Genomic DNA, 115343 nt, shown 5'->3' on the forward strand with positions numbered 1-115343 from the left:
TGTCTTCATCCGTAAGGGAATGCGTGTCTATTGAGGGAATTGCAGGGTATTCGAATCCCGACTATCGTAACGTCTCACGCAAAGTCCGACTTGCACAGGTTGCGCTTCGCAACTATATTGGTTGCGAAGCGCAACTTGTGTGAGGCAGTCATGGATCTCATCGATCTTCCAGCGAAGACCCGCGAAGCTACCATCATGGAGCTCCGTGACTTCTCCCGAAGGCTGGTTCGCGAACTCGGTTTCATGCGAACGACCCTGGCCGATAGCGATCTTGCGCCGTCGGCTGTTCACGCGATCATTGAAATCGGGGCGGCGCCGGGGATCAGTGCAAAGGACTTAGGCAACATCCTGCGACTGGATAAATCGAACACGAGCAGGCAGGTCGCCAGACTGGAGGCGAGTGGACTTGTAGAGCGCAGGGCCGCAAAAGAAGATGCGCGCTCGTCTGATCTGTATTTGACAGACGCCGGGCAGAAACTTCGAAAAAAAATCGATCGTTTCGCGACGGATCAGGTGTCCAACGCGCTTCGACGCATGGTTCCTGCGGACCAGCAAGCGCTGGTCCGGTCTCTCGCGCTGTACGCCGACGCGCTTGCGCAGGACAACTCCACTAAAGCACCCCCAGAAGGGGGTACGGCCACGCGAATTCTGGAGGGTTACCAGCCCGGATGCGTTGGCGATATCGCGAGCTTGCACGCCCGGTTCTACTCGGCGCATTGGGGCTTCGGCGCATTCTTTGAGAAGAAGGTGGCAACCGAGCTTGGCGGGTTCGCCGACGCGTTGCCGGCTCCCGGCAAGGCGCTATGGCTCTACACCGAAAATGGCCGGTCTCTCGCCTCGCTGGCCATCGACGGGGATGATGAAGCGGGCGTCGCCCATTTGCGATGGTTTATCGTGGACGATTCCCTGCGTGGTTCAGGTGTCGGACGGCAACTGATGTCGCAAGCGATGAAATTTGTCGACGAGCGTTTTAGCGAGACCTACCTCTGGACGTTCAAAGGTCTGGACGCAGCACGCCATCTGTACGAGTCATCTGGCTTTCGATTGACCGATGAACTAGAGGGAGCACAGTGGGGAACCAGGGTCATCGAGCAACGGTTCAGTCGTCGTTCTGCCGGAACCCGGCGGTGATCTGCATTCAGGCCAGCGCAAGCGGCTAGCCACCTTGCGCGAGCGGCTGGCCACCTTGCGCGAGCGGCTAGCCACCTTGCGCGAGCGGCTGGTCACCTTGCGCCCGGCCAGCGCCGCCGTTCAAATGTCGACGTCCACGCGAGCGCTGCTTCGATTACCCGCTCGTGGAGTCGACGGGGATTCCGGCGCCGCTGTCGGCCGCAGAGTCTCGCCTGGGTCGGCGGACGGTTCTCAACTTCCCGCTGCCTCCGCCTCCGCAGAAGAACTGATCGCCGCCATCGGACTCGAGCCCCGACACGCCCACTCCAGGCGGCATCTCGAGGCTCTCCAGGACCTCTCCTGTTTGAGCGTCGACTCGCCTCAACTCGCTCGCGTCATCTTCCCAGGTGCCGTGCCAGAGTTCTCCGTCGACCCACGTGACCCCGGTGACGAAGCGGTTGGACTCGATGGTGCGAAGAATCGCGCCTGTCTGGGGATCGATTTGATGGATCTTCCGGTCCCGATATTGCCCCACCCAGAGCGTCCCTTCAGCCCAGGTGAGCCCCGAATCACCGCCGCCGCCGGGAGCCGGGATCGTGGCGAGCACACGGCCGGTTTTCGGATCGATCTTCTGGATGCGGCCCGCGGCGATCTGAAACAGGTGCTGGCCGTCGAAGGCCGTTCCTGCGTCCGCGACGACATCGATCGAGCGCAGCGTCTTTCCGCTCGCCGGATCGAGGGCATTCAGCTTGTCTCCGGAAGCAAACCAGACTTGCTGACCGTCATACGTGACGCCATCCACGTGGTCGACACCCGGAAAGGGTCCATATTCACCGACGATTTCGGCTGCTGATCGATTCATGCTTCCATCCTGGTTATCCGATACTGGAATCCTGGTCCCCCAATAGTGGAACGGGGAGTAACAAGGTCGTCGCGAATCCCGGCACGGGTGGCGTCATCCAGCGACGAGCCCGCCCGCGACCAGACGGCTGCACCTTGCCTGTTGCCGCCAGCGAATCGAGTGCCCGCTGCACGGTGCGCTGGCTTGCTCCGAGCACAAGCGCGAGGCCCGAGCTCGACCACGACTCACCGTCGGCGAGGAAGGCGAGCACGGCGGCATGTTTCTCTTCGACGGGCCGCGCCAGCACGACGACCTCCCGTGCGCCGCGCGGCACCAGCGCAAACCCTCGCTTTGTCGCGCTCACGTCGGCCAGCGTTCCAAGCACCGCGCGAAGCCGCCCGATTTCGACCCGAAGGCGCGCGCGATGCGACTCATCGGCGAGCTTTGCCCGGAATGCCATCGCGACGAGCGTGTCCCTCGGCACGTCTGCCGGCCACGCTTCGCCCAGTGCGCGAGCGAGCGCGAACAACACAGGACGTGTTGCGAGCGGGACCACCGTGCGTGCGTCGCGCACGACATGACGGCACGCGTCCACGACGAGCGCCTTCGAAGCCAGTAACGTTTCAACCTCATCGAGCAGCAGGAACCGCTCTTCGCCGCGCGCAATCAGGCGCGCAGCGGGCGTGTTCAGCACGAGCAATGCGCTTTCGACCTCCGCCATCAGCGCCGGAATACCGGCATGGCGCGCGGCGCGCTCCGCCCGGGCGAGCGCAGCGCGCGCCGTCTTCGTCTGGATGCGTCGCATCGCGATCCCCGCGACGATCAACTCGTGGGCGGCCCTCGACGCAGGCGGGAAAGGCGCGGGGTCGAGCCCGGCGAGCGCACGCCCGGCCTCGTCGAGGCGCCCGATCAGGAAGAGGCGCCGGATCTGGAGATACCGCGCATGGGCGGCGTTCGACCGGTCGCCGTGCGCTTCGAGCGTCGCGCGCGCGGCGTCGAGCGCCTTCGCAGGCCAGCCCAGGTCGCGCGAGGCGAGCGCGATCTCGGCCTCGGCGACGACACACCTCGCGCGGGCCACGGCCTCTTTTGGACCGAAGGCGCGCGCCGCACTTCGCACGAGCGCCTTCGCTCGAACGAAATCGCCGAGCTGCGCCATCGCGATGCCTCGAAGCGCGAGCGCAGCCGCGTCGTCGCGCAAGGCGACCCGGTTCAGTGCGCCGAGTGGGTCCCCCGCCGCAAGCGCACGCGCTGCGGCCGTGACTAGCGAGTCCATGGTCTGGTCGAATCCCGCCACACTTGTCACTCCCACCGTCCGATGCCCGGTACTAATCTAGCACGACCACCAACCAGTACGTCCGACCGGCACGTCGTACCGGAAACTGACCGGACGACGAAGGACACCTAACGGAGGGAAGCATGATGACGACACACACCACCGGAACACGTGAAGAGTGGCTGGCCGCGCGGCTCGAGCTGCTCAAGGCGGAGAAGGACCTGACCCGTCGCAGCGACGCGCTGGCGCAGCAGCGGCAGGCGCTGCCCTGGGTTCGGATCGACAAGGCATACCGATTCGAGACCGATGAAGGAAGCGCCTCGCTGGCAGACCTCTTCCAGGGGCGCTCGCAGCTCCTCGTCTACCACTTCATGTTCGGGCCCGACTACACGGCGGGGTGCCCGTCCTGCTCGTCGATCGCGGACGGGTTCGACGGCTTCGTCGTCCACCCGGCGAACCACGACGTCACGCTCTCAGCGGTATCGCGGGCGCCGCTTGCGAAGCTGCAGACGTACAGGCAGCGGATGGGATGGACGTTTCCCTGGGCGTCCTCGCACGGCACCGACTTCAACTTCGACTTCAACATCTCGTTCACCGAGGAGCAACAGCGCGAGGGGAGCGTCGAATACAACTATCAGCGCGGCCGCCACGCCATGGACGCGACACCGGCCCCGGAGCCCGTGGCCCAGTTCGCGGCCACCTGCGGAACCGACGCGTCCACGTACACGCGCGACCGGCCGGGCATGAGCGCGTTCGTCCTCGAGGACGGCGTCGTCTACCACACCTATTCCACCTATGCGCGCGGAGTGGACGGCATCTGGGGCATGTACCAGTGGCTCGATCGCGCTCCCAGGGGGCGCAACGAGACGGGCATCTGGTGGCGCCGTCACGACGAGTACAACCCGCGCTGAGCCGGGTCGTGGGTGTGGTGGGCGCAACCGGCAGACGGGCGATCTCGCGAAGCATGGTCTCTGAGCGAGCCCTTTTCAGCGTCTCGGCGCTGCTCTTCGTCGCCAGCGCAGCGGTGACAATCGTCTGGTGCACGTCCATATCGGCGATGGGCGAGATGCCGATGCCCGGCGGCTGGACGATGTCGATGGCGTGGATGCGGATGTGCGGACAGACGTGGCCCGGCGTCGCGGCATCGTTCCTCGGCATGTGGGTCGTGATGATGGTAGCGATGATGCTGCCATCTCTCGTGCCCATGTTGAGGCGCTACCGCCAGGCCGTCGGCAGGACAGGCGAGACGCGCCTCGCCCGGCTGACCGCGCTGGTGGGCGTGGGGTACTTCTTCGTGTGGACCGCGTTCGGAATGGCCGCCTTTCCGCTGGGTGTCGGGCTGACGACGGTCGAGATGCAACTGCCGGCGCTGGCGCGTGCCGTTCCGTTCGCGGTCGGTGTGGTCGTCCTGGTCGCAGGCGCACTCCAGTTCACCGCGTGGAAGGCACATCACCTTGCCTGCTGCCGGGTGGCGCCGGGGCGCGGCCGGACATTGCCGGCGGACGCCGGCACGGCCTGGCGACACGGCCTGCGCCTCGGCCTCCACTGCAGCTACTGCTGTGCCGGACTGACCGCGATCCTCCTCGTCACCGGGATCATGGACCTGCGCGCGATGGCTGTCGTGACGACAGCCATCACCGTCGAACGTCTCGCACCGGCCGGTGAGCGCGTCGCGCGAGCCACCGGAGCCGTGATCGTCGCGGCAGGGTTGTTGCTGATCGCGCGTGCAGCCGGGCTCGGTTGAGGCGTGCCGGGCTGAGACCTGTGGTTCTCGACATCACCTTGTCCGCGGCGGTTGCGCGGGTGGCTGGGAAAGCATCGCGGCCCCGAAATGATACGAATGAGCATTTTATCGAGCATTTAAAGACTTATAAGAATCACTCCTTCGGCTTAAAGTGAAGACTCCTACCCACCTGATGAAGGAGCAACACCATGAGCCGCATCACTGTACCTGCAGTTGAGTCCGCCACTGGCGCGACCGCCGAAGTCTATGCCCAGGTCAAGAAGGCCGCAGGCAGCATCCCGAACCTGTTCGTTGCGCTGGGGGCGTTGACACCCGAAGCGCTCAAGGCGGTGCTGAATGCCGAAGGCGTGCTGGCTGCCGGCACGCTGAGCAAGCAGGAAGTGGAAACGATCAAAGTGCTTGTCAGTGAACTTACCGGATGCGACTACTGCGTGGCAGCACATACGATGCTGGGCAAGATGACGGGCCTGTCGCTGGAGACGCTCAAGCTGATCCGTGCGGGCCAGCCTACCGGGGACGCGAGGCGCGACGCGCTGGTGCGCTTTGTGCAGAACCTGCAGCAAACCAGCGGCACGATCCGCGCAGACGAGTTCGCGGCGATCAAGGCGGCCGGCTTCACCGACGCACAACTCGTGGAGATCACGTTGGCTATCGCGTTGACCGTATTCACAAACACCTTCAACCGCATCAACGACACCGACGTGGACTTCCCGCCGGTCAAGTAAGGCGCAATGGAGCAGGCGTTCCTTTGTTGCGCCTGCTCCTCTCTAACCGAAGAGCGGGATGTGTCACGCGCCGCCTCGACGAATACATCGCAATTTCTACAGACACAGGCTGAAAGATCATGAACATTCGTTTCCGGGTGGCTGAAAAGAGCAGCGGGCCCTATCTGCATCTGGCATTTTTGAGGTGGTCCATGGTGGCCATCTTCATCTGGTTCGGGATACAGAAATTCACGCCCTATGCGGCCGACGCCATCGCGCCGCTGATCTCGCACAGCCCGTTTATGAGCTGGTTGGGCGTGTTCGGCGTGAGAGGTGAAGCCCGGGTTGTGGGGACGATCGAACTGACGACAGCGGCGGCTCTAATCGTCGGATCGGTGATTCCGGCGGTGTCCGCTTTAGGCGCTGCGATGGCGAGCGCCACCTTCCTCCTGACGACGTCCTTTGTTCTCAGCACGCCGGGTATTACTCAAATAAGCCCGACCGGTTTCCCGATCATCTCGACGCTGCTGGAGCAGTTCCTGTTGAAGGACATCGCCCTGCTGGCCGCATGCCTGACGCTGCTTCTTGCCTCGTTGTCGCCGCGTACCACGGCTTCGTGAGGGGCTCGCAACCCGCTGCCTCAGAGCGAGGGGACCGGCCTCGTCCCGCGCATCGGACAATGCCGAAGGTTCTGCTCATTCCGGTACACGCGCCGAGCGGCGCCAATCCCCCGGTGTCATGCCCATGCGTTGCGTGAAGGCACGCCTGAAGGCTGCCAGGGATTGATAGCCCACGACTTCGGCCACGGTTTCGGTGGAAGTCGATGGCTTCTTCAATTCGTTGGCCGCCAGGGTCATGCGGATATCGGTCAGCAAATCATTGGCAGAACGCCCCACCTTGTCCTGAAACTGACGAACCAGGGTTGCACGCGACATATTGCAAAGCTGCGCCAGGTCGGGGAGGGTCCACGGATGCGCAGGCTCATTGAACATGGCCGTCAGCGCGGGCGCAAGGCGTGGATTGGCGGCGAGGGCCAACAGGCCGAAAGGCACTGCATTCGACTCGCTGGCCGTGCGCAATGTCAGCGCGAAAAGCGCCGCTGAAAGGGCGTTGAGCATCGCATGGCCGCCCAGGTTAAACGTAGTCGATTCTGCGCGAATCAAACCGACCAGGGTAGCCAACTGGACAGCAGTCGCGTTCTGCTTTGCTGTATCGTCTTGCGCAGATGTTCGCACCACGAGCGTGGCGGGAAAATAGTCGCGCATCAAGCGATCGTGCGGGGGCGTGAGGACGAAGCGTCCGCAGAGCATATCGAGGTGTTCGCCGGTTCCAGCGTTTTCACTGACTTCCACGTTCAGGCTTTCGCGCGTGCTGGCCGGCGAAGGCGCTGCGCCGCTACCGTCGTGAAGCACGTGCTCCGAGCCGTGAGACAGCAGCACGATGTCTCCCGCCACCAGGCGTAGTGGCGCACTGCCACCTGGAATCTCCAGTACGGCTGACCCGCCAAGCACGACGTGATAGGGCATCTCGCCGGGATTGGCGCGCTCGTAAGCAATACGCCACGGCGCGCCGTAGGAGCAGCGGATTTCAAGCTGGCCTCTGACGGGCATCATGACAAGCAGGCGGCTAAGCCAATCCAGACGAGGCATGGCGTTCCTTGAGATGAGACGAATGAGCATTTTATTGAGTCGGGAAGGACTAATCAAGCTCACACGAGCGGCTTAAAGTGAAAGCTCCCGACCCAGCCGAAGGATTCCACTGCATGAACATCGGACCTGCTTCTTTCCCAATTGGCCTAGTTATTTTCTTTTTAAGTATTGCGGCCGCCGTTTTTGCAGGCTGGCTTGTCGACAGGCGTTGCAAGGATATCGAGCCGGCTATTTTTACCAGCACGATCATCGGATTGATCGCTGCACGCATATCGTTTGTTCTGCACTATCTGCCCAGCTACAACGGTAGTTTCCTGAAGATGGTCGATTTTCGCGACGCCGGTTTCGATACATTCTCCGGGGTCGCGGCAGGCATCGCGGTCATCGCGTTCATCTTCATGCGGCGCAGGAGTATTCGACGGCCGTTGCTTGTCGCCACTGTCGTGGGACTGGCGACGTGGGGGGCGACGAGCACGGCGACCACTCGTTTAAGCCATTCCGCCGCGGTGCCCACTGCGTCACTTGTCAACGAAGCGGGAACCACGCAGGCGCTTGCTCCGCGTGACGGAAAACCGCTCGTCATCAATCTCTGGGCAACGTGGTGCGCTCCTTGCCAGGCCGAGATGCCGGTCCTTGCGAGCGCCCAGGCAAGATACCCGGGATTGAATCTTGTCTTTGTCAATCAGGGGGAGCGGCGCGATACCGTGGATGCATTCATGGAAGCGCTGAATCTGCACATCGCCAATTCGCTGTTCGACCCCGAACTCAGCGTTGCCAAGGCTACGGATACGACCGCATACCCCACCACGCTCTTTTACGATGCGTCGGGGCGACTGTTAGAGCGTCATCTCGGCCGGTTTTCGCAAGCGACGTTTGAGGCGACCATCAGCCATTTGTATCCCGCCTCCGTTTTGCGTCCCGGTCAATGAGATTTCCCGGATGCCGGAAGTCGCGTACGCGGATTCCGCCCCGGATCACGTGCCACAAATCAATGAGTCTCACTGATCGAAGAACGATGAAGAACGATCCGTTTTCCCCGCCAGAGGCAATGCGCGCAATCGCACTTTGCGTCACGCCGTGCGTCTTGCTGTCGATGGTCATCGCAGTTGCACTTGCAACCGTACCGGTTGGCTCCAGTGCAGAGCCAGTCGCCGACAGGAATCCTGACGTTGCCGCGATGCACGCTAGATTGGCGGAGGCTCAGAAAGTGTCCGGCACGGCGAACACAGTCAAGGACACAATTGCGATCCGCACATACGGAGCCGCAACCTCAGTGGCTACCGCGAGCGAGCCCGGCGTAAGACTCGGGGACGTGCGCGCGTCGAAGAACGGTCGACGTGCGCATTCGGAATCGATCGACAATGTCGCCTTTGAACCGCGCACATCGCTGAGCAGCCGTCCGTTCACCGTGCGGGAGGGGCAGCAGGCGCCTGCGCTGCGCTCGACCATCGCCTACGTGGTTGACCAGACTACCGGGGAGCCGTTAGTCGACAAGAACTCCCAGGCCGTCGTACCGATCGCGTCGATCACGAAGCTGATGACGGCGATGGTTGTGCTCGATTCGAAGGCGCCGCTGTCCGAGCCGCTCGAGGTTTCCGACGAGGATCGCGACTTCGAGAAGCACTCCGGCTCGCGTCTGTCGATTGGCTCGATGCAGTCGCGTGAAGACATGTTGCACATCGCGTTAATGGCGTCGGAGAACCGCGCCGCAGCGGCGCTGTCCCGCTACTATCCGGGGGGGCGACCGGCCTTTATCGCAGCGATGAACCAGAAAGCCAGGTCGCTCGGCATGATGGACACGCATTTCGAAAACCCGGCCGGCCTGTCGAAGCTCAACGTATCGAGCGCACGCGATCTGGTGAAGATGGTCGAGGCTGCTTATCAATACCGGTTGATCCGCGAATTTTCGACGGATCCTGGTTATCAGGTGAATACCGGCAAAGGCGTTCTCAGTTACCACAACACCAATATGCTGATCCACGACCGCGGTTGGGACATCGGCTTGCAGAAGACGGGATTCATCAACGAATCGGGAATCTGTCTGGTGATGCAGACGACGATCCGGGGACGTCCCGTCGTCATGGTGCTGCTGGATTCCGTCGGCCGGCATTCCGATTTCGCGGATGCGGGCCGGCTACGCGCCATGCTGACGGACGGCGAATCGCACCTCAGTGAGGCCGGCACGGCGCGTAGCAGAAGCTGACGTTGTCCGTAAGTCAACTGGCCGGCGGCCCGCTACCGCTCCATGGCGTGACAGCCCGGGCTGCTGCTACAGCCAGCGCCAGATGCCCGCGGCCCAACCGGTGAGTGGGAGATGGGCCCAGGTTGCGGCGAGCCAGACGATAAGGCCGCCCAAAAGCGCGTGCAAGCCGAACCCGCCCAGCCGCGCACGGCCAGTTGTGATCGCCGCGAACGGCAGGTAGCTCGTCTTCGACTCCCATACGGGCCAGAGATCGGGCTGGAGCCGCTCCTTCTTCCGGTCCTGCAATGCGGCGCCGACGAGCGCGAGGACGACGATAGCCGCTGCGACGATGATGTTCCTGGCCACCGGGAACACGGCGACGTGGCACAGCCCCCAAAGTGCGAACGACCACATCATCGGGTGGCGCGTCACCGCGTACACGCCGCGCGCCGCCTCAGGGAACGAGCTGGGCCGACCGCCGGTGGGAAGCGCCGGGTTGCGGATCAAGGAACCCATCAGGAGGATCGACGCGATCAGCATGACCGCAGTCACAACCGCCCAGACGCCGTTTCCTACCGGCCATAGTGGTGCCGAAAGGGGCGCCTTTCGGTAAGCCAGGATCAGCCAGCCGAGCGTCAAGACCGCAACCAGCGAATAGACACCCTGGAACGCCGCTTCGCCAATTGCACGGACCAAGCGCCCGCGCAGCGGATGGGACAAGAGAAAGTGGCTGCCCACGAAGGCGACTGCCGCCGCCGCAACTGCGTTGGTGCTTCCCATTGGCCCGGCTCCTCAAGTCATACCGTCGGCTGACCGTATCGCCCTCATTGTCGACGGCGCGGTACAGGAATGTCCACTGGCCCTTGACCTTGATACAGGTCTCGCCCATCCGCCACGCTTGCACGCCGGGCGTTTGTTCTTGCCAAGCGCCTTTTCAAACAGCGGCACGAGCTTGATCACCAGCGATGCACGCTCGAATGATCGGTTCAGAGCCGATCTTATCCCAACGCCTTACCGCAACAAAACCTGGGCGGGTTCAAAGGTGAAGCGCAACACTGAGCTTGGTGGAACGGAAGTATCAGGTAGAGAAGCAAGTGCCAGCATGCTGGCTGCGATGCGTTACCTCTTTGGCAACACAGATTTTCCGCCTCGTCCGCGTGGTTTCGGTTCAACACCCACACGCCGATCGCGCGCGAGCACGAGCGCCGTCATCCTTTCTGCGATGGCCTCAAACGCCGGATCGTCTTGCGGCACATAAAGCCATTTTCCAAGCACTGGATGCGGCCGCAAGGCGGGCATTTCATCAATGAGAGCGGCGTGGCGTTCTTGCGATGTGCACACCAGCAAGCCGTTCCACGGCTTGTCTCGATCGGCGGCAACCAGGCACAACAGACCATCGATATAGGCGGCATCGCAGCCGAACATCCGCTTGTGAATGTAGGTGGAATCGCGCTCGAACGCTTCGAAGATCCAGGCGAGCGAGTTGCGGATGGATGCGGGCATTGGTGTGAAATCCTGCGGTTTTTCAGAACGGCGAAGCGGCCATACAGTGTTGTCTCAGTGACAGTACACGGAGCTTCTCACGAAAAAAAGCTGAGGCCTGCACCAAGGACGCCGGCTGCACACACCACCGCTGCAATACCACAGACAAGCCACAAGTAAGCTCCACGAGGCCGATGCTGATGAGGTAGTGCGGTGACGCTAAGCGCGATGAGTAACCCAACCACAAGTGGCAGCATCAACGCGTTGACCACCTGCGCAGCGACGTTCAACGAAACGAGGTTCGGCACCAGCCAGACGACATAAGCGCTGCCGGCGACGGAGGCTACATACACCCCGTAGAACCACGGCGCACTCGCAGGCCGGTCTTCAAGCGATCGCCTGTATCCCGCCACTTCACCCAGCCCCCACGCCAGAGACAGTGAGCAGACAATGGCTGCGACCATCGACGCGCCAAGAACGCCAGCACTGAAGAGGACGCGTCCAGCGTGGGGGCCCACTACTGTCGCAAGGGCGAGACTAATCTCGCCCACACTTTGTAAGGCGCGTTGTTGACCATGTCCCGATAGCGTTGCTGCCGCGGCGACAAGAACCGCTGCCGTCAGTAGCTGCGTGAGGACCGCACCAACGGCCGTTTCGACCCGAGCCGCGGTGTAGTCTCGCGGAGTGAGTTTTTTATCCGCTACCGCCGCCTGCTGATAGAAAACCATCCATGGATTGAACGTCGCGCCAATCAGCGCGGCCGCAAGGTATCCAAACTGACGATTGTCGAGCGGGAGGTGGGTCATTTGCCGGAACAGGTCGTGGATGTCCGGGTGCGCCTTCCACGCCACAACGAAAAACGTCAATTCGAAGGCCCCAATGACAATTGCGGCCTTGTCTACGCGGTTATGCGAGCCGGTGAGCACGACGGCTATCAGGGCAACGACGGCAAGCGGCAATGTGACGGACCGCGAGACACCATACATCTCGCCTACGCCAGCGACCCCCGTGAACTCCGTCACAAGCGAGCCAAGCACGGCAATGACCAGTCCGATCGCCGATACCCAGGCCCACACTGGGCCGAAGTTCGAGCGGATGAGTTCACCGTGGCCTCGCCCGGTGAAAATGCCAAGCCGGACAGTGAGCTCCTGGACCATGTAAAGCAGAGGAATGAGTAGAGGCAGCACCACCAGAAGTTGAAGACCCCATTGCGCGCCGGCCTGCGCCGCCGTTACGACGTTCCCGGCATCGCAGTCGGCTAGCATGACGATCAGTCCAGGTCCCCATAAAGCAACCCAGCGCAGACTGGGCGAGACCTTCGGTTTCAGCAGCGAGGAACCAGCCATGCGTTCTGAAAGGAAGTGAAGGTAGTATCCGGTGACGGATTGTAGCGCGCAAGGTGCTGTCGACAGGCATGCAACATCGAAGCAGTAACGCTACACGTTCGCGCAGTGGCGGTATGTAGCCGACACCGCTGATGCACTGGCCAGCGCAGCAACGATATATCGAGGATCTGAAATGGATACATACACCCTGTTGGGCATCGGCTTCGGACTGGGTCTGCTCATTGCGATGTGGGGGATATGGAATCTCAGAGACTCCCCAAAACCGCGAGTCGAACAACGTGTCACAAAGGGCGCAGCCGGTCATCATGAGGTCGAGCGCTCATGATCCGCGCTATTGGTGCCGCAAACCATTCTCACGAGGTGAATCATGGTCCCGAGTTCTGACATTCATCTGGTCCCGGCGAAACTCACCGCATTGCGCCCCACTCAGATGACAGTGGGTTACCGCGAGGTCACCGAGAAGCGCGACCACTGGAAGACACTCGGCAAGAAGGCGCGCGGCGAGGCCATTGCAGCGCACTGGTTTCCCGCTGTGCTGGGCCCGGAGCAGCGCTATTACATCGTCGACCATCATCACCTTGGGATTGCGCTACTCGAGGAAGGTGTCAAGGAAGTGAAGGTGATGTTGCTAAGGGACCTGTCGTGGCTGGATAACACGATCTTCTGGCGCATGATGGAGCACAACCAGTGGGTCCATCCGTTCGGTGCCGATGGCTCGCGATACGACTACGAGCACCTGCCCAAGATGGTGACCGGGCTCACGGATGACCCCTACAGAAGTCTCGCCGGCGAACTGCGCCGGGTGGGCGGCTATGCGAAGGATGCGACGCCATTTAGCGAATTCCTGTGGGCCGATTTTCTGCGCTCACGGGTACCGGTTAGCAAGATCAGCAAAAGCTTTGCGAAGGCGCTCGATCAGGCGAAGGCCCTTGCGCACACGCCTGAGGCCCGGTATCTGCCCGGCTGGTCCGGGATGACGGTCGGCCGTTGACGCGTCTGCGCGTCTTCGCCGCCGCAGGCCGGCGGCGGCCGCACTCCCGCTGGGGCGCTGTTTTAGATTTGCCAGACCGGACCCTCAGGAAAGCGATACTGATCGAGCGATGCCGCATGCATTTCGATGCTATAGCCGGGACGTTGCGGCGGCATGTAACGGCCATTGCGGATCACAACAGGATCGACGAAATGCTCATGCAGATGATCCACATATTCGAGCACCCGGTTTTCTAGCGAAGCCGACACGCAGATGTAGTCGAACAGCGAAATGTGCTGGACATACTCGCACAAGCCGACGCCGCCCGCGTGCGGACACACCGGCACGCCGTATTTCGCCGCCATCAGCAGGACAACTATCACCTCGTTCAAACCGCCCAGGCGGCAGCTATCCACCTGACAAAAGTCGATTGCGTGTGCCTGCAGCAACTGTTTGAACATCACGCGGTTATGGCAATGCTCGCCCGTCGCGACGCCAATGGGCCGAAGCCGCTGCCGGATGGCCGCGTGGCCGAGAATGTCGTCGGGGCTGGTGGGTTCCTCGATCCACCACGGATCGAATTCCGCCAGGCGCCGCATGTTCGCAACCGCTTCATCGACATCCCACACCTGGTTCGCATCCATCATCAGCTTCAGGTTGCCGCCGAGTTCTTCACGCAGGATGCGGGCCCGGCGCGCATCGTCTTCGAGATTGCCACCTACCTTCTGTTTGAAGTGCGTCCAGCCCTGCGCGACGCCTTCACGTGCGAGCCGGCGAATCTTGTCGTCATCGTAGCCGAGCCAGCCGGCCGAGGTCGTATAGGCCGGATAGCCGTGAGCGAGCATGTCCTCTTCGCGCTCGCGTCGCGTCTGCGCGTGGCGGTGCAACATCGCGAGGGCTTCATGGGGTGTGATTGCATCGGTCACATAGCGGAAGTCGAGACAACGCACGAGTTCTTCCGGACTCATGTCGACGAGCAGCTTCCACACCGGCTTGCCTTCCGCTTTTGCCCACAGGTCCCAGGTGGCATTCACGACGGCCGCCGTCGCCAGATGAATGGCGCCCTTGTCCGGGCCGATCCAGCGCAACTGGCTGTCTGACGTCAACGCGCGCCAGAAAGCGCCCATGTTCGCTGCGATATCCTCGAGCGTTCTGCCAACGATCAACGGGGCGAGCGCCTGTACTGCAGTCACGCAGATCTCGTTGCCACGCCCGATCGTGAAGGTAAGGCCATGGCCTGTGAGCGCCTCCGGCGAATCGGTTTCGAGCGTCACGTAGGTGGCGGAGTAATCCGGCGCGGCATTCATCGCATCAGAGCCGTCGAGTAAACGCGAGGTGGGAAACCGGATGTCCTGAACGAACAGCTTTGTGATCGTGGTCATCTTTGCACCCTCCGGGGGCGATGATTATCGATTTCCGCCTGGCGAACGAAGACGGCGCGGCATCGTGCATGCGATCGCGACATGCGCTCACATACCGGCCGCTCTCCAGGCATTTGCCCGCGTTGACAACGCCGAATCCACCTCCTAGCATGCTAGCATCTTCAATGCAAATCAAGCGCGCCGTGAGCTCTTCATCCGTGGTAGCGAGTGCCGCCAGCAACCCGTATGACGCATTGCACAAGATCAAGGGCGGCGAACGAGGCAGTCTGACCGACGCGGTCGAACAGGCGCTGAGAGAAGCGATCGTGACGTTGGTGCTGGAACCCGGAATGATGATCGACAAGCTGGCGGTCTGTGAACGGATGGGTGTATCGCGCTTTCCGGTTTCCGCCGCGTTGGCAAGGCTTGCGCACGCGGGCCTTGTCGAAGTGTTGCCGCAGCGCGGCACGCGCGTCAAACCGATCTCCCTTGAGGACATCCGTCAGCATCTATTCATACGCAGGGCACTCGAGGTCGAAACGGTGCGCACGGTCGCGCTCATGCGTGATAGTGCGACGCTAGAGGCATTGGCTCTCAATCTCGATCAGCAGCGCGAAGCGGTCACGAGTGGCCAACGCCTGAGATTTCATGTACTGGATCTGGCCTTTCACGGAATCCTCTTTGACTCAGTCAACCTGCCGCGGGTGAAGGAAATCGTTGCGGTGTCGCGCAATGCGCTGGATCGCGCGAGGCAATTGCTGGCGAGTCCTGAGCGGCTCGTGCACACGCTCGAGGAGCACGAGTGTATTTTCAAGGCCATTCGCAGCTGCAAGGCCGACACGGCTGCGAAAGCGATGCACGACCATCTCGATCAGGTCGTCGCCGAGTTGCGCCGGTCTGCGAGCGAAAGGTCGGATCTTTTCGAACCATAGTGACCCACGCCGGCTGCGATCGGTGGCGGGTAACACTTAACCGTGTGTAATGCAGAGGAATGCGTGAACAGAACCACTGTTGTGCAGCATCACAGGATCGCTGCACATGGGATTAAAGGGGCTTTGGCAATGTGTCTGGCTTCTCGTTGCGTCTTCAGTTCTGAATGGCGGCGTACGCGCTGCGCCTTTCCGGCTCGCTTCTTCGATGCGGCCAGCGCGCATCGCGCAATCGTCGTATCCGCACCATGATCCCGCTCGTCTCCGTCAATAAGCTCAGCAAGAGCTTTCCCGGTGTGAGGGCACTTCACGAGGTCCAGTTCGAGCTCATGGCTGGCGAAGTCCACGCGTTGATGGGCGAGAACGGCGCCGGCAAATCGACGCTGATGAAAATCCTCGCAGGCGTATACACCCGGGATTCAGGCGAAATTCTCTACGACGGCCAGCCAGTTGAGTTCCTGAGCCCGCGTGAGGCGCAGGCCATGGGTGTCGGCATCATTCATCAGGAACTGCAGCTGATGAATCATTTGAGCGTCGCGCAGAATATTTTCATCGGCCGCGAGCCGCGCGGACGCCTCGGCCTCTTCCTCGACGAAGACAGGCTCAACGCACAGGCGCGCGACATTCTCGCCCGCATGCATGTGCGTCTCGACCCACGCGCCATGGTCGGCGCGCTCACCGTCGCCAGCCAGCAGATGGTCGAGATCGCCAAGGCCCTATCTTTCGATTCGCGCGTCCTGATCATGGATGAGCCGACCTCCGCGCTGAACGACGCCGAAATCGCCGAGCTCTTTCGCATCATCCGCCAGCTGAAGGAGCGGGGCGTCGGAATCATCTACATTTCACACAAGATGGATGAGCTGGAGCAGATTTCCGACCGGGTCACCGTGCTTCGTGACGGCGAATATGTGGCCACCGTCGCGGCCAGGGACACGAGCGTCGAAGCGATCATCGGCATGATGGTCGGAAGAACGTTGACCGACGTCGCACCATTTCAGAGCACCACAGACAAGGGCGAGGTCGCGCTCGAGGTGAAACATCTCACCGCTGGACCGCTGGTCAGGGACGTGAGCTTCACGCTGCGCAAAGGGGAGATATTGGGCTTTGCCGGCTTGATGGGCGCGGGCCGCACCGAGGTCGCCCGCGCGGTGTTCGGCGCCGACCCGATCGAATCCGGCGAGATTCTGGTGAAAGGCGTGAAAGCAGCGATCAGGAAGCCGAGCGACGCCGTAGCGCGTGGCATCGGCTATCTCTCCGAAGATCGCAAGCGATTCGGCCTCGCGACGGGCATGGACGTCGAATCGAATATTGTGATGTCCAACTTGCGCAAATTCCTGTCGCTGAACTTTTTCCTGCGCCGCGCGCAGATACGCAAGACGGCTTCTCATTTCATTGAGCTGCTCGACATTCGTACGCCCTCTACGACGCAGCAGGTACGGCTTCTCTCAGGCGGCAATCAGCAGAAACTCGTCATTGCAAAATGGCTTGAGCGCGACTGTGATGTGCTCTTCTTCGACGAGCCTACGCGCGGCATCGACGTCGGCGCCAAGAGCGAAATCTATAAGCTCTTGCGCTCGCTCGCCGGGCAAGGCAAGGCGATCATAATGATCTCGTCGGAACTGCCGGAAATCCTGCGCATGAGCGACCGCATCGTTGTGATGTGCGAGGGCCGTATCACCGGCGAACTCTCCGCTCGCGAGGCGACGCAGGAACGCATCATGCAACTGGCGACGCAGCGCGAAACCCTGAAAGCGGCGTAAGCCTCAAGAGGTCAAGTACATGACACTGCCATCTGATACTGCGGCGCTGGCCGATGAGCGACGGGCCTCCGGCTTGAGGGCCCGCATCTTTGCGCCGACCGCCCTGCAAAAGCTGCTCGCCTTCGCGAGCCTGATCCTGCTGCTGGGCTTTTTCAGTTTCGCCTCGCCCGCCTTCATGCAGATGGACAATATCCTCGGCATTCTGCAGGCGACGGCGGTCAACGGCGTTCTGGCGATCGCCTGCACGTTCATCATCATTACCGGAGGCATCGATCTGTCCGTCGGCACGTTGATGACCTTCACGGCGGTCATTTGCGGTGTGTTTCTGACCAACTGGCACCTGCCGATGTGGACCGGTGTCGTTGCTGCGATTGGGACGGGCGCGTTCTGCGGAACCGTTTCGGGAACCCTCACGGCGAAAATGAAAATACCGCCGTTCATTGCCACCTTAGGCATGATGCTGCTACTGAAAGGGCTTTCGCTCGTCGTCTCGGCCGACAAGCCGATCTATTTCAATGACACTGAGAACTTTTACATGATCTCGCAGGATTCGCTGATCGGCCATGTACTGCCGAGCCTGCCCATTCCGAACGCCGTCCTGATCCTGTTTTTCCTTGCGGTCGTGAGTTCGATCACGCTTAATCGCACGGCGCTCGGCCGCTACACATTTGCGCTCGGCAGCAACGAAGAAGCCGTACGCCTTTCCGGCGTGAATGTCGATCGGTGGAAGATCGCCATTTACGGCCTGGGCGGGGCCATTTGCGGCGTTGCCGGGCTGCTGATCGCCTCGCGCCTGAATTCGGCCCAGCCGGCGCTAGGCCAGGGCTATGAGCTTGAGGCGATCGCCGCCGTCGTCATCGGCGGCACCTCACTTAGCGGTGGTTCGGGCACGATTCTGGGCACGATCATCGGCGCTTTTATCATGAGCGTGTTGACCAACGGCCTGCGCATCATGTCCGTCGCTCAGGAATGGCAGATCGTGGTGACGGGCCTCATCATCATTCTTGCGGTCTATGCCGATATCCTGCGACGCAAGAAGAGCTGACCCTGCACAGGACAAGATCAAAAACGGAGCGCCCAAAGGCTCCCGCAACGGCTGAAGGTGATAGCCCAACTTAGGAGGAGAACACCATGTTGAAAAGAAGACTTATCGGTGTCGCGATCGGCGTCGGCGCGCTCGTCGGCGGAACGGGTGTTACGTACGCGGATGAAGCCTATATTCCGCTGATCTCGAAAGGTTTTCAGCACCAGTTCTGGCAAGCCGTCAAAGCCGGCGCTGAACAATCGGCGAAGGAGCACAACGTCAGGATCACCTTCGAGGGCCCGGAAACCGAGGCTATGGTCGATAAGCAGATCGACATGCTCTCGGCCGCGCTTGCCAAGAAGCCTCAGGCGCTCGGCATCGCCGCGCTCGACAGCAAGGCGGCCATTCCGCTCCTGAAGAAGGCGCAGGCCGGCAAGATACCCGTTATCGCTTTCGACTCGGGTGTCGACAGCGACATTCCGCTGACAACCTGTGCAACGGACAATCTCGCCGCCGCCGCACTGGCCGCCGACAAGATGGCCGAGGCGATCGGCAATTCCGGTGAAGTCGGCGTGATCGTGCACGACCAGACCAGCCGCACCGGCATCGATCGCCGCGACGGCTTTCTGAATGAGATGAAGTCGAAGCATCCGAACGTCAAGATCGTCTCGGTCCAGTACGGCGGCGGAGACCATCTGAAGTCGGCTGAGATCGCCAAGACGATGATCCAGGCCAATCCCAACATCAAGGGCATTTTCGGCGCTAACGAAGGCTCGGCTGAAGGCGCGGCGATCGGCGTCAAGGAATCGGGCAAGAAACTCGTCCTGATCGGCTACGACTCCGGCAAGGAGCAAAAAGAGGACATCAACTCGGGCCTGATGGCCGGCGCCATTACGCAGAACCCCGTCGGCATCGGCAAATGCGTTGTCGACTCGGCGGTGAAGGCGATGAAGGGCCAGAAACTCCCCACGAAAGTTGACACGGGCTTCTACTGGTACGACAAGAGCAATATGAAAGATCCCAAGATCGCCGCTGTGCTCTATGATTGATGGACGTCGTTTAAGGCGCCATGAGAGAGGAGGAGCTGCGGCTCCTCCTTTTTTATGTCCTGTCTTATCATGTCGGCTCCTCCACGATGACGCCCACAAGGCAGATCGACATGACCGTACACAGCAATCCGCTGTTGCAGGACTGGCAAACGCCGTGGCAGTTGCCGCCCTTCGCGCAGATCAAACCCGAACACTTCGCGCCTGCCTTCGCAACGCTGTTTGCGGAGCATCTGGCGGAAATCGATGCGCTGGTCGCAAATCCAGCCGCGCCGACATTCGATAACACCGTAGCCGCGTTCGATGCCGCCGGCGTCCGGCTGGATCGTGTACGCCTGACCTTCGAAAACCTGTGTGCATCCGCGTCGCCGCCCGAATTGCAGGCAGTCGAGCGCGAGATGGCGCCGCTTCTGGCCGCACACGACAGCAAGGTGTCGATGCACGCAGGCTTTTTTGTCAGGCTGGATGCGGTTCACCGGCAGGCGGCCGCGCTGGAGTTGACCGAGGAACAGCGCCGCTTGCTGCAACGCTTGCACACCGATTTCGTGCGCACAGGCGCAATGCTGGAAGGGGACGCCCGCGCGCGCTTTGCCGCGATCGCCGAACGGCTGGCGAATCTGCACACACAGTTCGCGCAAAACATCCTGGCTGATGAATCCAGCTATCAGCTGCCGCTCACGAGCGAAGCCGATCTGGCCGGATTGCCCGATTTTCTGCGTCACGCGGCGCGCAGCGCGGCACAGGAACGCGGCGTCGACGGTTACGTCATTACCCTGTCGCGTTCGCTGGTCGAGCCATTCCTTACGTGGTCCGCGCGTCGCGATCTTCGCGAAACTGCATGGCGGGCCTGGACCAGTCGTGGCGAGACGCCGGGTCGCGACAACCGTCCGATAGCACGCGAAATACTGACGCTGCGTCAGGAGCAGGCGCGTCTGCTCGGCTACAACAGCTTTGCCGATTACGCGCTGGCTGACCGCATGGCCGGCAAACCCTCCGCAGTCTACGACCTGCTCAACCAGGTATGGGAGCCGGCGAAGGCGAGCGCCGAACTGGAGCGGCAGGCGCTAATGGCGCAAGCCATCGCGCTGGGCGAATCCACTGACATCGAACCGTGGGACTGGTATTACCTGGCCGAAAAAGTGCGCGCTGCGCGCTTTGCGCTGGACGATGCCGAGGTGAAACCGTACTTCAGCCTGGACGCCATGCTGGGTGCCATGTTCGATTGCGCAGGCCGCCTGTTCGGGGTTCAGTTCGTCGAGCAGACGGGCGTGTCGTTGTACCACCCGGATGTCCGTCTGTGGGAAGTGCGCCGCGGCGACACCCTGGCCGGTGTGTTCCTCGGCGACAACTATGCGCGTCCCAACAAGCAGGGCGGCGCGTGGATGCACGTGTATCGCAAGCAGACGCGCAACGGTGGCGATGTGATCCCCGTGGTGATCAATAACAACAATTTCGCCCGTGGCGGCGAGGGTCCCACGCTGCTCAGTTTCGATGACGTTCGCACGTTATTCCACGAATTCGGCCATGGGCTGCACGGCCTGTTGTCCAACGTAAATTATGGGCGCCTTTCGGGTACCAACGTCCCGCAAGACTACGTGGAACTGCCGTCACAGTTGATGGAAAACTGGGCCACGGTACCTGAAGTGCTGGCAAAGCATGCGCGTCACGTCACGACAGGTGAGCCGATCCCGGCAGCGCTGATCGAGCGCATCCGTGCTTCGCAAACCTTCAATCAGGGATTCACGACGGTGGCGTATACGTCGTCCACACTGATCGATCTGGCGTTGCACCTGCATGAAGATCCGGGCGGACTCGACATCGCCCGCTTTGAGACGCAGGAGCGCGAGCGTCTCGGCGTGCCGCGCGAAGTGGGTATGCGCCACCGCTTGCCGCACTTCGGCCATATCTTCGGCGGCGCGTATTACGCGGCCGGCTATTACGTCTACATGTGGGCGGAAGTGCTGGAAGCCGAGGCGTTCGATGCGTTCGAGGAATCCGGCAACGCATTCGATCCGGCGCTAGCTGAAAAACTGCAACGCTATGTCTACAGCGCGGGCGACAGCCGCGAACAGCGCGCCGCATTCCGCGCTTTTCGTGGGCGCGATCCGCAAGCCACGCCGATGTTGCGCAAGCGCGGTTTGCTGCCGGCCTGATCCGGGCCAAACGAAAACGGGCACTGCGGTGCCCGTTTTTTTGCGGAAGGCGCTAAAGCGCCGCGTCCACGCCGATCACCTCAACGGCCTTGCGCTCATAACCGCCCGTAGCGAGCAGCAGGCTGCGCGTGTAATCGTCCTTAACCTGCTGCGCGCGGATTGCATCGATGCCAGCTTCTTCGACGATCTCGCCGTTGCGCATCACCGCCACACGCGAACAGAGAAAGCCGATCACCGCGATGTTGTGACTCACCAGGATCATCGTCAGAGTGTGCTCGCGATGCAGCCGTCGCAGCAGATTGAGGATTTCGGCCTGAACGGACACGTCGAGCGCCGACGTCGGCTCGTCGAGCAGCAGCACGCGTGGCTCGACGATCAGCGCCCGCGCAATCGCAACACGCTGCCGCTGACCGCCCGACAACTGATGCGGATAGCGGAACCGGAATGCCGGACCCAGCCCGACTTCGTGCAACGCATCGACGATCCGTTCATCCTGCCGGTCGATCCCGTTGATCGTCAGGGGTTCACGCAACGTCTGGTCGACGGTGAAGCGCGGATGCAGCGAGCCGTACGGGTCCTGAAACACCATCTGCACGTCGCGGCGAAACAGGCGGTCGATCTTTTCTCCCGGCACGTGCGAACCAATCTTCATCTCGCCAGCCGCAGCGGGCGCGAGGCCGGTCAGCGCCCGCAGGATCGTCGATTTGCCTGAACCCGATTCGCCGACAAGCCCGAACACTTCGCCTTCGTCCACGTGAAAGCTCGCATCGCGCACCGCATCGAAGTAACCGCTCTTCGTTTTGAAGCGGACCGTCAGGCCTTTAACATCGATCATGCGACGACTCCCGTCGATTGTGTGAGCCACGCCGGGTCGCGCTTCAACACAGGCAGTTCATCAGGCGGGTTCACAAGCGGGGGATTCGCCGCAAGCAGCCCGCGCGTATAGGGATGCTGCGCATGCACGAGATCGCGCGCTGCGCAGGTTTCCACCACGCGCCCCGCGTACATGACCACAACGCGGTCGCAGAACGACATCACCAGCGGCAGGTCATGGCTGATGAAGATCAGTCCTGTGTCGTGCTTTTCGATCATCTCGTCGAGAATGCCGAGCACCTGCATCGAAACAAGCACGTCGAGCGCGCTTGTGGGTTCATCGGCGACCAGAAGACGCGGGCCGGACGACACCATCATCGCGATCATCACGCGCTGGCCCATCCCACCGGACAACTCGTGCGGATACGCATCGGCGACACGCTCCGGATTGCGGATATGCACGGCGGCCAGCGCAGCGACGATCTTCTCCCGCATCTCGCGGCGATTGAGTTTCTGACCGTGCAACGCGAACGCTTCGCGCATCTGCTGCGCGACGGTCATCACCGGATTCAGCGAGTATTTCGGGTCCTGCAGGATCATGCCCATTTGCCGGCCACACAGCTTCCGGCGTCTGGAGGCGGGCATCGTCAGCAGATCCTGGCCGTCGAACTTCATGGTCTTCGCGGAGTATTGCGCCGCGGGCGGCAGCAGGCCGAGCAGCGCGCGCCCGGTCAGCGATTTGCCGGAACCCGATTCGCCGACGATGCCGAGCCGTTCACCGCGCCTGAGCGTCAGCGACAGGCCGCGCACGGCGTCGATCAGTTTGCCGTCGTGCCCGCGAAAGCCGATGCGCAGATCGTCAATTTCGCACAGCGTTGGCGTGGTATCGCCGGTATCCGGTTGCATGTCAGCCTCCATGACGCGGATCGAAGACGTCGCGCAGACCATCGCCGAGCAGATTGAACGCGAGGCTCACCAGCAGGATCGCGAAACCGGGAATGGTGGCAACCCACCATGAATCGAGCAGCACGTTACGGCCGGATGCGACCATGAAACCCCACTCCGGACTGGGCGGCTGCGCGCCGAGCCCAAGGAACCCAAGACCCGCGACGGTGAGAATGATGCCGGCCATATCGAGCGTCGCGCGCACGATGACCGACGACGAGCACAGCGGCACGATATAGCGCAGCAGGATGCGCAGCCGCGATGCGCCCTGCAGACGCGCGACATGGACGAAATCGGCCTGCACGAGCCGCAATGTCTCGGCGCGCGAAAGACGTGCATACGCCGGCCACGCGGTAATCGAAATCGCGACTACCGCGTTGATGACGCCCGGTCCAAGCGCGGCGGCGAAAGCCAGCGCGAGCACGATCTTCGGGAAGGCGAGCGCGACGTCGGTGAGTCGCATCAGTACGTTGCTGACCCATCCCCCGAAGAAGCCGGCCGTGGTGCCGATCAGGAGGCCCACGGGAACGACGATCACCACCACGAGAATCGCGATCGAAAGCGTCAGCCGCGAGCCGTATATCAGGCGCGAGAGGATGTCGCGTCCAAGCTGGTCGGTGCCCAGCCAGTGAGACGCCGACCCCGGCGGCAGAAGCCGGTCGCCCAGTACCTGTTGCAACGGATCGTGCGGCGCGATCAGCGGTCCGATCGCGGCGACGATGAGCAGCAACGCAAGAATCACAAAGCCGAAGACCGACAGCGGATTGCCCGTGAAGCGCCGCCAGCGGCGATAAGCCAGCCCGAGCGCCGCCTGTTTGCGGGATGCGGGCGTGTCGCTCAGCAGCCAGTCTTTCCAGTGTCGGGGCGCGGCATTCATCGGCCAGTCCTGCGTTTGTGCAGCGTGATCAAGAGGGGGGCGCAAAAAAACCTCCGGGACATCAGCGGGCGCGTGGATCGAATACGCGATATAGCGCGTCAGTGAGCAGATTGAGCGCGATGAACGTGACGCCAATCACAAGCGTGCTGCCGAGCACGGCATTCATGTCGGCGTTCAGCAGTGCGCCCGTCAGATACGAACCGATGCCCGGCCATGCGAAGACAATCTCCGTTAGCACCGAGCCTTCCAGCAGATAGCTGTAGGTGAGCGCGATCACAGTCAGTAACGGCACGGCGATGTTGCCGAACGCGTGGCGCCAGATCACACGCCGCTCGGGCAAACCTTTCGCACGCGCAGTCGTGATGTATTCCTGGCCTAGTTGCTCGAGCATGAACGAGCGCGTCATCCGGCTCAGGTAGGCGACCGAGTAGTAGCCGAGAATCGCGGCGGGTAGCGCGATATGCGAGAACGCATTGAAGAACACGTCCCATTCGCCGGCGATCATCGAATCCACAAGCAGGCTGCCGGTGTGCGTATCGACCAGACCGTCGAACACGGGATCGACGCGCCCCGGACCCGAAACCCAGTGCAGTTTTGCGTAGAACAGCAGCAGGCCCATCAGGCCGAGCCAGAAAACAGGCACCGAACTGCCGATCAGCCCGATGAAGCGCGCGACGTGATCGATCCAGCGGTTATGACGCACGGCGGCCATCACGCCGAGCGGCACGCCGATCAGCACGCCGAGGATCGTCGACAGTGTCGCCAGTTCGAGCGTCGCGGGGAATACGCGCTGGATGTCTTCGATGACGGGATGCGCCGTCAGCAGCGACATGCCGAAATTGCCGCGCAGCACATCGTGCGCGTAGATCAGAAACTGCACCGCGAGCGGCTTGTCCAGACCGAGCTGGATGCGCGCGGCCGCATACGCAGTCGCCGACGCCCGATCGCCGAGAATCGCCAGCACCGGGTCGATCGGTACCTTGCGGCCGATCACGAACGTGACCGCCAGCAGACCCGTAAACGTGACAATGAGCGTGACGATCCAGCGAATCAGGCGCAATGTCCAGCGCACGCTGGCGCTTTGACCTGAAAGCGCGCGCATGCGGTCGAGAGTGGTGAGGGGCGTCGACATATGGGTTCCCCGGGCGAAGGCAAAACGATGGCATCTTCGCCTTCTTTCGCCTTCGCCTGATGTGTTACTGCTTGTTCAGATGTCGATACGACACGAGGTCGTTGATCGGACCCACTTCAAGACCCGTGACACCTGGGCGCGCGGCCACCTGCGAGACCTGCTGGAACATGATCACGAACGGCGAGCGCGCCAGCATCTGCTTTTGCATCGTCTGATACATCTCTGCGCGCCTGGCCGTCGAAGACTCCGCAAGCGCCGCGTTCGTCTCTTTGGTCAGATCTGGAATGTCCCACGAATTGCGCCACGCAAGCATCTTGTAGCTCGATTTGTCGGAGTTATCCGGATTCCACGCGAAGCCCTGCGCGTTGCTGTGAGGGTCGATGTAATCTGCGGCCCATTCGCCGATATAGATATCGTGCGAGCGCGAGCGGTATTTCGCAAGCGTCTGCTTGTTGTCGCCGGGGATGATCTGAACCTTGATGCCACCCTGCGCGAGATTGGCCTGCACGGCTTCCGCGATTTCACTGTACGGGTAGCCGTTACGCACATCCATCGTCACGGAGAAGCCGTCTGGAAGACCGGCTTTCGCGAGCAGTGCCTTCGCCTTTGCGACGTTCTGCTGATAGGGATTCGTGTTCAGCGTGCCGAGAAACCCTTCAGGAAGAAACGTTTCGTGCACCTTGTAGGTGGTCTTTGCGACGTTGTTCTGAATGCCGTTATAGTCGATCAGCCACTTCATGGCTTCCTGCACTTCTGGCTTCGCGAGATTCGGATTCTTCATGTTCAGGCCGAGATACAGCAGCGTGGCCTGCGGCACCGCGCTTGTATGCGCCTTGCCGGACTTCGTCAGTGCCGCCAGATCGTCCGGACTCAGGTTGCGCGCAACATCGACATCGCCGTTTTCCAGCAGCAGGCGCTGGCTCGACGCTTCCGGCACATGACGCAGCACGACGCGTTTCATCGCGAGCGGCATACGATAGCCGTCGAAGCGCTGCAACACCATGCTGTCGTTGGCCGTCCACTTCACGAGCTTATAGGCGCCGGAACCGGCCTCGTTCGTGCGCAGCCAGTCGTTACCGAGGTCGTTACCCTTCTGGTGCGACATCAGCACCTGTTTGTCGAGCACGGAAGCGGGCCACGCGCCGAGCACGTTCAGCACGAACGTCGGCGCGTATTTCTGGTCGGTCGTCACGCTGATGGTTGCGTCGTCAACTTTCTTCACGTTGGAGAGCGCGTTGTCTTTGGTGAGACCAATGCCTTGCAGCACCGCCGCCGCGCCCTTGTCGAGCAGGACAGTGCGCTGGATCGACCATGCAACGTCGTCCGCGGTCAACGCGTTGCCTGAGTGGAATTTCAGACCTGGGCGAATCTTGAACGTGAACGTCAAACCGTCGGAGCTCACGGTCCACGATTGCGCGACATCGCCGTTGAATTTCGACGGATCTTTCAGGTCGACGCGCACCAGCCGGTCGTAGGTGTTCGCCACATATTCTTCCGGCACCAGTTCGTAGACTTCGCCGGGATCGAGCGTTGTGAATTCGTCGAGGAACGTCGCCATGACGAACATGTCTTTCGGTGTGGCCGCCTGGGCGCTGCCAGCTGCCGCGAACGACAGGGTCAGGACAGAGGCGACCGCTGCCGCTGCCAGCGCATTGCGCAATACCAGTTTCATATTCGCTCCGTAAGGAATGGTGTAGAGCCTTCAAGTGAACAACAAGTGTTAAAGGATCGACAGCCGCTACATGAGACGGAGCGGACCGCTCTCGCTGTTGTCGATCATCGGCAGGACGCGTGAGCCGGGCAGCTCGTAGTGCCACCATTCGCTCTTGATGTGCGTGAAACCAGCGGCATGCATCACGCCCAGCAGCAGCAAGCGGTTGCGCTGCACGTGTTCGGGCAGGCCAGGATGGAAGTGCTCGGATTCGATCGTCATGGCGTCGAAGCCGGTGCCCATGTCGAGTTCGTTGCCGCTCGCGTCGAGTAGCGTCAGATCGATCGCGGTGCCCCGGCTGTGGTTCGAACCGAGGCCGAGATCAGCGACATAAGTCGGATCGGGCAGGAAATCCCACAGCACCTGTTGCGCTTCTGGCGGACGGTATGCGTCGAAAATCCGCAGCGTCGTGCCGATGGTCCGCGCGATCTCGACGGCCTTGCGCAAGCCCGCTTCGGCAGGGGTGAGCAGCAGGCAATGCGCGGCCTTGTAAATCGGCTTGCCGGTCAGGTTGCGATCGGTTGCATAGACGAGGTCGATGTCGACACCGTGGCTTTCGGGCGTAACGAGGATCAGGCGGTGTGGTTCTGTCATCGGAGGGGCGCGGTTGCATCCTGCATGAAGAGGGCTGGAGATCGAACTGATCGAGTTCACGCTGCCAATAAAGCCAGCGCCAGCTTAAAAAATCAATGGGAGATGTCTATTGAATAGATTCTCGCAGGTGCCGTAATGAAAGTCGATGCCATGGCCCGCAACTGGGCGGTGGCATATCTGTTCCGCGTCATCGCTAATGCCACACTCATCCGGAGCCTGACGCGAGTAGCAATAGAACAGGTGTCACGCACAATCCGCTCACACACTCGGATTCGCCTCGAACGGGAGACTCGCATGACCCGCACTGGATACCGGATCGCTGTGATCCCCGGAGATGGGATCGGCAAGGAAGTGATGCCCGAAGCCCTGCGCGCGCTCGATGCTGTGAGCCAGCGCTTCAACATCGCGCTGGCGTATCAGCATATCGAATGGGCGAGCCGCGGCTACTACGCGGAGCGCGGAAAGCGATTGCGGCACGTCTTGCGCGAATCGCTTCGCGCCTCGCGCGATTCCACTTAAGCCGGAACGTCCAGTTCCTCGATCGCGTCCACGCGGTCCGGATAGAACGCGACGTGGCCCTTGATCGATGCGACTGCGTCGTAGGGCGTCTCATACGTCCACACCGCATTGACCGACCGTTCGCCGCCCAGCGGAATCGAGTAGTACGCGCATTCGCCCTTGTATGGGCAGTAGGTGGCGTGGTCGGTGCGTTCGAGCAGCGTCATGTCCACGTCTTCTCGAGGGATATATAGCACCGCCGGATAGCGGGCTTCGCGAAGCGTTAACGCATTGCGTGTGTCGGCCAGCGTGCGGCCGGCGAGCGAGACCACCACACGCGCCGGATTGCGCTCGATGGTGATGGGATGATCGGGGCCCGGAATCTTCACGGATCGGGTCGGCTGCGAGACAGTGTTGGACATGACAACCTCGTAAGGTGGGTCAATCAGGAACTGCGATTGGAGACTACTGAGCTTCAGAAGCCGGGAGGCCGATATGGCTGCGTATGTCGGTTGCGCGCTTTCCGTGAGCATAACCCTGCCTTCGGATTTGCGCTGACGGTCGCAGTAGACCGTCAGCGGGTTCACGCTGTGAAGGATGATCGGCGGAGAATTTCCGGCAGTCCCCGGTTATGAAACGCGTTCGCGTCAAACCGCTGCCTCGATGCGTAATCTAGTTGGGTATTGCCGCAAGGAAAAGGACTTTGCAGGCTGGATGGCATGCCTGAAAAGCATGGCTAACCTGTAAGGCGTGGATGGCGCGGGCCTGTAAGCCGATGCCTGACCATGCTACGCACACCCGTGTGCTGTCAGCCGGTCAGCGCGCGCACACGCGGAATGACCTCTTCGGCGAATATCCGCATGTCGGTTTCGAACGGCTGGAATTGCAGCATGAGCAGTTCGATGCCCGCGCGATGAAACGCGGCGATGCGCCGCGCTACAGTTTCGTAACTGCCGACAAGGCCCGCTGCCGTGCCGCCATTCGAACCGACGCGCGGCGTCTGCGCGAAGGTCTGGAACATGACTGCTTTGGGATCGATGTTCGCTTTCTGTTGCTGACGCAACGGTGTGTCCTGGGCCGCTAATGAGAAAAGGTGCGCAAGATGCTGCTCCGCTTCGGCGTCAGACTCGCGCGCGATGACAAACGCAGACAAACCGAAGCGCAAAGGCGAATGCCCCACTGGACGCGGCCGCGCGGCCACATCGGCTATCAGCTTTTCGACGTCTTCGAGCGGCTGGCCGTTGATGAACCACACGTCGCCCTTGTCGGCGACCAGATCGCGCGCAGGCTCCGATTCGCCGCCAACGTAAATGCGCGGCCGGTTGCGAAACGGATCGGCGGGACGCAGCAGATAGTCATCGATATGAAAGTGCTCGCCGTCAAAGCGCGTACTTTCCCCGCGCAGCAAGGAATCGACCACGGTAATCCACTCGCGGCCATACGCGTAGCGCGTGTCGTGTTCGGCAAAGCCGATGCCGGCTCGCTCCAGTTCCGGGCGATTCCATGCGTTGACGAGATTGATCGCAAAGCGGCCGCTGCTGATGTGCTCGATCTGCTGCGCCATCTTCGCGAGCACAACGGGGTGATACAGGTAAGGCTTGATCGCAGCGATGATCTCGATGCGCGCTGTCAACGCTGCGAGTGCTGCTGAAGCCGTCCATGCCTCAAGCTGATCGAGGTCCGGATTGTGCGGATTGACCGTGTGCTGCGCGACGAGCACCGAGTCGTAGCCGAGGCGCTCGGCTTCGAGCACGAGCGCCTTGTTACGCGCCCACGACGCATCATACGGTTCGTCAGGATCCTGAAGCGCGGCACGGCTGCCGTGAACGAGCGCCCAGACGCCGAAGCGGGCAGGGGATGTCGACATGAAGCAGAAACCTCCGCGAAATAGCCTTTCTATAGACGTTCAATGATGCCTGAGCGATCGCGGCAAAGTATCGCAACGCGATCTAATTTCTCTCCATATCGATCGATGAAATGCGTATTTGGACGGCGCGAAATTGTTTCTATAGTCGGGGACCCTTTGTTCGTCATGGATCCCTTCCTATGCGCTTCTCTTTTGCTGATCTCTCTCGTTTGCGACGGCTAACCGTAACGCTTCTTGTCATCGGCGGCGTGCTTTCAGCGAGCGTCGCGCAGGCGAATGAAACGGTGTCGATCAGCTATCAGCGTTCTTCGACCCTGTTCATTCTGCTTAAGCGCACGGGCGCGCTTGAAAAGAAACTCAATGCACTGGGTTATGACGTCAGCTGGCATGAATTCTCGGCGGGGCTGCTGCAATCGCTGAACGCGGGTAGCGTTGATCTTCACGCGGACGTAGCAGACGCGTTTGCACTTTTCACGCAGGCGGCTAACGCGCCTCTTACGTATTACGCTGAAGAAACCTCTGCGCCAACGGCGCAGGCGATCATCGTGCCGTCCGATTCGCCCATTCACACGGTCGCGGATCTGAAGGGAAAGCGCGTTGCCGTAGCGAAAGGATCAGGCTGCAATTTTTTGCTGCTGGCGGCACTCGCTAAAGCCGGATTGACGATTAACGATATACAGGTGCGCTACCTTGAAGCGCCCGATGCGCTGGCCGCATATCGCGGCGGAAACATCGACGCATGGGTGATCTGGGACCCGTTTCTCGCCGCGCAACAGCGCGAAACGCATGCGCGTGTAGTGGCGGACGGCACAGGCGGTGTCGCGCAATACAACCGCTTCTACACCGCCACGACGTCGTTTGCCGAAAAGCATCCGGACGTGTTGCGCGCCGTGTTCGACGAATTGAACGAGACGGGCAAGTGGGTCAAGGCGCATCCGCAGGAAGCTGCGCAGATTCTCGGCCCGCTGTGGGGCAACATTCCGGCGCCGACGGTCGAACTGGCGAACAGCCGGCGCAGCTATGACATCGTGCCCGTCAAACGCGACCAGCTTGGCGAGCAGCAGCGCATCGCCGACACGTATCGCTCGGCGGGCCTGATTCCCAACGCGTTGAAGGCCACGGATATCCGCATCTGGACACCGACGGCAAAATGATTGCGGCAAGATGGCGGAATGCCATCTGTCTTCACCTGTTTGTAGACGTAAACGCTTTGGCCCGCGAAACGCGGGCCAAAGATCGCTTTAGCCTTGACTCGACTCAGGCATTTCTCGCTACGCCAAAGCGCTCGTTGTTCGGCGTGCCATTCAGATAGAAATTGCCAATGGTGGCTTCGCGGATGATCGCCGGATTGTGCGATGCGAGCACGCGCGCATTGCGCCAATGCCGGTCGAAGCGGCGGGTTTCGCTGGTCGCCGACGCTCCGCCCACTTCAAACAGGTGCGTCGTCGCCTGCAACGTTTGCTCGATGACGATCTGCTGCGCCTGAAATACCTGGATTTCCAGCTGTATGTACGTGTCTTCGTTTGCGCGACCTTCCGCGCGAGCGGTTGTCACGTCGTCGAAAGTGCGGGCGAGCGCGGACGTGATGCTCTGCGTCGAATACGCGAGACTCGCAAGCCGGCCGACTACGCGATGCACGAGCGGATTGTCGCGCGGGCTGGACTCGCCTGGAATACCGAAAGTGCGTGTCCGTCCCTGCGCAAACCCGACTGCGTCGCGCAACGCTGCGCGTGTAATGCCCGCGAGGTTCGCGATGTGCAAGGTCTGGTAGTACGCAGTAAGCAGCGTGTTGCGACGCGGCTCCGATGCGTTGAAGCGGCGATAGAGGTTCTCGTCCGCAACACGCACGTGGTTGAAGCGCGTCGTGCCGCTGCCCGTGAGGCGCTGTCCGAAACCATCCCAGTCGTCGATGCGTTCGAGCCCTGGCGTATCTGCCTTCACCAGGACGCGCACGTCGCTTTGTCCGTCGTGCGCGGCAACGTCGACCCAGTCAGCGTAGAGCGTGCCCGTCGTGTAGTACTTCTCGCCGTCGAGATACCAGCCAGCATCGGTGCGGCTGACACGCACACTGTTATTTGTCACACCCGTACGTTCGGAGACAGCGCCGCCGATAATCTGTCCCCGCACGATCTGTTTGAACCAGTGGTCGCGAAACGCTTCGTCGCCACTTTCAATCTGGAATTCGATAAAGCCGCCGTGCACGCGCAGGATCTGCGGCAGATTCGAATCCGCTTCACCAAGGCGCGTGATCAGGCCAAAGAACGACGTGAGGCTGATCCCGTCCCCGCCGTATTGCCCTGGCACGCGCAGCTTTGTGAAGCCGGCCTCGCGCAGCCATTCGACAGGCGCCCAGGCCAGATCGCGGCGTTGTTCGCGCTCGACTGCGCCTTCAGCAATGCGCGCGAAAACGGGCGCAAAGCGTCGGTTCAGATCGTCGTCGCCGAAGCGTAGCGCAGCATCGGCGACTGCGGGTGGTGCGGGTTGATCGGTGAGGGCGTGGGGCGCGGCCCTTGAAGCGGAGGGACGTGCGACAGATTCAATCGTGGACATGGGTTTCTCCAGAACGGAATGCGCGTGAAGGCAGCGCGCACAAAAATGTCCACGGTAAGCGAGGCGGGTGCTGTGGGGCAACGAAGCATTGCTTCGATTCTTATCGCACTTCGGATTAAAGTCGCAGACCTGCGCATCCAACCCGTCGATACACATAAGAAAAGCAGCGAATATTCGAACGCGCTGGAAATTCCCGGCGAAGCGTGCTGAAGTATCTAATGCGGGCAGCGCCTCAGGTGGCTGAGACCCCGGCCCGAATACACGCGACACGCGTCATCCCCGCACCTCGCACGACGGCTTCCGGGGGCGTTTCACCGCACGCGTCAATCGCATCCGGGCAACGCGTGCGAAACGCGCAACCTGACGGAGGCGAAAGCGGTGAAGGGATCTCCCCCCGCAGCAACAGGTGCCGTCGCTCACGCTCAACCGCGGGATCGGGCACCGGCACTGCCGACAACAAAGCCCGCGTATACGGATGCGCCGGCGTCGCATAGACCTCACGTTTCTCGCCAAACTCCATCACGCGGCCCAGATACATCACCAGCACGCGATGACTGATCGCCTTCACTACCGCGAGATCGTGTGCGACAAACAGCAATGACAACGACAACTCCCGCTGCAAATCCCGCAGCAGATTGACAATCTGCGCCTGAATCGACACATCGAGCGCCGATACCGGCTCATCGCAGATCACCAGTTGTGGCTCGCCGATCAACGCGCGCGCAATCCCGACACGCTGACATTGCCCGCCAGAAAATTCATGCGGATAACGCCGCAGATGCTGCGCATTGAGTCCGACCCGTTCGAGCATCGTCAGCACGCGCGAGCGCACGTCGGCGCGCGACACGTCAGGTTGATGCGTCAGCAACGGTTCCGCGACGATCTGTTCGATGGTCATGCGCGGATCGAGCGACGCCAGCGGGTCCTGAAAAATCATCTGCACGTCGCGTCGCAACGGGACGATATCGCGACGCGCGCCCTGCACGGTTTCCGCGCCGCGCCAGCGCACGCTGCCGCCGCTCACCGGTGCAAGTCCGACGATCGCGCGCGCGAGCGTCGACTTGCCGCAACCCGATTCGCCGACAAGGCCGACGGTCTCGCCGCGCCGTACGTCGAACGAAACGCCATTCACCGCGCGCAACGTCGCTTTGCCGGACCACGGCAGCTTGCCGCGCGGCACGTTGAAATGCACCTTCAGGTCGTTCACTGAGAGTAGCGGTTCAGTGCTTTCATCGTAAGACACGTTTTGGGTCATGACACTGCTTCCATGATTGCTTCTACCGCGCGGTGGCATGCCCGCCGCGCGCCGGGTACGTCCGCCCGCGCTTCGAGTGGAGGTGGCGATACGCGGCATGCGTCCACGGCGTACGTGCAGCGTTGCGCGAATGCACAGCCCGCACCGAGCTGACCCGGCAACGGCGGATTGCCCGGAATGGTCCGCAGCGGACGATCGTCGTCGTCAGTGAGACGGGGCAGGGCGTTCAGAAGACCGATCGTGTACGGATGCGTCGGGGCGGCGAACAGCGTTTGCGCGTCGGCCTGTTCGACGGTGCGCCCCGCGTACATCACCATCACGTCGTCGCACAGGCCGGCCACCACGCCCATGTCGTGCGTGATCAGGATGATCGCCGTGCCACGCTCACGGTTCAGTTCGCGCAGCAGTTCAATGATCTGCGCCTGGACGGTGACGTCGAGCGCGGTGGTGGGTTCGTCGGCGATCAGAATTTCCGGTTCCGATAGCAACGCCATCGCGATCATCACGCGCTGTCGCATGCCGCCTGAAAACTCGTGCGGATACATGCCGATGCGGCGCGCTGCGTCGGGAATACGCACGGTATCGAGTGCTTCGATGGCACGGCGGCGCGCTTCGCGGCGTGTGATTCCGCGATGCAGTTGCAGCGATTCCGTCATCTGACGTTCGATCGTCAGGAACGGATTGAGCGCGGTCATCGGGTCCTGAAACACCATGCCGATCCGGTCGCCGCGAATCCTGTTCAATGCTGCGCCGTTCATCGCGAGCAGGTCGTCTCCGCGATAACGCGCCTCACCCGACACCTTGCCGTTGGACGCGAGAAGGCCGAGCAGCGCCATCACCGTCTGGCTCTTTCCCGAGCCGGATTCGCCGACGATGCCGAGCGTCCTGCCCGCCTCAAGCGAGAACGAAACCTGTTGTACCGCGTCGACCGGTGGGCCTTCGCGGCGGCTGAAGCGCACGCTCAGGTTCTTTACATCGAGTAGTGCCATTTCAACGGTCCTTTGGATCGAGTGCGTCGCGCAAACCGTCGCCGACAAAATTCACGCAGTAGAGCGTCACGCACAACATCACGGCGGGGCAGAGCAGCAGCCATGGCATCGAGTCGAGCTTCTGTGCGCCGTCTTCGATCAGCACGCCCCAGCTCGTCATCGGCTCCTGTACGCCGAGCCCGAGGAACGACAGCACCGATTCAGTCAGCACAATGGTGGGCACCGTGACGGTTGCATACACAACCACCACGCCGATCAGGTTCGGCACGATATGACGCGCGATGATCGCGCGCGAGCTGACGCCTGTCGCCTTCGCTGCATCGATGAATTCGCGCGAACGCAGCGACAGCGTCTGGCCGCGCACGACGCGCGCCATGTCGAGCCACGAAAACGCGCTGATCGTCAGCACCACCAGATAGAACGCACGTCCGAACAGCGTCATCATCAGGATTGCGATCAGCATGTAGGGAATCGCGTACATCATGTCGACGATGCGCATCATGACCGCGTCGACGCGTCCGCCCAGATAACCGGCAGTCGCGCCCCACGCGATGCCGATGAACCCCGACACCAGCGTGCCGAGCAGACCGACTTCGAGCGACACACGGCCGCCCACCAGCGTGCGCGCGAGCAGATCGCGGCCGAGTTCGTCGGTGCCGAACCAGTGGAGGCCCTGCCATGTCGGCGGGAGACTGATCGATCCCCAGTCGCTGTCGACCGGATTGTTGGGCAGCAGCAACGGCCCCACAAAACACGCGATCACGATCAGAAACAGGATCACAAAACCCGCGAGTGCCGCGCGATTGCGCAGAAAGCGGAGCCACGCGACGGCAAACGGACCGCGCGAATGCGGGGCGGCATTGGCCGCACTGGCAGCAGCGCTAGCCAGAGGCGCCGCAAATGTCCGCGCGGCGCCATTGAACAGGCGGTTCATCATGTCAGTACCGGATACGCGGATCGAGCCATGCGTAGGCAAGGTCGACCAGCAGATTGAACAGGACGGCGACGGCCGTGATCAGTGCGACGAGGCCAAGCACGAGCGTGTAGTCGCGGTTGATCGCGCCGTTCACGACGAGTTGCCCCAGGCCCGGCAGCGCGAAGACGGATTCCGTGACCACCGCTGAGGTGATCGACGAAATGCACAGCGAACCGAGCAGCGACACAACCGGCATCAGCGCCGGCTTAAGCGCGTGCCGCAAGACGATCGTGCGTCCCGGCAGACCCTTCGCACGCGCGGTGCGAATGAAGTTGCCGGACAGCACTTCGATCATGCTGCCGCGCATCACACGCGCAATCGTCGATACGTTGATGATGACGAGCAGCACGATCGGCAGCACGCGATAGTGCCAGTCGCCGTCGCCCCAGCCGCCGGCCGGCAGCCAGCCGTGGCCGCTGCTTGTGAGCAGGATGGCGAATATCCACACCAGCACGGGGCCGAGCACGAACGGCGGCACCACGTTGCCAAGATTGCCGAGCAGCATCACGCCGTGATCGATCACGCTGTCGCGGCGCACGGCGGCCACGGTCCCGAGCGCAACGCCCAGCACCAGCGCGATCGGAATCGATATGCCGCCGACGCCAAGGCTCACCGGAAACGCCTTCCACACCAGGTCGCCGACGGACCAGTCCGCGTAGCGAAACGATGCGCCGAGGTCGCCGTGCAGCAGCGCGCCGATATACAGCAGATACTGCTTCCACAGCGGTTCGTCGAGGTGGTACTTCGCGTTCAGGTTGGCGAGCGTCGCCGCCGACAGATGCTTCTCCGAATCAAACGGGCCGCCAGGTGTGAGATGCAACAGCAGATAGCACGCGGTGATCACCGCGAGAATCGTCGGAATCGCCCATAACGTGCGGCGCAACGTGTAAGCCAGCATGGCAGATGCTCCTCGCGGTTAGTGCCTGATGAGGTACATGTCCTGCGACTGGCGCTGGTCGACGTAGTTGGTCGACGTATAGCCGCCCACGTAAGACTTCACCAGCCGCACCGCCGAATACTGGAACATCGGAATCAACGGATAGTCGTTCATCGCCATTTCGTGCGCCTGCGTGAGCATGGCTGTGCGATGCGCGTCATCCATCTGCTGGTTTGCCTGATCGACCAGCGTGTCGACCCTCGGATTGCAATAACGCTGGTCGTTCTGCACGCTGTTGCAGCGGATCAGGTCGAAGTACGACATTGCGTCGTTGTAGTCGACGAACCAGCCGTCGCGCGAGGCCTGAATCTTGCCGTCGTGGCGCATCTTCAGCAGCACACGGTTCTCGACGTTTTCGAGCCTCACGTTGACGCCGAGCTTGGTACGCCATTCCGACGTGGTAAAGAGCGCGACCTTCTTGTGCAGGTCGTTGGTGTTGTACGTCAGCGTGAACGTCAGCGGCTTTGCATCGGAATAGCCCGCCTGCTTCAGCAGATCGCGTGCGTACTCGACACGCTTTGCCATCGGCCACCCCGCCCAGTCCGGCTGATAGACGGCTGCGCCCTGCGTGCCCTTCGAAATCAGCCCGTACAGCGGCAACTCGCCGCTCGCGGTGAGCTTCGACGTGAGCAGGTTGCGGTCGATCACCATCGACAGTGCCTGACGCACGCGTTTGTCCCTGAATGCGGGGTCGTCGTTGTTAAGCGAGTAGTAGTAGGTGGCGATGAAGAGTCCGGTTTTCAGTTCGCCGGTGAACTGCCGGCTCAGCATGCCGTAAACGCCTGACGGAATCGTATAGGTGTAGTCGAACTGGCCGGCCTCATACATGCGCAGCGCCGTTTCGTCGCTTTCGATCGGCAGGTACGTGACTTTCGTGATCACGACCTTGCTGGCATCCCAGTACTTGTCGCTCTTCGTCATCACGAGGCGGTTGCCCGGCTGCCAGTCGACGAGACTGTAGGCGCCGTCGCTGACGATGTTGCCTGGCCGCGTCCATTCATTGCCGAACTTCGTGACGGCTGCGCGGTTCACCGGGGCCATCGTCGACATCGCAGTCAGCTGCGGAAAGAAGGAAGTGGGTGCTTCGGTCTTGACTTCGAGCGTGTACGGATCGACTGCGCGCACGCCGAGGCTGGTTAGCGGCGCCTTGCCTGCGAGCACCGCGTTTGCATTCTTCACGAACTCGACGAGCACGGTGTATTTCGAACCCGTCTTCGGATCGACGACGCGCTGCCATGAGTACACGAAGTCGGCGGCCGTCAGCGGCTGACCGTTGCTCCAGCGCGCGTCGTGGCGCAGCTTGAAGAGCCATGTGTCGGGCGCGGTACGCGTCCACGATTCAGCAACGCCGGGCGCGACTGCACCTGCTGCATCGATGCGCGTCAAACCTTCGAAGAGATCGAGACCGATCGTATTGCCGGCCCACGATTCGATATGAGCGGGGTCGAGCGATTCGGTTTCGACGGGCATCTGCCGCGTGATTTCCTGGCTCGCGGCGAGTGTCACACCGGGCGGGACGGTCACTGCAAGGGCAAGCTGGGAAGTGGAGAAGGCGAGTGCAGTCAATGCTGCCGACAGGGCGTACTTCGATTTCATTGCGTAGTTCAAGTGGCATCCGGACAAAAAAAGGCCGGCGGTGCACGAGGCACCGCCGCCCATCCCCTTCACAGACACGAAGAGGCAAGAGGAGACCTGCATCACATCGATAAAACCGGCTGCTGCGTATCAGAAGCGATACGTTGCGCCCACCTGGAAGAAGCGGCCCATGTCCGTATACAGCGACTGGTCGTAACCGGTGATGTCCGGCGTGGCCTGCCACTCGACGTCGAACGGCGGCTTGCGGTCGAACAGGTTGTTAATGCCACCGTAGATCGTCCAGTTCTTGAAGCCGCGATACGTGGCCATCAGGTTGAACTGGCTATACGACGCCACCGACAGCGTGCCACCATCGCCAAACTCCGCTGCTACCGCGTTCGTGTACGGACCCGTGTACTGCCAGGTCAGCGACGTCGTGAACTTGCGGTAATCCCAGGTCAGGGTCGTGTTGCCCTTCCAGCGCGGATTCGATGCGCCGAACGGCTGCAGCAGCGCGAGGTTGTTGCCCGCGAAGTCCTGCGTCGGCGATCCCGGGCTGTCCAGCTTGAAGTGCCACACGTACGCCCAGTCGCCTGCCAGCGTGAACGTGCCGTACTTCGTGCCAACCGACTTGCGGAAGTTCATGTCGAAGCCATCGGTGTCCAGCGAGCCGAGGTTGACGAACTGTTGCTGGATGTAGCGAATCGTGCCGTCCGGATTGCGGACCACGATGCCCGGATTGTTCGCTGCCAGCAATGCAACCGGATCGGCAGTGCCGATCACGCCGTCGATGTGGATCTTGTAGAACGCTGCGCCGATATCGGTCGACGTATCCGGCGACAGTTCGAAGCCGATGTTGTAGTTCTTCGTGTGCTCAGGCTGCAGGTTCGGATTGCCGACCGTCTGTTCCGTCGTGAAGTGCTTGGTCGGCGTGCCGCTCGGGTCGTTCGGATCGGTCAGGTTCTGGTGGCCGAGATACACGGACTGTGCGTTTTCCACCAGCGTCGGTGCACGGAAACCACGGCTGTACGACGCGTACGTCGTCAGCATCTGCACCGGCTGGAAGCGCAGCGCAAAGCTCGGCGAGAAGGCACCGCCGAAATCGCTGTAGTGGTCGTAACGACCTGCCTGCGTGAACGTCAGGTTGTGGATGATCGGAATGTCGACCTGGTAGAACGCCGCCGCGACGTTACGCTCGCCATCCACGGTCTGAACGTTTGCAGGCGCGGTGATGCCCTGCGAGGCCAGCGTGCGCGGATTGATCAGTGAGCTTTCGTGACGGAATTCCGTACCGAAACCGAGTCCGACCGGGCCGCCCGGCAGGTTGAACAGGTTGCCCGTCGACGTCTTCGCCGTAACGGCGTCGAGCTTCGAGATGGCCTGCTGGTCGTCGTTCGAGAACGCGCCATTCAGGCCGTTCGGCGTTGCCGCGGGATTGGCGAAGTTATAGACGCCGTTTGCGAGGATGTTTTCAATGCCGTTGACGTTCAGCGCATTCTTGAACGTCGTGTCGACCGTGCTTTGCGAATGGCCATAGTCGACGCCCCAGTCCCAGTCGCCGAATTTCGAGGTCGAGTAAGAACCCTTCACGCCCGTCGACGCTCTCCAGTACGTTGAAACCGTATCGGCTTCAGCAACATTGTTCGGGAACGTCAGGTTGATCGGCGTATCCACGCCGAACGGGTTGAACGGATTCGAACCCGAGACGATGCGCGGCAACGGCGATACCGAACCGGTCGCGGGATTGAAGACGTTGGTCGTCGACGAGATCGAAGCCGGGCCCTGGTACTGCACGGTTTCGTTGCGGCTCAACATCAAGTCCGCGTAGGCCTGGGTGTCGTCGTTGATCTTGAACGTGCCATGCAGCTTCGCGTTCAGTCGCGTCGTTTCCGGCATCAGCGAAGTCACGCCGGCGGGGTTGTACGTACACGATGCGCCGCCCGTGTTTGCGGCGCTGCTTCCCGGCGGGCAGGGGCTCAGTGCAGTGGTCGTGCCGTCGGGCAGCTTCCAGAACGACTGCTGGTTCGGGCCGAGCGGGCCGGCGAGACCGCCGGGGTAGCCGGAGAAGTTCTGCTGGCTCGTCATCGGACGGTCGGCGAGCGACGAACCGCTGTCGCGATACCAGCTCGCGGCGGCCGTCACGTTGAAGCGGTCAGCGTTCAGGTCGCCGAAGCCGCCGAGCACGCTGAACTGACCTTGAGCGTCGCCCGGATGCTGGGCCTTGCCGGCCTGGCCGTCGATCTGCAGACCCTGGAAATTCTTCTTCGTGATGATGTTGATGACGCCCGCGATTGCGTCGGAGCCGTACTCGGACACCGCACCCGTCTTCACCACTTCGATGTGGTCGACAACGTTGAGCGGGATGAAGTTGACGTCGAAGAACGTATCGGTGAAGTTCACCGCCATCGCGTAGTTGGCGACGCGTTGTCCGTCGACCAGCACCAGCGTGTACTTCTCGGAGAGACCGCGTAACGCGAGGCCTGCGCCGCCCGGCGCCGAGCTGTTCATGGTCGATTGCGACCAGCTGCTCGCGGAGTTTGCGGACATGCCGCGCAGGAAGTCGGCGACGGTGGTGTAGCCGCTTTGCTGAATTTCCTTTGCGGTGACGGTTTGAACTTCGATGTTGCCGGTCTTGTCTGACGTGCGGATCAGCGATCCTGTCACTTCGACTTTTTCCAGCTTCGTGGCGGGTGGTGTTGCTGCTGTTGCGCTTGCCGCTGTGGGGGCGGCTGCGCTGTCAGGTTGGCTCTGTGCGTGTGCCAGCGGGATGAACGCTGCTGTCAACACGAGCTCGGCTCCTATGATTCTCCTGATGGCCGAGACCAATCGCTTCTGTTTCACTTGCGCTCCTTCTTGTCGTTGAGGCGACTTCTGTTGAACGATCCGAACGCACCGCGCGAGTCGCGCGTGCGTAGTCGTGCGTGGTGATCAGCGAGTTCTTCGCTGCCGATGTCTTCCGACGTCGTCTCGCACTTCCCGTCCAGGGCGCTTCGCCGATTGTGTCGGACGCGCCTTGGTTATTTAAAGCGAGCGCAGCAAAAGCATGAGATGTGCCATGCGAACCCGCGCGACCTCGCGCCGGGCCGGTAGCGAGCAATTGATTCGCGTGCAAACGATTGATTGCATTAGGAAATTCTGGATACCTGACTGCTTCGCGACAGGCGACGCGACATGGGGTCGCCGTTTCCGCGCGTTTAACACAGTGGATAAAAAGGATTAATAAAATTGAATTAAATTAGAGTGGTTTATCTAACGCCGAATGGTGCGGGAATCGCACCGTAAGAATGCGGAAATTCCGCTTTGGTGCATTGGAAAGGTTTAATCCGATATATGGAAATTCACTAAAAAAGTGCGATTGAAAAGCGGTCTATTCGGAGTGTAATGTATGTAAGAAAACGACCGAAGATCCTGGCTAACCGGCTCCATGTGAGGCCACACGGCACTTTTCACGGACAAAATATTCTGGCATATCGCGTAATGAATAAGTAAACTATAAGTAATGACGGGGTAATGTGGTTGTCTATATTGAGAATAAAAATTGCACCAGTTAATTACAAATTCTCTATCCCGCACCAAAGCGGATATCGTTGCCGCGTTTTAAATCCAGGTAAAACACTCTAATCGGGTTAACTGATAATTACCTTTTGCAAATTGATTTGTTAAATGCGTGCGCGAGCACCGCTCCGGCGAAACGGCCAGCGGCGGCTGTGCGCCGCAACTAAGCGCTTGAAATTGCACAGCAAAGCGTACGGCAGCACGCAGACAACGCGTCCGGACCGCAAGCGGCACGGTTGAACCTGGTACGGCCTTTGCATAGGTGGGGCGCCTTTTTTGCCGGCGACCCACAAGGTGGCCGGTACCCAGAAATCCACCGTTACTCGACGGCCGTTCGAGCCTTGTTCTAATCGGAGTCCGCAGTGCTGAATACCCTCATCAACTACTCGATCCAGTCCATGGGTCTGATCCCTCTCCTCGCGTTTATCTTCCTGATCGGCATCGCCATCATCATCGAGCGCTTCATGTTCTTCTCGCGCGCGGTGCGCGCCGGCAGCACGCTCGAACATGATCTGAAGCTCGTGGATGGCAGCAATCCAGACGCAGCCGCCAAGGTTGCCGCGCACTATAGCCAGACCGTGCAGGGCGAACTCGTGAAGTCGGCGATGAAGGTGAAGGGTAAGAGCGAAGCAGTGGTCGAACGCGAGATCGAAGAAACGATCATGTTCCAGATGCCGCGCCTCGACCGTAACCTGTGGGTGCTCGATACGGCGGTGACGCTCGGGCCGCTGCTCGGCCTGCTCGGCACGATCATCGGCATGGTCGAATCGTTCAACGTGCTCGGCAATAGCGGTACGGCTAACCCGAACGGCGTGACAGGCGGTATTGGTCACGCGCTCACCGCTACGGCGTGCGGCCTGACGATCGCGATCATCTGCGTGATCTTCCTGAATTACTTCAACAAGCGCATCCGGATGACGGTCAACCAGTTCGACCTCATCAAGTCGCTGCTCGTTTCGCGTTTTGCTGCCTGACCCGGCACGAGGAGAGAGATCATGCGAAACCATCGCAGCCATTACCTCGGCGGTGAAGAGAAAGCGCGCATCGAGATCATCCCGATGATCGACATCATGATGTTCCTGCTGGTGTTCTTCATGCTCGCTACGCTGAAGATGATCCAGGGCGCTGGCATCAAGCTGGACCTGCCGCAGTCGAGTACCGCCGAACAGTTGCAGCAGACCGTGAAGGTGTCGATCGGCGTCACAAAAACCGATCAGCTTTATCTCGACGCGAAAGAGGTTTCGCCGGAAGAGCTGACCACGCATCTGCAGGGCCTGGTTCACGACGCGAAGAAAGTTGACGTCGCCATCGCAGGCGATGAAGGTACGAGCTACAAGAATATCGTCAAGGTGATGGACCTGGTGCGCGCGGCGGGCATCAGTTCGGTTGCACTGGCAACGAACCCGACGACATGAGCTCACCGGCCATCGACATGAAAGATCCGCAACGCCGCCTGCAAGGCGCGCTATGGGCATCGAACGCGCCGACGCATCACGGTCGCATGCCCATGAAGGTCGCCATCGGCGCGGCGCTGCTGGTCGAACTGCTGGTGATTTTCGGGTTGTCGCACGTGAGTTTCCATCAGGAACCGCCACCGCCGCCGAAGGAAATGCGCGTGCAGATGGCGCCGCCTCCGCCTCCGCCGCCGCCTGAAGTGAAGAAGCTCGAGCCGCCGCCCGCGCCGGAGCCGCAGAAGGTGGTGCCGAAACACGTCGAGCCGAAGCCGTTGCCCACGCCGAAGCCGCCGCCTGCGACGCCATCGCCGGCGCCGAAGGAAGCGAACATCGCGGCCGCGGTCAATCCGTCGGCGAACGCACCCGCGCTTGCGACCGCCAACGCGACACCCGGACCAGCTACTGCCGCGACGGGCGCAGCACCCGTCGCGCCACCCGCGCTTCATGGCGTGGTGGACGGCCGCGGACATTGCAGCTCGGTGCAGCCGCAGATTCCGCGGCGCGCGCTGGAGCAGGGCATCTCGGCGAACGTGATCGCGCATCTGGCGATCAACGCGGACGGTAGCGTCGGCGAAGTGAAAATCGTGCGTGTGACGCCACCCACCTCGGTGTTCAACGAGGCGGTGATCACGGCAGGGCGCGCCTATAAATGCGAGAAGAACGCGGAGCCGTACGTCGGCGAAGTGGAGTTCTCGTTCAAGACCGCGCCTTCCGAAGACGACCAGTAATCCGGCAATCCAGGGAAGGCCCTGTCAAGGCGCGAGCGGCGGCTATCCGCTGCCCTCGCGCGCAACCGAAGGTCCGCGCGCCGGTTACGAACCGGCGCGCATCCTCACGCAAGCAGAATGAAAATACTCGACATGATTCGAGGCCCGCGCGCGCTGCTCGACCCGCATCGACGCGTTGAGGCCGCGCTGATGCTTGCCTGCGCGGTCGTGGCCGCGATGTTGCCCGCCGCGCCCGCCGTAGCGAAGAGCGCGATTGCGCAGTACGACGAGCCGAAATATCCGGCTGGCTTTACGCATTTCGACTACGCCGATCCGTCGGCGTCGTCGGATGGCGTGCTCAATTTCCAGAACTTCGACGAAGCGCAGAGCTACGATTCGCTGAATCCGTTTCTCGTGCGCGGCTCGCCGGCGCCCGACATCCTGCATCTGATGTTCGACACGCTGATGCAGCGCAGCTGGGACGAACTCGCCTCCGAGTACCCGTTGATCGCCGACGACGTCGAGATCGCGTCGGACGGTTTGTCGGCGGTCTTTCACATCAACCCGAATGCGCGCTTTTCGAACGGCGACCCGATCACGGCCACGGACGTCAAATTCTCGTTCGACACGCTGACGAGTCCGCAGGCTTCGCCGCTCTATAACTCGCAATTCGCCGCGATCCGCCGGGCGACCGTGCTCGATGCGTCGCGCGTGCGGTTCGATTTCAAACGCGCGGAACGCAACGCGCCGCTGATTGCAGGCGACCTGCCGGTGTTTTCAGCGAAGTGGGGTATGCAGCCCGACGGCAAGCACACGCCGTTCGACCAGCTGACGAACCTACCGCCGGTTTCGAGCGGCGCGTATCTGATCGAGCAGCGCAGGAACGACAAGCAGATCGTCTATCGTCGCAATCCGCATTACTGGGCGGCTGATCTGCCGTCGCGGCGCGGCATGTTCCACTTCGCGCGCATCACGTTCAAGCTGTATCTCGACCACTACACGCAGCTCGAATCGTTCAAGGCGGGCGACACCGATGTGGAGATCGAGTACAGCTCGATGCAGTGGGCCCGCAAATACATCGGCAAGAACTTCGACAACGGCATGCTGAAACGCGGCATGTTTCCGAATCACGGCCCGCAGATGCAGGGCCTGATGTTCAATACGCGCAAGCCGATGTTTCAGGACGCGCGCGTGCGCCACGCGCTGGCGTTTGCGTTCGACTACGACTGGCTGAACCGGATGACGTTCTACGGACAGTACAAACGTCTGAACAGCTATTTCGACGACAGTCCCTTTGCGGCACAGGGCGAGCCGAGCGAAGCGGAGCTTGCGCTGCTCGCGCCGTACCGCGCGAGCCTGCCGGCAAGCGTATTCGGACCGATGGTCAAACAGCCGGACACGATCGCGCCGCACACATTGCGCGACAACCTGCGCGAGGCGCGCGATCTGCTCGCCTCCGCTGGCTGGCACGTCCAGGACGGCCAGTTGCGTGACGCGCACGGCACGCCGATGTCGATCGAGATCATCGACGATCAGCCCGGCATGGACCGCGTGCTGCTTGCGTATATCCGCAATCTCCAGTTGCTCGGCATCGACGCGCATATGCGTGAAGTCGATAGCGCGCTGTATCAGAAGCGCATCGATAACTTCGAATACGACATGACGACGTATATCTACCCGACGGTGACGATTCCCGGCGTCGAGCTGGAACGGCGCTTCGGTAGCGCGGCGGCAACGCAGATCGGCGCGGAGAACTTCCCGGGCGTCCGTTCGCCGGCAGTCGATGCGCTGGTTCACGCGGTATTGCGCGCGAATACGCTCGACGAACTGCAAACCGCGACGCATGCGCTCGACCGCGTTCTCATCAACGGCTACTACATGATTCCCGAGTATTACGCGCCGAATGCACGCATCGCCTTCAAAAACTCGCTCGGCGTGCCAGCGGTATGGCCGAGCACGTATCAGGCCGAAGACTGGGTGATCGACTACTGGTACAGGAAAGCGCCTTCGGGCGCGGGCCCTGTCGCATCGGTGCAGTAAGGAGACCCGTTCATGTTTGTCTACATCCTTAAACGGCTGATGCTGATGGTGCCGACGCTCATCGGCGTCGTGACGCTGACGTTCGTCGTCACGCAGTTTGTGCCTGGCGGCCCTGTCGAGCAGATCATGACGCAGCTTCGTCACGGTTCGCGGCAGGGCGGCGAAGCGGGATCCGGCGGCGGCTATCACGGCAGTCAGGGCGTCGATCCGCAACAGGTCGAGCAGATCAAGAAGCAGTTCGGCTTCGACAAGCCGCCGGTCGAACGCTACGCGATGATGCTGAAGCACTACGCGAGCTTCGATCTCGGGCAGTCGTATTACCACCATCAAAGCGTGTGGGGCGTGATCCGCTCGAAGTTGCCCGTTTCGATCACACTCGGTTTATGGACGGTGATGCTCACCTATCTGGTGTCCGTGCCGCTTGGCATTGCGAAGGCGGTGCGCAACGGCTCGCGCTTCGATACGGTCACGAGCGTGATGGTGCTCGCGGGCTACGCGATCCCGGGCTTCGTATTCGGCGTGCTGCTGCTGATGCTGTTCGGCGGTGGCACGATGTGGCAGGTATTCCCGATGCGCGGCCTCACATCCGACAACTTCGACGATCTGAGCGCGATCGGCAAGCTGCTCGATTATCTGTGGCATATCGTGTTGCCGGTGACGGCTTCGGTGGTCGGCAACTTTGCGATCGTCACCATCCTGACGAAAAACACCTTCCTCGAAGAGATTGGCCGGCAGTACGTGCTGACCGCGCGTGCAAAGGGCGCGCCGCGCCGCGACGTGTTGTGGAAACACGTTCTGCGCAATGCGGCGATTCCGCTTTTGACGGGCTTGCCAGCCGCGTTCGTCGGTGCGTTCCTGAATGGCAACCTGCTGATTGAAACGCTGTTCTCGCTCGATGGCATGGGCCAGCTTTCCTACGATTCGGTGATCCGCCGCGACTATCCCGTCGTGCTCGGTTCGCTATTCCTGTTCACGCTGATCGCTCTCGTGACGAAACTTATTGCTGACGTCTGCTATGTCCTCGTCGACCCCCGCATCCAGTTCAACAGCCTGGACCGATAAGCTGAAGAGCGGCACGCTGCCGGTCTCCGTGTCGCCAGGGCGGCGCGTATGGCAACGCTTCAGGCGCCAGAAGCTCGGCTACTGGAGTCTGATCGTGTTCGTGACGCTGTTCGTCCTGAGCCTTCTCGGCGAAGTGCTGGCGAATGACCGGCCGCTCATCGTCCGTTATGAGGGCCACTACTACTTTCCGATCGTGAAGGACTATCCGGAGACGCTTTTCGGTGGCGACTTCGCCGCGCGCGCGAATTACCTCGATCCGTTCATCCGGTCGCGGCTTGCCGCAGGCAACAATTTCGCCGTCTATCCGCCGAACCACTACCACTACGACACGATCGACTATTTCGCTTCGCGTCCTTATCCGGCTTCGCCGTCGGGCACGAACTGGCTCGGCACCGACCAGTTCGGCCGTGATGTGCTGGCGCGTCTGTTGTATGGCTTCAGGTTGTCGGTGCTGATGGCGATGGCGCTGACTGCGTCGGGCGTGTTCTTCGGCGTGCTTGCCGGCGCGATTCAGGGGTTCTATGGCGGACGCACCGACCTTGTCGGGCAACGGTTGATCGAGATATGGAGTTCGATGCCGGACCTGTATCTGCTGATCATCTTCGCGTCGATCTTCGAGCCGAGCCTGTTGCTGCTGTTCATTCTGCTGTCGATGTTCGGCTGGCTCGTGCTGTCCGACTACGTGCGCGCTGAATTCCTGCGTAACCGTTCTCTCGACTATGTGCGTGCAGCGCGCACGATGGGTTTGAGTAACTGGCAGATCATCTGGCGTCACTTGCTGCCGAACAGTCTCACGCCGGTCATTACCTTTCTGCCGTTCCGTATGAGCGCGGCTATTCTCTCGCTGACGAGCCTGGATTTTCTCGGCCTCGGCGTTGCGCCGCCCACGCCGAGTCTTGGCGAACTGCTTCAGGAAGGGAAGAACAATCTGGATGCATGGTGGATTTCGATGTCGGCATTTGCTGCGCTGGTGATCACGCTGTTGCTCCTGACGTTCATGGGCGATGCGTTGCGTAACGCGCTCGACACGCGCTCGCGCAATTCGGCATTCGGTGGAGGCAAGTGATGAGCACACCGCCGAACAGACCCCTGCTGGAAATCGACAGCCTGTCGATCCGTTTCGACGAAAAGTCGGTCGTACGCAATCTCGATCTGACGATCGCGCGTGGTGAACGCGTCGCGCTGGTCGGCGAATCGGGGTCGGGCAAGAGCGTCACTGCGCTTTCGATCCTGCGTCTCGTCGAACAGGCTCAGGTGAGTGGCCGTATCCTGCTCGACGGCGATGATCTGCTGAAAAAGTCAGAGCAGCAGATGCGTGGCGTGCGCGGGGCGGATGTCGCGATGGTCTTTCAGGAGCCGATGACCGCGCTCAATCCGCTGTTCACGATTGGTCAGCAGATCGCTGAAAGCCTGCGGCTTCATGAAGGGTTGCGGCCCAACGCGGCACGTACGCGCGGCATCGAACTGCTGCATCGCACGGGCATTCCCGAGCCGGAGCGTCGCATCGACAGCTATCCGCACCAGCTTTCCGGCGGCCAGCGCCAGCGCGCGATGATCGCGATGGCGCTCGCGTGCCGGCCGCGGCTGCTCCTCGCTGACGAGCCGACCACCGCGCTCGACGTCACCGTGCGCCAGCAGATCATCGATCTGCTGATCGAACTGCAGGAACAGGAAGCCGCCGAGCGGGGCATGGCGGTGCTGCTGATCACGCACGACCTGAACCTCGTGCGGCGTTTCGCGCAGCGTGTCGCGGTGATGGAGAAGGGCGTACTCGTCGAAACCGCGCCTACCGCGCGACTCTTCAGCGCGCCGCAGCATCCCTATACGAAACGACTGCTCGACAGCGAACCGCGTCGCGTGGTGGCGCCGGTGCCCGACCATGCGCGTCGCGTGCTCGAAGTGCAGGGCCTCGCCGTCGATTACCGGATTCCAGGCAAAGGGTGGCGTTCGCTCGTCGGCAACACGTTCTTCCGCGCGCTGGAGGATGTCGATCTGACGCTGCGTCGCGGGGAAACGCTTGGCATCGTCGGCGAATCGGGTTCGGGCAAGTCGACGCTTGCATCGACGCTACTCGGTCTGCAACGCCCGACTGCCGGCCATGTGCATATCGATGGTCAGCCGCTCTCCACACTGCGCACCAGCAGTTCGCGCCGCAGGCTGTATTCGACGATGCAGGTGGTGTTTCAGGACCCCTTTGGCTCGCTGTCGCCGCGTATGACGGTCGAGCAGGTCGTCGGTGAATGGCTCGCCGTGCATCGCCCGGACGTGACGCCAGCGGCGCGTCGTGCACGCGTGGCGTCGCTGCTGGAGGAAGTCGGCATGCCGCCGGAGTCGATGCTGCGCTATCCGCACGAGTTTTCCGGCGGCCAGCGGCAGCGGATAGCGATTGCGCGCGCGCTAGCTGTCGAGCCGCAGTTGATGGTGCTCGACGAGCCGACCAGCGCGCTCGACGTGTCGATCCAGCAGCAGGTCCTGAATCTCCTGACCAGCCTGCAGAAAAAGTACCAGTTAAGTTATCTCTTCATTACGCACGATCTGGCAGTGATGCGCGCAATGGCGCATCGTGTGATTGTGATGAAGTCCGGTAGGATTGTGGAAGCGGGCGACACGCTCGACGTGCTGAACGCGCCGTCACATCCTTATACCCAGTCGCTGCTGGCCGCTTCGATGCTGGCGCCGCAGGAGGCTGTCCCGGAGGTACTGCAATGAGTGATACACGCTGGGCGCAGGCCGCCCGCGCGTTGAGAACAGACGCGGATTTCTGGTCATTGCGCATCGTCGACGAAGAGATCGTCGATCACGCGGTGCGCAACGACGTCGTGCAGCCGTTGCGCACGCAACGGGAACGCGGCGCGATGCTGGTCGCGTGGGTCGGCGCAGGCGCCGGTTATGCGGCGAGCGCGGACATGTCGCTTGCCGGCCTTCAGGCGGCGCTGGACATCGCGGTTCAGCGGGCGCGGGCGAGTGCGGATGTGTCGTTGATCGACCATCGCGCGGTGGCGAGGCATCCGTTGAGCGGACAGTACGCGTCGCCGAATGCGGAACACGCGCTGCCGACCCGGCGGGAGTGGCTCGATCGTCTGTCGCACGAATGCGCGGCCGCGCGGGTCGACGACCGGATCGTCGAACGCACGGCATCCGTTCAGATCGTGCATGGCGAGCAGACGTATCTGACCAGCGACGGCGCGCAGATCGACCAGCGCTTTCGCATGCTGATGCCACAGATGAGCGTCGCAGCGCACGAGAAGGGCGACACACAGGTGCGCACGCTCGGCGGCGACTACGGCACGCTTGCGCAGGGCGGCATCGAGATTCTTGATCGCTATGGTTTCAACGGCGGCGGTGCACGGCTCGCGCATGAAGCATTACACCTGCTTGCTGCGCCGAATTGCCCGTCGGGGCCGCGTGACCTGCTGTTGATGCCGGATCAGATGATGCTGCAGATTCATGAGTCGATTGGTCATCCGCTCGAACTCGACCGCATTCTCGGCGACGAACGCAACTTCGCGGGCTCCAGCTTTGTGAAGCCGGATATGTTCGGTTCGTATCGCTATGGCTCCAACCTGCTAAACGTCACGTTCGACCCGGAATTGCGGGAAGAGGCGGCTTCCTACGCGTTCGACGACGACGGCACCGAAGCGCGCAAACAGTTTCTGATTCGCGATGGCATGCTTGAACGGCCGCTTGGGGGCGCGCTGTCGCAACAGCGCGCGCAGTTGCCGGGCGTCGCGAATTCGCGGGCGTCGAGCTGGAACCGCGCGCCGATCGACCGGATGGCGAACCTGAACATCGAGCCGGGCACAAGCTCGCTCGAAGAGATGATCGGCGGCATCGAGCACGGCATTTTGATGCGCACCAATACGTCGTGGTCGATCGACGATCATCGCAACAAGTTTCAGTTCGGTTGCGAGTTCGGTCAGCTGATTGAAAACGGTGTGCTCACGCAGGTCGTTAAACAGCCGAACTATCGCGGTGTCTCCGCGAGTTTCTGGCGCAGCCTGAGCGCGGTCGGCAATGCCGCGACGCGCGAGGTGTTCGGCACGTCAATGTGCGGTAAGGGCGAGCCGATGCAGATCGTGCGCGTCGGCCACGCATCGCCGCCCTGCGTATTTCGCAACGTCGATGTGTTTGGAGGCGCGCAATGACAGGCTTCCCATTTGTGAACGAAACGCAATCGCCGGACTGGCATGCTCACTTCGACCTGCTTTCGGCATCGATCGAACGCCTGCTGACGGGCAGCGAAACCGCGCTGACGTGGCTGTCCTCCGAGCGGTCCGACTTTATCCGCTTCAATGGTGGAAAAGTGCGGCAGATCGGCAACGTGTCGCAAGGCAGGCTGACGCTGCGCCTGATCGACGGCGCAAGACAGGCTTACTCGACGTTCACCGTATGCGGTGATCCTGCGGCGGACCTGCGCGATATCGCCGATGTGCTCAGCACGCTGCGCGACGGTCTGTGCGATGCGCCGGATGATCCGCATCTGATGTTTGACCAGTCGCAATGGACGCAGTCGACGCGCCGCAACGGCAAACTGCCCGCGCCCGATGCGTTGCTGCGCATCGTCACTGAATGCGCACGCGGTCATGATTTCGTTGGCTTTTACGCGGGCGGAACGATGGTGCGCGGATTCGCTTCGTCCGCTGGCAGCCGCGGCTGGTACGAGGTGAGCAACTTCAGCTTTAGCTGGTCGTTGTATGACTCAAGCGGTCGCGCGATCAAGAGCAGTTACGCCGGCGATCACTGGGACGATGCGGTGTTCGCCGCGAAAGTCGAAGAAGCGGCAGAGCGGATGCCGGTGCTCGGGCGCTCGCCGCGTGTGTTGTCGCCCGGACGCTATCGCACGTACTTTGCGCCGACGGCGCTTCAGGAACTGCTCGGCACCGCGTCGTATACGTCGTTTTCGGCACGCACGCAGGCCACCGCGCGCAGCGGCTTCTACCGTCTGCATACGGGCGAAGTCGCGCTCGATCCGCGCGTCACGCTGACTGAAGACCTTGACCTGAACATCACGCCGCGCTTTAACGACGACGGTTATCAGCGCGACAGCGTCCCGCTGGTCGTCGCAGGCCGCAGCGCCGGACAACTGACGAACGCCCGCAGCGCGCGCGAATATGGCCTGGAACCGAACGGCGCGCTTGCGGAGGAAACGCCGGCCGCGCTCGCAATGGAAGCCGGCGATCTCGACACGGCCGACATCCTCGCTGCACTCGACACGGGCCTGTACGTCGGCAATCTCTGGTACGTGAATTTCTCGGACCGCATGAATTGCCGGCTCACCGGCATGACCCGCTTCGCCACGTTCTGGGTCGAAGGCGGACAGATCGTCGCGCCGGTCGACGCAATGCGCTTCGACGACAGTCTGTACCGGCTCTTTGGCAGCGAACTGGAGCGCCTCGGCGCGCAACCTGAGTTGCTGCTGAGCGACTGGACGTGGGGCGAACGGGCGACCGGCGGGATGAAACTGCCGGGCCTGCTCGCGCGCTCATTCGAACTCACTCTCTGAATCTATGACTGAAAAAGACGTTGGGCGCGGCGTCGGTACAGCGCTCCTGAAAGCAGCCGTCGAATGCGCGGATGGCTCGCTTGCGCTGCGTCGCCTGGAACTGACCGTGTTCGTCGATAACGCGCCGGCTATCGCGCTGTATCGCAAGTTTGGTTTTGTCGAGGAAGGCCGCTCGCGCGCGTTTGCAATGCGCGATGGCATGCTGGTGGACGCGTTTCACATGGCCCGGTTCATGGATGCGCCGCGGTTTGCGTCATCGTTTGCGTCACCGTTTGTGACCTCGCCCGCGACGTCGCAAACTGAGCCGCGCTAAAGGACGCCCTGCATGCCCGCGTTCTTTATCGACCGGCCGGTCTTCGCGTGGATCCTCGCGCTCGCCATCATCGTGGCGGGCGCACTTGCGCTTCCACAACTTCCGGTAGCGCAGTATCCGCGTCTCGCGCCGCCTCGTATCGTCATCGATGCGGTCTATCCGGGCGCGTCGACCGAAGTGGTGGATGGCAATGTCGGCAGCGTGATCGAGGAAAGTCTCGATGGCGCGGACGGCATGATGTATTACGAAACGTCCAGCGACGGCCTCGGCAACCTTGAAATCGTGGCGACGTTCGCGCCCGGCACCAATCCCGACATCGCGATGGTGGACGTGCAGAACCGGCTGAAGCAAGTTGAGCCGCGTCTGCCGCAGCAGGTCGTGCAGCAGGGCATCAGCGTGTTCAAGTCTGCAAACACGTTCCTGATGCTGGTCGCGCTCACGTCGACCGATGGCACGCGCGATTCCGCGCAACTGGGCGACTATCTGAGCCGCTACGTGATGCGCGAACTGAAGCGCGCACCGGGCGTCGGCTCGGCGCAACTGTGGGACGCCGACGAAGCGTTGCGCATCTGGCTCGACCCGGTGAAGCTGCGCGAATTCGGACTGGGCGCGACCGAAGTCAACGCGGCGATCGCCACACAGAACGCAAGCGTGACCGCGGGCACACTGGGCGATGCACCGCTCGTCGACGGTCAGCAGCTGACTGCGCCGGTCAGCGTGAAAGGGCAGTTGCTGTCGCCGCAGGAATTCGGCCAGATCGTGTTGAAGGCGAAGCCGGATGGTTCGGCCGTGAGACTCGCAGATGTCGCGCGTATCGAGATCGGCCGCGATACGTATTCGTTCTGGTCGCGGCTCAATGGCAAGCCATCCGCGACCGTCGGGATTCAGCTCGGCCCGCGCGGTAATGCACTCGAAACGTCGAACGCAATCCGTGCGCGTCTCGCGGAACTGTCGAAGCGTTTGCCGCCGGGCGTCGCGATTGAAATCCCGTTCGACGGTTCCCATTTCGTGCATATCGCGATCCGCGAGGTGCTGATCACGCTCGTCGAAGCCATCGTGCTGGTGTTCTTCGTGATGTGGCTGTTCCTGCGCGATCTGCGTTATACGCTGGTGCCGACCGTCGTGATTCCGGTCACGCTGATGGGTGCGTTCGTCACGATGTGGGCTTTTGGTCTGTCGATCAATGTGTTCACGCTGTTCGGGCTCGTGCTGGCGATCGGTATTCTCGTGGACGATGCCATTGTTGTCGTCGAAAGCGTGCACCGGCTGATGGACGAGGAAGGACTGTCGCCGCGCGATGCCACGGTGAAAGCGATGCAGCAGATCGGCGGCGCGATCGTCGGCGTGACGGCTGTGCTCACCGCTGTGTTTGTGCCGATGGCGTTTTTTCCGGGCAGCGTAGGCGGAATTTACCGGCAGTTCTCGATTCCGATGATTGCTTCGATGGTGGTGTCCTCGATCATGGCGCTTTCGTTGACGCCTGCGTTATGCGCGAATCTGCTGCGCGCGCCGGCGCAATCGGTGCGCCAACGCGATGCGCGTCGCGGTATAGCCGGTTTCGCGTCGCGTTGCGCGACACGTTTCGAACATGGCTTCGACCGTGCATCGCTGGCTTATCGTTCGCTGACTACGCGCGCGATGCGTCGCATCGGCCCGCTGCTTGCTGTGTATGCCGTGCTGCTGCTGGTGTGCGGCCTGATGTACTGGCGCATGCCAGGCGGCTTCCTGCCGACCGAGGATCAGGGTCAGCTGCAAGTGATGATCCAGTTGCCGGCCGGCGCGACGCAGGCGCGCACACTCGCCGTTGTCGAGCAGGCCGAGCGGATTCTGCACGCGCAAAAGGCGGTTGCGAACGTGACCAGCGTGATCGGATGGAGCTTTACGGGAAGCGGCCAGAACGTCGCGATGGCGTTCGTCGAGCTAAAGGACTGGGACGAGCGCGGGGTCGACGCGCTGACGCTGCGCGACACGCTGAACCAGTCCTTCAGCCGGATTCTCGATGGCGATGTCGATGCGCGACTGCCGCCATCCGTGCCCGGCGTCGGCCATTCCGACGGTTTCACGTTCCGGCTGGAAGATCGCGGAGGCGTCGGCCTCGACGCGCTAAAGGTAGCGCGTGAACAACTGGCCGCGCGCGCGAAAGCAGAACCGGCGCTGGCGTCCGTGCATTTCGAAGAGTTGCCGGACGCGCCGCGTGTCGAACTCGATATCGACCGCGAGAAGGCCTATGCGTTCGGCGTGCCGTTCGCGCGGATTTCGGATGTGCTCGGCAGCACGTTCGGCTCGTACTATGTGGACGATTTCCCGGCGGGCGGACGCATGCATCGCGTGCTGGTCGCCGCCGACGCATCGACCCGGATGACCGACGCCGATCTGCTCCAGCTATCCGTGCCGAACGACTCGGGTGCGATGGTGCCGTTATCGTCGTTTGCGACGCGTCGCTGGACGGTCGGGCCGGTTGCGCTGAACCGCTACAACGGCTATCCGTCGCTCGATATCGACGGCCGTGCGGCGCCCGGCTACAGCTCGGGCGCGGCGATGGCGGCAATGGAGCGGCTCGCGGCGACGCTGCCGGTCGGCGTCGCATATGACTGGGTCGACGCGGCGCGCGAGGAAACCGACGCCGCGCGTCAGACGCCACTGCTGATCGGGTTGTCGCTGCTCGCGGTGTTCATGGCGCTCGCCGCGCTGTACGAAAGCTGGACGATTCCGCTCGCGGTGCTGATGGTGGTGCCGCTCGGCGTGATCGGCGCGATCGCAGCCGTGCTGATGCGCGGCATGCCGAACGACGTCTACTTCAAGGTGGGCATGATCACGGTGATCGGCCTGGCGGCGAAGAATGCGATCCTGATCGTGCAGTTCGCACGCGATCTCAACACGCGTGGCGTGCCGCTCACGCGAGCAGTCATCGACGCTGCCGGCGCGCGTTTTCGCCCGATCGTGATGACGTCCGCAGCATTTCTGCTGGGCGTGGTGCCGCTCGTCGTTTCGAGCGGCGGTGGCGCGGAAAGCCGGCGCTCGATCGGGACGGGCGTATTCGGTGGCGTGGTGACGGCCACCCTGCTCGGTCTGGTGTTCGGGCCCGTTGCGTTTCACGCGGTTGCTTCGCTGACGCAGACACGGCCCGGTGCGATTCGACGCGCGCGCCGGATGTCGCGCGGACGCAGGCGGCAACAGGCGACGACTGTTCGCGATCCGGAATCGACATAGCCCACTGGACGTCCCGGTTACGTATTCATTTATAGTCTGCCATTGCAGCGCCTTTTCCAGTGAGATCCGTTGAACGCTCACCATGACCACGCTGGATATCGGGGCGCATCGATGAAACGACAGTCGCGCCGATCGCGCGTCAAAAATGAAAACAACCACCGAAGAACTGCTGGCGTTTGTCACGGTGATCGATGCCGGCTCGATCACCGCAGCTGCGGAGACATTGCAGCAGACCGTCTCGGGCGTCAGCCGTGCGCTGACGCGTCTGGAAAAGAAACTCGACGCGACGCTGATTCATCGCACCACGCGCCGCCTTCAGCTCACCGACGAAGGCGAACTGTTCCTCCTGCGGGCGCGCGCGATTCTTGCCGCGATGGAAGACGCGGAAGAGCTGATCGCGCGCCAGCGTCAGCGGCCTGCCGGCCGGCTGCGTGTCGACGCCGCGTCGCCGTTCATGCTCCATTGCATCGTGCCGCACATGATGGAGTTCGCCACGCAGTACCCGGAGATATCCCTTGAGCTAAGCAGCAACGAGCGGATCGTCGATCTGCTGGAGCAGCGCGTCGATATCGCGATCCGCATCGGCGCGTTGCAGGATTCGACGCTGCATGCGCGTTCGCTGGGCAGCAGCCGTCTGCGTGTGATGGCAAGTCCCGCCTATCTCGCGCAATTCGGCGAACCTCGCACGGTTCAGGAACTGACGGGTCACAGGCTGATCGGTTTTACCGCGCCCGAAAGCCTGAATGACTGGCCGCTCAGGGAAGAAGGACGCAGCTTCATCAAGATCGTGCCGACCATCAAAGCGTCGAGCGGTGAAACGATCCGGCAACTGGCCGTGGGGGGCGGCGGCATTACGTGCCTGGCCGAATTCATGACGGGCGCGGATGTTCGCGAAGGCAGGCTGCAGACGATACTCGACGATGCGCTCGTCGATGTACGTCAACCCGTCAGTGCGGTGTTCTATCAGAGCGCCGCGATGTCTGGACGAACGCGGGCGTTTCTCGACTTTCTCGCGACACGACTGGTGTTGTGAGGTCAACGTCGGCCTGATACAGGCTTGTCCTGCGCATAGCGTGCACGTAATACGGTCATCAACAGCGAAAGCGCAGGATTCGTCGCATCGGGCAGGCTCGCAAGCGCCACGTCGATCCGAAGATCTGCCTGCTCTTTCAGTTCGCAATACACGACGCCCTCACGCGCCATCGACTTCAGCGATGCCGGAATCAGTGCGACGCCCTGACCGGCCGCGATCAGGCTGAGCATCACGTGATGATCGGCCGGCTCAGGCGCGCGTGGCGGATTGAATTTCCACGCCTTGAACAGTTTCTCGTAGTGATCGAACCATGCGGGATTCACGCGACGTTGCGGCCAGAACAGCGTGTCGCCGGCGAGTTCGAGCAGCGAGATGCGTTTCCTCCTGCCAAGCGCATGATCGCGCGGTAGCGCAGCCACGAGTGGGTCGACGAAAAGACGTTGCACGTTCAGATCCGCCACTTCGGAGGGCAGGCCGATCAGCGCCGCGTCCAGCGCGCCGCGCCGCAGATCCGCGACTGACTGCTGGGAATACTGACGCTTCTGCGTGAGTTGAAGCGCGGGCTCGCGGGTCTTTAGCGCGCCTTCGAGCCAGGTGAACAGCGCGGGGTCGAGCACCGTAGTGATGCCCAGCCTGAGTTCGAGCCGTTGCGCTGCGCGTTGCCGCACGCGCGTGAGCATCGCTTCTGCATCGTTCAGCAGCTTGCGTGCTTCTTTCAGTAGATGCGCGCCGGTAGCCGTTAACACCACGCCGCTGCGGTCGCGCTCGAAGAGCCGCGCGCCGACCGTTTCCTCCAGCGCCTGAATCTGCCGTGTCAGCGGCGGCTGCGTAATCGAAAGACGCTCCGCTGCACGGCGAAAGCTCAATTCTTCCGCGACGGCGACAAAGTACTGCAACTGCCAGAGTTCAACGCGTGTCTGCATTCGTGGAATCCGGTTGTCGTTCTGATACGCAAAAGGTATCACGCCGAATGCATTGGCGCGGAAAAAACCGGATCGATATCTTTGTCTTCAACGGGCCCGTAATGACACGCGGTCCAGCTCCCAGAGGACACCATGAATCACGCACCCACCACGATGACCGTCGGCCGCGAATATCTCGCGATGATTGAAAACACGCCGCAGCCGTCGATCGTCGAGACGCTCAAGGACATCGCGCCCGATCTGGCAAACCTGACGATCAGCTTCGCGTACGGCGAGATCTATTCGCGCCCCGGTCTCGATCTGCGTCAACGCCAGTTCGTCACGATTGCGGCGCTCGCTTCGATGGGTGGCGCGGAGCCGCAATTGAAATTCCACATTGCAGGCGCGCTGAACGCAGGCGGTTCGCCAGAAGAGGTCGTCGAGTTGATGACGCATCTTGTCGTCTATGCCGGCTTTCCTGCGGCGCTCAACGGTGTGTTTGCGGCGAAGGCTGTCTTCGACGAAAAGGGCGTTTCCGTCAACGCTGAACGGGTCGACGCGCGCGGTTCGCGTTATGACGAAGGCCTCGCGAGCCTGCGCGCAATCGACGGCGCTGCGGGTGAGCGTGTCGTCGATTCGCTTCGGGATATCGCGCCGGATCTCGCGCGCTTCATCATCGAGTTCGGATTCGGCGATATCTATACGCGGCCAGGTCTCGATCTTCTGTCGCGCGAACTCGCGACAGTTGCTGCGCTGGCGGCCATCGGCTCCGCCACGCCACAACTGAAGGTTCACATGCACGGTCTGCTCAACGTCGGCGGGACGCGCGAGCAGCTCGTCGAAGTGATCACGCAGATCGCTGTGTACGCCGGATTCCCGCGCGCGATCAATGCCGCGCTGGCAGCGAAAGAGGTGCTCGCCGATCGCGCCCATGCGCATCAAGCGAGTGAAAGCCTGGTAAAAAGTTAAGAGAGACGCCGCGCAGACCCATTCCCGGCCTGCGCGAGCCACTGGAACAATCTCACCAGGCGAAACACAGAAAGCCAATCTGGCGGCCGATAGAGGGATTCAATTTGCATCATTCGCGGTTGCGTCCTGTAATGACTCCTCTACCTGTCGTTTCCATCTTCCGTCCCTGTTCTGGAGAGCGCACTATCATGGCCCAACCCAACGTCGACGAAGTTGTACACGCAATCGCCGAAGAGACCAGCACGCCGGCCGAAACCGTCTCGAAGATGTACGCCGATACATGGGCGCAATACAACGACGGCGCACGAATTCACGATTTCCTGCCGGTGCTCGTCGCGAGGCGTGTACGCGAAAATCTGCGCCACCCGTCTGGCGGAAAGCACTAGACAGTCGGGATAATCCGCACCAGATCGCCACGAAACGCCACGTTTTATCGGGTGTTGTCACGCAGTTGGCGCGGCGGAATCCGGTTGTTTTCTCCACATACTGAACAGATCGCCCGTCCGCAGCTGGACCTGGGCGCGTGCAGCCACGGCGGTCGACGCACCTGATGCGGCCGCCGTAGCGACGCAACAGTCACTGCACGCCGGGCACGGCGCTGGCGTTACTGGCCATATTGCTGGCCGCGCCCTGTTTCGCGAGACGCTCGGCTTTCATATGCTCGACTGTGGACGCAAAAGCCGGGCTGACATCGGGATACGAGGCGTCGGTCACGAACGCCAGACCATTCTGTTGCGCTTCGATCAACTCCTGATAAACCTCCGCGCGAGTCTTACCTTCGGCAAATGCGCTCGATGATGCGAGCAGTGCGAGCGAGAGGGACATCATGGCAAGCTTTTTCATGTTCAACTCCTGAGTGTGTTGTGCGGGATGCAACCGGATTAACACGCGCCGATCGTCGGAAATTCCCGAAAAAACGCTGAAAATCCGGTCGAAATGAAAAAAATAAAAATCTGCAGAGGAGGTCGAGCTGATCTGAAATAAACACGGCGGACTTCGTGTTAACACACCTGGCCACAGCATTTTTGAAGTGCGGCGCTGCGAAAAGAATCGGCTTTCGATGGAATAAAACGAGACCAGGGTGTGTTGGCGTGTTGATGGCTCCCGCCTCCTGTAGAAGCTCGTATGCACTCCGTTCCACACTCTCCCGATGTTGTTTCCGAAGCCGAAATTCAGGCGTTCGTCGACGGCCTGCTCGCGCCCGATCGCGCCGCGCGCATCCAGCGCTATTTGCACGAACGGCCCGACGAAGCGCGCCGCGTCGCGTTTTACGGCACACTCAACTGGCGGATGCATTCGAGCTTTCAGGAGGCTGACGATTCCGGCCGTTCGCCGCTTTCGTTGCGTGCGCTACACGTGGCGTCGCTGGCTGGCTGGTGGCGGCAGCGGGTGCGCAGAATGGCGGTGATCGCGCTGCTTCTGGTTGCGGCAGCAGCAGGGGCACTCTGTGCGTTGCGCGTGCCGCGCGCGGCGCTCGAAGCGACGGCAGTGATGGCGCTCGAACAGGCGATCGCGTCGCATACGCCGGCAGATGCGCCGCGCGACGCGTTGTTACTTGCCGCTGCGCCGGATCTTTCCCGCGTCGGGTTCCGCGCCATCGCCGTCGCGACGCTGCCCGTCGGGCCGTTCGCGCAGGCGCGCGGTTTCGTCTATTGCAACGCAGCGGGCGAGCGGGCCGTGCTGCTGTCGGTGCGGGATCTGACAGCGTCCGCGCAGCCGCAATGGCAGGCGCGGCGGGTCGGCGAGAGCCGCGTGCTGGAGTGGAGCACGGGTCACATGCGGTACGTGCTCGCGGGCCGCGCCAACGCGCGTGGCCTGATGCGGGCGGCTGACCTGCTGGCCGCGCGATGACGCACGCACCCCGCTCGAAAGAAAAAAGTGCGGCATGAGGGAATAAAGCGCTGCACACGCTGTTCACCCTATGACTGGGCATGTTGCGTTTGCGCGTGCAGCGCCGGCGCCGAAAGGAAAAGGAAGGGCGATGAGCGTCCGTGATGGTTTGATAGATCAGGTGCCGCGGCTGCGTCGTTACGCACGTGCGCTGATCAACAATCGCGAGCTGGCCGACGATCTGGTGCAGGACACGCTGGAGCGTGCGCTGCGTAATGCCGGCCAGTTCCGCCCCGACTCGGATCTGCGTGCGTGGCTCTTTACGATCATGCACAACGTATTCGTCAACCAGATTCGCAAGGCAGGCTCGCGCGCGGTCCACGTCCCGGTCGACGACAACGCCGTGCCGGAAAGCGAATTCGCTGTCGCCGGCAATCAGTCCCAGTCGCTGGAGGTGCGCGATCTCGACTTTGCGTTGCAGCGTCTACCCGACGAGCAGCGCGAAGTCGTGCTGCTCGTCGGGCTCGAAGAAATGAGCTATGCCGATGTCGCGTTGGCCCTCGGCGTGCCGATCGGCACCGTGATGTCACGACTGTCTCGGGGACGCGAGCGGCTGCGTGCGCTGATGTCGGGCAAGCAGCCGGGCGCGAAATTGAAGGTGGTGCGATGAACGAACAACCGCAGATCAGCGAGGAAGAACTGCACAGCTACGTCGACGGATCGCTGGCCGCGCATCGACGCGAGGAAATCGACCGGCTGCTGGAAACGAACGACGAACTGGCGGCGCGCGTCAGCGACTATTTTTCGCTGAATAACATGTTCCATGAACGCTACGACCGCGTGCTTAACGAGCCGGTGCCGGCGAGATTGCGTCCTTCAGTGAAGCGCAGCTGGCACGACGCACTGAACTGGCCGCAGTTCGCCGCCATGGCCGCAACGCTGGTACTGGGTGTGGGCATTGGCGTGGGCACCAATATGGGCCGGCAGGCCGCCACAGTGGCGTCCGGCGGCGCGGGCGATGCGCTTGAACACCGGGTCAGCGCGGACGGTGCGGAATTGTTCGCGCGGCAGTCCGCAATCGCGCACGTGATGTACGCACCGGAAGTGATGCGGCCGGTGGAAGTGGGCGTCGATCGTGAACAGGAACTGGTGACATGGGTATCGAACCGGATGGGCACGAACGTGCGTCCGCCGATTCTCACGCGCACCGGTTTTGAGTTGATGGGCGGACGGCTGCTTCCGGGCAGCGACGGGCCGGTCGCGCAGTTCATGTATCACGACGCAAAGGGCGAGCGCATCACGTTGTGTATTTCGCACCGCAAGGTGAGTGCGGATACAACGGCGTTCAAGCTCTACCAGGACGGACCCGTGAACGTGTTTTACTGGGTCGACGGCGACTTCGGCTATGCAGTGTCGGGCGGGATCGATCGCAAGGCGCTGCTCGAACTGTCGCACGATGTGTATGCGCAATTGACTGCGAATGGGACGGCGCCTTCCAGTGCTTCGGCGCTGAAGAGCACGGACTGATCCGCGCGACGCCTTATGTGAACCGCGTGCGCTTTAAGAAGACGTCGAAACTTCGGACGCGGTAGCTGTTAGCGAAGCGATGAAGTCGAAAAACGCCCGCACTTTTGCGGGCGCATACTGACGCGACGGATAGATCGCATACAACGGGTACACCTCGTCGGCCCAGTCGGGAAACAGGTCGACGAGCTTGCCGCTTGCGATCAGCTGCTCCGCGCCGAGCGCAAAAATCTGCGCGATGCCGTATCCCGCAAGGCACACACTATGCAACGTGCCGCCATCGTTCATCGTGAGACGTCCTCGCGCTTCGATGACGACCTTCTTCTTGCCGCGATGAAATTCCCACGGAAAAGGCCGCCCGGTTTCGGGCTCTCGAAACTTGATGCAGACGTGCGGCTCGCGTTCAAGATCCGTGGGCGCGAGCGGACGGCCGTGCCGCTTGATATACGTCGGCGATGCGACTGTGACCACACGCGTGTCCAGCAGCTTGCGGGCAATCAGCGTCGACGCACGGGGTTCGCCGAAACGCACCGCGAGATCGAAGCCATCCGCAACCATGTCGCCCAGCTGATCGCGCGTCACGAGGTCGATGTGCAGATCCGGATAACGCTCCATGAAAGTCCCGAGACGTGGCCCAAGAAAGAGCCGCGAAAAAAACGGATCGACGTTGATGCGCAAACGTCCACGTACGGCCGTTGCACCGAGTGCAGCCGAAGCCGCTGCTTCTTCAAGACCCGACAGCAACGGCTGGATCTGCTCGTAGAAACGCCGTCCTTCGTCGGTGAGCGTGACCGAGCGCGTCGTACGATCGAAGAGACGGATACCCAGCCGCGCTTCGAGCCGGGCAACCGAGCGGCTCACGCCAGATTGCGACATATCGAGCGCCTCGGCCGCCGCCGCAAAACTGCCGCTGTCGACGATCGCTGTCAACACGCCCATTCCGTTCAACACCCGCTCGTCGAAAGCCATTCGCCGTTTCCCGTTGTCGCTGCGCTGGTCGCCATGCTATCGCGAAACGCGATGGCCGGCGCATGGACAGATAAAGTGCGTCGAGCGAGGAATAGCGGCGTCAGTGTGGTGTTTGCGTCAGTAACACACCCCAAAGTTCCGGGCAGAGGAGATACCGTTCATGCATTCCCCATTACATCGTCGCGCGCATTCGATATCGGGCACCGCGCTCGCGTCCGCGTTCGCGCTGGCGTTATCCAGCGTGCTGATATCGCCGGCGTTCGCTGCCGGACCCAAGGCTGGCGTCACTGAGGAATCATCGTTCATGTCGGAGAACGATGAAGCGATGACGAAGATGATGAACGACATGTCGATCAAACCGACCGGCAATGTCGACGAGGATTTTGTCGCGATGATGATTCCCCACCATCAGGGCGCGATCGATATGGCGCAGGCGGAATTGCGTCACGGGCACAACGAGCAGTTGCGCCGCATTGCGCAGGAGATCGTCGTCGAGCAGCAGCAGGAGATTGTCGCGATGCGTGTCGCGCTCAACCAGCCGTTGCCGCCTTCGGCGCCTGTACCCGATCAGCAGCAGGCGCCGCATGCCGCATCCACACCCGCGCATTCGATGTCCGGCCACAGCATGGGCGCGATGAGTCACATGCACGGCGATACGCGGATGAGCCCATCCATGAACATGTCTACGGAACCCTGATGAAACACACCTCCTTATTCGCGACGATGCTCACGGCCGCGGCGATGGCTGCCGCGCAGTTTGCATGGGCCGGCCAGGCGCCTGGCGCACTCGCCGATGCCGATGTGCCGGTGAGCCACCACGATCGCGTCTACGCGGCCGAGCAGTTCTCCAATACGGTTTCCATCACCGATCCTGTCGACAACACACTGGTCGGCGTGATTCGTCTGGGTGATCCGTCGCCGGGTAACTTCAGCCCGTTGTATCACGGGCAGGTGCTTGTGCACGGCATGGGTTTTTCGCCGGACCATCGCACGCTTGCAGTCGTGTCGATCGGTTCGAATTCGGTGACGTTCATCGACACGCAGACGAATGCCGTGAAGCACACAACGTATGTCGGTCGCTCACCGCACGAAGCGTTCTTCACGCCTGATGGCCGTGAAGTGTGGGTGACCGTGCGCGGTGAAAATTACGTCTCGGTACTTGACGCCAGAACGTATGAAGAGAAGACGCGCATCACGGTGCCCGCCGGTCCTGGCATGCAGATCTTCTCGCCGGATGGCAAATACGGCTATGTGTGTTCGTCGTTCAATCCTGAGCTCGATGTGATCTCGGTGGCGGACCATCAGATCGTCGGCAAGGTGCAGCAGGCGAGTCCGTTCTGTCCGAACATCGCCGCGACGCCGGACGGCAAGCAGGTGTGGTTCACACTCAAGGACGTCGGCAAGACGCAGGTATTCGACGCGCGTCCGCCGTTCGCGTTGCTGAAGACCATCGATACCGGTCCGATCACGAATCACGTGAACTTCGCGCACAACGCTAAAGGGACGTTCGCCTATATCACTGTAGGTGGCCAGAACGTGGTGAAGGTGTTCCGCACTGACGATTACACGCAGGTAGCGACGATCCCGGTCGGCAATCTGCCGCACGGTATCTGGCCTTCGGGCGATGGCACCCGGATCTACGTCGGCCTCGAAAACGCCGATGCGTTGACCGCGATCGATACGCGGACCAACAAGGTCGTCGCGACGGTGCCGATCGGACAGGCGCCGCAGGCGATCGCTTATGTGCCGAATGCGGTGCCCGAGGGTGACGGTACGCAAAATACGCAGCCACTCGGCGTAGCGGGGCAGGCCGCACATTTGACGCTCGTACCGGCAGGCGCGAACAAGTCCGGCAATGACACGATGGCGCCCACAAGCGTGGCGCTCTTCGATCAGGGTCTGCTGCAGGTATTGCAGGCGTCGGTTACGGGTCTGCAGCCGAAGCAGCCGTATGTGCTCGGCCTTGCCGACGCACCGGACGGCAGCGGCAATATCGATGCGCTAGCATCGTTCATGACGAACCCTGCGGGCTCGGCGATCGTCAACGCGATTGGACAGATCCGTCAGGTGGTCACGACGAATGGCTCAACGACGACTGACAGGCGTCGCTATCTGGTGATCGCGCCTTCGATGGCCGGCAAACCTGGCGCGCCGGTTCAGGTGCAGGGGTTGTAACAGTCGCCGTCTGAGAACGCGCGACACCGCGCCGAACGCGATGCCAAGACCGATGCTCATCTGGGCAGCAGCGCTCCACAGCGTGCTGGCTGCGTTCATCTGCGGTGGCGGCACATCGGCATAGGCCAGCGTCGCGAGCAGCGAAAACGGCATCGAGCGCCCGACGCCATAGATAAAGATGACGATCAGCACCAGCGCAAGAGGTGACGCGGGTGTGAGCAATCCAATGCCGATGATTCCGAGCGAGCGTTATCTGTCTTTTTCGACCGCAGCGTATTGCTTGTCGAGCTGGTCATAGAGCGGTTTGTTGACGAGTCGCTGACGTTCGTTGAACGGGACCACGAGCGAAGGATCTTCATCGAGGCGTCCGTTCTGTTTCAGTGAACCGAGCGCACGCTGCATGCCGAGCACCGCGCCCTGGAGCGCCGCGTTTGCGTACAGGACGATACCGTAGCCGAGCTTGCCGAGCACATCGCGTGACTGCACGGGCGTCTTGCCGCCGATCACGATGTTGACGAGCTGCGGCGTCGTTGCAAAGAGACCCGGCAGACGTTCGATATCGGCGAGCGACTCGGTGGCTTCGATAAAGAGGATGTCCGCGCCGGCTTCGACAAAACGATGGCCGCGCTCGATCGCCGCTTCGATGCCTTCCACGGCGGCTGCATCGGTGCGCGCGATGATCTGCAGGTTGCCGTCTTCGCGCGCGTCGACTGCTGCGTGGATCTTGCCGACCATCTCGCCCGTGGAGACGACTTCCTTGCCTGCGAAGTGACCGCATTTCTTCGGCATCACCTGGTCTTCGAACTGGATCGCGTCCGCGCCGCTGCGCTCCAGCACGCGCACTGTGTGGCGGACGTTCAGCGCATTGCCGAAACCGGTATCGGCATCGACGATCAGCGGCAGCTCGACCGCGTCGCGCACCCGCGCGGTGTGTTCGGCGATTTCGTTCAGGCCGATGAAGCCCAGGTCGGGCAACCCGAGCGACATGTTCGTGACGCCCGCGCCGGTGAGGTAAAGCGCCTCGAAGCCGGCGTCCTCGATGATGCGCGCGCTCATCGCATTGAACGCGCCCGGCACGAGCAGGCCCCGGCGTTCATTCACACTGCGTCGGAATGCAGCGCGGCGGCTGACAGATGATGTTGGCATGATGGTGAGTCCGGTTGAAGTTCGGTGATTCAGCCCGCGCCGCAGAATCTGTGCCAGTCGGCCGCAATCCGGGGTGGCTGCAACGATCCACCGGATTATGAACCACCCGCCCGTTGCCTGCGTGCTACAGCGCAGCGCTATCGATACGAAGGTCCGACATTCGCCCATAGAGGGAACACGCATGTTGGGAACCCGGTCTACGGGTTTACCGATGGGACCGGTACACCCGATAATGCTCCGTCATCCAGCACGACCGGTTGCTCCACGGATGATGCCGGCCTGCCTTCCCTGATGGTCGTACCTCGCGCTGTGCCCTGTGTTGCGCCCTTTGTTGTGCATTCAACTACCTCTGCGCCGTGCTGAAGACCTCGCGTTTTTTCGATCTGTTGCGCATACCCGGCTTCAAGCCGCTTGCGGGCGCAACCCTGATGCTCGGCGTAGCGATGTCGTTTACTGCCCCGTATCTGTCGCTGTTCGGTGTCGAACGTGCAGGCATGACGCCGTTCCGCCTCGGGCTTTTCATGACGCTGATCGCGGCAAGCGGCGTACTGGCAAGCACGCTCGCCGGACGCTGGAGCGACGCAAGCGGGCGCCACCGGCCGCTCCTGCTGGCCTCGCTTGCGGCGGCGACGCTCGGCTACCTGTGTCTGTGCGTGGTCCGCGATTACCGGCTGCTGCTGGTTGTGGGTATCGTGTTCATCGGCGCGGGCAGTTCGGCGATTTCGCTGGTGTTCTCGTTCAGCCGCGCCGCGTTGCCCGTGCCCAACGAAGCAGAACGTGCGTTCGCCAGCGCCTCACTGCGCACGATTCTGTCGGGCGCATGGGTTTTCGGGCCGGCCGTGGGCGCGCTCGTGCTGGCGGGCACCGGTTTTTACGGGCTTTTTCTGTTCGCCGCCGCCAGCTTCGCGGCGTGCGCGGCGATCGTCTCACGCACGCAGGAGCCCACCGGTCATCTGGGCGACCACACGGTGGAGGACACCGCGTCTGAGCCGTCATCGTCGATCACGGTGCCGCCGCTGAAATCGCCTTCCGAAGACGCCCACGAGGAGGGCATCGCGGCGGCCTCGCCAAACGACATCTGGCGCGCAGTCGTGGCGCTGACGCTGATCGGTCTCGCCGCGAATGCAACCATGATCGTGCTGCCGCTGTACATCGTGCACGGATTGAACGGCTCGCGCATCGACGTATCGATCATGCTCGGGCTCGGCGCATTGAGCGAAATTCCGATGATGCTCGCGCTTGGCGCACGGTCGTCCACATTGCACAAACCGAACTGGCTGGCCGCATGTGCGGCGGTGCATGCGGTGTATTTCGTCGGGATGTCGCTTGCCGGCAACGTGAGCGTGCTGATTCCGATGTAGCTGCTCAACGCGTTCGTCGTCGCGGTTACGTCGTGCCTTGGCATGACTTATGTGCAGGATCTGATGCCGGCGTCGCCGGGCAGGGCGACCGCGCTGTTCTTTAATGCGGCGAGGCTCGGGTCGATTCTGTCGGGCGTGCTGTCCGGGTTGCTCGTCGAAGCGTTCGGTTATCGCGGCACGTTCGTGTTTTGCGGCCTGCTGGCGCTAGGCGCGCTGGTGCTGTTTGCTGTTCCGGGGTGGCGATATCCGTTGATGGCGCGCGCGATCCGGCGATATATCGAGCAAAAACTCGCCGGACGGCGCGCGCCGGGGCGATAGTGGCGCATCTTCTGAACGCCGCGCCGCGCCTTGATTTACAATTGCGACACCGGGGTCATCCGGATCGCCATTGCCGACCGGATTTTTCTGACATGTTGACTGGCCCGACATCGTTTCGGAACCGGTTTTTGCCGGGAGTGACGCGTGAAGCGAATTCACCGGGGCCGCGTCAACACCAATAAAAGGCTTCGCTGGCAATTGCGAGGCCTTTGTCTTTTCAGCGCACGCATTTTCCGCAAGGAGGGCGGTGCATCATGATGGAGCGGGAGGAACAGCGGATGTTCGACGCCGACGGAGAAGCGCGCGATCGATTGATCGTGTGGATACGCCGCCGCATGGATGAGTACGGCATCACAATGGCGGATCTGGCGGCAGCCATTGAAGCCGACGCAGCCGCAATAAAGGCGCCGATGTATCGCGATGCGTATGGGAATACCTGGGACGGTGAGGGCGACAGGCCGGAGTGGCTGACGCGCGCCATTCACGCCGGGCAGAATATCGATCATTTCAGGTGCTGAATTAAAGCGCTGCGGGCACTCGTTTTACGGAGAGACATGATGGCCACGGTCGCGCCTTCGCCCACTTTCAGTGCAGAAGAATGGGCTACACGCTGTGATCTTGCAGCACTCTATCGTTTGATTGCCCATTTCCGCATGACGGACCTCATCGATACGCATATCACTGCGCGCGTGCCCGGTCCTGAACATCATTTTCTGATTAATCGCTACGGCGTGCTGTTCGATGAAATGCGCGCTTCCGATCTGGTGAAGATCGATGGCGACGGGCGGGTGGTGGACGCGGTTAGCGCCGCGCGTGATCCGGCTTTGTATCGTGTGAATGCGGCGGGGTTTACGATTCATTCGGCGGTGCATGCTGCGCGGCCCGATCTGCATTTTGTTATTCATACGCATACTGCGGCTGGGTCGGCTGTGGCTGCGCAGAAGCAGGGGTTGCTGCCCATCAGTCAGCATGCGCTCAAGTTTTATGGGTGCCTCGCGTATCACGATTATGAAGGGATCGCGCTGGATCTCGCTGAGCGCGAGCGGCTTGTTGCTGATCTGGGTTCTTTTAATGCCATGGTTTTGAGGAACCATGGGTTGCTTGTGGGTGGTCGGTCTGCTGCTCTGGCTTTTCAGGAGATTCACTTTCTTGAGCGGGCTTGTCAGATTCAGGTTCAGGCGCTCGCTGGGGGCGCTGAGTTGCTGGTTCCTTCTGAATCTGTTTGCAGGCTGACTGCTGGGCAGTTTCAGCGAGATGATTCTGATGGGATCGCGGAGCTTGCCTGGCAGGCGGCTTTGAGGCTTGTTGCTGGGGGTTTGGTTGATTATCGGAGTTAGGTCGGGTTTTTTTGGACTTTCCTTGTTGTGTTTTTGGTTTATTAGCGTCGCCCCTGTGCGGGGCGGCACCTACTTTTCTTTGTCTTCCAAAGAAAAGTAGGCAAAAGAAAGGCGCTTCGATACGCCCGATTTTCAAACGCGTCTGAGTTGCGGGGAATGGCCACCTGTAGGTGTCGCCCTCACGGCATCCCCTCCTTTGGTCCCCGCGCGATTCCGTCCCTCGCACTCTCCACGCCCGTGACAAGGCAGTCATTCACCCGACTTCGCACTGCGTGCGTCGCCGTGCGTCCGTTCTTGCAAAAAAAAAGCCCGCTCGCGGCGGGCTAAAGGTTACGTTGGAGTTATGCGAAATCTTTCGCAGGGGCATCTTGATGCGGTCATGTGAAACTTTCGTGAAAACCCCTCGTGAAGCGCTCGCTGTTGCGCGTCGCGCCCCACGCCTCATTCCTCACAGATCGAAGAACACTGTCTCGTTCTCGCCCTGCATATGAATGTCAAAGCGATATACCGGGTTGCCCACCGCCGTTTCCCGGCGTGCAATCAACGTGTGGCGGCGGTCCGCCGGGACCGATGACAGCACCGGATCCTTTTTGTTTGCTTCCGCTTCGTCCTCGAAATAGAGACGCGTGAATGTGTGTAGCAGCATCCCGCGCATCAGCACAATCACGTTCACGTGCGGTGCGTCGCTCCCGTCGGGCGTTCCTGGCTTGACCGTCTGCACGATGAACCGCTTTTCCGGGTCCGTTCCCGTGCCGACCCGCGCAAAGCCGCGGAAGCCCGAGCTTTTGATGTCCGCGTGCGATTTCGGGTAGTTTCCGTCAGCGTCCACCTGCGACATCTCGATCATCGCGTCGCCAATCACCTTGCCGTCGCCGTCAAAGACCTGGCCCACGATCGTGATGTGCTCGCCCGGTGTCTCGTGGTCCACAAGGGTCGTCGTGAAGAGGCTCTTCAGATCGAAGTTGTATTGCTCAGGACACAGTCCGTAGGCGAAGTACGGGCCGACCGTCTGCGAAGGCGTTTGTTTGAGGGTCATGATCAACGCTCCATCGGGGTTTCGTCGCGGCCGCGCAGCACGATGTCGAACTCGTAGCCAAGCGCAAAGCCCTCTTCAGTCGTGTCCAGCGAGAAGCGCGAAATCAGCCGCTCGCGAGCCTGCTCGGGTGTGCCCTGGAAGATTGGATCGAAAGCAAGCAACGGGTCGCCAGGAAAATACATCTGCGTCACAAGGCGCGAGCCGAAGTGGTCGCCGAAGAGAGAAAAGTGAATGTGATTGGGGCGCCACGCGTTCGGATGGTTGCCCCACGGATAAGCACCAGGCTTGATCGTCATGAAACGGTAGCGGCCATCGTCGTCCGTCAGGCAACGGCCCGCGCCCAGGAAGTTCGGGTCGAGCGGCGCGTCATGCTGGTCCGTCTTGTGGACGTAGCGCCCCGCGGCGTTCGCCTGCCACACTTCGACCAGCGTATTGCGCACCGGCCGGCCACCTTCATCGAGCACGCGGCCCGTCACGATGATGCGCTCGCCAAGCGGCGCGCCATTTCGTGCGGCGTTGCGCGTGAGGTCGTTGTCGAGCGCGCCAAGGTCTTCGGCGCCATACACCGGTACGTACTGGTCGCGCAGCCGCTCCTTCAGCGGAATCAGCGGGCGGGTCGGCCCGCGTTTCACGGAAGAACCATATCCGGGGTAGACATACGCCGGATGAGACGCGAAGTCGCGCGGCGCGAGAAGAAGAGAATCGTCCATCGGCTGTCTCCTGATGTTGATTTGATTGCTGGGTGTGTTGCGACTTTATCTAACCTGAGAGGTTATGCAAAATGACGTTTTCTTGTCTTTCGTATAACCTGTCGTTATGCAACGCAGTCTCGCGGATAGCCGCGTCAAATTCCGTCATCTCCAGTGCTTCCTTGCCGTCGCGCAGTTCGGCGGCGTGCAGAAGGCCGCGGAAAGCCTGTCGATCACGCAGCCGGCCGTCTCGAAGACGGTCGCCGAGCTCGAGTCGATTCTCGGCGTGCGGCTGTTCGAGCGCGGCCGGCATGGCGCGGTGCCCACGCGTGAAGGGCAACTGTTCATGCCGCACGCGAGCGCCTGCGTCAGCGCGCTGCGGCAGGGCGTCGATCTGCTGGCGCGCGAAGAGGGCGCCGCGGCCGCCACGCTCGACGTCGGCATTCTGCCGACGGTCGCGAACGCGCTCGTCCCGCCCGTGCTGAAACGTTTCGCGACGCAGTGGCCACAGGTCGTCGTGCGGCTCATGACGGCGTCGAATACGGAGCTGCTCGCGCGGCTCAAGGCGGGCGCGATCGAATGCGCGATCGGGCGTCTCGCCGATCCGGAGCGGATGGTTGGCCTCAGCTTCGAGCAGTTGTATCGCGAGCCGCTGATCGCCGTCGTGCGCGCCGGGCATCCGCTCGCTACGCGCACCGCACCGCCGGCTGCGCTGCTCGAAGGTTTCCCGGTCGTGCTGCCGCAGTACGGCACGCTGATCCGGCAGTCGGCCGAAAGCCTGCTCGCAGCGTGGGGCGCGCCACCGTTAAAATCGTTTGTGGAGATGCTGTCAGTATCGGTCGGACGCGCGTTGGCTCTCGAGAACGACGCCGTCTGGTTCGTGCCCGTGAGTGCCGTCGAATACGATCTGTCGCGCGGTGAACTGGTACGCCTCGCGTTGCCGTCCGCGGGCACGGAAGAACCCGTCGGGCTGATTCTGCGCACGGATACGCAGCCTTCGCCGGTTGCGCGCGCGCTGATCGACGCCGTGCGCGCCGTGACCCGGCAGCGCATCGCGCCAGCCGCCGCGAAACCGCGCACACAGAAACGCCGCAGTCCGGCCCGTTGATTGCGAGGCGGCACGCGAGCAGCGAAACCCTGCGCGCGTGAACCGTCTCTGGTACAGAATGCGGCTTGCGGGAGGTCATGCGGACGGTGTACAAACACGGTTCGAATGGCGGCGAGGCGGTTGCCGGTCGTCGCCGCGTACGGTCAGTCACGCGTTACCGCATCAGTCAAAGGAGAAAGTCATGCCCAGCGATCTGCCCAGTCCGACCGCTGCCGCCAGCGCCATTGCCGATGTCGAGCACAATCCGCTCGGCACGGCCGGTCTCGAGTTCGTGGAGTTCGCCGCGCGCGATCCGCAGGCACTCGGCCGCACGTTCACGCAGCTCGGCTTCAAGGCGATCGCCCGTCACGTCAGCAAGGACGTCACGCTGTTCCGTCAGGGCGAAATGAATTTCCTGCTGAATGCCGAGCCGGATTCGTTCGCGTCGCGCTATGCGGAGGAATACGGCACGGGCGTGTGCGCGATCGGTATTCGTGTGGCCAATGCGCAGCAGGCGTTCGATCGCGCGATTGAATTCGGTGCCTGGGAATTCGAGGGCGAGAATGTCGGCAGAAACGAACTGTGGATTCCCGCGATTCAGGGCATCGGTGATTCACATATCTACTTCGTCGACCGCTGGCGCGGACGCGGTGGGCAACAGGGCGGCCTCGGCGATATCTCGATCTTCGACATCGACTTCCGTCCGATCGACATCGACACGGCGCACGCCGATCTGAGTCACGCGGGCACGGGTCTCGTCGCGGTCGATCATCTGACGCAAACCGTCGGCGCGGGCCGCATGCAGGAGTGGCTCGACTTCTATCGCGGCCTGCTCAATTTTCGCGAGATTCACGAGTTGCACGCGAACTGGCACGTTTCGGCGGATTCGCGCGTGATGGTGTCGCCGTGCGGCGCGATCCGTATTCCGCTCTACGAGGAAGGCACGCCGCGTACGAACCTGATGCACGACTATCTGCCCGATCATCCGGGCGAAGGTGTCCAGCACATCGCGCTCGCGACCAACGATATTTTCGCGTGTGTCGAAGCGATGATCGCGAATGGTCTGGCCTTCGTCGAGCCACCGCCGCGCTACTACGAGCAGATCGATGCGCGGCTGCCCGGACACGGGCTCAATATCGAGCGGCTGCGGCGCGGCCGCATTCTTGTCGACGGCGAAATCGGGCCTGACGGCGTACCGTTGCTTTTCTTCCAGACGTTTATCAAACGCAACGCGGGCGAGATTTTCTTCGAGATCGTGCAGCGCCGCGGACATCACGGTTTCGGCGAAGGCAATCTCAAGGCGCTGGCAGAGGCGCGTTAAGCGCGCCGCGCGTCTTCGTCACGCGTTTCGAGGGCTATTTCTTCGGCGCCGCTTCCAATGGCGGTTGCGGTACATCCGAACCCGTTGCCATCCACAGCACTTCTGCGTCTTCATCGCTGGTGGACACCGCTGCGTGACCCGTGCGGCTGTCGAAATAGAGGCTGTCGCCGGCGTTCAGGTGAGTCGGTGCGTACAGCTCGGAATAAAGGCAGACGCTGCCGCTGATCACATACAGGAATTCTTCTCCTTCGTGACGACCCCAGTCGTCGAAGGCATCCAGCGTGTGCGCCGAAATGCGGATGCGAAACGGCAGCATCGCCTTGTGCGCGAGATCGGTGGCGAGCAGTTCCATCTGATAGCCGCGATATGCGTGACGTTGACCGGCGTCCTTGCGCGTGAGCGCACGCCGGCCGCTTGCGCTGACTTTCGGCGTCGAGCCGAACAGTTCGCCCAGATCGATCTTCAGGCCATTCACGATTTTCTGCAGCACGTCGAAAGTCGGCGACATCAGGCCGTTTTCCACTTTCGACAGCGTCGAGCGCGACACGCCGCACAGGCGGCTCGCGTTTTCGAGCGTCAGATCGTGCGCGACCCGTGCGGCACGGACGCGTCGTCCGAGATCCGGAAGGGGCGATTCGGCCGGCTTGATGGTGTGGGTATCCATGGAATGCGTGACAGGGAAGCGCGCTCTCCAGCGCAATGTGTTTCCGATCATAACATTGGTGCGGCCGGGCGCCGTTTGCTGGCGTGGGGCATCCAAAATCCATCCAGAAATCTAGCCCTTTCGGAGCGTTACTTCTGACCATTCCCGTCCCCTCGAGTCCCGATAGAGGGCAGTCATGCTGGCTGAACGATGTCCCATCAGCGCCTGCGCGAAGTCCGGTCCATATTGATCTGTGTACAGGCGAACCGGCAAAGATCTGATCTCGTGAAAAGATGACGGGGTTTTCCCATCGGAAACTTGAATTTTTACGAGATCTCGAAATTCTGCGAATGCGGCGCTGAGCGTATTTAGAGAGGGGGGGAATCCCCGGGCTTTCTTCCGCTATTGGCACGCACGAAATGGATCACACGCTTGCTAATTACACTGTCCCGGCATTGCTTTAACACGTCAGCAACGCTCATGCCAATCGCGTCCAGGCGCAAAGTCATCGGAATGAGCAGCTTGGCTCCGGTCTTCTTCTGTTCGATCCAAAGAAAGCCGTCCTTTGCCTGATCGAAGGTCATAGCCGAGACGTCTTCACGTCTCTGACCGGTGACGAGCGCAAGCAGGATAGCGTTTGCCATCCAGCAATAGCGAGGTTCCTTCCTTATCGGCTCAGCGGGCATTTCCGAAGCGTTCACGACAGAACAGGTACGCGCGCTCTTCGACGTGAACGTATTCGGCGTCCAACGAACCCTGAGGGCCCTATTGCCGACCTTCAGGAAACAGGGTGACGGCCTGGTTGTGAATATCGGCTCGATCCCTGGCCGGGTACCAGCCAGAGAACCGATGCAGTGCGCATACGGCCCAGTGAATCACGGCAACCACCTCAACTTTTCCACTTGTGTCCCTGTAAGAATTTCGGCGCTGGCCCGACTAGGCACGACGTAACCGAACCTAAAGGGACAAACAGCGTGGACGATATCAATTTCGCCTGTACGACATGTGGCCAGTGCTGCCACGATTTGCGCCTGCCGTTGACAATCGCCGAGGCGATCGATTGGCTGAAACGTGGCGGGCAGTTGGAGTTCCTCTGCGAAGCTATTCCGTGGCCGGTCGAGCCTGAACCCAACAATGCGCAGGCAGCGTACAAACGGGCGCGTTCGTCGGCCGCCATGAGTGGAACGTTACCGGTGCGCGTCTCGATCATTCTCACCGCGGCGTTCGCTGGTGCGTGTCCCAATCTGCGCGCCGACATGCTCTGCGGTATTTACGATGAACGCCCGTTGGTCTGCAGAATCTATCCGGCGGAAATCAACCCTTTCGTACCATTGGTGCCGAAAAACAAGGCCTGTCCGCCGGAAGCGTGGCAAACGAAGCCATTACAACAGCAGGGCGTCCTTGTCGATGCGACGACCTGTCAACTCGTCCGGCAGTCGCGTCTCGCCAACCAGTCGGAAGCGCCGTTGCGGATGCGGATTTGCCGTGAGCTCGGACTCGATCATGCCGCGCTGGCGAACGAGGGATTCGTCATTCATACACCGGACCGCGAACCCCTGCTAGCTGCACTGGAGCAGTGCTGCGCGTCACCGCTGCCGGATGACGAATCGGCGCAATGGACGTTCGTTTCCAATCGTCCCACGACTATGGAGACACTCGCGTCTGTCGGTGCGATCGGTTGTCCCGACCAGTCCACAGCAGATAAAACGTTCAGATATCGTGGTTTTTTCCCGTCGTCATTGGGCAACGGTCAAATGTCCGTGGACAAACGTTAGGCCACGAGCTCGAACGCGCGCCGTCAGCAGACCCGAACCGATGTCGTACAACGCGTCGAGTAACGCTCAATGAAGCCCGGGGGCCATGGACATCAGCTATCTGGTGGCGCGAACGTGGCCGAAGTGGAGTGGCCGTTGGCGGACGAGCTTTTGACGTTGTGTGAGGTACGTCGATGGTCTCTAAATGTCCGAACCCGGAAATCGAAGCCGGTCGAGCGGGCCGCTACGACGCATCAGTCTCAAGCTTCCGTAGCCGACCCGTTACCACCGCGATACCTTGAAGTGCGAGCGCAGGAGCATCGTCGCGCAAGCTGCGCGGTTCAAGGCGCGGAAGGGATCACCCGCTTCAAGCCCACGCGCCGCGGCTGTAGTCAGCGACTCCATCGGAATACCGCCACACTTGTTACTCCCAACGTTCCATTTCCGGTGCAAAACTACCTCAAGGCCTACGACGACCGATGAGCAGCGAATGGAATCGCGCTTCAACCAGGAGGCGCGGGAAGTCGCCCAACTTAGGAGATTGCAAAAGCCATGACTACATCAGCAGAGAACGGACGGAACGGCGGACAGCCTGCCATGCACACACCACCGGTCGTGTCGCCGCAGGCGTGGGAGGCAGCCCGCGAACAGCTGCTCGTAAAGGAAAAGGCCCAGACCCGCGCCCGTGACGCCCTGGCCGCCGAGCGCCGGCGAATGCCGTGGATGGCCGTGGAGACGGCGTATGCGTTCGAGGGACCTGCGGGCAAGGCCAGCCTGCTCGACCTGTTCGACGGTCGGCGTCAGCTGATCGTCTACCGCGCATTCTTCGAGCCGGGAGTGTTCGGCTGGCCCGACCACGCCTGCCGGGGCTGCTCCATGGTGGCCGACCAGGTCGCCCACGTCGCCCACCTGAACGCCCGTGACACCACCCTCGTCTTCGTCTCGCGTGCGCCTCAGGCGGACATCGCGCGGCTGAAGGCGCGGATGGGGTGGGAGATGCCGTGGTGCACCCTCACGGACAGTTTCGACGCCGACTTCGGCGTGGACGAGTGGCACGGCACGAACGTGTTCTACCGCGACGGCGACCGGGTGTACCGCACCTACTTCATCAACAACCGCGGCGACGAGCAGATGGGGGGCACCTGGAACTACCTCGACATCACGCCGCTGGGCCGGCAGGAGGTCTGGGAGGACTCGCCCGAGGGCTATCCTCAGACCCCGACCTACAAGTGGTGGAACTGGCACGACAGCTACGTCGCAGACGCGGCGCCCGACCAGAAGTGGGTCGAGGTGTCTGACGCCGGAGAGGCGGCGTTCCGGAACCAGCACGCGAGCACGAAGCCATGAGCCAGGCCTGTTCCGGTGGAGCCGACGGGCGGCGATGGTCGGTCTGAGGGGGCACATCAGCACACCTTGTTCGCCTGATTCTGCATCGCTCCCCGCTCTGTGTCTGACAGAATCCTCGGCGCGACTTTTTCTTCAAGCTGAAGGCGTTCAACACGTTCTTTTTCAGCGCGATTTGAAGCTTGAGGTTGCTTTCGCGAGTGGTCTCTGCCGAGGCGTTTGCTTGCGCCGCATCTGCTTTGGCCAGCTCGGCCCCCTCGTTGGCTTTGGCCGCCTCTGCCTTAGCCAGGGCGGTCTGTCGTTCATTTTCAACGCGCCGTTGATCGGAATAGCAGTCGCGGATTGAGCCTGCGCGTCCCGGCGAACCTGGCTGCACAACGGCGCGTCGCTCATCGCGCGCCGGCGACGGCGTTTGTCGATGAAACGGCGTGGCCAAGCGACAGGTAGCTCAGGTGCAATAGCGATTCGATGGTTGCCCAATCGGCGTCGGTGACGCTGCCGGCTTCTTCACGGGCGTCGCGAAGCAGCATCGCTTGCGCACGCAAGCGCCCGTGTTCGAGTGTCGAGTTCGCGGACACCATGTACAGCGAAGCGGCAGCTTCAGCACACGCGCTGGCCAACGCGCCAGGCGGGTAACGCTCACGCTGCCGGTGCACGATCCACCATTCCAGTTCGAGCGTGGCAGTGCGCGAGACATCGAAGTTGCGGTTCCCCGTGTTGCGGATCAGGCTGAAATAGGTTTGCAGCGCCGGCAACGCTTTTTCGTAATCGCTGCGCTCGCTGCCCTCCTTGAAAGTGAATGCGGCTGACGCGCCGTAGTAAGCGCCGACGTACGACCTTAGCCACGGAAAGCGATACTGCGTGCGCAGGGTCTGCGCCAGTTCAAGAAAGAGCGCCACGTGCTGGCGGTCATAGTAAGAGCGCCACATTTTCGTTTCGAGTGTCCCCGTCGCAATGGTATCGAAGCGGCTCAGGTCACGGTGCCATGGCCAGAAGAGATCTGCGGCGGCATAGCCGATCAGCACGACAAGCATGGCCAGGATCGTCCGTCGCCAGCGTCCTGGTCCGGCTGCAAGGATCACGCGGTGCCGCAGGCCGTGGCTGCGGGCGCGACCGGTTGTGTTCATGTCGAATAGTGTCGATGTCGAACGTGCGTTGAACAATTTACGTCGCTACGCGCCCCAGCACCTCGCCCAGTTCGGCGTCTTCAAGCACTGGGGTGATTTCCAGCGCCATCAGATCACTCCACTGCCAGGCGAACTCGGTGAGTTTCTTCATATCATCTGTTTCGAGCAGATCGAACCCTCCGCCCAGATCGGCTCGCGTCCACCGGCCCACCAACCGGACGCCGTCAGGCGGGAGCCCGCCGGTTCGCTGAAAGCGCGCGATGGCTTCGGCACGCTGTTGGGTATCGGGTGTCCAGTGAAAGGTCATCATGAATCTCATGTTTGTGTCTCCTGACGGTGGCTCGTCCACCTGCTTTATTTATACGATGCGATGGCAGCATACGGATGCAATCGGGCGTGTGCACTGCAACGCAAGTCGACACAGGGAGCAGTCCGGAACAGACAGTGGTCCACATCGATCCCGAACATTTCGTCCCCCTGGAATCCAGGCCGCGGCCAGGAAGCCCAGGCCAGGTCGATTCCTGCGAAGGCGCTCCGACGCGCGATCAGAAGATCGGCCGCTAGCAGTCTTCTGACTCAAGCGAGCGCGGGCTACCGGACAATGAAGCGAGCGAGATGAAGGTGGTCGAGACTGCGGCTGGTGTGTGAGGGCAGACTGGTTGACGATCGGCTGCCCGACTTCTGGCCGCGTTTCTCATCTTCCCCCAGGGTTACTTCCAATAGGATGCTCTACTGGAAAATTTGTATGATGACCACATAACCTGATCAATCGGAGCGGTAATGTTCGACAAGATCCCTGCGCGGGCGCTCAGCGATACGGTCGCCCAGCAGTTGCTGAAGCAGATCGACAAGGGCACGTTCGCCCGTGGCGGCAAGCTGCCGACGGAAGCCGTGCTGGCCGAGCAGTTCGGCGTCAGCCGGACCGTCATCCGTGAAGCGATCTCGCGCCTGAAGAACGAGGGCGTGGTCGCGCCGCGTCAGGGCAGCGGTGTCTACGTCAGCGCGCACGGCGCAATCCGTCCGCTGCGCATCGACTATGCGGAAGCAGTCGAAGCCGGCTCGGTGTTGCAGATTCTCGCGTTGCGCCGCGCGATCGAAGCGGAAGTCGCATCGGAGGCTGCGATGCGGCGCACGGCAAGCGACATGGCGGCCATCGACGCCGCACTCGCGAAGATCGACGAAGCCGTCGTGGAAGGGCACGACGGCGTCGCCGAAGACGTGGCCTTTCATCGCGCGATCGCGGTGGCCACCGGCAATCCCTATTTCCTCAAGACGCTCACGTTCCTGAACCAATACCTCGAAGCCGGTACGGTCGTCACGCGCCGCAACGAGTCGCTGCGCGAGGACTTTTCGCGGCAGGTGCGCGAAGAGCACGCGGCGATCACAGCCGCGATCCGGGCGGGCGATCCAATGGCGGCGCGCAACGCCGCGCAAACCCACATGTACAACGCCGCCCGCCGTCTCGCGGAAGCCGGCATCTGTTGAGTCGGGACTTCCGTCCGGTTCGTGAGCAGCGCACTTTTCCAGAGGTAAAGCATGTCGAGAAATATCGGAGTGATCGGTCTGGGCGCGATGGGGCTGGGCGTCGCGCGCTCATTGTTGCGGGCCGGTTTTCGCGTCCATGCATGCGACCTGCGCATCGAAGTGCTGCAGGGTTTTGCAGCCGAAGGCGGGATCGCGTGTGCGAACCCGGCTGAACTTGGCGCGCAATGCGACGTGGTCGTCACGCTGGTCGTCAATGCCGCACAGACCGAGGCCGTGCTGTTCGGTCCGGACGGCGCGCTCGCTGCGATGAAGCCGGGTGGCGTGGTGATCTCGAGTGCCACGGTGTCGCCCGATTTCGCGACCGGGCTCGGCCGGCGTGTCGAGGCGGCTGGCCTGCAGATGCTGGATGCGCCCGTTTCGGGTGGTGCGGCGCGCGCCGCGTCGGGCGAGATGACGATGATGACCTCCGGCCCCGCAGCCGCCTACGCCGCCTGCGAAGACGTGCTGGCCGTGATCGCAGGCAAGGTGTACCGGCTGGGTTCGACGCACGGCGCTGGATCGAAAGTGAAGATCATCAATCAGTTGCTCGCGGGCGTGCATATCGCCGCCGCGGCCGAAGCGATGGCACTGGGTTTGCGCGAAGGCGTTGATCCGGACGCACTGTACGACGTGATCACGCACAGCGCGGGCAATTCGTGGATGTTCGAGAATCGGGTTCCGCACATCCTGAAGGGCGACTACACGCCGCTTTCTGCAGTCGACATCTTCGTCAAGGATCTCGGCCTCGTGCTCGATACGGCGCGGCGTTCCAAATTCCCGTTGCCGCTGTCGGCGGCTGCGCATCAGATGTTCATGATGGCATCGACGGCAGGGCATGGCGGTGAAGACGATTCCGCAGTCATCAAGATTTTCCCAGGCATCGACGTGCCGGCGGCGAAGTAACGGGCGGAGACTGAGATGACGGACTCTAAAAGCGGGCCCTTGCTGGGCTGCATCGCCGACGACTTCACAGGTGCCACCGATCTGGCGAACATGCTCGTGCGCGGAGGCATGCGCACCGTGCAGACGATTGGCGTGCCCGAATCCGGGGAGCATGTCGAGGCCGACGCGCTAGTGGTCGCGCTGAAGTCACGGACGATTCCTGCCGCCGACGCAGTCGCCCAGTCGCTTGCCGCACTCGAATGGCTGCGTGCGCAAGGTTGCCGCCAGTTCTTCTTCAAGTATTGCTCGACGTTCGATTCAACCGACGCCGGCAATATCGGCCCGGTCACCGATGCGTTGCTCGATGCGCTGCAGGGCAGCGGCACAACTCCAGACAACGGCTTCACGATCGCCTGTCCCGCTTTTCCGGAGAACGGTCGCACGATCTATCGCGGTCATCTATTCGTCGGCGACGCGTTGCTGAACGAGTCTGGCATGGAGAATCATCCGCTCACGCCGATGACGGACGCGAATCTCGTCCGGGTATTGCAGCGGCAGACAGAATCGAAAGTCGGGCTCGCGCGTTACGACGTGGTGGCGAAGGGCGCATCTTCTGTACGCGAATCGTTTGCCGCGTTGCGCTCTGACGGCGTGCGCATGGCCATTGCCGATGCGTTGTCGGACGCGGACCTGTACACGTTGGGCGAAGCCTGCAGCGACCTGCCGCTGGTGACAGGCGGCTCGGGCGTCGCGCTCGGCTTGCCCGCGAACTTCCGCCGCGCTGGGCTCCTTGCCGATACGACGGACGCAGGCCAGTTGCCGCGCATCGGAGGCCGCTCGGCCGTGCTCGCAGGCAGCGCGTCGAAGGCAACGAATGCGCAGGTGGCGGCCTGGCGCGAATCGCGTCCGGCATTTCGTATCGACCCGCTCGCCGCCGCGCGCGGCGAGCCCGTGACGGAGCAGGCACTGGCCTTCGCGCGCGAACATTTCGAAGCGGCCCAATCGCAGCCCGTGCTGATCTACGCCACCGCGACACCCGATGAGGTCAAGGCGGTGCAGCACGAACTCGGCGTTGCACAAGCGGGGCATCTCGTCGAAAACACGCTCGCGGCGATTGCCCGCGGCCTGCGCGAACTCGGCGTGCGCAAGTTCGTCGTGGCGGGCGGCGAGACCTCGGGCGCGGTCGTTCAGGCGCTCGGCGTGCGGACGCTGCGCATCGGCGCACAGATCGATCCGGGCGTGCCGTCCACGGCGACCATCGATTCGGCGCCGCTCGCGCTGGCGCTCAAATCGGGCAACTTCGGCGCGTCCGACTTCTTTGCGAAAGCGCTGCGTCATCTCGAAGGAGCCGAGTAATGGCGGTTCACTCGAGCAACGACGCGAAGCTCCGCGAAGAAATCTGCGATGTCGGCGCGAGTCTCTATGCGCGCGGCTATACCGTGGGCAGCGCGGGCAACATCAGCGCGCGCCTCGATGACGGCTGGCTGATCACGCCCACGGACGCCTGTCTCGGCCGCCTCGACCCCGCCGACATCGCGAAGGTCGATCTGGACGGCAATGCGATCTCCGGCGGCCGGCCGTCGAAAACGCTGGCACTGCATCGCGGCATCTACGCCCGCAACGCCGACACGCGCGGCATCGTGCATACGCATTCGACGCATCTGGTCGCGCTGACGCTCGCCGGCGTCTGGAGCGAAGCCGACGTGCTGCCGCCCATTACGCCGTACTACGTGATGAAGGTCGGCCATGTGCCGCTGATTCGCTACCGGCGTCCCGGCGATCCTCAGGTCGCGGAACAGATTGCGGCGCTCGCGGACAAGGTTCGTGGCGTGCTGATCGAACGGCTCGGGCCAGTGGTATGGGAACGGTCGGTATCTCAGGCGTCGTACGCGCTGGAGGAACTCGAAGAGACCGCGCGCCTGTGGCTGATGTCGAACCCGCGTCCCGCACCGCTTGACGAAGCTTCGCTCGAAGAACTGCGCACCGTGTTCGGCGCGCGCTGGTAGTCCCCTGCGCGGCCGCAACGCCGGTCGCGCAGTTTCATGCAACACCCCACGCCTATAAAGCCGGACGACCGCCAGTGGGCGGATCGTCGACGGCACCATCCTCAAAGGAGACGATTCATGACGTCCTATCAGGCGGCCCCGGCCACCCCCATCGCGCAGACGGAAGGCAAGCCCGAGACCGCAGAAGTCGAACGCACTTATCGCAAGGTGTTCTGGCGCATCGTGCCGTTCCTGATGCTGTGCTATGTCGTGGCTTACCTCGACCGCGTCAATGTCGGCTTCGCGAAGCTGCAGATGTCGCAGGACCTGGCGTTCAGTGAAACGGTGTTCGGTCTCGGCGCAGGCGTGTTCTTCATCGGTTACTTCCTGTTCGAATTGCCGAGCAACATTCTGATGCACAAGCTCGGCGCGCGAATCTGGATTGCGCGGATCATGATCACGTGGGGCATCATGTCGGCGCTCTTCGTCTTCGTGAAGACGCCCATGCAGTTCTACGTGCTGCGTTTCCTGCTTGGCCTCGCCGAAGCGGGCTTCTATCCTGGCGTGATCCTTTACCTGACGTACTGGTTTCCGTCGCACCGCCGCGCGAAGATCATCGCGGTGTTCATGTCTGCGATTCCGGTCTCGGGCATCTTCGGCAATCCGCTGTCGGGCTTGATCATGCAGTCCTTTCATGGGGACCATGGGTTTGCCGGCTGGCAGTGGATGTTCGTGATCGAGGCGGTCCCGGCAATCGCGATCGGCATCGCGACGATCCTGTATCTGGACAACGGCATCGCCCGCGCGAAGTGGTTGAGCGAGCGCGAAAAGAAACTGCTGTCCGACGAAATCGCCGCGCAGCCGCAGGAACAGGTGAAGTCGCATTCGCTCGGCGCTGTCTTCCGCGACCCGCGCACGTGGTGGATGTCGCTGATCTATTTCGCGTTCGTGACGGGCCAGTATGGGCTGACGTTCTGGATGCCGACGCTGGTCAAATCGACGGGCGTCACGGGCGCGTTCAACATCGGTCTGCTAAGTGCGATTCCATTCCTCGCGGCGATCGTCGTGATGAACCTGATGGGACATAGCGCGGACAAACGGCGCGAGCGTCGCTGGCATCTGATCGTGCCGGCGCTGTTCGGCGCAATCGGCTTCACGATCGCCGCATCGTTCGCGAACAACACGGTGGTGTCGATCGTGTTCCTGTCGCTCGCAGCGGCAGGCGTGCTGACCTGCGCGCCGCTCTTCTGGTCGCTGCCGACGGCATTCATGTCGGGCGCCACCGCCGCAGCCGGTATCGCGATCATCAATTCGATCGGCAATCTTGCGGGTTTCGCGAGCCCCTATATGATCGGTTATCTGAAGGACCTCACGCACAGCACGCAGTCCGGTATGTATGTGCTGGCCGGGATGCTGGCGATCGGCGCCGTCGCGGTGTGGCTGACGCCGGCAAAGCTCGTCAACCGCTAGACCTGTCGTTTCATGCCGGCCGCGCAGGGCGTCCGGCATTGCAACAGATAAAGGAGTTACGTCGATGCCTCGCTTCGCCGCCAACCTGACCATGATGTATAACGAACACGCGTTCCCCGATCGCTTCGCGGCCGCCGCGCGAGACGGATTCCAGGCCGTCGAGTTCCTGTTTCCCTACGAGTTTTCCGCCGCCGAACTGAAGACGCAGCTCGACGAATATCGGCTCACGCAGGCGCTGTTCAATGCGCCGCCTGGCGACTGGGCCAAAGGCGAGCGCGGCATCGCATCGCTGCCGGGCCGTGAAGACGAATTCCGCCGCAGCGTCGATACCGCGCTCGGCTACGCACGCGTGCTTGGCAATCGCAAGCTGCATGTGATGGCCGGGCTGATCGCGCCCGGCCAGCCACGTGAACGTCATCGCGAGGTTTATCTAAAGAACCTTGCTTATGCCACGAACGCCGCGCAGGCAGACGGCATCACGATCGTCATTGAACCGATCAATACGCGCGATATTCCCGGTTTTTTTCTGAATCGCCAGGACGATGCTCAGGCGATCTGTGCGGAGGTCGGTGCGCCGAACCTGCAGGTGCAGTTCGACTGCTACCACTGCCAGATCGTCGAAGGCGATCTCGCCGTGAAGTTAAAACGCGACATGCCGCGTATCGGCCATATCCAGATTGCTGGCGTTCCTGAGCGGCACGAACCGGACATCGGCGAGTTGAATTATCCGTACCTGTTCGAGCTGATCGATTCGCTCGGCTACGAAGGCTGGATCGGTTGTGAATACCGGCCGCGCGCAGGCACGTCGGACGGTCTCGGCTGGCTCAAGCCCTGGCTCTAATACGCATTGCGAGGACACGTACAGCATGAAGATACTGATTACAGGTGGCGCTGGATTTCTCGGTCAACGGCTTGCGCGCGAGTTGCTGTCGCGCGGCGAACTGAAGGGCGCAAACGGGCAGCGACACCCAGTGACGGAACTGGTGTTACTCGACGTCGTGCGCCCGAGCGATTTCGGTGACGCGCGCGTGCGCGCTGAAGTGGGCGATATCGCGGAACGTAGCGTACTGGAGCGCGTAATCGATACGGAGACGGCTGCGATCTTTCATCTCGCGGCCATCGTCAGCGGTCAGGCCGAAGCGGATTTCGATCTCGGCATGCGGATCAATCTCGACGCTTCCCGCTTGCTGCTCGATGTTTGCCGCGCGCGCGGTCATCGGCCGCGCGTCGTGTTCACGAGTTCGGTCGCCGTGTATGGCGGCGATCTGCCGGACGTCGTGCAGAACGATACGGTGTTGAATCCGCAGTCTTCATATGGCACGCAGAAGGCCATTGCGGAACTGCTGCTGAACGATTTCGCTCGCCGTGGCTTCGTCGATGGCCGAGTACTGCGGCTGCCGACCATCAGCGTGAGACCCGGCAAGCCGAATGCGGCCGCATCGTCATTTGCGAGCGGCATTATTCGCGAGCCGTTGAACGGTGAGACATCGGTGTGCCCGGTGTCGGGGAGCACGCGGTTGTGGCTGCTGTCGCCGCGCCAGGCGATCCTGTCGCTCATTGCCGGTTGGGAAATCGAATCGGAAGCGCTCGGCATTCATCGCACACTGAACCTGCCTGGTATCTCCGTAAGCGTCGACGATATGGTTGCGGCGTTGCGCGAAGTGGCTGGCGATGAGGTGGTCAAGCGCATCGAGTGGAAGGCGGATCCACGCGTCGAGAAGATCGTCGGCAGTTGGCCGGGGCAGTGGGATACGTCTCGTGCGACACAGTTGGGACTCAAGGGCGATCGGACCTTCGCTGACGTGATTCGCCACTACATCGAAGATGAAGGCATCCGCGTCTGATCACAAGGCGGTTTCGGCCGCTGTGATCGACGCGCGGATCGTCGGTCGAGTACACCGAGCTTTACTTCAATTGTGTGTTGGCGACCGGCAGGATAGTGGCCCTATGCCAGCCGGTCGCGTCGTGAACGAGCGTATGGCTGGTCAGGAGAGTTACCGGGACGTATAGCTGGATGACGTCGTCAGAGATGACGATGGTTCGCAGACGCGGCATATCGGCTTCGAGGGCATTGTCAACTTGCCGCCCCGAAGGAAGTCCCCTTGGGGGATGCGACGCTTGCGTTCGCGCGTCGGTTGGCGGCTGTTCTCCGCCCGGTTGTTCAGCTGGGCAGCCGCTTTTACAAACATGTGCTTCACGCCCACCAACTCCGGAATTTCGGCCTTTGCGGCCGGATAACTACCCAGTTGATCGGTGACGATCTTGCGCCGCACGGGGCTGGAGCGCAGCACGCGCTTGAAAAAACATTTGGCCGCGGCTTTGTCGCGCCGCTTTTGTAGCAGGACAACGCCGTCCGGATTTACACGCCGCGGACAACAACGAAATATGTCTCAACCTATTGAAAACAAATAAAAAAATGAATTTATCCACAACGTACCCGATCATAACATTGGGCTGGCGGGGCGGACCCGGCGTCGGGGCGAACGCCCAACCCGGCCGGTCTACTTAAGGACGCGCCAGCTTCGATCTGATTTCTCCAGGGCGAGCCGCTACATGTCTGCGTTTTCAACGACACGGCCTTCTGCACGCCAGCGGAGCATCCCCCCAGCGAGGTTGGCGACAGCGTCGAATCCTGCCTGCCGCAGAATGACCGTGGCTTGCGCTGAACGTCCGCCCGCCCGGCAGACCGTTACGATCGGGCGGTCCTGCGCAAGTTCCCCGGTGCGGCCTGCCAGGTCGCCGAGCGGAATCAGTCTGGCTTCGGCAATGCGCCCGAGTGGCCCGGTGAACTCGGCGGGCTCGCGCACATCGACGATCTGGACCGCACCAAGATTCTCCTCGAGCCATTGCGGATTGATTTCCCAGATGCCGGCAAAGGTGTACGTCAGCGGCGCCCAGCCGGGTTCGGCTTGTTGCGTGGGGGCGCTCGCTGCGACGCCGCATTTCAGGTTGGCCGGCACCGCGATATCGATCTGCCTCGGATGCGGCAGGCGCAGATTCGTCATGTAGCCGGTGAAATCGTCCTCGCACAGTTCACCGCCGAGGCGCGGATTGAAGCGTCGCTCCTCGCCGACACTCGTGACGGTCAGGCCGCGATAGTCGTGAGCCGGGTAAAGCAGACATGTCTCGGGCAGCGTGAAAATCTGGTCGTGTATTGCCCGGAACATGGCGTGCGCGTCGCCCTTCTGGAAGTCCGTCCGGCCCGTGCCCCTGATCAACAGGCAATCGCCGGTCAATGCCATGGTCTCATCGTCGAGCACGAGGCTGATGCATCCATTTGTATGACCAGGTGTCGCACGTACTTCCAGGTATCGCGTGCCGAACTCACATCGGTCGCCGTCATGCAGATACCGGTCCGCACCTTCGGCGCCGCTTGCCGCCGATATCGCGATCTGGCTTCCCGTGCGCTGCTTGAGCATCCACGCGCCGGTCACATGATCGGCGTGAACGTGTGTGTCGATCGTATACAGCAGACGCAGTCCAAGCTCGTCGATCAAAGCGGTGTCGCGGCGGACCTGTTCAAAGACCGGATCAACGAGCACAGCCTCTCTCGTCGCGCTATCGGCAAACAGATAGGTGTAGGTGGACGACTGCTGGTCGAACAATTGCCGGAAGATCAACACGATTCTGCTCCCTTGATTCTGCTGGCACCGCTGCGGCCCCATGAGGGGCTCCGGTGCCTGTTCTGGACCTCGCGTCGCGCAACCTGCAGGACGTCTGCGCGTCGGGGGAACTGTCGACCGCTTATCGTGATTCACGGGGCGCGATCCGCCTGCTTATCCGTCGAAACTGCAAGACTTCAGACTTTGACATGATAATGATCATTCACGTCGAACGGCCTGAGGGGGAACACCATGTCTACGATCGATTATGAAACGCTGAAGCAACGCTTCCCGGCGTCTGGCGACATCCCGGAAGAATTCCGCCTCTCGTCGCCGATCCATCAGCGCATTTCGCTCGTAGACGGTGAGTTCATCAAGTGGGACGGTGCCTGCAAAACGGTACTGTCGCCCATTTGCGTGACGCAGCCAGACGGCTCGGTACAACAGGTCGAGATCGGCAGCTATCCGGTGATGGGCGACACAGAAAGCGAAGCTGCGCTGGATGCCGCCGTGAAAGCCTGGGATTCCGGCCGCGGAGAATGGCCCACGATGGCGGTCGCGCAGCGCATCGCCTGCATGCAGGATTTCATCAAACGCATGGTGGCGCAGCGTCAGCTGATTGTTAACCTCATCATGTGGGAAATCGGCAAAAGTCTCGCCGATTCGCGAAAGGAATTCGATCGCACGGTCGAATACATGACAGCGACGATCGAGGCGCTCAAGGAACAGGACAACAGCAATTCGCGCTTCATTATCGCGGAAGGCACGATTGGCCAGATCCGGCGTACGCCGCTTGGCGTCGTTTTATGCATGGGCCCCTACAACTACCCGTTGAACGAGACCTTTGCGACGCTGATCCCGGCGCTCCTGATGGGCAATACGGTCGTATTCAAGCCGCCTCAATACGGGACGCTGCTGTTCTATCCGTTGCTCGAAGCGTTTCGCGATGCGTTTCCAAAAGGCGTGATCAACACGATCTATGCGCCTGGTGCGGTTGTCGTGCCGCACATGCTTGCGACCGGCAAGATCAACGTGCTGGCGCTGATCGGTTCGAGCAAGGTGGCTGATCATCTGAAGAAGCAGCATCCGAAGTCGCACCGGCTGCGCGCGATTCTCGGCCTCGATGCAAAGAACGCGGCGATTGTCCTGCCCGACGCCGACCTTGAGCTGACCGTGAAGGAGTGTCTGCTGGGTGCGCTGTCATTTAACGGTCAGCGCTGCACGGCGCTCAAGATGCTGATCGTGCATGAGTCGATCGTCGAAGCGTTTCTTGCGCGCTTTTCTGAAGCGCTTGGCAAGCTCAAGATCGGTATGCCGTGGGAGCCGGGTGTCAACATCACGCCGCTGCCGGGTTTGCACAGAACCGCCTACATGACGGATGCCATCGACGACGCAAAGGCCAAAGGCGCGCACGTGGTGAACGATGGCGGCGGCACGTTTTGCCAGACGCTGTTCTATCCGGCGGTCGTTTATCCCGTCAAGGAAGGCATGAAGCTTTACCGCGAGGAGCAGTTCGGGCCGCTCATTCCGGTGACAACCTTTAGCGACATCGAAACCGCTCTGGAATACGTCATTACCTCCGATCATGGCCAGCAGGTCAGTATCTTTGGATCGGACCCGGCGCGGATCGGCGAGCTTGTCGATCCGCTCGTCAATCAGGTCTGTCGCGTGAATCTGAACTGCCAGTGCCAGCGCGGCCCTGACGTGTTTCCGTTTGCGGGCCGAAAGGATTCGGCGGAAGGAACGTTGTCGGTGACTGACGCGTTACGCGCATTCTCGATCCGCTCGATGGTGGCCGCTAAACAGACCGACGACAGCAAGGCGCTGCTCGACGCCATCGTGAACGATCATCAGTCGAAGTTCGTGAACACGGGTTTCATTTTCTGACGCCTTGGGAAGCGCACCGGGCCCGCATTCCTGCCACAACCCCTTCGTGCCACGCCGCTTTTGGTACGATGCAGCCTTTTCAAGCTGATGGCAGGCCCGCGTGGACCGCAGAAACACGGCATTTATTCGCGACTATTGTTTAACGCAATTCGCCCGGATCAAGCCGGTCGTCGCTGACCGGCTTCAACGCCTGCGTCACCCGACGCGTCGCGGCGTCGCGCTTACGCTCGCTGCGTTTCCCGCGCTCATCCTGCTTTATGTGCTGGTGTTGATCCCGTTCACACCGGGCATCGGCGATATCCGCAAGGCGAAAGTCGAGCAACCCGCGCGCGTGTTTTCCGCCGACGGCAAGCTGCTTGCCGAGTTCAAGCCGAGCAACCGCGAATGGGTCAAGCTCGCCGATATCTCGCCGCATGTGATCGATGCACTGATCGCGACCGAAGACCATCGCTTCTACGAACATCACGGTCTGGACTGGCGGCGCACCGCGTCGGCGGCGCTGCATACGTTTTCGGGCGAGCGTCAGGGCGGCTCGACCATCACGCAACAGCTTGCGCGCAACCTGTATCCCGACGAAGTGGGCCGCGCGCCCACGCTTACGCGAAAACTCAAGGAAGCGATCACCGCGTTCAAGATCGAAGCGGTCTACACAAAGCCTGAGATCCTGGAGACGTATCTCAACACGGTGCCGTTTCTCTACAACGCGTACGGCATCGAGATGGCGGCGCGCACCTACTTCGACAAATCCGCCGACGATCTCGACGTGCTGGAAAGCGCGACGCTCGCCGGCATGCTGAAGGGCAACAGCTACTACAACCCGGTCATCAATCCCGACCGCGCGCTCCAGCGCCGCAATATCGTGCTCGCGCAGATGGTGAAGTACGGACGCCTGTCGCAATCTTCGTATACGTCGCTTGCGAAGCGTCCGTTGCGCATTGATTTCGAACGGCAGATCGAGCCGCCCGGTCCCGCGCCGCACTTCGCGCAGCAGCTTCGCAAATGGCTGATCTCGTGGGCCGATCGTAACGATTACAACGTCTATTCCGACGGTCTGGTGGTGCGCACCACGATCGACTCGCGTCTCCAGACGATGGCGACCCAGGCCGTCGTGCTGCAGGGCAACTCACTGCAGGGCATCGCGAATTCGGCGTGGGGCGCGCGTGCGGGCTGCGCGAATGGCCGCGATCTGATGCAGACCTTCGTGCGCGAGACGCCTGACTATCGCGCGGCAAAAGATTCAGGGCTCACCGATGCGGATGCGCTTAAGCGCCTCGCGTCCGACCGGCATTTCGTGCAGGCGCTGTGCGATAGCAAGACACGCGTGCAGGCCGATTTTCTCGCGATCGATCCGCGTAACGGGCAGATCCGGGCATGGGTCGGCAGCCGCGATTTCGGCCAGGATCCGTTCGATCACGTGCAGCAGGCGCGCCGGCAGCCCGGCTCGACGTTCAAGCCGTTCGTGTACGGCGCGGCCTTCGAAAATGGCGCGAGCCCCGATGACACGTTCATCGACCAGCCGGTTGAAATCCCGCTCGCAGGTGGCGAAATCTGGAAACCGTCCGACGACGAACCGCCCACCGGTCGGCCGACGAGTTTGCGTGACGGCCTGACGTATTCGCGCAACCGGATCACTGCGCAACTCGTGCAGGAGGTAGGACCGGCGAAAGTTGCACGTCTCGCGCGCGCAATGGGCGTACGCGACAGCAAGCTCGATGTCGTGCCTTCGCTCGGGCTGGGCACGAGCCCGGTGACGCTGAAGGAAATGGTGTCGGCTTACGCGACGATCGCCAATCGCGGCGGCTATATCGAGCCCGTGATGGTGACGCGCATCGAGGACCGCAATGGCGAAGTACTGGCCGACTTCGCGCCGGCATCCGCCCATCAGGAGCTGCCTGTCGATGCGGATCAGACGCTGCTCGACGTCATGCGTGACGTGGTGAATCGCGGCACCGGTTCGACCATTCGCACGCGTTTCGGCATTCGTGGCGATGTCGCGGGCAAGACGGGCACGACGCAGGACAACGCCGATGGCTGGTTCATCCTGATGCATCCGCAACTGGTCGCGGGCGCCTGGGTCGGCTTTAACGACAGCCGCGTCACGCTACGTAGCGATTACTGGGGGCAGGGCGCACATAGCGCGTTGCCGATCGTCGGCGATTTTTACCAGCGCGCATTGCGCTCGCGTGTGATCGACCCGCAGGCGCGTTTCCGGAAAGAGGAGCCTGGCACGCTGTCTGTGTGGCTCGGGAAGGCTCGCGGATGGGTTCAGCAGCTTTTCTCGCCCGCGCCGAAGCCTGAAACGGCGAGCGGCGCGCGCCACACGCCGCGTCCGCGTGCGGCGGCGACGCCGCCGTCGCCGGCCGCCGGGGTTTCGTCGCCCGCTGCTGCCAGCGCGGTATCGGCGGCCTCTGCAACGCGGGCGCTACCTCCGCTTTTGCCGCCGGTCGTCACCAGCGCACCTCAGGAAACCGGCGCATTCGGCACCGGAGAGCCCGCTTCGACGCCGACGCCCACACCGGATGTGCCGTCTCCCGACATGAGCACGACACCGGGCGCAACGCCGGGCGATCAGACGAAATCACCTGCTGGTGCGAGCTCTGGCGAATGATGTCGACCACAACCCGCTCGTGACGCGCGAAACGTCCGCCGCACGCCTCGCGCCGCTCGACAGAATCGCCGACGCCACGGGACGCCTGCGCCAGCCGTATCGGGTACGATATCCAGACGATGAATCCCGCTTCTGTTCCCGCTTCCGGTCCCGGCAGGCGCCGCATTGCACACCTGGATATGGACGCGTTCTACGCGTCCGTCGAACTGTTGCGCTATCCCGAACTGCGCGGGCAGCCGGTTGTGATCGGCGGCGGACGCAACGCGGTGCCCGAGACGCTCGAAGACGGCAGCCGGCGTTTTCGCAAGCTGCGTGATTACGCGGGGCGCGGCGTCGTCACGACATCGACCTACGAGGCGCGTGCGCTCGGCGTGTTCTCGGCGATGGGCATGATGAAGGCCGCGCAGCTCGCGCCCGATGCGATTCTGCTTCCCACCGATTTCGATTCTTACCGGCACTACTCGCGTCTCTTCAAGAACGCGGTGGCAACGTTTGCATCGCAGATCGAAGATCGCGGCATCGATGAAATCTATATCGATCTCACCGACGTACCCGGCGAACCCGTCGACATCGGCACGCGCATCAAGCAGGCGGTGCGCGACGCCACCGGCCTGACGTGTTCGATCTGTATTGCGCCGAACAAGCTGCTTGCCAAGATCGGCTCGGATCTCGACAAACCGGACGGTCTCACGCTCCTGACCATCGACGACGTACCGAAACGGATCTGGCCATTGCCTGCGCGAAAAGTGAACGGCATTGGCCCGAAAGCGAGCGAAAAACTGGCGGGCATCGGCATCGTGACGGTCGGCGATCTGGCGGCCGCCGCGCCCGAATTGCTGCAGACGCACTTCGGCCGAAGCTATTCCGCGTGGCTTGCCGATGTCGCGCAGGGCATCGATGAGCGTCAGGTTGTCGTGAGTTCCGAGCCGCGCTCGATGAGCCGCGAAACCACGTTCGAGCGCGATCTGCATCCGCGCCGCGACCGGTCGACGCTTTCCGAGGCGTTTACCGGCCTGTGCATGCGGGTCGCGGACGACCTGCGGCGCAAGGGCTATACTGGACGAACCGTGGGAATCAAGTTGCGGTACGACGACTTCAAGACGGTAACGCGCGATCTGACGATTCCTGTGCCGACGGCGGATGCAACGGAAATTCGCCGCGCTGCAACAGAATGTCTGAAGCGTGTGCCGCTCGACAGAAGGTTACGTCTGCTCGGCGTGCGCGTCTCTGCGTTGTCGCCGGCAGGCAGTGAACCCGTCGCTCCGTTGCCGGTTCAAGGCGAGTTGCCTTTCTCGACAGAGAACTACGGCAGATGATTTTCAAAGCAGTTATCAAGAGATTTAAGAGGAAGAGGCGATGGCGAGGCAGGTGATTTACCACGGCACGCCTTCACAGGTCATTAATATCCCGGCCTTTCTGAAGGGCGGTGTTGTCATGGCGCTGGTGGGCGCGATTGATCTTTTTGTGTCGGGTGATTTTCCATTCCAGTGGTCGCTGGTGCTGATGCAGGCGGCGGCGATCATGATCGGTGTCGCGTTGCCGTTTCTCAAGACCGCATCCACAGAGATCGTCATCGATACCGAGCGGATTACGTGGACGCAGGGCATTTTCGAACGTCGTGTGTCGAGTCTCGAACTGTCGCGCATTCGCAGCGTGACGGTGGTATATCCGCGGTGGCAGCGTGCGTTCGGCACCGGTTCGATCGTGCTCGATACGGGCGATGGACGGCGTCCGATGCGGCGCCTGCCGGGCATCCGCCACGCCGACGAACTGCGCAGGAAGCTCGAAGCGGCGATCGCCGCTTCGCCTGAGGTCAAGGACGAAAACCTTCGCTACGCGTAAGGCTCGTCGGCACATCGGCGGTGACAGGCTCGCGCCTGTCACACGCCGGATTTCCCGTTAAATTTCCCCTTTGACGTGTGCCGGATCGTCGGCGCCCTGAATGCCAGGCGGCACCGCCTTTTCGTTGATCCACGCGTTCAGCAGCGTCGACGTGACGGCCAGTATCACCGGCCCCATAAAGAGCCCGACGATGCCGAACGCGAACATCCCACCCAGCACGCCCGACAGGATCAGCAGCATCGACAGGTTCACGCCGCGCTTGATGAGCATCGGGCGCAGCACGTTGTCGAGCATCGCGATCATGATCGACCAGATGAGCAGCAGGATCGCGACCAGATGCGACGAGTGGAAAAAGAGCCACGCGACAGAGCCGAGCAGCGGCAGCAGCGGCCCGATCTGCGCGAGACACAGCATCAGCATCACGGCCGTCAGGATGCCCGCACCGGGCACACCCGCCACCCATAAGCCAATGCCGCCGAGCGCGGACTGCGTGACCGCCGTCACCACAATGCCGAGCGCCACGGCGCGCACGGCGAGGGCGGCGAGCTTGATCGCGCCTTCGCCGCGCTGTGCAGCGATGCGGCTGGCAAAGCGCGTCATGAACGCGGCTGCCTTCTCACCGTTCGTGTAGAGAATGCCGGCGATGATGATCGTGATGAACATGTGAATCACGAACACGCCGACGACGGCCGCATGACCGAGCAACCAGCGCGCGCCGATGCTGACATAAGGCTCGACTTTCGCGAGCAGGCCGCCCGGGCCCGCATCCGACAGGGTCTGCCATTCACTCCCAATGCGCGCGCCAATCACCGGAAGGCTTTCGACCCAGCCGGGCGGCGGGGGCAACGCGTAACTGGGCAGGCTCTTGATGGCGGCCATGATCTCGCTGCCATGCAACGCGAGCGTCGAGATCGCCTCATACAACGGCACCACGATCACGATCAGCAGGCAGAGCAGCATGAACGTGGTCGCAATCCACCGGCGGTTGCCGCAGCGTCGCTGCACAGCAAGCATCAGCGGCCAGGTGGCGACCACGATCGTGGTCGCCCAGATAAGGCCCGGAATGAACGGGCTCAGAACATAAAGACTGCCGACCGTCAGTGCAATCAGGACGACGATTACAAGCAGGGTTCGGGCAATGTCTATCGGATCGCGTTGGTTCAAGTTACCCTCCTGAACAGGTTAGTTGCGCCGCGCCTGTTTGCGCGAGCCGTGCGGTGCGTACCGTATCGTAGCGGTATTGGCACCCGTGCGGCGGTCCTTTATACCAGGTCAGCCCGGGCCGCCGACGAACCAGCGATAGTAAGGGTTCTCAGGGTCGGCGTGCATGACTCTGCCGATGTCGGTTTGCGAGGCGTCACGATCGCCGCGATACGCATCGAGGCCCGCGTCGTAGAACGTCTGCAATGTGCTGCTGGCGTCGATGGCCTGTTGTGTTTCTGCCAGGCGCGTTTGCGCAGTTCAGGTTCAGTGAGATTTAAGGAAGGAGGGGGTCGTGATACGCAAGACGCTCAATGCGTCCCGGTTGCAGACTGAGGTCAGCCGGCGCATTCATCGCATTCATGAAATTGTCGAGGACGGCGTGAAGATTCGCGTGCCGCGTCCGCAGAAGACCGAACCCGACGCGTCCGGCTGCAACTGGACCATGAAACACTTCGGTGGCGCGATCGGTTACGAACGCGATATCGATTCGGTGCTCAAAGCAGTTCGCGCTGAATACAACCTCTCGGACGTGGAAGAGAAAGACGGGTCCGGTCTCTTTCCCGGTTTATCTGATTCCGGTTGAACGGCGCGGCCAGTGGGCGCTCCCGCGCGATGCGGGAGCGTCGGGTTGCATCGTTTCCTTAGTGGGGCGTGGGCTGGGTGCTGTTGCTGGATCCGCCGCCATGCGAAGGCGGCGGTCCGGACGGATGAGCGCCGCCACCACCTTGCCCCGGTGGTGGTCCTGGGGGCGGGCGCGCGCCACCTTGCGGGGCCCCTGGCGGCGGTCCCGGAGGGTGGCCTCCGCCGCCTTGACCGGGCGGCGGGCCTTCGTGCCCTGGCGGCGGTCCTCCGTGCCCCGGTGGCGGTCCTCCGTGCCCCGGTGGCGGGCCCCCTTGCCCGGGCGGCGGTCCTCCGTGCCCCGGTGGTGGTCCGCCTTGCTCCTGCGGTGGCCCGCCGTGTCCGGACGGTGGCCCCGGCGGGTGACCGCCATAGCCGGGTGGCCTGCCATACTGCGAAGGCGGCCGGCGCTCCCATCGCGGCTCGTCGTGATACCACGGACGATCGCGGTAGTAGCGGCCCCAGTACGTGCCAATCCCGAACGTGACGATCGGCACGCCGATCGAGGGGCCATACGTCATCACGGGCACGTCGCTGCCCTGATACGGATAGCTGAGACTCGCGCCGTAGACCCAGCCGCGCAGGTCCGACACCGCGACGTCGCACCACGAATAGCCGCTGACGCAGCCCATCACCTGCACGGGCACGCTGTCCTCCAGCTGGGCGACGACCGGATAGTCCTGCCCCGGACCCGCAAACAGATACACCGGACTATTCGTATACGCCTCAACCGGCTGCGCAGACGAAACACCCGGCAACATCAGCAGACTGGCCACGCCTGCACAAAGGCCGCTGACAAACTGCTTTCGCATGGCTCCTCCCGGATGGCGAGCGTTAAAGCGCGCTTAAGGGTCGAAGGTGTCGAAGGTATCGAAGGCGGTGAGGGCGACGTCCACAGCTTTCAGGTAACGGTCGTAGCCCGCTTCAATCAGCGCGTAGCGAACCCGGGCGAGTTCGCGACGTGTGGCGTCATCCTTGTGCCCTTGCAGCACGCCGGCAAGCACGCGCCCGCGCGCGGCGAACAGATCGGCCCATGGCAGCGGTTCGGCGCGCGTGTAGTGCTCGATGGCTGCGACGTAGCGCAACGTGCCTGCTGCGTCACCTGCGCACAACGTGGCTTCGATCGCGTCGCGATAGAACCACAGATGATTGTGGCCCACCGCGCCGCGCTTAAGCAGGTCCATGCCTTCGGCAAGCCATTGCGCGCGCTCTGCATCGTCCTCGACTGCGCGGCTCAGTGCGCCGAGAATCTTCGGGCCGGTGAACTGCGTGCCGACCTCGCGCGAGATCGCCAGCGCTTCGCGTAGCATTTCAATGGCTTCGTGGCGCTTTCCTTCATCGAGCAGCCCGCGTGCCTGCATCTCCAGCGACTGCGCCTCGAAGCGGCGCGCGCCCAGTTGATGTGCGAGTTGCATGCCACGTGCGAGATGGATCTGCATCGTCGGGATGTCGCCCAGTTCGTAGCTCGCAAACACACCCATGGTCTCGCCGAGCATCTCCGCTCTTGGCTGCCCGACGAGCGCCGCAACGCGCGCCGCAGCGGCGCCGTCTTCGAGCGCAAGCCGCGCTTCGTTCAGGTAGACGCGGCTGAATCCCACCATCGAGCGATGCGCGACTTCGATGCGTCCATAACCGTGTTCGCGGGCCAGCGCCACGCAGCGGCTGAAGTGATCGAACGCCGTGCGCATGTGGCCCTGCGCATACGCTGCATCGGCCAGGCCGCCGAGCGCGCGCGCCTCCGCTTCCGGCGAGCCCGAGCGACGTGCATACGCCAGCCCCTGTTCGTGTCCGGCGCGGCATTCGTCGATCCGGCCGAGCGGAAAGAAAATGTTGCCGCGCAGGTGATAGAGGCGCGCCAGTTCGGGCACCAGATCGAGCCGCCCGGCAATCTGCCCGGCGGCGTCGGTCAGGGCGAGGGCTTCGGTGAGGCCTTCGTTGACCCGCAGTCCTTCCGCGAGTCCAAGCTGCGATTCGCACAGGCTCGCTTCGTCCGGCGCGGCAGCCACGGCCGCGCGATACGTCGCGATCGATCCGCCGATGTCGCCAAGGTCGCGCTGCAATTCCCCTTTCAAACAAATGAGCGCATGCCTGTCGGTCTCTCTCTGCGCGATGACGAGGCCGCGCTCGACGAGACGTAGCGCCGAATCGGTGAGATACGCGGCGCGTTGCGCAATCGCGGCTTCGAGCAGCGCGCGCGGCGCACGATCGTCGCCGGCGCGGTCGAGATGCTGCGCATGCAAGACCGGATCGCTCGTCGCGAACCATTCGGCGGCGCGCTGATGCAGCTCGCGGCGGCGTGCGCGCAACGACGTCGAATACGCGCCTTCCTGAATGAGCGCATGGGCGAAGAGGTAATCGTCGCCCTCGGGTAGCACGAGCGCATTGGCGACGAGGCCGTCGCAGACATAGTCGGGCGCATCGATGAGCCTGCGCAGCAGCGCGAGATCGAAGCGCTGGCCGATCACGGCGGCCGCCTGAAAAGCCTGCCTGTCGAGTGGCGCGAGCCGGTCCATGCGCGCGAGCACAAGACTCTGGATCGTCGCGGGCACCGCTTCGCCGCTGCCTTCCTCTGCATTGCGCAGCAGCTGTTCGAGAAAGAGCGGATTGCCGCCTGCGCGGTCGATGCAGGCGAGCGCGATCCGCTGTGTCGCATCGATGAAACTACCGGCGAGACTTAACGCTTCATCGCCGCGCAGCGGACCGAGATCGATCGTGACGAGCGGCGTGCCGCGACAACTCGCCCGCCACGCGGCATCGAGCGGATCGCCTTCGGCGCGCGATGTCATCACGAGCAGGCCCGGTCCGTTCGCGATGGCTGTCGCGAACGCGGACAGATAGCTGGGCATCTGCGGATCGGCCCAATGTATATCCTCGACGACGATCATCGTCGGCTCGCGCTGGCACGCATGCGCAGTCAGCGTCGTCACGACCGCGCGCTGGCCCCGGGTGCGCGCGGCGTTGTCCATCGCGTCATACAGCGTGCGCCATTCACCCGCTTGAGGGACATCGAGCATGTCGTGAAGAAACACCCGTTGCGCGGGTTCGATGACGCCGGAGGAAACGGCATGCGCGATCACTTCAGTGCGGTCATTCAGGCTCGATGCGGGCACGAGTCCAAGCAGGCTGCCCACGATCGCACGCACCGGCCCTTGCTCCTTGCCCATGCCGAAGTCGAGCACGAGGCCGCGGTGGATACCGAAGCCCTGTGCCGCCGCGAACCGGCGCATCTCGTCGACGAGACGCGTTTTGCCGATGCCCGCATCGCCGCGCACGTAGATGATCTGTCCCGCGCGCTGATCGACGCACGCGTGAGTGATGCTGCGGAACTGCTCCAGCTCCGCCTTACGCCCGACGAATTGAGTGCGGCTTGCCGCTGTTGCGTCAGCCGCGATGCCGAGCAGGCGCCATACGCGCACCGGCGCATCGATGCCCTTGAAGTGCCGCTCGCCGACGGCGTCGGTCGACACGCAGCCGCCGAGGGTGCGCTGCACACTGTCGGAGAGCAGGGTTTCGCCGGGGCCGGCGGCAGCGACGAGGCGCGCGGCGAGATTCACCGAATCACCAAGCACGGTGTAGTCCTGTGCGTCCGCGCGTTCGAGCGTGCCCGCGACCACCTCGCCGCTGGCGATGCCAACATGCGCCTGCAATGGACGCGGCGCTTTTTCACTGAACCCCGCAAGCGCTTCATGGATGTCGAGTGCGGCCCGGGCAGCGCGTAACGGATCGGTATCGTGCGCGCGCGGCGCGCCGAAGATGGCCATCACGGCATCGCCGATGTGCTTGTCGATCGTGCCGCCATAGCCGAGCACGATACCGTCGACGAGCGCCGTATAACGCCCGGTCAGTTCGCGGAGTTCTTCGGGGTCGAGTGTTTGCGAGAGGGCGGTAAAGCCGCACAGGTCTGCGAAAAGAATCGTCACCTGACGGCGTTCGCCCGAAGGCGCGACCGATGCGGGTGGTGCAGACGGTGCAGACTGTGCAACAGGTGCCGCGGCGGTCGCGGCGCCGTTTCCGGCAATCGCCGCCAGCATGCGCTTGCGATGCCCTAACGAGAGCACGCCAAGCTCCTTCAGGTCCGCGTCGGTAAGTTGCGGCAGCATCGACAGATCGATATCGTTCCCGGCAAACGCGCTTGCGTATTGCCCAAGCCCTAATGCATCGAGCCACTGACCGATATCCATCGCCGTCGCCTGAAGCGGAGTTGAAAGCGGAGTTAAAAGCGGCCTGCGCCCGCCTTCCGGTGCAGGGAGATGCAGGGAGATGCGGGGAGGTCTGTCACAGTCTAGTCTACGTCGGGCACTTTTAAGCAGGTATGTGAAGCGCGCCGGCAAATTGACACGTTCCAGCGCAGCGGCGGATACTCGTCGGGCCAGGAGTCGACCCGCAGTCATCGGGAGAGCGCCCGTGAAGTCAGGCACAACCGCTTCCGCCACGGATGCACGCGGCCGCCCGCGCGTCGCGGGACTGATCGGTGATCTGACGGCCGGCGCCGTGTCGACACTGGTCATGCTCTGCTACGCGATGAGCCTCGGCACGATGATCTTCAGCGCCGATCTCGCGCGTTACGCCGAACTGGGCGTGCCCACTGCGCTCGTCAGCTGCGTGGTCACGGCACTCGTGATCGCGCTCACCAGTTCGATGCGGGCGAACATCGGCGGCCCCGATAGCAACGCGACGGCGTTTCTCGTCGGCGTCGCGGCCGGTGTGGCGAGCAGCGTGCGCGCCAATGGCGGCTCGCCGAGCACGATCCTGCTGACGGTGCTGATCGCGATCGCGCTGTGTTCAGTTGTGACCGGCATCATTCTCTATGCCATTGGTTCGTCGAAGCGCAGCCGCTCGCTGCAGTTCCTGCCCTATCCGGTGATGGGTGGCTTTCTTGCCGGCACAGGCTACCTGCTGCTTGCCGGTGCGTTTCGGGTGATGACCGGCGAGGCGCCGCAATGGAACACGTTACCCGCGCTGCTCATGCATCTTCACTGGCTTGCGTGGGTGCCGGCGGTGATTGTTGGCGGACTCTTGACCATTCTGTGGCGTCTATGGAATCACGCGGCTGTGTTGCCGCTCACGCTCGCCTTCGGCATCGCGCTTTTCTATCTGCTGCTGCACGTTGCGGGCGTATCGATCGACGACGCGCGGCAAACGGGCCTGCTGCTGCCGCATGTGCCGCTGCACGCGATCCAGCTTCCTGAACTGCATCTGGGTGCGTCGCTGGCGCACGGCGCGATCGACTGGTCGGCAATCGGCGCACATCTGCCCGAGACGCTGGTCGTGACGTCGGTATCGGCGATCACGATCCTGATGAATTCGACTGCGCTCGGTGCGGAAACCGGCGAGGACGTCGACCTGAACCGCGAGATGCGCGCAGCGGGTATCGCGAATATCGCGAGCGGGATGCTCGGCGGCATGGTCGGCTATCAGTCGTTCAACCGCTCACTGCTGAATGTGCGCGCCGGTGCGACGAGCCGCATGGCCGGCGTATCCGCTTCGCTCGCATGTCTTGTTGTGCTCGCCATTTCGCCGGATCTCGTTGCGCTCTTTCCAGTGCCCATCCTCGTCGGCCTGCAGTTTTTCATGGGGCTGCGGCTATTGATACAGTGGCTTTTCATCGCGTATGGCCGGCTCAACTGGCACGAGTATCTGCTCGTGCCGGTCATTCTCGGCGTGGTGGCGTTTTATGGTGTGGTTGCGGGCGTCGTGGTGGGCGTGATCGCGGCCTGCGTGATGTTTGCGCTGCTGTACGGCCGCGTCAGTTGCGTGCGCATGGAATTTGACGCGAGTACGCGGACGTCGAACGTCGAGCGCAGCATCGAGGCAACGCAGCGCCTGCACGAACTCGGTCCGCAGGTGTGCGGCGCGTGTCTGCAAGGGTTTCTGTTCTTCGGTACGGCGAACTCGATTTTGCAGCGCATGCGTGAGCGGCTCGCGGCGCGCGGCGCAGCATCGGTCCGCTTTGTCGTGCTCGATTTTGCCGCGACCAACGGCATGGATGCATCGGTATCGATCAGCTTCGTGAAGTTGAGGCAGATGTGCGCATCGAACAATGCGGATCTCGTGCTGACCGCGTTGCCCGCGCGCTCGCACGATCTGCTCGTGAAAACAGGCACGCTGAATCTGCGAATTCATCAGTTCGCGACACTGGACGCGGGCCTCGAATGGGTCGAAGGACGATTGCTATCCACGCATGCACACGAACTGACGAGCGGCGGCGATGATTTCGAAGCGACGCTCGCGCCGCACTTTTCGCCGCAGGCACTCGATACGCTGATGGCCTGTCTCGAAGTGCGCGATCTCGAAGCGGGGCAGGCGCTGTTCCGTCGCGGCGAGGCGGGCGATGCGATGTATCTCGTCGAACGCGGACGGGTGACGGTTTCGTTGCCGCTCGCGGATGGCCGCTCCATACGTCTGCGCTCGTTCGGGCCTGGGACGATCGTCGGTGAAATGGCGGTGTACACGCAAAAGGCGCGCAGTGCGGATGTATTCGCCGAAGGGACTGCGCGTGTGCGGCGGCTTTCGCTCGCCGCACTGCGCACGCTCGAGCAGAACGATCCCGTCACGGCGCAGCAGTTTCATCGTTTCGTCGTGAAGGTGATGGCTTCACGGCTCGCTGTTGCCGATGAGGCGGTGCGTGCGGCGCATTAGGCTTCGTCGTGCAAGGCACAGGGCGGTGATATAAAGCGCGTCGTGCGCGACTCGATGAAGTCGCGCCTGGCCTCACAGGAGACACACTGTGTTCAAGCAATGCGAATGGCTGAACGAGCCCGCGACGTGGGTTCTGGAAGGCGACCTGCTGCGCGTCACGCGACCTGGATGCGTGTTTTCCTATAAGAAACACAATGCACACAGGCAGGCCGGGTATCCGGGCGGGCGGGTGGCTCCAGGCGATCGCGCCCGGAAAAGGGCGCGCTGACGGAGAACCTCCGCGTGCTCGTGGCTATGGCTGGCTCGGGCGTACCCGGGGTTGCCGGCATAAAATCCGGCGTGTATAGTTTCCGAACTTACTTTTGTTTCGTATTGGAAATCAAAGGATTCATGCCATGAACGCTTCGACCATCCTCGCCGACCTCGGCATTGCCCATCTGGCTGAAGCCGGTGACATCGCCGTACATTCGCCGATCACCGGCGACCTGATCGGGCGCGTGGCCAGCAACACCACCGCCGAAGTCGACGCCGCCCTTGCCAATGCGAAGCAGGCCTTTACTGCATGGCGCGATGTGCCGGCGCCGCGTCGCGGCGAACTGGTGCGCCTGCTCGGCAACCGTCTGCGTGAGAAGAAGCAGGCGCTCGGCAGCATCATCACGCTCGAGACGGGCAAGATCCTCCAGGAAGGCCTCGGCGAAGTGCAGGAAATGATCGACATCTGCGACTTCGCGGTCGGCCTGTCGCGTCAGCTGTATGGTCTGACGATCGCATCGGAGCGTCCGGGCCACCGGATGGCCGAGTCGTGGCATCCGATGGGTACCTGCGTCGTGATCTCGGCTTTCAATTTCCCGGCGGCCGTGTGGTCGTGGAACGCGGCGCTCGCGCTCGTGTGCGGCAACGCCGTGATCTGGAAGCCGTCGGAGAAAACGCCGTTGACAGCGCTCGCTGTCAACCAGATCCTGGCCGAAGCGCTGAAGGAATTCGGCGACGCGCCCGCCGGGCTCACCGCCGTGATCAACGGTGGACGCGAAGTGGGCGCGAAGCTCGTGGCCGATCCGCGCGCGTCGGTGGTCAGCGCGACAGGCAGCACGGAAATGGGCCGCACGGTCGGCGTCGAAGTCGCGAAACGCTTCGGCCGCTCGCTGCTCGAACTCGGCGGCAACAACGCGGGCATCGTCGCGCAGACGGCCGATCAGGAACTGGCGCTGCGCGGCATCCTGTTCTCGGCGGTCGGCACGGCGGGTCAGCGCTGCACGTCGCTGCGGCGTCTCTTCGTGCATGAGAGCGTGTACGAGCAGACCGTCGAACGTCTGAAGCAGCTTTACGCGAAGGTGCCGATCGGCAATCCGCTCGAAAAGGGCACGCTGATGGGGCCGCTGATCGACAAACAGTCGTTCGCGCGCATGCAGGAAGCGCTGCAGCAGGCGGCAGGCGAAGGCGGCAAGGTGACGGGCGGCGAGCGCGTCGACGTGAAGGGTTTCGAGAACGGTTATTACGTGCGTCCGGCGCTGGTCGAAATGCCGTCGCAAACGGCGGTCGTGCTGAAGGAAACCTTCGCGCCGATCCTGTACGTGCTGCGCTACAAGGATTTCGCTGAAGCCGTCGAAGCGAACAACGCGGCGATGCATGGCCTGTCGTCGTGCGTGTTCACGACCGATCTGCGCGAAGCGGAACGGTTCGTGTCGGATGCCGGCAGCGACTGCGGTATCGCGAACGTCAACATCGGACCGAGCGGCGCGGAAATCGGCGGCGCGTTCGGCGGCGAAAAGGAAACCGGCGGCGGCCGTGAGTCGGGCTCGGACGCGTGGAAGGCGTACATGCGTCGCGCGACGAACACGGTGAACTACTCGTCGGCACTGCCGCTCGCGCAGGGTATCGACTTCAACATCGGCTGAGCGTCGACAGGTCGCGCTGGCTGTGCAGATGATGTGAACGCCCGGGCGCTGGCGCGCGTCCGGCACGCAGGCTTATCGTGGAGTGAGATGTGATTTCGAGAGTCGTGGTCGTCGGCGGTGGCGTCATTGGCAGTTCGATTGCGTACTTTCTGCGTGCATCCGATCCGACGGTCGACGTCACGGTGATCGAGCGCGATCCGACGTATGCGCGCTCGTCGTCGGCGTTGTCGGCGGCTTCGATCCGTCAGCAGTTTTCCACGCCGCTTTCGATCCAGATGTCGCTCTATGGCATCGAGTTCCTGCGTTCAATCGGCGAGCGGCTCTGCATCGACGGCGCGAAGCCGTCGATCGATCTGCACGAAGGCGGCTATCTGTTTCTCGCGACGCGTGCGGGCGTCGGAACGCTGCGTGAGAATCACGCGTTGCAGCAGAGTCTCGGCGCGAACATCAGTCTGCTTGATCGCGACGCGCTACAGACGCGTTTCCCGTGGCTGAATACGGATGATCTTGCCGCGGGCGCTTACGGCGAAACCGGCGAAGGCTGGTTCGACGGCTACGGCCTCGTGCAGGCGTTGCGCAAGAAAGCGCAGGCGCTGGGCGCGCGCTACGTCGCGGCGGAAGTCACGGCGATGCGCCGGGACGGAAAACGCGTGACGGAAGTCGTCACATCGAGCGGCGAAACGTACGCCTGCGACGTAGTCGTGAATGCGGCGGGCGCATGGTCGCGCAAGGTCGCGGCGATGGTCGGCATCGATATTCCCGTTTTCGCGCGACGTCGCAGCATTTTCAATGTGAGTTCACCGGCGCAACTGGAGCACTGTCCGCTGCTGATCGATCCGACGGGCGTGTATTTCCGTCCGGAAGGGAAGTCGTTCATCTGCGGCACTTCACCTTCGGCGGACAATGATCCCGACGATCTTCCGCTTGATGAGGTCGATCACGCGCTCTTCGATGACGTGATCTGGCCGACGCTCGCGCATCGCGTGCCGCAGTTCGAAGCACTGCGCGTGCAGAACTGCTGGTCCGGCTATTACGAGTACAACGTGTTCGACCAGAACGCGATTATCGGCTATCACCCTGACGTCGATAACTGCATCTTCGCGAATGGCTTCAGCGGCCACGGTCTGCAGCAAGGGCCCGCGACGGGGCGTGGCATCAGTGAACTGATCCTGCACGGCAGATATACGTCGCTCGATCTGTCGTCGCTCAGCTTCACGCGTGTGCTGGAGAACCGGCCGATCGTGGAGAAGAATGTGGTTTAGGTGGAAGACGGAAATCTGTTGTGACGGGGCGGCCCTTCGGGCTACCCCAACCACCTCCGCGGCAACATCAACATCCCATGCCCGCCATGCCACCACACATGGCCGGCAACAACCCACGCCGCGAGCCACGCCGCGCCGACGACCAGCAGATCGCAGCGGCCGCTATTCCACCAGTTAAGCGAATGACGCCCGGCAATCCATGGCACGCCGAGCGGATTGGGCCAGTCGGCGAGCAGATGCATGAGGCCGCCGCACGCGAATCCGAATAGCGGAGCCGCGAACATGCGATGCCCGAGCAGGTGATACGACCAGGCGAGCAGCGCGAGCCAGCCGATGCCCCAATGCGTGATCGTGCGGTGCGTGATCCAGAGCCTTCGCGAGCGCGACCACCACGCGACTTCGAGCCAGTCCGGTGCCGTGCCGCCGGCAACACCGCCAGTGAACGCGAGGAATGTCCACAAATAATACGGACCGCTCGCATGCGCGTGAGCGACGAGCGCTGCAGCAATGAGGCCGGCAGCCCAGCCCGTAGCGTGATGTGCCTTGCTTGATGCCATCGATATCCGCGCCGCGTGAGGAAGAAGGGCGGCTATGTTCGCAGATGCACGCGCCAAACGGAAGCCTTCGCACGCAATACGCGTGCGCGATCCGGCATCGTCAACAGCAACGACCGCTTACGACTAAACCGCGCAGCGCGCGATGTCGAAACGCAGTTCCGGTTCAGGCGGATCTTCCGGCGAATCGTCGGGACGCAGCACCTTGATTACCGAGCCGTGAGCTGACGGCGTCAGCGTGACGAAATACGAGCTGTGCGAACTGGACCCGATCGTGAGTTCAGTCGAGCCATTGGCCCCGGACGTTTCCACACGCGAAAGCCGGCTCATGAGACAGCTGGCGATATCGGCGGTGGAACGTTGCGACGATACGTACATCATCGGGCCGGCGGAACTTGTCTTTGGCATGCTGCCAGAAGAGCTGCACGCGGCGAGGACAGCAACAGGAAGAAGCAGAAGAAGTCTTTTCATTGATCCAGTCGTCAGCGTCCCCGTTGATGCGCGGGAACATGGGGCGCGGGCGGAGCTGCCATCACATGCTCCGCGACGAAGGCCGTCGTTCAGCGCTCGCGCATGTCGCATGATGTGCGACATCACGCAGAACAGGAAGGCGGCTACCGCAAAGTATACGCGCCGTCATCGAAGGAATCGACCCATGTGTCGATAAACGGCCACGTATCAAAGACGTGCATAAAAAAACGCGCGCGTGGCGGGAGCACGCGCGCGTTTCGTCAGACCGGGCCAGCGGCCCGATCTGCATGCAACATCAGAAGCGGTGACGCAGACCGATCGCAACAGCAGTCTGGTTCGCCGTCGACGACGGCGTCAGCGTGTTGATTGCTGCCACGTTCGCGCCGAAGTTGCCGAGTTCACCCGATGCGTGCTGGTACACGCCTTCCAGGTACACGTCGGTGCGCTTCGAGAGCGAGTAGTCGCCTTCCAGCGACACCGTGTGCCACTTCGGATCGCCCGAGCCGTTCGAACCCGACACCTTGCCGTTCGTGAACGTATAGGCAGCCGCGAGGCTCAACGCCGGCGTGAACGCGTACTTGCCGTTGATTTCGTAGTTGTCCATGTGCAGGTTCGTGCCGGCGAGACCGCCGATGAACGTGCCGCCTACGTTTTCACTCTGCAGGTTGTCGAGCTGCGTGTGCGTCCACACGAGGCCGACCGTCGCCGGGCCGTACGCGTAGTTCGCGCCGACGCCATACGTGCGTTGCAGTCCGGCTGCGAGATTCGCGTCGCCGCTACCGGTCGTCACCGCGCCGCCCGTGTTGTTGCTGCCCGAGTTGTTCAGTTGCAGGTAGGCAGCCGCGACGCTCAACGGGCCGTTTGCGTACGATGCGCCGACGCTCCACGCGCGGTTGTTCGAGAACTGGCCGGCGGCATTACTGAAGCCATACAGGCCGCCGAATTGCAGACCAGCGTAGTTCGCGCTTGTGTACTTGACCGCGTTCCTGACGGAGAACGAGTTGTCGAGGTTGTCGTTGTCGAGCGGGTGGCCGGCCAGGTTGTTGCCGTAGCCCGCGCCCGCAGCCGACAGCGGCGCGAGATAGTCGACGACGGAATCATACTGACGGCCGAGCGTCAGCTGACCGTATTGATCGCTCTTCAGGCCGACATAAGCCTGCCGGTTGAACATCGTGTTGTTCTCGGAGAACGCGCCGTTGTTCAGGTTGAAGCCGCTTTCCAGGGTGAAGATGGCGTGCAGACCGCCGCCCAGATCTTCGCTTCCGCGCAGGCCAAAGTACGTGTTCGAGACCGAACCGCTGCCTTGTTGCCAGTTGCTGTGGCCAGCCTGATTGTTCGTGTACACGAGGCCGGCGTCGAGCGTGCCGTACAGGGTGACGCTGCTTTGTGCCTCGGCCGTCGCCGCAAACGCGCCGAGAATGCCCGCAACGATAAGGGTTTTTTTCATGCTTTTAACTCCGGGACAGTGCATAGGGAATCGCATCCAGTTCGACCAGCGATGAAACCGGTCCACTGACGATCCGCTGCGAAGTGTATTCGTCTGGTGAGAGATTTTTATCCCATTCGACGCAATAGTGATTTCCAGAAAGCGTAATGACGGCTGTAAATGCCGCAACTACGGATTTACAAACGGATTTTCGGTTTCGATAATCAGCCGGACAGGATGTTTTAATTCGAACGCCGTTGCTCCGCCGCGACGGAAGGCGCTGTGCAGCCCGCTGCCTTCACCCGCGAATTATCGATTTCAGTGAAAAGTTCACATGTGTTCGCGCAAAGTATTATTACGGTTTATGACCTTTTTGTTGACGCCGGTGCAGGTTTTAACTCGCTCCACCTCGGAGCCATGGGGTTGTCTTTGTTATTCTTTAGCACGGTTTTCGGGTCGCGTTTTTCTGCATATTGCCAGTAATAGATTTTAATTAATGCGATATACGCAATTCATCGTTCCGTTATTGGGTCCGCTTTCGGTTCCGCGATGGGAATGCCTTGTCCGGTTGGCCTGGAGGCGCGTTCAGCCGCTGCGATGCGGGTAAAATCCGGCGCTTGTCTGCCGAAATGTCCCTGAACGTGAGTAAACCAGTCATGCCCGAAAAGTCGCTTCCATCGTCCGATCTGCCCGCTGAAACCGAAACGGCCGTGCCCGAAGTCCAGCAGGATCCGCGTCTGTGGCGCGACGACGGCTGGACGGCGCGCGTCATCAAGAACGGCGACGACGACGGCTGGGCAGTGGAAATGATCAAGGACGGCGAGCCGGAACCCGCGCTCGTCGGACCGTGGACGATGGGTCGCGACAAGAAGAATCCGAAGCCGCTCGATACCTCCGCGTTCAATACGCTGGTGAAGACGGCATCGGAGGTGTTGCGGCGTCACGAGCAGCAGTTGCACGCACTGCTGCACAAGAGCGTGAACGTTGCCTCCGCATCCGGCGACGACGAACTGGAGATCACGCTTGACATCGTTCCTTCGGAAGACGATCCCTACGCGCTACTGACGGCGCTCGACCCGTTCGGCGAACAGCTCGCGCAGGTAAAGGTCGCGCCGAACTTCAAGCTCACCAAGGCGAGCGCGGCGACGTGGGTGGAGAACGACTTTCGCCGGCCAGGCTGAATGTGGGCGCTTTTTACCGGGACGCCGCGCTCCCGCTCAGCTCCGCTTGCAGAAGATGGCGGTCAGGTGCGGCCCGGCGTGATGAACGATGGCGGTGCTGCCGAGGCCGTCGAGCACGGCCTGCACTTTTGTATCGCTAGCGAATACAACGACGCCGTAAGCCGATTTCGCCAGCGGCTCGCCATCGCCGTTGCGGAACATCGGATCGTCCTTCTCGAAGCCAACCACGGCAAATACGGGGAAGCCGAACGCCGTGAGCTTTGCGCCGCGCGACGGCCAGAATGCGTTAATCGAGTTGCTCTCGACGCGCATCGGCTTCGGATCGATCAGTTGCTGGTCGGCGAGGTCTGCGAAAAAGCGGTGTGCGGAAGTGTTGCAGGCAAGCGCCGCGTCGAGGTCGGATGCACGTGAAAAGGTCGGCAGAATCGCGAGAAAAAGGGCAAGAAGTGCAGGGATGATGCGTTTCATGAGAATCCGGGTGGTGCGTTCGCAATCCGCCGGCGCCAATCGCGGCGGGGGTTGCGCAGCGGCCATGACACTCATGGTGGCGCAACAGGTACCGAACTTTACCGGGAATCTCAAAATCGTGCTTTCAGGGGCAAACGGAAACGACGATTTCGCGCAACGAAACAGTGACGTAAACAGCAAGGATTTCATAACCCGTATATATTTCCGGATTATGAATCAACGCTCCCCTATCCGCCAGAACGTTCCCGCGCCCCGCACCTGGGACGCGCGGCTCGCCCGCCGGCTGGTGACGCCGCTCATCGACACCCGGATCACCCCCAATCATCTCACCACGCTGCGCCTCCTGATCGGCCTGGCTGGCGCACTGTGCCTTGCTCGCGGCGACTTCGCATGGTCGAACGCGGGCGCTTTGCTGATCGTGCTGTCGAACTTCGTCGATCACACCGATGGTGAACTCGCGCGCATCAGCGGCAAGACGAGTCGAATCGGTCATTTTTACGACCTCGCGAGCGACGCGCTTGTGACCGTGCTCCTGTTCCTCGGGATGGGCATCGGTATGGGCGCGATCGGTGGCCACGGTCGCGATCTGATCGTGCCGTCGGCGCTCCTGGGTGGCATCGCGGGCGTGTCTGTCGCCGTGATCTTTTTCCTGCGCATGCGGATCGAGGAAATGGCGGGCAAGGCGGGCACGAAGCAGGCTTCGGCCGGCGGCTTCGAGACCGAAGACGTGCTTTATCTGTTGCCGCTCGTCACGCTGACGTCCGGCACGTCGCTGTTCATCATTGCCGCATCGATCGGCGCGCCGCTCTTTGCCGTGTGGGTGATGTTCGATTACCGCCGCGTGGCGCGCCGTGCGCAGCCCGACGCGCAAGCCAGTCAGGTGTGGGTTAGCCGATGAGTACGCATGCAGGGGACGACGTGATGGAGCCCGTCACGTTCGAAAGTTCACGGGCCGCCGGCTCGCATCGCGCGACGCGTGACGCCGATCGCGCCGTCGCGAGTCGCACGCACGGGTTTGACACCGCGCGCCTGCGCAAGGATTTCGCGGATCAGGGCGCATTCCTGTATCTCGACGATTTCCTCGCCCCCGAAGTAACCGAGCAACTCGTCGCGAGCGCCCGCGGGCTGCTCGACGAGGTGAACCGCAATTACCTGCCGGGTCACAAGCAGGGCGGCAGCGTGAGCCGTCATACGATTGACCGTCTCGCGCCGTTCATCGCGGAACTGTATCGCTCGAAGGAACTGATCGGCTGGCTCGAACAACTGTCCGGCGACAAGCTGATGGTGTCGCCCGCCGACGATCCGCATGCCTACGCGCTGTACTACTACACGCGTCCGGGCGATCACATCGGCTGGCACTATGACACGTCGTACTACGACGGCCGCCGTTACACGCTGCTGCTCGGCGTGATCGACGAATCGACGTGCCGTCTCGACTACGAACTCCATACCCGCGACGAAAGCAAAGCCGACGTGCCGGGCTCGGTGCAGATTCCGCCGGGCGGTCTGGTGTTCTTCGACGGCGACAAGCTGCGTCACCGCATCTCGCCGATGGGCGCGAATGAAATGCGCGTCTCGCTGACGTTCGAATACGTCACCGATCCGAACATGCGGCCGTGGAAGCGTTTTATTTCGAACATGAAGGACGCGATCGCGTATTTCGGCTTCCGCCAGGTCTTCAAACAGCTGATGAAGCGCACCGGAGACGCTGCGTGACGCGCGCCGCCATGATCCTGCTGTCGATCGGAACTGCGCTCTTCGTCGCACTGCTCGCGTGGCACGGTTTCGGCTCGGTCGCCTCGACGCTGCTCGCGGCGGGCTGGGGCCTTGCGATCGTCGCCGCTTTTCACGTGCTGCCGCTCGTTCTCGATGCGGGCGCGATCTCCGTACTGTTCAAGCCGCGTCAGGATCATATGACGCACCGCGATGCCGTCTTCGCGCGCTGGATCGGCGAATCGGTGAACAGCCTGTTGCCGGCGGGCCAGATCGGCGGTCCTGTCGTGATGGTGCGGCAACTCTCGCAGCGCGGCATGCGCATGCGCGACGCGGCGGCGGCGGTCACCGTCAGCACGACCTTGCAGGCACTCGCGCAGATCGCTTTTGCGGTCGTCGGCCTGCTGCTGTTTAGCGCCTATGCCACGCATGGTCCGCTGCGCGAACTGCGTACCGCGACGTTGATCGGGACCGGCGTACTCGGCGGCATGGTCGTGATGTTTTACTTCGCGCAGCGGCGCGGTCTGTTCGGCCGCTTGCTGCGCACCGTGTCGAAAGTGTTTGGCAAGCGTGACTGGTCCGCGTTGACTGACAGCGCCGACTCGATCGATGCCGCCGTGCACACGCTCTATCGCGAGCGCGGTCGCGCTGCGGCGAGCTTCGCGCTGAGTTTTGTGGGCTGGCTCGTGGGCACGGTCGAAGTGTGGCTCGCGTTGCGCTTCCTCGGGCATCCGGTCGACTGGATCGATGCAATGCTGCTCGAAAGCATCGGTCAGGCCATCCGCGGCGCGGCCTTCGCGATTCCCGGCTCGCTCGGCGTGCAGGAAGGCGGCTATCTGCTGCTGGCGCCGCTCGTCGGTCTGCCGCCCGATGCGGCGCTGGCGCTGTCGCTGACCAAACGCGCACGCGAACTCCTGCTCGGTCTGCCGGGCCTGCTGTACCTGCATTTCAGCGAACGAAACTGGCAGCGCCGTCGTGCGACGCGCGCGCCTGTCGCCGATTAACCGTTTTTTAGCGTTTTTACAAAAAAGGGCCGCCCATGCGCGCGATCATCCTTGCTGCAGGTCTTGGCCTGCGTCTCCAGCAACCGGCTGGCGATCAGTTTCCGAAGTGCCTGTTGCAATTCGACGGCGTGACCCTGCTCGAGCGTCATCTGCAGATGCTTGACGCCGCCGGCGTTCACGATGTCGTGCTCGCGCTCGGCTTCCAGCCGGAACTTGTCGAGGCAGAACTGACGCGCATCGGCTGGCCGCATCCGGTCGAGATCGTGTTGAACCCGCGCTACGACCTCGGCAGCGTGCTGACCGTGCATACCGTTGCTGACGCGCTCACGCGTGGCGGCGACGTGCTGGTGATGGACGCCGACGTGCTCTACGACGAACGCATCCTGAGCGAGCTCGTGGCGGGCGAATCGGTCAACCGTCTGCTGATCGACCGCGATTTCGAAACCGGCGACGAGCCGGTCAAACTGTGTCTGCAGGATGGCGTGCCGGTCGAACTGCGCAAGCAGCTGGCTGTGGGCCTGCAATTCGACACGATCGGCGAATCGGTTGGCTTCTTCCGCTTCCGCGAAGAAACCGCGCGCCGTTTCGCTGAAATCGTTGCGGGCTACATCGACAGCGGCCGCGCGAACATGCCGCACGAGGAAGCGGTGCGCGACCTGCTGCTCGAACGCAGCCAGGTGTTCGATACCGCCGACGTGACGGGTGCGCCGTGGATCGAGATCGACTTCCCGAACGACGTCGCCCGTGCGGGCCGCGAGATTCTGACGCAGTTGCGTCCGTTCTTCAGCCTCGCCCGTCAGACCACGCCTTAAAGCCCTTAGCGCATGAACGCATGAATGCATGAACGCGCGCCGCGCCGCGCGTTCATGCACCTCCCGTCGCAAAGGCTGCCGCTTGCGCCGGCATATCAGTGATTGCGTCAGCGCGAGTATCTTGCGTGGTGCCGGATTGACAGCATCACGCAAGCGAGCGATGCGATAATCGCGGCTTTGCGTCTGCGGTTTTTCCGCCTGCCGTCCCTCTGCCAATGCCTCTTGCCCTAGGCACGTTCATCGTTCCACTGATCGTCGCGTGTGCGATGTTCATGGAAAACGTCGACGCCACGGTCATCGTGACGTCACTCCCGGCTCTCGCGCGCGACCTCGGTCACGATCCCATTACGCTCAAGCTCGCGGTCACCGCGTACGTGATCGGCCTTGGCGTGTTCATTCCGATCTGCGGCTGGGTCGCAGACCGCTTCGGTTCGCGCACCGTCTTTCGTACGGCGATCGGCATTTTTATCGTCGGCTCGCTGATGAGCGCGGCGTCGACGTCGCTCGCGATGTTTGTCGTCGCGCGCTTCGTGCAGGGCATCGGCGGCGCGATGATGGTGCCGGTCGGGCGGATCATCATTTTCCGCTCGGTGCCGAAGTCGGACTTCATTCGGGCCGTCAACTATCTCACGGTGCCCGCGTTGCTCGGACCTGTGGTCGGGCCGCCGCTCGGCGGTTTCATCACCACCTATCTCCACTGGCGGCTGATTTTTTTCATCAACATTCCGATCGGGATCTTCGGTATCTGGCTTGCGAACCGGCATATCGCGAACGTGCGCGAGGCGCATCCGGGGCGGCTCGACTGGACGGGCTTCGTGCTGTCAGCGGGCGGCGCGTCGCTGTTCATGCTTGGGTTGTCGCTCGTCGGTGGGGAGCTGGTTTCGGGCGAGACGTCGACCGTCATGTGCCTGGCCGGCGCGCTTCTGCTGCTGGTCTACTGGTTCTATGCGCGGCGCGTCGAGTTGCCCGTGCTCGATCTGCGCTTTCTGCGCATTCCGAGTTTTCACGCGAGCGTGGTGGGCGGTTCGCTGTTTCGCATCGGGCTTGGCGCGGTGCCGTTTCTGCTGCCCCTTGCGCTACAGGAAGGGCTCGGGCTGACCGCTTTCGCGGCGGGCGCGATCACGTGCGCGTCTGCGTTCGGCTCGATCTTCATGAAGACGTTTGCGTCGGGCGTGCTCGCGCGCTTCGGCTTTCGTCGTGTGTTGATGGTCAATGCGGCAATCGCGGGGCTCGTGATCGCCATCTACGGGCTCTTCGTGCCCGGTACGCCGCACTGGCTGATCTGGTGTGTGGTGCTGGTCGGTGGCGTGTTTCCTTCGCTGCAGTTCACGAGCCTGAACTCGCTGGCGTACGCCGATATTCCAAGCCGCGACATTGGCCGCGCGACGAGTGTGGCGAGCGTGATCCAGCAGATTTCACTTGGGCTCGGCGTGACCATCGCGGGCCTCGTGCTGCAGATTTCGCACGATCTTCAGGGGCATGCGACGATCGTCTGGTCGGATTTCTGGCCGGCGTTTCTCGTAGTCGGACTGTTCTCGGTGTGCTCGATACCCATCACGGCGCGGCTTCCACACGGTAGCGGCGACGAAATCGCG

The 115343-nt window shown here is 62.2% G+C and carries 102 protein-coding genes and 7 pseudogenes (1 of these 109 running past the window's edge); 64 read left to right on the forward strand and 45 right to left on the reverse strand.

Annotated elements, in window-relative coordinates; all coding sequences use genetic code 11:
- Window positions 1-150: 150 nt before the first annotated feature.
- Complete coding sequence (locus tag P3T16_RS03635) at window positions 151-1131, forward strand: bifunctional helix-turn-helix transcriptional regulator/GNAT family N-acetyltransferase (protein WP_429341205.1); 981 nt, start codon at window positions 151-153, stop codon at window positions 1129-1131.
- A gap of 154 nt (window positions 1132-1285) precedes the next feature.
- Here P3T16_RS03635 and P3T16_RS03640 read toward each other — a convergent pair whose 3' ends face one another.
- Together P3T16_RS03640 and P3T16_RS03645 are read right to left on the reverse strand one after the other, a co-directional pair.
- Entirely contained in the window at window positions 1286-1972 is a 687-nt protein-coding gene (locus P3T16_RS03640) for a glutaminyl-peptide cyclotransferase (protein ID WP_429254253.1), read from the reverse strand.
- 13 nt (window positions 1973-1985) lie between these two features.
- On the reverse strand, window positions 1986-3224 hold the full coding sequence (locus P3T16_RS03645) for a helix-turn-helix domain-containing protein (protein WP_429341206.1): 1239 nt from the start codon (window positions 3222-3224) through the stop codon (window positions 1986-1988).
- Window positions 3225-3370: 146 nt separating this feature from the next.
- Here P3T16_RS03645 and P3T16_RS03650 point away from each other — a divergent pair, with 146 nt between their 5' ends.
- The 4 genes from P3T16_RS03650 to P3T16_RS03665 all read left to right on the forward strand — a co-directional run bounded on the left by P3T16_RS03650 (window position 3371) and on the right by P3T16_RS03665 (window position 6292).
- Entirely contained in the window at window positions 3371-4135 is a 765-nt protein-coding gene (locus tag P3T16_RS03650; RefSeq protein ID WP_429341404.1) for a DUF899 domain-containing protein, read from the forward strand.
- 53 nt (window positions 4136-4188) lie between these two features.
- The gene (locus P3T16_RS03655) at window positions 4189-4968 is read left to right on the forward strand and encodes a DUF2182 domain-containing protein (RefSeq protein ID WP_429341207.1); all 780 of its coding nucleotides are present in this window, start codon (window positions 4189-4191) and stop codon (window positions 4966-4968) included.
- Window positions 4969-5156: 188 nt separating this feature from the next.
- A complete protein-coding gene (locus P3T16_RS03660; RefSeq protein WP_429341208.1) occupies window positions 5157-5693 on the forward strand; it encodes a carboxymuconolactone decarboxylase family protein in 537 nt (178 codons plus the stop codon).
- 119 nt (window positions 5694-5812) lie between these two features.
- Window positions 5813-6292 carry a DUF417 family protein gene (locus tag P3T16_RS03665; protein ID WP_429341209.1) on the forward strand — a complete coding sequence of 160 codons (480 nt, stop codon included), beginning with the start codon at window positions 5813-5815 and terminating at the stop codon, window positions 6290-6292.
- 75 nt (window positions 6293-6367) lie between these two features.
- Here the strand turns inward: P3T16_RS03665 and P3T16_RS03670 are convergent, their stop codons facing one another.
- Window positions 6368-7321, reverse strand: coding sequence for an AraC family transcriptional regulator (locus P3T16_RS03670; RefSeq protein WP_429341405.1), 954 nt, complete (start codon window positions 7319-7321; stop codon window positions 6368-6370).
- Window positions 7322-7434: 113 nt separating this feature from the next.
- Between P3T16_RS03670 and P3T16_RS03675 the strand changes: the two genes are divergently transcribed.
- Both P3T16_RS03675 and P3T16_RS03680 read left to right on the forward strand, forming a co-directional pair.
- Window positions 7435-8250 carry a prolipoprotein diacylglyceryl transferase family protein gene (locus P3T16_RS03675; protein ID WP_429341210.1) on the forward strand — a complete coding sequence of 272 codons (816 nt, stop codon included), beginning with the start codon at window positions 7435-7437 and terminating at the stop codon, window positions 8248-8250.
- Window positions 8251-8336: 86 nt separating this feature from the next.
- Window positions 8337-9524, forward strand: a complete 1188-nt coding sequence (locus P3T16_RS03680; RefSeq protein ID WP_429341211.1) for a serine hydrolase — start codon at window positions 8337-8339, stop codon at window positions 9522-9524.
- 66 nt (window positions 9525-9590) lie between these two features.
- Here the strand turns inward: P3T16_RS03680 and P3T16_RS03685 are convergent, their stop codons facing one another.
- The 4 genes and pseudogenes from P3T16_RS03685 to P3T16_RS03700 all read right to left on the reverse strand — a co-directional run bounded on the left by P3T16_RS03685 (window position 9591) and on the right by P3T16_RS03700 (window position 12331).
- The gene (locus P3T16_RS03685) at window positions 9591-10283 is read right to left on the reverse strand and encodes an NnrU family protein (RefSeq protein WP_429341212.1); all 693 of its coding nucleotides are present in this window, start codon (window positions 10281-10283) and stop codon (window positions 9591-9593) included.
- 31 nt (window positions 10284-10314) lie between these two features.
- A pseudogene (locus P3T16_RS03690) lies at window positions 10315-10404 on the reverse strand (DDE-type integrase/transposase/recombinase); the annotation flags it as partial.
- A gap of 218 nt (window positions 10405-10622) precedes the next feature.
- Entirely contained in the window at window positions 10623-11006 is a 384-nt protein-coding gene (locus P3T16_RS03695) for a hypothetical protein (RefSeq protein ID WP_429254261.1), read from the reverse strand.
- A 77-nt stretch (window positions 11007-11083) separates the two neighbouring features.
- Complete coding sequence (locus P3T16_RS03700; protein WP_429341213.1) at window positions 11084-12331, reverse strand: NRAMP family divalent metal transporter; 1248 nt, start codon at window positions 12329-12331, stop codon at window positions 11084-11086.
- Between the two features lie 367 nt (window positions 12332-12698).
- Here P3T16_RS03700 and P3T16_RS03705 point away from each other — a divergent pair, with 367 nt between their 5' ends.
- On the forward strand, window positions 12699-13322 hold the full coding sequence (locus P3T16_RS03705) for a ParB-like protein (protein WP_429341214.1): 624 nt from the start codon (window positions 12699-12701) through the stop codon (window positions 13320-13322).
- A gap of 62 nt (window positions 13323-13384) precedes the next feature.
- Here P3T16_RS03705 and P3T16_RS03710 read toward each other — a convergent pair whose 3' ends face one another.
- On the reverse strand, window positions 13385-14683 hold the full coding sequence (locus tag P3T16_RS03710; RefSeq protein WP_429341215.1) for an L-fuconate dehydratase: 1299 nt from the start codon (window positions 14681-14683) through the stop codon (window positions 13385-13387).
- A gap of 149 nt (window positions 14684-14832) precedes the next feature.
- On the opposite strand from P3T16_RS03710, the gene P3T16_RS03715 reads away from it, so the two are divergent.
- The 5 genes from P3T16_RS03715 to P3T16_RS03735 all read left to right on the forward strand — a co-directional run bounded on the left by P3T16_RS03715 (window position 14833) and on the right by P3T16_RS03735 (window position 21574).
- The gene (locus tag P3T16_RS03715; RefSeq protein WP_429341216.1) at window positions 14833-15594 is read left to right on the forward strand and encodes a GntR family transcriptional regulator; all 762 of its coding nucleotides are present in this window, start codon (window positions 14833-14835) and stop codon (window positions 15592-15594) included.
- 245 nt (window positions 15595-15839) lie between these two features.
- Window positions 15840-17351 carry a sugar ABC transporter ATP-binding protein gene (locus P3T16_RS03720; RefSeq protein ID WP_429341406.1) on the forward strand — a complete coding sequence of 504 codons (1512 nt, stop codon included), beginning with the start codon at window positions 15840-15842 and terminating at the stop codon, window positions 17349-17351.
- Window positions 17352-17370: 19 nt separating this feature from the next.
- Window positions 17371-18396 (forward strand): ABC transporter permease, encoded by a 1026-nt coding sequence (locus tag P3T16_RS03725; protein WP_429254266.1) that lies wholly within the window; start codon window positions 17371-17373, stop codon window positions 18394-18396.
- An 86-nt stretch (window positions 18397-18482) separates the two neighbouring features.
- Window positions 18483-19424 (forward strand): ABC transporter substrate-binding protein, encoded by a 942-nt coding sequence (locus P3T16_RS03730; RefSeq protein WP_429254267.1) that lies wholly within the window; start codon window positions 18483-18485, stop codon window positions 19422-19424.
- 110 nt (window positions 19425-19534) lie between these two features.
- Complete coding sequence (locus tag P3T16_RS03735; protein ID WP_429341217.1) at window positions 19535-21574, forward strand: M3 family metallopeptidase; 2040 nt, start codon at window positions 19535-19537, stop codon at window positions 21572-21574.
- A gap of 52 nt (window positions 21575-21626) precedes the next feature.
- Here the strand turns inward: P3T16_RS03735 and P3T16_RS03740 are convergent, their stop codons facing one another.
- The 6 genes from P3T16_RS03740 to ddpX form a co-directional block, all read right to left on the reverse strand.
- Complete coding sequence (locus P3T16_RS03740; RefSeq protein ID WP_429254269.1) at window positions 21627-22409, reverse strand: ABC transporter ATP-binding protein; 783 nt, start codon at window positions 22407-22409, stop codon at window positions 21627-21629.
- Window positions 22406-23293, reverse strand: a complete 888-nt coding sequence (locus tag P3T16_RS03745; protein WP_429254270.1) for an ABC transporter ATP-binding protein — start codon at window positions 23291-23293, stop codon at window positions 22406-22408. The genes P3T16_RS03740 and P3T16_RS03745 overlap by 4 nt, the downstream gene beginning before the upstream one ends.
- A 1-nt stretch (window position 23294) precedes the next feature.
- Window positions 23295-24209: an ABC transporter permease gene (locus tag P3T16_RS03750; protein WP_429254271.1), complete on the reverse strand. Its 915-nt coding sequence runs from the start codon at window positions 24207-24209 to the stop codon at window positions 23295-23297.
- 61 nt (window positions 24210-24270) lie between these two features.
- Window positions 24271-25341: an ABC transporter permease gene (locus tag P3T16_RS03755; protein ID WP_429341218.1), complete on the reverse strand. Its 1071-nt coding sequence runs from the start codon at window positions 25339-25341 to the stop codon at window positions 24271-24273.
- A 64-nt stretch (window positions 25342-25405) separates the two neighbouring features.
- The gene (locus P3T16_RS03760) at window positions 25406-27013 is read right to left on the reverse strand and encodes an ABC transporter substrate-binding protein (protein WP_429341219.1); all 1608 of its coding nucleotides are present in this window, start codon (window positions 27011-27013) and stop codon (window positions 25406-25408) included.
- A gap of 66 nt (window positions 27014-27079) precedes the next feature.
- Window positions 27080-27646, reverse strand: coding sequence for a D-alanyl-D-alanine dipeptidase (gene ddpX / locus P3T16_RS03765; protein WP_429254273.1), 567 nt, complete (start codon window positions 27644-27646; stop codon window positions 27080-27082).
- Window positions 27647-27940: 294 nt separating this feature from the next.
- Between ddpX and P3T16_RS03770 the strand changes: the two are divergent.
- A pseudogene (locus P3T16_RS03770) lies at window positions 27941-28117 on the forward strand (isocitrate/isopropylmalate family dehydrogenase); the annotation flags it as partial.
- Window positions 28118-28161: 44 nt separating this feature from the next.
- On the opposite strand, the gene P3T16_RS03775 reads toward P3T16_RS03770, so the two are convergent.
- Entirely contained in the window at window positions 28162-28566 is a 405-nt protein-coding gene (locus P3T16_RS03775; RefSeq protein WP_429341220.1) for a DUF427 domain-containing protein, read from the reverse strand.
- Between the two features lie 386 nt (window positions 28567-28952).
- Complete coding sequence (locus P3T16_RS03780) at window positions 28953-30011, reverse strand: LLM class flavin-dependent oxidoreductase (protein WP_429341221.1); 1059 nt, start codon at window positions 30009-30011, stop codon at window positions 28953-28955.
- A 179-nt stretch (window positions 30012-30190) separates the two neighbouring features.
- On the opposite strand from P3T16_RS03780, the gene P3T16_RS03785 reads away from it, so the two are divergent.
- Window positions 30191-31165, forward strand: coding sequence for an aliphatic sulfonate ABC transporter substrate-binding protein (locus P3T16_RS03785; protein ID WP_429341222.1), 975 nt, complete (start codon window positions 30191-30193; stop codon window positions 31163-31165).
- Window positions 31166-31268: 103 nt separating this feature from the next.
- Here P3T16_RS03785 and P3T16_RS03790 read toward each other — a convergent pair whose 3' ends face one another.
- A complete protein-coding gene (locus tag P3T16_RS03790; protein WP_429341223.1) occupies window positions 31269-32561 on the reverse strand; it encodes an acyl-CoA dehydrogenase family protein in 1293 nt (430 codons plus the stop codon).
- Between the two features lie 24 nt (window positions 32562-32585).
- Here P3T16_RS03790 and P3T16_RS03795 point away from each other — a divergent pair, with 24 nt between their 5' ends.
- The gene (locus P3T16_RS03795) at window positions 32586-32771 is read left to right on the forward strand and encodes a hypothetical protein (RefSeq protein ID WP_429341224.1); all 186 of its coding nucleotides are present in this window, start codon (window positions 32586-32588) and stop codon (window positions 32769-32771) included.
- Between the two features lie 22 nt (window positions 32772-32793).
- Here P3T16_RS03795 and P3T16_RS03800 read toward each other — a convergent pair whose 3' ends face one another.
- The 6 genes from P3T16_RS03800 to P3T16_RS03825 all read right to left on the reverse strand — a co-directional run bounded on the left by P3T16_RS03800 (window position 32794) and on the right by P3T16_RS03825 (window position 41134).
- Complete coding sequence (locus P3T16_RS03800) at window positions 32794-33816, reverse strand: ABC transporter ATP-binding protein (RefSeq protein WP_429341225.1); 1023 nt, start codon at window positions 33814-33816, stop codon at window positions 32794-32796.
- Window positions 33813-34805: an ABC transporter ATP-binding protein gene (locus tag P3T16_RS03805; RefSeq protein ID WP_429254280.1), complete on the reverse strand. Its 993-nt coding sequence runs from the start codon at window positions 34803-34805 to the stop codon at window positions 33813-33815. Before P3T16_RS03805 ends, P3T16_RS03800 begins: the two co-directional genes overlap by 4 nt.
- Before the next feature lies 1 nt (window position 34806).
- Window positions 34807-35739: an ABC transporter permease gene (locus tag P3T16_RS03810; protein ID WP_429341407.1), complete on the reverse strand. Its 933-nt coding sequence runs from the start codon at window positions 35737-35739 to the stop codon at window positions 34807-34809.
- Window positions 35740-35743: 4 nt separating this feature from the next.
- On the reverse strand, window positions 35744-36679 hold the full coding sequence (locus tag P3T16_RS03815; protein WP_429254281.1) for an ABC transporter permease subunit: 936 nt from the start codon (window positions 36677-36679) through the stop codon (window positions 35744-35746).
- An 18-nt stretch (window positions 36680-36697) separates the two neighbouring features.
- Complete coding sequence (locus P3T16_RS03820; protein WP_429341226.1) at window positions 36698-38314, reverse strand: peptide ABC transporter substrate-binding protein; 1617 nt, start codon at window positions 38312-38314, stop codon at window positions 36698-36700.
- A 129-nt stretch (window positions 38315-38443) separates the two neighbouring features.
- Entirely contained in the window at window positions 38444-41134 is a 2691-nt protein-coding gene (locus tag P3T16_RS03825) for a TonB-dependent receptor (RefSeq protein WP_429341227.1), read from the reverse strand.
- Window positions 41135-42210: 1076 nt separating this feature from the next.
- Here P3T16_RS03825 and P3T16_RS03830 point away from each other — a divergent pair.
- The 12 genes and pseudogenes from P3T16_RS03830 (at window position 42211) to P3T16_RS03885 (ending at window position 57170) form a co-directional block, all read left to right on the forward strand.
- Window positions 42211-42822: a MotA/TolQ/ExbB proton channel family protein gene (locus P3T16_RS03830; RefSeq protein WP_429254284.1), complete on the forward strand. Its 612-nt coding sequence runs from the start codon at window positions 42211-42213 to the stop codon at window positions 42820-42822.
- Window positions 42823-42843: 21 nt separating this feature from the next.
- The gene (locus P3T16_RS03835; RefSeq protein ID WP_429254285.1) at window positions 42844-43263 is read left to right on the forward strand and encodes an ExbD/TolR family protein; all 420 of its coding nucleotides are present in this window, start codon (window positions 42844-42846) and stop codon (window positions 43261-43263) included.
- Complete coding sequence (locus P3T16_RS03840; protein ID WP_429341228.1) at window positions 43260-44030, forward strand: energy transducer TonB; 771 nt, start codon at window positions 43260-43262, stop codon at window positions 44028-44030. Before P3T16_RS03835 ends, P3T16_RS03840 begins: the two co-directional genes overlap by 4 nt.
- Before the next feature lie 189 nt (window positions 44031-44219).
- Window positions 44220-46049, forward strand: a complete 1830-nt coding sequence (locus P3T16_RS03845) for an extracellular solute-binding protein (protein ID WP_429341408.1) — start codon at window positions 44220-44222, stop codon at window positions 46047-46049.
- 12 nt (window positions 46050-46061) lie between these two features.
- A complete protein-coding gene (locus tag P3T16_RS03850) occupies window positions 46062-47111 on the forward strand; it encodes a microcin C ABC transporter permease YejB (protein WP_429254287.1) in 1050 nt (349 codons plus the stop codon).
- On the forward strand, window positions 47065-48177 hold the full coding sequence (locus P3T16_RS03855) for an ABC transporter permease (protein WP_429341229.1): 1113 nt from the start codon (window positions 47065-47067) through the stop codon (window positions 48175-48177). The genes P3T16_RS03850 and P3T16_RS03855 overlap by 47 nt, the downstream gene beginning before the upstream one ends.
- Window positions 48177-49820 carry an ABC transporter ATP-binding protein gene (locus P3T16_RS03860; protein WP_429341230.1) on the forward strand — a complete coding sequence of 548 codons (1644 nt, stop codon included), beginning with the start codon at window positions 48177-48179 and terminating at the stop codon, window positions 49818-49820. Before P3T16_RS03855 ends, P3T16_RS03860 begins: the two co-directional genes overlap by 1 nt.
- Window positions 49817-51256 carry a TldD/PmbA family protein gene (locus P3T16_RS03865; RefSeq protein ID WP_429341231.1) on the forward strand — a complete coding sequence of 480 codons (1440 nt, stop codon included), beginning with the start codon at window positions 49817-49819 and terminating at the stop codon, window positions 51254-51256. Before P3T16_RS03860 ends, P3T16_RS03865 begins: the two co-directional genes overlap by 4 nt.
- Window positions 51253-52614, forward strand: a complete 1362-nt coding sequence (locus P3T16_RS03870) for a TldD/PmbA family protein (RefSeq protein WP_429341232.1) — start codon at window positions 51253-51255, stop codon at window positions 52612-52614. Before P3T16_RS03865 ends, P3T16_RS03870 begins: the two co-directional genes overlap by 4 nt.
- Window positions 52589-52927 (forward strand): annotated as a pseudogene (locus P3T16_RS03875) (GNAT family N-acetyltransferase); the annotation flags it as partial. The gene P3T16_RS03870 and the pseudogene P3T16_RS03875, both read left to right, overlap by 26 nt.
- Before the next feature lie 12 nt (window positions 52928-52939).
- Window positions 52940-56137 (forward strand): multidrug efflux RND transporter permease subunit, encoded by a 3198-nt coding sequence (locus P3T16_RS03880; RefSeq protein ID WP_429341233.1) that lies wholly within the window; start codon window positions 52940-52942, stop codon window positions 56135-56137.
- A 145-nt stretch (window positions 56138-56282) separates the two neighbouring features.
- Window positions 56283-57170, forward strand: coding sequence for a LysR family transcriptional regulator (locus tag P3T16_RS03885; RefSeq protein WP_429341234.1), 888 nt, complete (start codon window positions 56283-56285; stop codon window positions 57168-57170).
- A gap of 2 nt (window positions 57171-57172) precedes the next feature.
- Here P3T16_RS03885 and P3T16_RS03890 read toward each other — a convergent pair whose 3' ends face one another.
- On the reverse strand, window positions 57173-58093 hold the full coding sequence (locus P3T16_RS03890; protein ID WP_429341235.1) for a LysR family transcriptional regulator: 921 nt from the start codon (window positions 58091-58093) through the stop codon (window positions 57173-57175).
- Window positions 58094-58225: 132 nt separating this feature from the next.
- On the opposite strand from P3T16_RS03890, the gene P3T16_RS03895 reads away from it, so the two are divergent.
- Both P3T16_RS03895 and P3T16_RS03900 read left to right on the forward strand, forming a co-directional pair.
- Window positions 58226-59041, forward strand: coding sequence for a carboxymuconolactone decarboxylase family protein (locus tag P3T16_RS03895; RefSeq protein ID WP_429341236.1), 816 nt, complete (start codon window positions 58226-58228; stop codon window positions 59039-59041).
- A 188-nt stretch (window positions 59042-59229) separates the two neighbouring features.
- Entirely contained in the window at window positions 59230-59427 is a 198-nt protein-coding gene (locus P3T16_RS03900; RefSeq protein WP_429341237.1) for a DUF3562 domain-containing protein, read from the forward strand.
- A gap of 190 nt (window positions 59428-59617) precedes the next feature.
- On the opposite strand, the gene P3T16_RS03905 is transcribed toward P3T16_RS03900, so the two are convergent.
- Window positions 59618-59884: a DUF4148 domain-containing protein gene (locus P3T16_RS03905; protein WP_429254517.1), complete on the reverse strand. Its 267-nt coding sequence runs from the start codon at window positions 59882-59884 to the stop codon at window positions 59618-59620.
- Between the two features lie 282 nt (window positions 59885-60166).
- On the opposite strand from P3T16_RS03905, the gene P3T16_RS03910 reads away from it, so the two are divergent.
- From P3T16_RS03910 to P3T16_RS03920, 3 genes are all read left to right on the forward strand, one after another.
- Complete coding sequence (locus tag P3T16_RS03910) at window positions 60167-60892, forward strand: anti-sigma factor family protein (protein WP_429341238.1); 726 nt, start codon at window positions 60167-60169, stop codon at window positions 60890-60892.
- 130 nt (window positions 60893-61022) lie between these two features.
- Complete coding sequence (locus P3T16_RS03915) at window positions 61023-61541, forward strand: RNA polymerase sigma factor (RefSeq protein ID WP_429341239.1); 519 nt, start codon at window positions 61023-61025, stop codon at window positions 61539-61541.
- The gene (locus P3T16_RS03920; RefSeq protein ID WP_429341240.1) at window positions 61538-62398 is read left to right on the forward strand and encodes an anti-sigma factor family protein; all 861 of its coding nucleotides are present in this window, start codon (window positions 61538-61540) and stop codon (window positions 62396-62398) included. Before P3T16_RS03915 ends, P3T16_RS03920 begins: the two co-directional genes overlap by 4 nt.
- Window positions 62399-62431: 33 nt before the next feature.
- Here the strand turns inward: P3T16_RS03920 and P3T16_RS03925 are convergent, their stop codons facing one another.
- Window positions 62432-63364, reverse strand: coding sequence for a LysR family transcriptional regulator (locus P3T16_RS03925; RefSeq protein ID WP_429341241.1), 933 nt, complete (start codon window positions 63362-63364; stop codon window positions 62432-62434).
- A gap of 160 nt (window positions 63365-63524) precedes the next feature.
- On the opposite strand from P3T16_RS03925, the gene P3T16_RS03930 reads away from it, so the two are divergent.
- Both P3T16_RS03930 and P3T16_RS03935 read left to right on the forward strand, forming a co-directional pair.
- Window positions 63525-64061, forward strand: a complete 537-nt coding sequence (locus tag P3T16_RS03930; RefSeq protein WP_429341242.1) for a DUF305 domain-containing protein — start codon at window positions 63525-63527, stop codon at window positions 64059-64061.
- A complete protein-coding gene (locus tag P3T16_RS03935; RefSeq protein WP_429341243.1) occupies window positions 64061-65539 on the forward strand; it encodes a YncE family protein in 1479 nt (492 codons plus the stop codon). Before P3T16_RS03930 ends, P3T16_RS03935 begins: the two co-directional genes overlap by 1 nt.
- Before the next feature lie 21 nt (window positions 65540-65560).
- On the opposite strand, the pseudogene P3T16_RS03940 reads toward P3T16_RS03935, so the two are convergent.
- Window positions 65561-65776 (reverse strand): annotated as a pseudogene (locus tag P3T16_RS03940) (MFS transporter); the annotation flags it as partial.
- Between the two features lie 12 nt (window positions 65777-65788).
- Complete coding sequence (locus tag P3T16_RS03945; protein ID WP_429254305.1) at window positions 65789-66685, reverse strand: isocitrate lyase/PEP mutase family protein; 897 nt, start codon at window positions 66683-66685, stop codon at window positions 65789-65791.
- Window positions 66686-67041: 356 nt separating this feature from the next.
- Here P3T16_RS03945 and P3T16_RS03950 point away from each other — a divergent pair.
- The 3 genes and pseudogenes from P3T16_RS03950 (at window position 67042) to P3T16_RS03960 (ending at window position 69701) form a co-directional block, all read left to right on the forward strand.
- Window positions 67042-68364, forward strand: a pseudogene (locus P3T16_RS03950) (sugar efflux transporter).
- 254 nt (window positions 68365-68618) lie between these two features.
- Entirely contained in the window at window positions 68619-68882 is a 264-nt protein-coding gene (locus P3T16_RS03955) for an H-NS family nucleoid-associated regulatory protein (protein WP_429254307.1), read from the forward strand.
- A 36-nt stretch (window positions 68883-68918) separates the two neighbouring features.
- Entirely contained in the window at window positions 68919-69701 is a 783-nt protein-coding gene (locus P3T16_RS03960; protein WP_429341244.1) for a class II aldolase/adducin family protein, read from the forward strand.
- A gap of 448 nt (window positions 69702-70149) precedes the next feature.
- Here P3T16_RS03960 and pcaG read toward each other — a convergent pair whose 3' ends face one another.
- Together pcaG and pcaH are read right to left on the reverse strand one after the other, a co-directional pair.
- Window positions 70150-70740 carry a protocatechuate 3,4-dioxygenase subunit alpha gene (gene pcaG, locus P3T16_RS03965; protein WP_429254518.1) on the reverse strand — a complete coding sequence of 197 codons (591 nt, stop codon included), beginning with the start codon at window positions 70738-70740 and terminating at the stop codon, window positions 70150-70152.
- Complete coding sequence (gene pcaH, locus P3T16_RS03970) at window positions 70740-71447, reverse strand: protocatechuate 3,4-dioxygenase subunit beta (RefSeq protein ID WP_429254309.1); 708 nt, start codon at window positions 71445-71447, stop codon at window positions 70740-70742. Before pcaH ends, pcaG begins: the two co-directional genes overlap by 1 nt.
- A 106-nt stretch (window positions 71448-71553) precedes the next feature.
- Here pcaH and pcaQ point away from each other — a divergent pair, with 106 nt between their 5' ends.
- Both pcaQ and P3T16_RS03980 read left to right on the forward strand, forming a co-directional pair.
- Window positions 71554-72534 carry a pca operon transcription factor PcaQ gene (pcaQ, locus tag P3T16_RS03975; RefSeq protein WP_429341245.1) on the forward strand — a complete coding sequence of 327 codons (981 nt, stop codon included), beginning with the start codon at window positions 71554-71556 and terminating at the stop codon, window positions 72532-72534.
- A 181-nt stretch (window positions 72535-72715) separates the two neighbouring features.
- On the forward strand, window positions 72716-73834 hold the full coding sequence (locus P3T16_RS03980; RefSeq protein WP_429341246.1) for a 4-hydroxyphenylpyruvate dioxygenase family protein: 1119 nt from the start codon (window positions 72716-72718) through the stop codon (window positions 73832-73834).
- Between the two features lie 34 nt (window positions 73835-73868).
- On the opposite strand, the gene P3T16_RS03985 is transcribed toward P3T16_RS03980, so the two are convergent.
- From P3T16_RS03985 to P3T16_RS03995, 3 genes and pseudogenes are all read right to left on the reverse strand, one after another.
- Window positions 73869-74498: a helix-turn-helix domain-containing protein gene (locus tag P3T16_RS03985; protein WP_429254312.1), complete on the reverse strand. Its 630-nt coding sequence runs from the start codon at window positions 74496-74498 to the stop codon at window positions 73869-73871.
- A 111-nt stretch (window positions 74499-74609) separates the two neighbouring features.
- Window positions 74610-74828: pseudogene (locus P3T16_RS03990) on the reverse strand (tyrosine-type recombinase/integrase); the annotation flags it as partial.
- A 17-nt stretch (window positions 74829-74845) separates the two neighbouring features.
- Entirely contained in the window at window positions 74846-75121 is a 276-nt protein-coding gene (locus P3T16_RS03995) for a hypothetical protein (protein ID WP_429341247.1), read from the reverse strand.
- 25 nt (window positions 75122-75146) lie between these two features.
- Here P3T16_RS03995 and P3T16_RS04000 point away from each other — a divergent pair, with 25 nt between their 5' ends.
- The 3 genes from P3T16_RS04000 (at window position 75147) to P3T16_RS04010 (ending at window position 77578) form a co-directional block, all read left to right on the forward strand.
- A complete protein-coding gene (locus P3T16_RS04000) occupies window positions 75147-75428 on the forward strand; it encodes an SDR family NAD(P)-dependent oxidoreductase (RefSeq protein ID WP_429341409.1) in 282 nt (93 codons plus the stop codon).
- A gap of 23 nt (window positions 75429-75451) precedes the next feature.
- Window positions 75452-76252: a YkgJ family cysteine cluster protein gene (locus P3T16_RS04005; protein ID WP_429341248.1), complete on the forward strand. Its 801-nt coding sequence runs from the start codon at window positions 75452-75454 to the stop codon at window positions 76250-76252.
- A gap of 531 nt (window positions 76253-76783) precedes the next feature.
- On the forward strand, window positions 76784-77578 hold the full coding sequence (locus P3T16_RS04010) for a DUF899 domain-containing protein (protein ID WP_429341249.1): 795 nt from the start codon (window positions 76784-76786) through the stop codon (window positions 77576-77578).
- A gap of 386 nt (window positions 77579-77964) precedes the next feature.
- Here the strand turns inward: P3T16_RS04010 and P3T16_RS04015 are convergent, their stop codons facing one another.
- Together P3T16_RS04015 and P3T16_RS04020 are read right to left on the reverse strand one after the other, a co-directional pair.
- Window positions 77965-78702, reverse strand: a complete 738-nt coding sequence (locus P3T16_RS04015; RefSeq protein WP_429341250.1) for a hypothetical protein — start codon at window positions 78700-78702, stop codon at window positions 77965-77967.
- Window positions 78703-78739: 37 nt separating this feature from the next.
- Entirely contained in the window at window positions 78740-79021 is a 282-nt protein-coding gene (locus P3T16_RS04020; protein ID WP_429341251.1) for a DUF3303 domain-containing protein, read from the reverse strand.
- 461 nt (window positions 79022-79482) lie between these two features.
- On the opposite strand from P3T16_RS04020, the gene P3T16_RS04025 reads away from it, so the two are divergent.
- The 7 genes from P3T16_RS04025 to denD all read left to right on the forward strand — a co-directional run bounded on the left by P3T16_RS04025 (window position 79483) and on the right by denD (window position 86407).
- Entirely contained in the window at window positions 79483-80187 is a 705-nt protein-coding gene (locus tag P3T16_RS04025) for a FadR/GntR family transcriptional regulator (RefSeq protein WP_429254318.1), read from the forward strand.
- Between the two features lie 51 nt (window positions 80188-80238).
- Complete coding sequence (gene ltnD / locus P3T16_RS04030; RefSeq protein WP_429341252.1) at window positions 80239-81129, forward strand: L-threonate dehydrogenase; 891 nt, start codon at window positions 80239-80241, stop codon at window positions 81127-81129.
- Window positions 81130-81144: 15 nt separating this feature from the next.
- On the forward strand, window positions 81145-82464 hold the full coding sequence (gene otnK, locus P3T16_RS04035; RefSeq protein ID WP_429341253.1) for a 3-oxo-tetronate kinase: 1320 nt from the start codon (window positions 81145-81147) through the stop codon (window positions 82462-82464).
- Entirely contained in the window at window positions 82464-83114 is a 651-nt protein-coding gene (locus P3T16_RS04040; protein WP_429341254.1) for an aldolase, read from the forward strand. The genes otnK and P3T16_RS04040 overlap by 1 nt, the downstream gene beginning before the upstream one ends.
- A 117-nt stretch (window positions 83115-83231) precedes the next feature.
- Window positions 83232-84563, forward strand: a complete 1332-nt coding sequence (locus tag P3T16_RS04045; protein WP_429341255.1) for an MFS transporter — start codon at window positions 83232-83234, stop codon at window positions 84561-84563.
- 64 nt (window positions 84564-84627) lie between these two features.
- The gene (gene otnI / locus P3T16_RS04050; RefSeq protein ID WP_429341256.1) at window positions 84628-85404 is read left to right on the forward strand and encodes a 2-oxo-tetronate isomerase; all 777 of its coding nucleotides are present in this window, start codon (window positions 84628-84630) and stop codon (window positions 85402-85404) included.
- A 25-nt stretch (window positions 85405-85429) separates the two neighbouring features.
- Window positions 85430-86407, forward strand: coding sequence for a D-erythronate dehydrogenase (gene denD, locus P3T16_RS04055; RefSeq protein WP_429341257.1), 978 nt, complete (start codon window positions 85430-85432; stop codon window positions 86405-86407).
- A gap of 264 nt (window positions 86408-86671) precedes the next feature.
- On the opposite strand, the pseudogene P3T16_RS04060 reads toward denD, so the two are convergent.
- A pseudogene (locus P3T16_RS04060) lies at window positions 86672-86908 on the reverse strand (DDE-type integrase/transposase/recombinase); the annotation flags it as partial.
- Window positions 86909-87112: 204 nt separating this feature from the next.
- Window positions 87113-88183 carry an MBL fold metallo-hydrolase gene (locus P3T16_RS04065; protein WP_429341410.1) on the reverse strand — a complete coding sequence of 357 codons (1071 nt, stop codon included), beginning with the start codon at window positions 88181-88183 and terminating at the stop codon, window positions 87113-87115.
- A gap of 234 nt (window positions 88184-88417) precedes the next feature.
- On the opposite strand from P3T16_RS04065, the gene P3T16_RS04070 reads away from it, so the two are divergent.
- From P3T16_RS04070 to P3T16_RS04085, 4 genes are all read left to right on the forward strand, one after another.
- Entirely contained in the window at window positions 88418-90052 is a 1635-nt protein-coding gene (locus P3T16_RS04070; RefSeq protein WP_429341258.1) for an NADP-dependent glyceraldehyde-3-phosphate dehydrogenase, read from the forward strand.
- A gap of 157 nt (window positions 90053-90209) precedes the next feature.
- On the forward strand, window positions 90210-92660 hold the full coding sequence (locus tag P3T16_RS04075; protein WP_429341411.1) for a penicillin-binding protein 1A: 2451 nt from the start codon (window positions 90210-90212) through the stop codon (window positions 92658-92660).
- A gap of 119 nt (window positions 92661-92779) precedes the next feature.
- On the forward strand, window positions 92780-93976 hold the full coding sequence (gene dinB, locus P3T16_RS04080; RefSeq protein WP_429341259.1) for a DNA polymerase IV: 1197 nt from the start codon (window positions 92780-92782) through the stop codon (window positions 93974-93976).
- A gap of 40 nt (window positions 93977-94016) precedes the next feature.
- Window positions 94017-94502: a PH domain-containing protein gene (locus P3T16_RS04085; protein WP_429341260.1), complete on the forward strand. Its 486-nt coding sequence runs from the start codon at window positions 94017-94019 to the stop codon at window positions 94500-94502.
- 57 nt (window positions 94503-94559) lie between these two features.
- On the opposite strand, the gene ydiK is transcribed toward P3T16_RS04085, so the two are convergent.
- On the reverse strand, window positions 94560-95666 hold the full coding sequence (gene ydiK, locus P3T16_RS04090; protein WP_429341261.1) for an AI-2E family transporter YdiK: 1107 nt from the start codon (window positions 95664-95666) through the stop codon (window positions 94560-94562).
- 108 nt (window positions 95667-95774) lie between these two features.
- Window positions 95775-95909 carry a hypothetical protein gene (locus P3T16_RS04095; protein WP_429341262.1) on the reverse strand — a complete coding sequence of 45 codons (135 nt, stop codon included), beginning with the start codon at window positions 95907-95909 and terminating at the stop codon, window positions 95775-95777.
- A gap of 88 nt (window positions 95910-95997) precedes the next feature.
- Here P3T16_RS04095 and P3T16_RS04100 point away from each other — a divergent pair, with 88 nt between their 5' ends.
- Window positions 95998-96288 (forward strand): hypothetical protein, encoded by a 291-nt coding sequence (locus P3T16_RS04100; RefSeq protein ID WP_429254331.1) that lies wholly within the window; start codon window positions 95998-96000, stop codon window positions 96286-96288.
- A 58-nt stretch (window positions 96289-96346) separates the two neighbouring features.
- On the opposite strand, the gene P3T16_RS04105 is transcribed toward P3T16_RS04100, so the two are convergent.
- A complete protein-coding gene (locus tag P3T16_RS04105) occupies window positions 96347-97135 on the reverse strand; it encodes an SH3 domain-containing protein (RefSeq protein WP_429341263.1) in 789 nt (262 codons plus the stop codon).
- Between the two features lie 33 nt (window positions 97136-97168).
- Window positions 97169-100504, reverse strand: a complete 3336-nt coding sequence (locus P3T16_RS04110; protein WP_429341264.1) for an adenylate/guanylate cyclase domain-containing protein — start codon at window positions 100502-100504, stop codon at window positions 97169-97171.
- A 223-nt stretch (window positions 100505-100727) separates the two neighbouring features.
- On the opposite strand from P3T16_RS04110, the gene P3T16_RS04115 reads away from it, so the two are divergent.
- The 3 genes from P3T16_RS04115 to P3T16_RS04125 all read left to right on the forward strand — a co-directional run bounded on the left by P3T16_RS04115 (window position 100728) and on the right by P3T16_RS04125 (window position 106119).
- Window positions 100728-102962, forward strand: coding sequence for a SulP family inorganic anion transporter (locus P3T16_RS04115; protein ID WP_429341265.1), 2235 nt, complete (start codon window positions 100728-100730; stop codon window positions 102960-102962).
- Between the two features lie 395 nt (window positions 102963-103357).
- Window positions 103358-104857 carry an L-piperidine-6-carboxylate dehydrogenase gene (gene amaB / locus P3T16_RS04120; RefSeq protein ID WP_429341266.1) on the forward strand — a complete coding sequence of 500 codons (1500 nt, stop codon included), beginning with the start codon at window positions 103358-103360 and terminating at the stop codon, window positions 104855-104857.
- 89 nt (window positions 104858-104946) lie between these two features.
- Window positions 104947-106119 (forward strand): NAD(P)/FAD-dependent oxidoreductase, encoded by a 1173-nt coding sequence (locus P3T16_RS04125; RefSeq protein ID WP_429341267.1) that lies wholly within the window; start codon window positions 104947-104949, stop codon window positions 106117-106119.
- Between the two features lie 41 nt (window positions 106120-106160).
- Here the strand turns inward: P3T16_RS04125 and P3T16_RS04130 are convergent, their stop codons facing one another.
- From P3T16_RS04130 to P3T16_RS04140, 3 genes are all read right to left on the reverse strand, one after another.
- Window positions 106161-106676 carry a metal-dependent hydrolase gene (locus P3T16_RS04130; protein ID WP_429254337.1) on the reverse strand — a complete coding sequence of 172 codons (516 nt, stop codon included), beginning with the start codon at window positions 106674-106676 and terminating at the stop codon, window positions 106161-106163.
- A 123-nt stretch (window positions 106677-106799) separates the two neighbouring features.
- Entirely contained in the window at window positions 106800-107144 is a 345-nt protein-coding gene (locus P3T16_RS04135) for a sugar ABC transporter ATPase (protein ID WP_429254338.1), read from the reverse strand.
- Between the two features lie 295 nt (window positions 107145-107439).
- On the reverse strand, window positions 107440-108591 hold the full coding sequence (locus tag P3T16_RS04140) for a porin (RefSeq protein WP_429341268.1): 1152 nt from the start codon (window positions 108589-108591) through the stop codon (window positions 107440-107442).
- 635 nt (window positions 108592-109226) lie between these two features.
- Between P3T16_RS04140 and P3T16_RS04145 the strand changes: the two genes are divergently transcribed.
- The gene (locus tag P3T16_RS04145) at window positions 109227-109751 is read left to right on the forward strand and encodes a hypothetical protein (protein ID WP_429254340.1); all 525 of its coding nucleotides are present in this window, start codon (window positions 109227-109229) and stop codon (window positions 109749-109751) included.
- Between the two features lie 36 nt (window positions 109752-109787).
- On the opposite strand, the gene P3T16_RS04150 is transcribed toward P3T16_RS04145, so the two are convergent.
- Complete coding sequence (locus tag P3T16_RS04150) at window positions 109788-110219, reverse strand: hypothetical protein (protein ID WP_429341269.1); 432 nt, start codon at window positions 110217-110219, stop codon at window positions 109788-109790.
- A 211-nt stretch (window positions 110220-110430) separates the two neighbouring features.
- Between P3T16_RS04150 and P3T16_RS04155 the strand changes: the two genes are divergently transcribed.
- The 5 genes from P3T16_RS04155 to P3T16_RS04175 all read left to right on the forward strand — a co-directional run.
- On the forward strand, window positions 110431-111117 hold the full coding sequence (locus P3T16_RS04155; protein WP_429254342.1) for a CDP-alcohol phosphatidyltransferase family protein: 687 nt from the start codon (window positions 110431-110433) through the stop codon (window positions 111115-111117).
- On the forward strand, window positions 111114-111935 hold the full coding sequence (locus tag P3T16_RS04160) for a HalD/BesD family halogenase (RefSeq protein ID WP_429341270.1): 822 nt from the start codon (window positions 111114-111116) through the stop codon (window positions 111933-111935). The genes P3T16_RS04155 and P3T16_RS04160 overlap by 4 nt, the downstream gene beginning before the upstream one ends.
- Window positions 111932-112936, forward strand: a complete 1005-nt coding sequence (locus tag P3T16_RS04165; RefSeq protein ID WP_429341271.1) for a flippase-like domain-containing protein — start codon at window positions 111932-111934, stop codon at window positions 112934-112936. Before P3T16_RS04160 ends, P3T16_RS04165 begins: the two co-directional genes overlap by 4 nt.
- A gap of 35 nt (window positions 112937-112971) precedes the next feature.
- A complete protein-coding gene (locus P3T16_RS04170) occupies window positions 112972-113748 on the forward strand; it encodes an NTP transferase domain-containing protein (RefSeq protein WP_429254345.1) in 777 nt (258 codons plus the stop codon).
- 215 nt (window positions 113749-113963) lie between these two features.
- On the forward strand, window positions 113964-115343 hold the 5' portion of the coding sequence (locus P3T16_RS04175) for an MFS transporter (RefSeq protein ID WP_429254346.1). The gene runs 24 nt beyond the window's last position; 1380 of the gene's 1404 nt are visible here — the first part of the coding sequence; its start codon is at window positions 113964-113966; the stop codon falls past the right edge of the window.

It is taken from the genome of Paraburkholderia sp. GAS42 (assembly GCF_050436565.1).
Taxonomy (GTDB): Bacteria; Pseudomonadota; Gammaproteobacteria; order Burkholderiales; family Burkholderiaceae; genus Paraburkholderia.

Coding starts and splice junctions, on each gene's coding strand:
- P3T16_RS03685 (WP_429341212.1), bottom strand. CDS start 10,283: ATGGGAAGCACCAACGCAGTTGCGGCGGCGGCAGTCGCCTTCGTGGGC.
- P3T16_RS03640 (WP_429254253.1), bottom strand. CDS start 1,972: ATGAATCGATCAGCAGCCGAAATCGTCGGTGAATATGGACCCTTTCCG.
- P3T16_RS04070 (WP_429341258.1), top strand. CDS start 88,418: ATGTCTACGATCGATTATGAAACGCTGAAGCAACGCTTCCCGGCGTCT.
- P3T16_RS03935 (WP_429341243.1), top strand. CDS start 64,061: ATGAAACACACCTCCTTATTCGCGACGATGCTCACGGCCGCGGCGATG.
- P3T16_RS04140 (WP_429341268.1), bottom strand. CDS start 108,591: ATGAAAAAAACCCTTATCGTTGCGGGCATTCTCGGCGCGTTTGCGGCG.
- P3T16_RS04135 (WP_429254338.1), bottom strand. CDS start 107,144: ATGAAAAGACTTCTTCTGCTTCTTCCTGTTGCTGTCCTCGCCGCGTGC.
- P3T16_RS03960 (WP_429341244.1), top strand. CDS start 68,919: ATGATGGCCACGGTCGCGCCTTCGCCCACTTTCAGTGCAGAAGAATGG.
- P3T16_RS03895 (WP_429341236.1), top strand. CDS start 58,226: ATGAATCACGCACCCACCACGATGACCGTCGGCCGCGAATATCTCGCG.
- P3T16_RS03920 (WP_429341240.1), top strand. CDS start 61,538: ATGAACGAACAACCGCAGATCAGCGAGGAAGAACTGCACAGCTACGTC.
- P3T16_RS03985 (WP_429254312.1), bottom strand. CDS start 74,498: ATGGATACCCACACCATCAAGCCGGCCGAATCGCCCCTTCCGGATCTC.
- P3T16_RS03835 (WP_429254285.1), top strand. CDS start 42,844: ATGCGAAACCATCGCAGCCATTACCTCGGCGGTGAAGAGAAAGCGCGC.
- P3T16_RS03750 (WP_429254271.1), bottom strand. CDS start 24,209: ATGAATGCCGCGCCCCGACACTGGAAAGACTGGCTGCTGAGCGACACG.
- P3T16_RS03710 (WP_429341215.1), bottom strand. CDS start 14,683: ATGACCACGATCACAAAGCTGTTCGTTCAGGACATCCGGTTTCCCACC.
- P3T16_RS04040 (WP_429341254.1), top strand. CDS start 82,464: ATGGCGGTTCACTCGAGCAACGACGCGAAGCTCCGCGAAGAAATCTGC.
- P3T16_RS03865 (WP_429341231.1), top strand. CDS start 49,817: ATGAGTGATACACGCTGGGCGCAGGCCGCCCGCGCGTTGAGAACAGAC.
- P3T16_RS03855 (WP_429341229.1), top strand. CDS start 47,065: ATGTCCTCGTCGACCCCCGCATCCAGTTCAACAGCCTGGACCGATAAG.
- P3T16_RS04170 (WP_429254345.1), top strand. CDS start 112,972: ATGCGCGCGATCATCCTTGCTGCAGGTCTTGGCCTGCGTCTCCAGCAA.
- P3T16_RS03645 (WP_429341206.1), bottom strand. CDS start 3,224: ATGGACTCGCTAGTCACGGCCGCAGCGCGTGCGCTTGCGGCGGGGGAC.
- ltnD (WP_429341252.1), top strand. CDS start 80,239: ATGTCGAGAAATATCGGAGTGATCGGTCTGGGCGCGATGGGGCTGGGC.
- otnI (WP_429341256.1), top strand. CDS start 84,628: ATGCCTCGCTTCGCCGCCAACCTGACCATGATGTATAACGAACACGCG.
- P3T16_RS04130 (WP_429254337.1), bottom strand. CDS start 106,676: ATGGCATCAAGCAAGGCACATCACGCTACGGGCTGGGCTGCCGGCCTC.
- P3T16_RS03995 (WP_429341247.1), bottom strand. CDS start 75,121: ATGGCAAACGCTATCCTGCTTGCGCTCGTCACCGGTCAGAGACGTGAA.
- P3T16_RS04010 (WP_429341249.1), top strand. CDS start 76,784: ATGACTACATCAGCAGAGAACGGACGGAACGGCGGACAGCCTGCCATG.
- pcaH (WP_429254309.1), bottom strand. CDS start 71,447: ATGGACGATTCTCTTCTTCTCGCGCCGCGCGACTTCGCGTCTCATCCG.
- P3T16_RS03670 (WP_429341405.1), bottom strand. CDS start 7,321: ATGCCTCGTCTGGATTGGCTTAGCCGCCTGCTTGTCATGATGCCCGTC.
- P3T16_RS03655 (WP_429341207.1), top strand. CDS start 4,189: ATGGTCTCTGAGCGAGCCCTTTTCAGCGTCTCGGCGCTGCTCTTCGTC.
- P3T16_RS03775 (WP_429341220.1), bottom strand. CDS start 28,566: ATGTCCAACACTGTCTCGCAGCCGACCCGATCCGTGAAGATTCCGGGC.
- ddpX (WP_429254273.1), bottom strand. CDS start 27,646: ATGACAGAACCACACCGCCTGATCCTCGTTACGCCCGAAAGCCACGGT.
- P3T16_RS03745 (WP_429254270.1), bottom strand. CDS start 23,293: ATGCAACCGGATACCGGCGATACCACGCCAACGCTGTGCGAAATTGAC.
- P3T16_RS03880 (WP_429341233.1), top strand. CDS start 52,940: ATGCCCGCGTTCTTTATCGACCGGCCGGTCTTCGCGTGGATCCTCGCG.
- P3T16_RS03955 (WP_429254307.1), top strand. CDS start 68,619: ATGATGGAGCGGGAGGAACAGCGGATGTTCGACGCCGACGGAGAAGCG.
- P3T16_RS03980 (WP_429341246.1), top strand. CDS start 72,716: ATGCCCAGCGATCTGCCCAGTCCGACCGCTGCCGCCAGCGCCATTGCC.
- dinB (WP_429341259.1), top strand. CDS start 92,780: ATGAATCCCGCTTCTGTTCCCGCTTCCGGTCCCGGCAGGCGCCGCATT.
- P3T16_RS04160 (WP_429341270.1), top strand. CDS start 111,114: ATGAGTACGCATGCAGGGGACGACGTGATGGAGCCCGTCACGTTCGAA.
- P3T16_RS03730 (WP_429254267.1), top strand. CDS start 18,483: ATGTTGAAAAGAAGACTTATCGGTGTCGCGATCGGCGTCGGCGCGCTC.
- P3T16_RS04020 (WP_429341251.1), bottom strand. CDS start 79,021: ATGAGATTCATGATGACCTTTCACTGGACACCCGATACCCAACAGCGT.
- P3T16_RS04025 (WP_429254318.1), top strand. CDS start 79,483: ATGTTCGACAAGATCCCTGCGCGGGCGCTCAGCGATACGGTCGCCCAG.
- otnK (WP_429341253.1), top strand. CDS start 81,145: ATGACGGACTCTAAAAGCGGGCCCTTGCTGGGCTGCATCGCCGACGAC.
- P3T16_RS03885 (WP_429341234.1), top strand. CDS start 56,283: ATGAAAACAACCACCGAAGAACTGCTGGCGTTTGTCACGGTGATCGAT.
- P3T16_RS03800 (WP_429341225.1), bottom strand. CDS start 33,816: ATGACCCAAAACGTGTCTTACGATGAAAGCACTGAACCGCTACTCTCA.
- P3T16_RS03945 (WP_429254305.1), bottom strand. CDS start 66,685: ATGCCAACATCATCTGTCAGCCGCCGCGCTGCATTCCGACGCAGTGTG.
- P3T16_RS03860 (WP_429341230.1), top strand. CDS start 48,177: ATGAGCACACCGCCGAACAGACCCCTGCTGGAAATCGACAGCCTGTCG.
- P3T16_RS03820 (WP_429341226.1), bottom strand. CDS start 38,314: ATGAAATCGAAGTACGCCCTGTCGGCAGCATTGACTGCACTCGCCTTC.
- P3T16_RS03840 (WP_429341228.1), top strand. CDS start 43,260: ATGAGCTCACCGGCCATCGACATGAAAGATCCGCAACGCCGCCTGCAA.
- amaB (WP_429341266.1), top strand. CDS start 103,358: ATGAACGCTTCGACCATCCTCGCCGACCTCGGCATTGCCCATCTGGCT.
- P3T16_RS04145 (WP_429254340.1), top strand. CDS start 109,227: ATGCCCGAAAAGTCGCTTCCATCGTCCGATCTGCCCGCTGAAACCGAA.
- P3T16_RS03675 (WP_429341210.1), top strand. CDS start 7,435: ATGAACATCGGACCTGCTTCTTTCCCAATTGGCCTAGTTATTTTCTTT.
- P3T16_RS03735 (WP_429341217.1), top strand. CDS start 19,535: ATGACCGTACACAGCAATCCGCTGTTGCAGGACTGGCAAACGCCGTGG.
- P3T16_RS03845 (WP_429341408.1), top strand. CDS start 44,220: ATGCTTGCCTGCGCGGTCGTGGCCGCGATGTTGCCCGCCGCGCCCGCC.
- P3T16_RS03910 (WP_429341238.1), top strand. CDS start 60,167: ATGCACTCCGTTCCACACTCTCCCGATGTTGTTTCCGAAGCCGAAATT.
- P3T16_RS04015 (WP_429341250.1), bottom strand. CDS start 78,702: ATGAACACAACCGGTCGCGCCCGCAGCCACGGCCTGCGGCACCGCGTG.
- P3T16_RS03715 (WP_429341216.1), top strand. CDS start 14,833: ATGCTAGCATCTTCAATGCAAATCAAGCGCGCCGTGAGCTCTTCATCC.
- P3T16_RS03650 (WP_429341404.1), top strand. CDS start 3,371: ATGACGACACACACCACCGGAACACGTGAAGAGTGGCTGGCCGCGCGG.
- P3T16_RS03700 (WP_429341213.1), bottom strand. CDS start 12,331: ATGGCTGGTTCCTCGCTGCTGAAACCGAAGGTCTCGCCCAGTCTGCGC.
- P3T16_RS03915 (WP_429341239.1), top strand. CDS start 61,023: ATGAGCGTCCGTGATGGTTTGATAGATCAGGTGCCGCGGCTGCGTCGT.
- denD (WP_429341257.1), top strand. CDS start 85,430: ATGAAGATACTGATTACAGGTGGCGCTGGATTTCTCGGTCAACGGCTT.
- P3T16_RS04085 (WP_429341260.1), top strand. CDS start 94,017: ATGGCGAGGCAGGTGATTTACCACGGCACGCCTTCACAGGTCATTAAT.
- P3T16_RS03635 (WP_429341205.1), top strand. CDS start 151: ATGGATCTCATCGATCTTCCAGCGAAGACCCGCGAAGCTACCATCATG.
- P3T16_RS03740 (WP_429254269.1), bottom strand. CDS start 22,409: ATGATCGATGTTAAAGGCCTGACGGTCCGCTTCAAAACGAAGAGCGGT.
- P3T16_RS03725 (WP_429254266.1), top strand. CDS start 17,371: ATGACACTGCCATCTGATACTGCGGCGCTGGCCGATGAGCGACGGGCC.
- P3T16_RS03890 (WP_429341235.1), bottom strand. CDS start 58,093: ATGCAGACACGCGTTGAACTCTGGCAGTTGCAGTACTTTGTCGCCGTC.
- P3T16_RS04105 (WP_429341263.1), bottom strand. CDS start 97,135: ATGCGAAAGCAGTTTGTCAGCGGCCTTTGTGCAGGCGTGGCCAGTCTG.
- P3T16_RS04110 (WP_429341264.1), bottom strand. CDS start 100,504: ATGGATATCGGTCAGTGGCTCGATGCATTAGGGCTTGGGCAATACGCA.
- P3T16_RS03660 (WP_429341208.1), top strand. CDS start 5,157: ATGAGCCGCATCACTGTACCTGCAGTTGAGTCCGCCACTGGCGCGACC.
- P3T16_RS03790 (WP_429341223.1), bottom strand. CDS start 32,561: ATGTCCACGATTGAATCTGTCGCACGTCCCTCCGCTTCAAGGGCCGCG.
- P3T16_RS03850 (WP_429254287.1), top strand. CDS start 46,062: ATGTTTGTCTACATCCTTAAACGGCTGATGCTGATGGTGCCGACGCTC.
- P3T16_RS03705 (WP_429341214.1), top strand. CDS start 12,699: ATGGTCCCGAGTTCTGACATTCATCTGGTCCCGGCGAAACTCACCGCA.
- P3T16_RS03760 (WP_429341219.1), bottom strand. CDS start 27,013: ATGAAACTGGTATTGCGCAATGCGCTGGCAGCGGCAGCGGTCGCCTCT.
- P3T16_RS03815 (WP_429254281.1), bottom strand. CDS start 36,679: ATGCTGGCTTACACGTTGCGCCGCACGTTATGGGCGATTCCGACGATT.
- P3T16_RS03785 (WP_429341222.1), top strand. CDS start 30,191: ATGCGCTTCTCTTTTGCTGATCTCTCTCGTTTGCGACGGCTAACCGTA.
- P3T16_RS03870 (WP_429341232.1), top strand. CDS start 51,253: ATGACAGGCTTCCCATTTGTGAACGAAACGCAATCGCCGGACTGGCAT.
- pcaQ (WP_429341245.1), top strand. CDS start 71,554: ATGCAACGCAGTCTCGCGGATAGCCGCGTCAAATTCCGTCATCTCCAG.
- P3T16_RS03665 (WP_429341209.1), top strand. CDS start 5,813: ATGAACATTCGTTTCCGGGTGGCTGAAAAGAGCAGCGGGCCCTATCTG.
- P3T16_RS03695 (WP_429254261.1), bottom strand. CDS start 11,006: ATGCCCGCATCCATCCGCAACTCGCTCGCCTGGATCTTCGAAGCGTTC.
- P3T16_RS04155 (WP_429254342.1), top strand. CDS start 110,431: ATGAATCAACGCTCCCCTATCCGCCAGAACGTTCCCGCGCCCCGCACC.
- P3T16_RS03805 (WP_429254280.1), bottom strand. CDS start 34,805: ATGGCACTACTCGATGTAAAGAACCTGAGCGTGCGCTTCAGCCGCCGC.
- P3T16_RS03810 (WP_429341407.1), bottom strand. CDS start 35,739: ATGAACCGCCTGTTCAATGGCGCCGCGCGGACATTTGCGGCGCCTCTG.
- P3T16_RS03930 (WP_429341242.1), top strand. CDS start 63,525: ATGCATTCCCCATTACATCGTCGCGCGCATTCGATATCGGGCACCGCG.
- P3T16_RS03905 (WP_429254517.1), bottom strand. CDS start 59,884: ATGAAAAAGCTTGCCATGATGTCCCTCTCGCTCGCACTGCTCGCATCA.
- P3T16_RS03680 (WP_429341211.1), top strand. CDS start 8,337: ATGAAGAACGATCCGTTTTCCCCGCCAGAGGCAATGCGCGCAATCGCA.
- P3T16_RS04045 (WP_429341255.1), top strand. CDS start 83,232: ATGACGTCCTATCAGGCGGCCCCGGCCACCCCCATCGCGCAGACGGAA.
- P3T16_RS03925 (WP_429341241.1), bottom strand. CDS start 63,364: ATGGCTTTCGACGAGCGGGTGTTGAACGGAATGGGCGTGTTGACAGCG.
- P3T16_RS03780 (WP_429341221.1), bottom strand. CDS start 30,011: ATGTCGACATCCCCTGCCCGCTTCGGCGTCTGGGCGCTCGTTCACGGC.
- P3T16_RS03720 (WP_429341406.1), top strand. CDS start 15,840: ATGATCCCGCTCGTCTCCGTCAATAAGCTCAGCAAGAGCTTTCCCGGT.
- P3T16_RS03755 (WP_429341218.1), bottom strand. CDS start 25,341: ATGTCGACGCCCCTCACCACTCTCGACCGCATGCGCGCGCTTTCAGGT.
- P3T16_RS03900 (WP_429341237.1), top strand. CDS start 59,230: ATGGCCCAACCCAACGTCGACGAAGTTGTACACGCAATCGCCGAAGAG.
- P3T16_RS04150 (WP_429341269.1), bottom strand. CDS start 110,219: ATGAAACGCATCATCCCTGCACTTCTTGCCCTTTTTCTCGCGATTCTG.